Annotated in this window: 99 protein-coding genes and 2 pseudogenes (1 of these 101 running past the window's edge); 62 read left to right on the top strand and 39 right to left on the bottom strand. The window is 70.0% G+C overall.

Annotation, left to right across the window (positions count from 1 at the left end):
• Positions 1-217, bottom strand: partial view of an LLM class F420-dependent oxidoreductase gene (locus tag ON41_RS15125; protein ID WP_040748249.1) — the 5' portion only. 701 nt of this gene lie to the left of the window's left edge; the window shows 217 of its 918 coding nt (coding positions 1-217); it begins with the start codon at positions 215-217; its stop codon lies beyond the left edge, outside the window.
• 245 nt (positions 218-462) lie between these two features.
• On the opposite strand from ON41_RS15125, the gene ON41_RS15120 reads away from it, so the two are divergent.
• The 3 genes from ON41_RS15120 (at position 463) to ON41_RS15110 (ending at position 4394) form a co-directional block, all read left to right on the top strand.
• The gene (locus tag ON41_RS15120) at positions 463-2178 is read left to right on the top strand and encodes an MFS transporter (RefSeq protein ID WP_083905371.1); all 1716 of its coding nucleotides are present in this window, start codon (positions 463-465) and stop codon (positions 2176-2178) included.
• Positions 2175-2621: a MarR family winged helix-turn-helix transcriptional regulator gene (locus tag ON41_RS15115; protein WP_040748248.1), complete on the top strand. Its 447-nt coding sequence runs from the start codon at positions 2175-2177 to the stop codon at positions 2619-2621. The genes ON41_RS15120 and ON41_RS15115 overlap by 4 nt, the downstream gene beginning before the upstream one ends.
• 789 nt (positions 2622-3410) lie before the next feature.
• Positions 3411-4394, top strand: coding sequence for an aldo/keto reductase (locus ON41_RS15110; RefSeq protein ID WP_040748247.1), 984 nt, complete (start codon positions 3411-3413; stop codon positions 4392-4394).
• Positions 4395-4420: 26 nt separating this feature from the next.
• Here the strand turns inward: ON41_RS15110 and ON41_RS15105 are convergent, their stop codons facing one another.
• Positions 4421-4774 (bottom strand): PepSY domain-containing protein, encoded by a 354-nt coding sequence (locus tag ON41_RS15105; protein ID WP_051161513.1) that lies wholly within the window; start codon positions 4772-4774, stop codon positions 4421-4423.
• 117 nt (positions 4775-4891) lie between these two features.
• On the opposite strand from ON41_RS15105, the gene ON41_RS15100 reads away from it, so the two are divergent.
• Complete coding sequence (locus ON41_RS15100; protein ID WP_040748246.1) at positions 4892-5569, top strand: response regulator; 678 nt, start codon at positions 4892-4894, stop codon at positions 5567-5569.
• Entirely contained in the window at positions 5562-7112 is a 1551-nt protein-coding gene (locus ON41_RS15095) for a sensor histidine kinase (RefSeq protein ID WP_040748245.1), read from the top strand. The genes ON41_RS15100 and ON41_RS15095 overlap by 8 nt, the downstream gene beginning before the upstream one ends.
• Here the strand turns inward: ON41_RS15095 and ON41_RS15090 are convergent.
• From ON41_RS15090 to ON41_RS15075, 4 genes are all read right to left on the bottom strand, one after another.
• Positions 7084-7479 carry a hypothetical protein gene (locus tag ON41_RS15090; RefSeq protein WP_040748244.1) on the bottom strand — a complete coding sequence of 132 codons (396 nt, stop codon included), beginning with the start codon at positions 7477-7479 and terminating at the stop codon, positions 7084-7086. The two genes, ON41_RS15095 and ON41_RS15090, sit on opposite strands and share 29 nt — an antisense overlap.
• Before the next feature lie 441 nt (positions 7480-7920).
• Positions 7921-8568, bottom strand: coding sequence for a sigma-70 family RNA polymerase sigma factor (locus tag ON41_RS15085; protein ID WP_246829532.1), 648 nt, complete (start codon positions 8566-8568; stop codon positions 7921-7923).
• Between the two features lie 111 nt (positions 8569-8679).
• The gene (locus ON41_RS15080; protein WP_040748243.1) at positions 8680-9381 is read right to left on the bottom strand and encodes a GAF and ANTAR domain-containing protein; all 702 of its coding nucleotides are present in this window, start codon (positions 9379-9381) and stop codon (positions 8680-8682) included.
• A gap of 169 nt (positions 9382-9550) precedes the next feature.
• Positions 9551-10255: a GAF and ANTAR domain-containing protein gene (locus tag ON41_RS15075; RefSeq protein ID WP_051161511.1), complete on the bottom strand. Its 705-nt coding sequence runs from the start codon at positions 10253-10255 to the stop codon at positions 9551-9553.
• Positions 10256-10725: 470 nt separating this feature from the next.
• On the opposite strand from ON41_RS15075, the gene ON41_RS15070 reads away from it, so the two are divergent.
• A complete protein-coding gene (locus ON41_RS15070; protein WP_157185471.1) occupies positions 10726-11079 on the top strand; it encodes a hypothetical protein in 354 nt (117 codons plus the stop codon).
• A 4-nt stretch (positions 11080-11083) separates the two neighbouring features.
• On the opposite strand, the gene ON41_RS15065 is transcribed toward ON41_RS15070, so the two are convergent.
• Positions 11084-11512: a CBS domain-containing protein gene (locus ON41_RS15065; RefSeq protein ID WP_040748241.1), complete on the bottom strand. Its 429-nt coding sequence runs from the start codon at positions 11510-11512 to the stop codon at positions 11084-11086.
• Positions 11513-11684: 172 nt separating this feature from the next.
• Between ON41_RS15065 and ON41_RS15060 the strand changes: the two genes are divergently transcribed.
• A complete protein-coding gene (locus ON41_RS15060; RefSeq protein ID WP_040748240.1) occupies positions 11685-12104 on the top strand; it encodes an Rv3143 family two-component system response regulator in 420 nt (139 codons plus the stop codon).
• On the opposite strand, the gene ON41_RS15055 is transcribed toward ON41_RS15060, so the two are convergent.
• Positions 12101-12997, bottom strand: a complete 897-nt coding sequence (locus ON41_RS15055; RefSeq protein WP_040748239.1) for a Vgb family protein — start codon at positions 12995-12997, stop codon at positions 12101-12103. The two genes, ON41_RS15060 and ON41_RS15055, sit on opposite strands and share 4 nt — an antisense overlap.
• Before the next feature lie 68 nt (positions 12998-13065).
• Positions 13066-14274: an MFS transporter gene (locus tag ON41_RS15050; protein ID WP_083905367.1), complete on the bottom strand. Its 1209-nt coding sequence runs from the start codon at positions 14272-14274 to the stop codon at positions 13066-13068.
• A gap of 99 nt (positions 14275-14373) precedes the next feature.
• On the opposite strand from ON41_RS15050, the gene ON41_RS15045 reads away from it, so the two are divergent.
• The 14 genes and pseudogenes from ON41_RS15045 (at position 14374) to nuoN (ending at position 31237) form a co-directional block, all read left to right on the top strand.
• Positions 14374-15285, top strand: coding sequence for a LysR family transcriptional regulator (locus ON41_RS15045; protein ID WP_051161509.1), 912 nt, complete (start codon positions 14374-14376; stop codon positions 15283-15285).
• A gap of 272 nt (positions 15286-15557) precedes the next feature.
• Positions 15558-15938, top strand: coding sequence for an NADH-quinone oxidoreductase subunit A (locus ON41_RS15040; RefSeq protein WP_040748238.1), 381 nt, complete (start codon positions 15558-15560; stop codon positions 15936-15938).
• 36 nt (positions 15939-15974) lie between these two features.
• Complete coding sequence (locus ON41_RS15035) at positions 15975-16529, top strand: NuoB/complex I 20 kDa subunit family protein (RefSeq protein ID WP_040748237.1); 555 nt, start codon at positions 15975-15977, stop codon at positions 16527-16529.
• A complete protein-coding gene (locus ON41_RS15030; protein ID WP_083905366.1) occupies positions 16526-17296 on the top strand; it encodes an NADH-quinone oxidoreductase subunit C in 771 nt (256 codons plus the stop codon). Before ON41_RS15035 ends, ON41_RS15030 begins: the two co-directional genes overlap by 4 nt.
• On the top strand, positions 17296-18600 hold the full coding sequence (gene nuoD / locus ON41_RS15025; RefSeq protein ID WP_040748236.1) for an NADH dehydrogenase (quinone) subunit D: 1305 nt from the start codon (positions 17296-17298) through the stop codon (positions 18598-18600). The genes ON41_RS15030 and nuoD overlap by 1 nt, the downstream gene beginning before the upstream one ends.
• Entirely contained in the window at positions 18597-19313 is a 717-nt protein-coding gene (nuoE, locus tag ON41_RS15020; RefSeq protein ID WP_040748235.1) for an NADH-quinone oxidoreductase subunit NuoE, read from the top strand. The genes nuoD and nuoE overlap by 4 nt, the downstream gene beginning before the upstream one ends.
• Complete coding sequence (gene nuoF / locus ON41_RS15015) at positions 19310-20641, top strand: NADH-quinone oxidoreductase subunit NuoF (RefSeq protein ID WP_040748234.1); 1332 nt, start codon at positions 19310-19312, stop codon at positions 20639-20641. The genes nuoE and nuoF overlap by 4 nt, the downstream gene beginning before the upstream one ends.
• Positions 20638-23114: pseudogene (locus ON41_RS15010) on the top strand (NADH-quinone oxidoreductase subunit G). The gene nuoF and the pseudogene ON41_RS15010 overlap by 4 nt, the downstream one beginning before the upstream one ends.
• A 7-nt stretch (positions 23115-23121) precedes the next feature.
• Positions 23122-24960, top strand: coding sequence for an NADH-quinone oxidoreductase subunit NuoH (gene nuoH, locus ON41_RS40255; RefSeq protein WP_083905370.1), 1839 nt, complete (start codon positions 23122-23124; stop codon positions 24958-24960).
• Positions 24957-25799: an NADH-quinone oxidoreductase subunit J gene (locus ON41_RS15000; protein WP_040748233.1), complete on the top strand. Its 843-nt coding sequence runs from the start codon at positions 24957-24959 to the stop codon at positions 25797-25799. The genes nuoH and ON41_RS15000 overlap by 4 nt, the downstream gene beginning before the upstream one ends.
• A gap of 15 nt (positions 25800-25814) precedes the next feature.
• Entirely contained in the window at positions 25815-26114 is a 300-nt protein-coding gene (gene nuoK / locus ON41_RS14995; protein WP_040748232.1) for an NADH-quinone oxidoreductase subunit NuoK, read from the top strand.
• A 25-nt stretch (positions 26115-26139) separates the two neighbouring features.
• Complete coding sequence (gene nuoL, locus ON41_RS14990) at positions 26140-27999, top strand: NADH-quinone oxidoreductase subunit L (RefSeq protein WP_040748274.1); 1860 nt, start codon at positions 26140-26142, stop codon at positions 27997-27999.
• On the top strand, positions 27996-29615 hold the full coding sequence (locus ON41_RS14985) for an NADH-quinone oxidoreductase subunit M (protein ID WP_040748231.1): 1620 nt from the start codon (positions 27996-27998) through the stop codon (positions 29613-29615). Before nuoL ends, ON41_RS14985 begins: the two co-directional genes overlap by 4 nt.
• The gene (nuoN, locus tag ON41_RS14980) at positions 29612-31237 is read left to right on the top strand and encodes an NADH-quinone oxidoreductase subunit NuoN (protein ID WP_040748230.1); all 1626 of its coding nucleotides are present in this window, start codon (positions 29612-29614) and stop codon (positions 31235-31237) included. Before ON41_RS14985 ends, nuoN begins: the two co-directional genes overlap by 4 nt.
• A 200-nt stretch (positions 31238-31437) precedes the next feature.
• Here the strand turns inward: nuoN and ON41_RS14975 are convergent, their stop codons facing one another.
• Positions 31438-32574: an epoxide hydrolase family protein gene (locus tag ON41_RS14975; protein WP_040748229.1), complete on the bottom strand. Its 1137-nt coding sequence runs from the start codon at positions 32572-32574 to the stop codon at positions 31438-31440.
• Between the two features lie 61 nt (positions 32575-32635).
• Between ON41_RS14975 and ON41_RS14970 the strand changes: the two genes are divergently transcribed.
• The 3 genes from ON41_RS14970 (at position 32636) to ON41_RS14960 (ending at position 34993) form a co-directional block, all read left to right on the top strand.
• Positions 32636-33586, top strand: a complete 951-nt coding sequence (locus tag ON41_RS14970; RefSeq protein ID WP_040748228.1) for a helix-turn-helix transcriptional regulator — start codon at positions 32636-32638, stop codon at positions 33584-33586.
• Positions 33587-33632: 46 nt separating this feature from the next.
• The gene (locus ON41_RS14965) at positions 33633-34457 is read left to right on the top strand and encodes an SAM-dependent methyltransferase (RefSeq protein WP_040748227.1); all 825 of its coding nucleotides are present in this window, start codon (positions 33633-33635) and stop codon (positions 34455-34457) included.
• An 86-nt stretch (positions 34458-34543) separates the two neighbouring features.
• A complete protein-coding gene (locus ON41_RS14960) occupies positions 34544-34993 on the top strand; it encodes an SRPBCC family protein (protein WP_040748226.1) in 450 nt (149 codons plus the stop codon).
• A 3-nt stretch (positions 34994-34996) separates the two neighbouring features.
• Here ON41_RS14960 and ON41_RS14955 read toward each other — a convergent pair whose 3' ends face one another.
• A complete protein-coding gene (locus tag ON41_RS14955) occupies positions 34997-35719 on the bottom strand; it encodes a 3-keto-5-aminohexanoate cleavage protein (protein ID WP_040748225.1) in 723 nt (240 codons plus the stop codon).
• A 123-nt stretch (positions 35720-35842) separates the two neighbouring features.
• On the opposite strand from ON41_RS14955, the gene ON41_RS14950 reads away from it, so the two are divergent.
• Both ON41_RS14950 and ON41_RS14945 read left to right on the top strand, forming a co-directional pair.
• Positions 35843-36466: a hypothetical protein gene (locus ON41_RS14950; protein ID WP_040748224.1), complete on the top strand. Its 624-nt coding sequence runs from the start codon at positions 35843-35845 to the stop codon at positions 36464-36466.
• Between the two features lie 9 nt (positions 36467-36475).
• Positions 36476-37297: an NAD(P)H-binding protein gene (locus ON41_RS14945; RefSeq protein ID WP_040748223.1), complete on the top strand. Its 822-nt coding sequence runs from the start codon at positions 36476-36478 to the stop codon at positions 37295-37297.
• 54 nt (positions 37298-37351) lie between these two features.
• Here ON41_RS14945 and narI read toward each other — a convergent pair whose 3' ends face one another.
• The 5 genes from narI to ON41_RS14920 all read right to left on the bottom strand — a co-directional run bounded on the left by narI (position 37352) and on the right by ON41_RS14920 (position 44955).
• Entirely contained in the window at positions 37352-38089 is a 738-nt protein-coding gene (gene narI, locus ON41_RS14940; RefSeq protein ID WP_040748222.1) for a respiratory nitrate reductase subunit gamma, read from the bottom strand.
• The gene (gene narJ, locus ON41_RS14935; protein ID WP_040748221.1) at positions 38086-38724 is read right to left on the bottom strand and encodes a nitrate reductase molybdenum cofactor assembly chaperone; all 639 of its coding nucleotides are present in this window, start codon (positions 38722-38724) and stop codon (positions 38086-38088) included. Before narJ ends, narI begins: the two co-directional genes overlap by 4 nt.
• Entirely contained in the window at positions 38721-40388 is a 1668-nt protein-coding gene (gene narH, locus ON41_RS14930) for a nitrate reductase subunit beta (RefSeq protein WP_040748220.1), read from the bottom strand. Before narH ends, narJ begins: the two co-directional genes overlap by 4 nt.
• A gap of 1 nt (position 40389) precedes the next feature.
• The gene (locus tag ON41_RS14925; protein ID WP_040748219.1) at positions 40390-44199 is read right to left on the bottom strand and encodes a nitrate reductase subunit alpha; all 3810 of its coding nucleotides are present in this window, start codon (positions 44197-44199) and stop codon (positions 40390-40392) included.
• 144 nt (positions 44200-44343) lie between these two features.
• Complete coding sequence (locus ON41_RS14920) at positions 44344-44955, bottom strand: HdeD family acid-resistance protein (RefSeq protein ID WP_040748218.1); 612 nt, start codon at positions 44953-44955, stop codon at positions 44344-44346.
• Between the two features lie 472 nt (positions 44956-45427).
• On the opposite strand from ON41_RS14920, the gene ON41_RS14915 reads away from it, so the two are divergent.
• The gene (locus tag ON41_RS14915; protein ID WP_246829531.1) at positions 45428-46753 is read left to right on the top strand and encodes a cytochrome P450; all 1326 of its coding nucleotides are present in this window, start codon (positions 45428-45430) and stop codon (positions 46751-46753) included.
• A 15-nt stretch (positions 46754-46768) separates the two neighbouring features.
• Here the strand turns inward: ON41_RS14915 and ON41_RS14910 are convergent, their stop codons facing one another.
• A complete protein-coding gene (locus ON41_RS14910) occupies positions 46769-47962 on the bottom strand; it encodes a glycosyltransferase (protein WP_040748216.1) in 1194 nt (397 codons plus the stop codon).
• A 173-nt stretch (positions 47963-48135) separates the two neighbouring features.
• On the opposite strand from ON41_RS14910, the gene ON41_RS14905 reads away from it, so the two are divergent.
• Positions 48136-49170, top strand: a complete 1035-nt coding sequence (locus ON41_RS14905; protein WP_246461628.1) for an esterase-like activity of phytase family protein — start codon at positions 48136-48138, stop codon at positions 49168-49170.
• 9 nt (positions 49171-49179) lie between these two features.
• Here ON41_RS14905 and ON41_RS14900 read toward each other — a convergent pair whose 3' ends face one another.
• Together ON41_RS14900 and ON41_RS14895 are read right to left on the bottom strand one after the other, a co-directional pair.
• Complete coding sequence (locus ON41_RS14900) at positions 49180-50649, bottom strand: S8 family peptidase (RefSeq protein ID WP_051161507.1); 1470 nt, start codon at positions 50647-50649, stop codon at positions 49180-49182.
• 52 nt (positions 50650-50701) lie between these two features.
• Complete coding sequence (locus ON41_RS14895; RefSeq protein ID WP_246829530.1) at positions 50702-51817, bottom strand: coiled-coil domain-containing protein; 1116 nt, start codon at positions 51815-51817, stop codon at positions 50702-50704.
• Between the two features lie 365 nt (positions 51818-52182).
• Here ON41_RS14895 and ON41_RS14890 point away from each other — a divergent pair, with 365 nt between their 5' ends.
• The 4 genes from ON41_RS14890 to ON41_RS14875 all read left to right on the top strand — a co-directional run bounded on the left by ON41_RS14890 (position 52183) and on the right by ON41_RS14875 (position 53820).
• Positions 52183-52380 carry a hypothetical protein gene (locus ON41_RS14890; protein ID WP_040748214.1) on the top strand — a complete coding sequence of 66 codons (198 nt, stop codon included), beginning with the start codon at positions 52183-52185 and terminating at the stop codon, positions 52378-52380.
• Positions 52381-52449: 69 nt separating this feature from the next.
• The gene (locus tag ON41_RS14885; protein ID WP_040748213.1) at positions 52450-52617 is read left to right on the top strand and encodes a ribbon-helix-helix protein, CopG family; all 168 of its coding nucleotides are present in this window, start codon (positions 52450-52452) and stop codon (positions 52615-52617) included.
• A 1-nt stretch (position 52618) separates the two neighbouring features.
• Positions 52619-52960, top strand: coding sequence for a VOC family protein (locus ON41_RS14880; RefSeq protein ID WP_040748212.1), 342 nt, complete (start codon positions 52619-52621; stop codon positions 52958-52960).
• Between the two features lie 44 nt (positions 52961-53004).
• A complete protein-coding gene (locus ON41_RS14875; RefSeq protein ID WP_276325733.1) occupies positions 53005-53820 on the top strand; it encodes a class I SAM-dependent methyltransferase in 816 nt (271 codons plus the stop codon).
• Positions 53821-53832: 12 nt separating this feature from the next.
• Here the strand turns inward: ON41_RS14875 and ON41_RS14870 are convergent, their stop codons facing one another.
• Positions 53833-54723, bottom strand: a complete 891-nt coding sequence (locus ON41_RS14870) for a LysR family transcriptional regulator (protein WP_040748210.1) — start codon at positions 54721-54723, stop codon at positions 53833-53835.
• A 177-nt stretch (positions 54724-54900) separates the two neighbouring features.
• Between ON41_RS14870 and ON41_RS14865 the strand changes: the two genes are divergently transcribed.
• The 3 genes from ON41_RS14865 to ON41_RS14855 all read left to right on the top strand — a co-directional run bounded on the left by ON41_RS14865 (position 54901) and on the right by ON41_RS14855 (position 57795).
• A complete protein-coding gene (locus tag ON41_RS14865; protein WP_040748209.1) occupies positions 54901-55821 on the top strand; it encodes a DMT family transporter in 921 nt (306 codons plus the stop codon).
• Positions 55822-55879: 58 nt separating this feature from the next.
• On the top strand, positions 55880-57100 hold the full coding sequence (locus ON41_RS14860; RefSeq protein ID WP_040748208.1) for a site-specific integrase: 1221 nt from the start codon (positions 55880-55882) through the stop codon (positions 57098-57100).
• An 80-nt stretch (positions 57101-57180) separates the two neighbouring features.
• Positions 57181-57795 carry a dihydrofolate reductase family protein gene (locus tag ON41_RS14855; RefSeq protein ID WP_040748207.1) on the top strand — a complete coding sequence of 205 codons (615 nt, stop codon included), beginning with the start codon at positions 57181-57183 and terminating at the stop codon, positions 57793-57795.
• A 98-nt stretch (positions 57796-57893) separates the two neighbouring features.
• Here ON41_RS14855 and ON41_RS14850 read toward each other — a convergent pair whose 3' ends face one another.
• Entirely contained in the window at positions 57894-58415 is a 522-nt protein-coding gene (locus ON41_RS14850) for a hypothetical protein (RefSeq protein WP_040748271.1), read from the bottom strand.
• Positions 58416-58471: 56 nt separating this feature from the next.
• On the opposite strand from ON41_RS14850, the gene ON41_RS14845 reads away from it, so the two are divergent.
• Positions 58472-58666: a hypothetical protein gene (locus ON41_RS14845; RefSeq protein WP_040748206.1), complete on the top strand. Its 195-nt coding sequence runs from the start codon at positions 58472-58474 to the stop codon at positions 58664-58666.
• 138 nt (positions 58667-58804) lie between these two features.
• Here ON41_RS14845 and ON41_RS14840 read toward each other — a convergent pair whose 3' ends face one another.
• The 4 genes from ON41_RS14840 to ON41_RS14825 all read right to left on the bottom strand — a co-directional run bounded on the left by ON41_RS14840 (position 58805) and on the right by ON41_RS14825 (position 64519).
• Positions 58805-59686: a helix-turn-helix transcriptional regulator gene (locus ON41_RS14840; protein WP_040748205.1), complete on the bottom strand. Its 882-nt coding sequence runs from the start codon at positions 59684-59686 to the stop codon at positions 58805-58807.
• A 130-nt stretch (positions 59687-59816) separates the two neighbouring features.
• Positions 59817-60623: an SDR family oxidoreductase gene (locus ON41_RS14835; protein WP_040748204.1), complete on the bottom strand. Its 807-nt coding sequence runs from the start codon at positions 60621-60623 to the stop codon at positions 59817-59819.
• A gap of 135 nt (positions 60624-60758) precedes the next feature.
• Positions 60759-62228 (bottom strand): AMP nucleosidase, encoded by a 1470-nt coding sequence (locus ON41_RS14830; protein WP_040748203.1) that lies wholly within the window; start codon positions 62226-62228, stop codon positions 60759-60761.
• Complete coding sequence (locus tag ON41_RS14825) at positions 62225-64519, bottom strand: molybdopterin guanine dinucleotide-containing S/N-oxide reductase (protein ID WP_040748202.1); 2295 nt, start codon at positions 64517-64519, stop codon at positions 62225-62227. The genes ON41_RS14830 and ON41_RS14825 overlap by 4 nt, the downstream gene beginning before the upstream one ends.
• A gap of 176 nt (positions 64520-64695) precedes the next feature.
• Between ON41_RS14825 and ON41_RS14820 the strand changes: the two genes are divergently transcribed.
• Complete coding sequence (locus tag ON41_RS14820; protein ID WP_040748201.1) at positions 64696-66030, top strand: family 1 glycosylhydrolase; 1335 nt, start codon at positions 64696-64698, stop codon at positions 66028-66030.
• Positions 66031-66307: 277 nt separating this feature from the next.
• Complete coding sequence (locus tag ON41_RS14815) at positions 66308-66976, top strand: response regulator transcription factor (protein WP_040748200.1); 669 nt, start codon at positions 66308-66310, stop codon at positions 66974-66976.
• A 9-nt stretch (positions 66977-66985) separates the two neighbouring features.
• Here ON41_RS14815 and ON41_RS14810 read toward each other — a convergent pair whose 3' ends face one another.
• Positions 66986-67498 carry a hypothetical protein gene (locus tag ON41_RS14810; protein ID WP_040748199.1) on the bottom strand — a complete coding sequence of 171 codons (513 nt, stop codon included), beginning with the start codon at positions 67496-67498 and terminating at the stop codon, positions 66986-66988.
• A 188-nt stretch (positions 67499-67686) separates the two neighbouring features.
• Between ON41_RS14810 and ON41_RS14805 the strand changes: the two are divergent.
• A pseudogene (locus ON41_RS14805) lies at positions 67687-69401 on the top strand (sensor histidine kinase).
• Between the two features lie 12 nt (positions 69402-69413).
• On the opposite strand, the gene ON41_RS14800 reads toward ON41_RS14805, so the two are convergent.
• Complete coding sequence (locus ON41_RS14800) at positions 69414-70913, bottom strand: flavin-containing monooxygenase (protein ID WP_040748198.1); 1500 nt, start codon at positions 70911-70913, stop codon at positions 69414-69416.
• A 260-nt stretch (positions 70914-71173) separates the two neighbouring features.
• On the opposite strand from ON41_RS14800, the gene ON41_RS14795 reads away from it, so the two are divergent.
• The gene (locus ON41_RS14795; protein ID WP_221333562.1) at positions 71174-72238 is read left to right on the top strand and encodes a nitric oxide synthase oxygenase; all 1065 of its coding nucleotides are present in this window, start codon (positions 71174-71176) and stop codon (positions 72236-72238) included.
• A gap of 115 nt (positions 72239-72353) precedes the next feature.
• Entirely contained in the window at positions 72354-73022 is a 669-nt protein-coding gene (locus ON41_RS14790) for a UdgX family uracil-DNA binding protein (RefSeq protein ID WP_083905365.1), read from the top strand.
• A gap of 21 nt (positions 73023-73043) precedes the next feature.
• Here ON41_RS14790 and ON41_RS14785 read toward each other — a convergent pair whose 3' ends face one another.
• A complete protein-coding gene (locus ON41_RS14785; RefSeq protein ID WP_157185470.1) occupies positions 73044-73349 on the bottom strand; it encodes a hypothetical protein in 306 nt (101 codons plus the stop codon).
• Between the two features lie 294 nt (positions 73350-73643).
• Here ON41_RS14785 and ON41_RS14780 point away from each other — a divergent pair, with 294 nt between their 5' ends.
• Positions 73644-74903, top strand: a complete 1260-nt coding sequence (locus tag ON41_RS14780; protein WP_040748195.1) for a KasA/KasB family beta-ketoacyl-ACP synthase — start codon at positions 73644-73646, stop codon at positions 74901-74903.
• 6 nt (positions 74904-74909) lie between these two features.
• Here the strand turns inward: ON41_RS14780 and ON41_RS14775 are convergent, their stop codons facing one another.
• Positions 74910-76397: an ABC1 kinase family protein gene (locus ON41_RS14775; protein ID WP_221333393.1), complete on the bottom strand. Its 1488-nt coding sequence runs from the start codon at positions 76395-76397 to the stop codon at positions 74910-74912.
• A gap of 125 nt (positions 76398-76522) precedes the next feature.
• On the opposite strand from ON41_RS14775, the gene ON41_RS14770 reads away from it, so the two are divergent.
• Complete coding sequence (locus tag ON41_RS14770) at positions 76523-77290, top strand: GntR family transcriptional regulator (protein ID WP_040748194.1); 768 nt, start codon at positions 76523-76525, stop codon at positions 77288-77290.
• A gap of 222 nt (positions 77291-77512) precedes the next feature.
• Positions 77513-78391 (top strand): cutinase family protein, encoded by an 879-nt coding sequence (locus ON41_RS14765; RefSeq protein WP_051161530.1) that lies wholly within the window; start codon positions 77513-77515, stop codon positions 78389-78391.
• Here the strand turns inward: ON41_RS14765 and ON41_RS14760 are convergent.
• Positions 78351-80645 carry an MMPL family transporter gene (locus tag ON41_RS14760; protein WP_040748192.1) on the bottom strand — a complete coding sequence of 765 codons (2295 nt, stop codon included), beginning with the start codon at positions 80643-80645 and terminating at the stop codon, positions 78351-78353. The two genes, ON41_RS14765 and ON41_RS14760, sit on opposite strands and share 41 nt — an antisense overlap.
• Positions 80646-80994: 349 nt before the next feature.
• Between ON41_RS14760 and ON41_RS14755 the strand changes: the two genes are divergently transcribed.
• Together ON41_RS14755 and ON41_RS14750 are read left to right on the top strand one after the other, a co-directional pair.
• Positions 80995-82629 carry an MFS transporter gene (locus tag ON41_RS14755; protein ID WP_051161505.1) on the top strand — a complete coding sequence of 545 codons (1635 nt, stop codon included), beginning with the start codon at positions 80995-80997 and terminating at the stop codon, positions 82627-82629.
• Positions 82626-83324: a TetR/AcrR family transcriptional regulator gene (locus ON41_RS14750; RefSeq protein WP_083905363.1), complete on the top strand. Its 699-nt coding sequence runs from the start codon at positions 82626-82628 to the stop codon at positions 83322-83324. The genes ON41_RS14755 and ON41_RS14750 overlap by 4 nt, the downstream gene beginning before the upstream one ends.
• A gap of 28 nt (positions 83325-83352) precedes the next feature.
• On the opposite strand, the gene ON41_RS14745 is transcribed toward ON41_RS14750, so the two are convergent.
• The gene (locus ON41_RS14745) at positions 83353-83898 is read right to left on the bottom strand and encodes an ester cyclase (RefSeq protein ID WP_040748190.1); all 546 of its coding nucleotides are present in this window, start codon (positions 83896-83898) and stop codon (positions 83353-83355) included.
• Between the two features lie 337 nt (positions 83899-84235).
• On the opposite strand from ON41_RS14745, the gene ON41_RS14740 reads away from it, so the two are divergent.
• From ON41_RS14740 to ON41_RS14690, 11 genes are all read left to right on the top strand, one after another.
• A complete protein-coding gene (locus ON41_RS14740; protein ID WP_040748189.1) occupies positions 84236-90652 on the top strand; it encodes a type I polyketide synthase in 6417 nt (2138 codons plus the stop codon).
• 10 nt (positions 90653-90662) lie between these two features.
• Entirely contained in the window at positions 90663-92027 is a 1365-nt protein-coding gene (locus ON41_RS14735; protein WP_040748188.1) for an aminotransferase class I/II-fold pyridoxal phosphate-dependent enzyme, read from the top strand.
• Positions 92024-94027 (top strand): ASPIC/UnbV domain-containing protein, encoded by a 2004-nt coding sequence (locus ON41_RS14730; protein WP_040748187.1) that lies wholly within the window; start codon positions 92024-92026, stop codon positions 94025-94027. Before ON41_RS14735 ends, ON41_RS14730 begins: the two co-directional genes overlap by 4 nt.
• On the top strand, positions 94024-95172 hold the full coding sequence (locus ON41_RS14725; RefSeq protein WP_051161503.1) for an RnfABCDGE type electron transport complex subunit D: 1149 nt from the start codon (positions 94024-94026) through the stop codon (positions 95170-95172). Before ON41_RS14730 ends, ON41_RS14725 begins: the two co-directional genes overlap by 4 nt.
• Before the next feature lie 46 nt (positions 95173-95218).
• On the top strand, positions 95219-96169 hold the full coding sequence (locus ON41_RS14720) for a DUF1702 family protein (protein WP_051161502.1): 951 nt from the start codon (positions 95219-95221) through the stop codon (positions 96167-96169).
• Positions 96170-96239: 70 nt separating this feature from the next.
• Complete coding sequence (locus ON41_RS14715; protein WP_051161500.1) at positions 96240-97067, top strand: SDR family NAD(P)-dependent oxidoreductase; 828 nt, start codon at positions 96240-96242, stop codon at positions 97065-97067.
• A gap of 9 nt (positions 97068-97076) precedes the next feature.
• The gene (locus ON41_RS14710) at positions 97077-98087 is read left to right on the top strand and encodes a UbiA prenyltransferase family protein (protein ID WP_040748186.1); all 1011 of its coding nucleotides are present in this window, start codon (positions 97077-97079) and stop codon (positions 98085-98087) included.
• Between the two features lie 164 nt (positions 98088-98251).
• A complete protein-coding gene (locus tag ON41_RS14705) occupies positions 98252-98572 on the top strand; it encodes a type VII secretion target (RefSeq protein WP_040748185.1) in 321 nt (106 codons plus the stop codon).
• Entirely contained in the window at positions 98569-99294 is a 726-nt protein-coding gene (locus ON41_RS14700) for a WXG100 family type VII secretion target (RefSeq protein WP_040748184.1), read from the top strand. Before ON41_RS14705 ends, ON41_RS14700 begins: the two co-directional genes overlap by 4 nt.
• Before the next feature lie 6 nt (positions 99295-99300).
• A complete protein-coding gene (locus ON41_RS39010; protein WP_051161499.1) occupies positions 99301-99774 on the top strand; it encodes a hypothetical protein in 474 nt (157 codons plus the stop codon).
• A complete protein-coding gene (locus tag ON41_RS14690) occupies positions 99771-100409 on the top strand; it encodes a hypothetical protein (RefSeq protein ID WP_157185469.1) in 639 nt (212 codons plus the stop codon). Before ON41_RS39010 ends, ON41_RS14690 begins: the two co-directional genes overlap by 4 nt.
• On the opposite strand, the gene ON41_RS14685 is transcribed toward ON41_RS14690, so the two are convergent.
• Both ON41_RS14685 and ON41_RS14680 read right to left on the bottom strand, forming a co-directional pair.
• A complete protein-coding gene (locus ON41_RS14685; RefSeq protein WP_040748182.1) occupies positions 100378-101847 on the bottom strand; it encodes a glyceraldehyde-3-phosphate dehydrogenase in 1470 nt (489 codons plus the stop codon). The genes ON41_RS14690 and ON41_RS14685 overlap by 32 nt on opposite strands.
• 88 nt (positions 101848-101935) lie before the next feature.
• On the bottom strand, positions 101936-103300 hold the full coding sequence (locus tag ON41_RS14680) for a DUF2252 domain-containing protein (RefSeq protein ID WP_040748181.1): 1365 nt from the start codon (positions 103298-103300) through the stop codon (positions 101936-101938).
• Positions 103301-103608: 308 nt separating this feature from the next.
• Between ON41_RS14680 and ON41_RS14675 the strand changes: the two genes are divergently transcribed.
• The 4 genes from ON41_RS14675 (at position 103609) to ON41_RS14660 (ending at position 107547) form a co-directional block, all read left to right on the top strand.
• The gene (locus ON41_RS14675; protein ID WP_040748180.1) at positions 103609-104529 is read left to right on the top strand and encodes a helix-turn-helix transcriptional regulator; all 921 of its coding nucleotides are present in this window, start codon (positions 103609-103611) and stop codon (positions 104527-104529) included.
• A gap of 13 nt (positions 104530-104542) precedes the next feature.
• Positions 104543-105151, top strand: coding sequence for a TetR/AcrR family transcriptional regulator (locus tag ON41_RS14670; protein WP_040748179.1), 609 nt, complete (start codon positions 104543-104545; stop codon positions 105149-105151).
• A 112-nt stretch (positions 105152-105263) separates the two neighbouring features.
• On the top strand, positions 105264-106139 hold the full coding sequence (locus ON41_RS14665; protein ID WP_040748263.1) for a bile acid:sodium symporter family protein: 876 nt from the start codon (positions 105264-105266) through the stop codon (positions 106137-106139).
• A gap of 67 nt (positions 106140-106206) precedes the next feature.
• Positions 106207-107547 carry a family 1 glycosylhydrolase gene (locus tag ON41_RS14660; protein WP_040748178.1) on the top strand — a complete coding sequence of 447 codons (1341 nt, stop codon included), beginning with the start codon at positions 106207-106209 and terminating at the stop codon, positions 107545-107547.
• Positions 107548-107619: 72 nt separating this feature from the next.
• Here ON41_RS14660 and ON41_RS14655 read toward each other — a convergent pair whose 3' ends face one another.
• Positions 107620-108720, bottom strand: coding sequence for an alpha/beta hydrolase (locus tag ON41_RS14655; protein WP_083905360.1), 1101 nt, complete (start codon positions 108718-108720; stop codon positions 107620-107622).
• Between the two features lie 151 nt (positions 108721-108871).
• Entirely contained in the window at positions 108872-109891 is a 1020-nt protein-coding gene (locus tag ON41_RS14650) for an alpha/beta hydrolase (protein ID WP_051161497.1), read from the bottom strand.
• 199 nt (positions 109892-110090) lie between these two features.
• Between ON41_RS14650 and ON41_RS14645 the strand changes: the two genes are divergently transcribed.
• Positions 110091-110912 carry a SigB/SigF/SigG family RNA polymerase sigma factor gene (locus ON41_RS14645; RefSeq protein ID WP_246461626.1) on the top strand — a complete coding sequence of 274 codons (822 nt, stop codon included), beginning with the start codon at positions 110091-110093 and terminating at the stop codon, positions 110910-110912.
• Between the two features lie 6 nt (positions 110913-110918).
• On the opposite strand, the gene ON41_RS14640 is transcribed toward ON41_RS14645, so the two are convergent.
• The 4 genes from ON41_RS14640 to ON41_RS14625 form a co-directional block, all read right to left on the bottom strand.
• Positions 110919-111866, bottom strand: a complete 948-nt coding sequence (locus ON41_RS14640; RefSeq protein ID WP_174411326.1) for a helix-turn-helix transcriptional regulator — start codon at positions 111864-111866, stop codon at positions 110919-110921.
• Positions 111867-111990: 124 nt separating this feature from the next.
• The gene (locus ON41_RS14635) at positions 111991-112821 is read right to left on the bottom strand and encodes a helix-turn-helix domain-containing protein (RefSeq protein ID WP_040748177.1); all 831 of its coding nucleotides are present in this window, start codon (positions 112819-112821) and stop codon (positions 111991-111993) included.
• A gap of 29 nt (positions 112822-112850) precedes the next feature.
• A complete protein-coding gene (gene lexA, locus ON41_RS14630) occupies positions 112851-113504 on the bottom strand; it encodes a transcriptional repressor LexA (protein WP_040748176.1) in 654 nt (217 codons plus the stop codon).
• 28 nt (positions 113505-113532) lie between these two features.
• Complete coding sequence (locus ON41_RS14625; RefSeq protein WP_083905368.1) at positions 113533-115266, bottom strand: LCP family protein; 1734 nt, start codon at positions 115264-115266, stop codon at positions 113533-113535.
• Positions 115267-115343: the final 77 nt, after the last annotated feature.

Genomic DNA, 115343 nt, shown 5'->3' with positions numbered 1-115343 from the left:
CCGAACAGCCCAGGCGCAACCGCTCGGTGCAAGCGGCCGCGTAGGTCATCGTCTCCAGCGGGCTGAGCTGGGGCTGGGCGTTGATGGTGAGCACCTGTTCCTGGGTCCAGCCGCTGTGGAAGCCCAGCTGCTCGATACGGCGCAGATGGGTGCGGAAGGCGGCCGGGTCGAACTCGCCGTCCGCGAAGAACTGGGGGATCGAGATCGCGAAGTCCATGTCGGACCAACCTACGCGGCGGTGTGACACATTCCATCACCCCCACCCATTTATTTAGTTAGTGCAAGACAACTATCGTGAGGGGAAGTTCCGTCCGTCTGTCTTCGGGAAGGACACCCTTGGCTTCCGCTCAACCCACCGGCGGCGTCGACGTCGGTGACGTCCAGACCATCCGCCGCCGGCTCCGCGTCGACCACGACCACCCGCACTACAAGTGGGTGGCGCTGTCCAACACCACGCTGGGCATGTTGATGGTCACCATCAACTCCTCGATCGTGATCATCTCGCTGCCCGCGATCTTCCGCGGCATCCACCTCGACCCGCTGTCGCCCGGCAACGTCAGCTACCTGCTGTGGCTGATCATGGGCTTCCTGCTCACCTCCGCGGTGCTGGTCGTGATGTTCGGGCGCCTCGGCGACATGTTCGGCCGGGTACGCATCTACAACCTGGGCTTCGTGGTGTTCAGCCTCTCGGCGATCGCCCTGTCGTTCGACCCGTTCGACCTGGGCGGCGGCGCGATGTGGCTGATCGTGTGGCGCGTCGTCCAGGGTGTCGGCGGCGCCATGCTGATGGCCAACTCCTCGGCGATCCTCACCGACGCCTTCCCCGCCCGCCAGCGCGGCGTGGCACTGGGCATCAACCAGGTCGCGGCGGTCGCCGGCTCGTTCCTCGGCCTGCTGATCGGCGGCCTGCTCGCCGAATGGGACTGGAAGGCCGTGTTCTGGGTGAGCGTGCCGTTCGGCATCATCGGCACCGTCTGGTCCTACCGGTCGCTGCACGACAACGGCGTGCGCACCCCCGGCTCGATCGACCTGCCCGGCACGCTGACCTTCGCGCTCGGCCTGACCGCGCTGCTGACCGGCATCACCTACGGCATCCAGCCGCACGGCAGCTCCAAGACCGGCTGGACCAACCCGTGGGTCCTCGGGGCCGTCGTCGGCGGCGTCGCGCTGCTGGCGCTGTTCTGCTACATCGAGACCAAGGTCCGCCAGCCCATGTTCCGCATGTCGCTGCTGCGCAACCGCACCTTCGCGCTCGGCAACTTCGCCAGCCTGATGTCGTCGGTCGGCCGCGGCGGCCTGCAGTTCATGCTCATCATCTGGCTGCAGGGCATCTGGCTGCCGCTGCACGGCTTCGACTACGAGTCCACCCCGCTGTGGGCGGGCATCTACATGCTCCCCCTGACCGTGGGATTCCTTGCGGCAGGACCGGTTTCGGGCTGGCTGTCGGACCGCTACGGCGCCCGGCCGTTCGCCGCGGGCGGCCTGCTCGTGGTCGCGGTCACCTTCGTGCTGCTGGTGGTGATCCCGGTCGATTTCGACTACTGGGTGTTCGCGCTGATCATCCTGTTCAACGGCCTGGGCTCGGGCATGTTCGCCTCCCCCAACACCGCCGAGGTCATGTCGGCGGTGCCGGCCTCGCAGCGCGGCGTCGCCTCCGGGATGCGCGCCACCCTGATGAACGGCGGCATGGCGCTGTCGATCGGCATCTTCTTCTCGCTGATGATCGTCGGGCTCTCCGGCACCCTGCCCGGCGCCATGGACTCCGGGCTGCGCGGACAAGGCGTCTCCGCGGACGTCGCGGGCCAGGTCGCCGATATGCCACCCGTGGGCAGCCTGTTCGCCACCTTCCTGGGCTACAACCCGTTCAAGGAACTCCTCGGACCCACCGGCGCACTGGACAAGCCCGGCGTGCACGCCGACGTGCTCACCGGCCAGGAGTTCTTCCCGAACCTCATCTCCGGCCCCTTCCACTCCGGGCTCGTGGTTGTGTTCCTCGGCGCGGCGCTGATGATGTTCGTCGGCGCCATCGCGTCCTGGTTCGCCGGCGGCGGGAAACCCGCCGACGAGAACGAGGAACTGGCCGAGGCCGCCCGGGAGGGCATACTTTCTGGCACAGGGAATACTGAAACGGACAATGCCGACACGACAGCGAGCCGCGTAGGAGCGAAGACGGGATGATCCAGCAGGAGCGCACGCGCAGCGCCGAACAGCTCGCCGAGGCGGCCGACCTGTATCTGGCCCTGGGCCGGATCACCCGGCTGCTGCGCCGCTCCGGCGATCTCGGATCGCTCAGCCCCGGATCCGCCGCGGCACTCGCGACGCTGGTGCGCGTCGGCCCGATGCGGCTGGGCGATCTCGCCGCCGCCGAGCGCGTCACCGCGCCCACCATGTCCCGGATCGTCTCGGGCCTGGAAAAAGTCGGACATATCGAGCGCACCGCGGACCCGGTCGACGGGCGCGCACAGCTGCTGTCGGCGACAGAACCGGCTCGCGCGCTGGTCAACGGGCTCACCTCGGCCCGCATTCAACGCTTCGCGGCGGCACTGGACGACCTGGAACCCGGCGAGCGCGCGGTACTCGCCACCGCGATGACCAAACTCGTCGACCTGCTCGACGAGTAAGACGGGTCACAATCGCAGAGTCGTGGATCCCATTGTGGCTGCGCAACATTGCAAAATCTGATAGAACAAGATTACTTCTGCTGACAAAGATCTGGGTTGCTCACAAAGTGGTGGGCCGGAGTTCGAGCTCCCGGTAAACCCCTGTCACAGTGCGGCTTTCGGAGCTCGGCACTGTTTCCGGAGGAGAACCGTAATGATGACTGTCCGCTCGAACACCCCGACCCCTGCTTCCGGCGAGGACGACGAGGCCCCCGATGACGCTGTCGTATGGCCCGAACCCAGTCCGCTTACGTCCTGGTGGCAGACCGTAATGCAGGATTCCACCGACCGCCGCCGCCCACCCCGGGGCGCGGTGTAGTACCACTTCCGGCCTGCTTTTGGCCGGAATCCGTTGCGATTCCGGCCAAAAACACGCCGGAAGGTCGGATTCACCACGCCCGGTACGAGTCCGCTTGCGCACGTATGCAAATTCATCGGCACGTGCGCTCGCGGGATCAATGGTCGTGTACATCCGTAAGAACACACCCGCCGGTTGTTTTTCCCGGCCTCCGGTGTGAGCCGCGGTAAATCCCCGGGTGTTTACATTCGCGGAACCGTAACCGAACGCGCCCGAAAAAAATGAATGAGTGTTTCCGGGGCGAAATCGCGGCGGCGACTCCGGCGCGCCGGCGAACACGCGCGATCACCCGGAGGCGCTTGACTTCGAGTTCGCTCCAGGTCGTAGCGTCGGTAGACGTGGGCGCCCGCTCACCTCGTACCCGGCGTTACCCCCCAGGAGGACTCCCCCGCATGATCGCGACCAGGAAACTCGGCGAGCTGACCGTGGGCGCACAGGGCCTCGGCTGCATGGGCATGAGCCAGGCCTACGGCGTGCGCGACAACGACGACGAGTCGATCGCCACCATTCACCGCGCGCTGGATCTGGGCGTCACGATGCTCGACACCTCCGACGTCTACGGTCCCGAGACCAACGAACGCCTCGTCGGCCGCGCCGTCGCCGACCGCCGCGACCGGGTGGTGCTGGCCACCAAGTTCGGCATCGTCTGGGGCGAGGGCGGCGCGGTCGGCGCCCGCGGCGACGCCGCCTACGTGCGGCAGTGCTGCGACGAATCGCTGGCGCGGCTGGGCGTGGACCACATCGACCTCTACTACCAGCACCGCGTCGACCCGAACGTCCCGATCGAGGAGACCTGGGGCGCGCTGTCGGACCTCGTCACCGCCGGCAAGGTGCGCTACCTCGGCATCTCCGAGGCCGCGCCGGCGACCATCCGCCGCGCGCACGCGGTGCACCCGGTGAGCGCGCTGCAGAGCGAATGGTCGCTGTGGACCCGCGAGATCGAGGCCGAGGTGGTGCCGACCTGCCGCGAGCTGGGCATCGGCATCGTGCCGTTCTCGCCGCTGGGCCGCGGCTTCCTCACCGGCTCCGTCACCTCCACCGCCGACCTCCCGGCCGACGATATGCGCCGCCGCCTGCCGCGCTTCGCCGACGGGAACTTCGACCGCAACCTCGCCATCGTCGCGGAACTGCGCCGCATCGCCGACGAGAAGGGCGTCACCGCAGGGCAATTGGCCCTCGCCTGGGTCCAGAGCCGCGGCGCGGACGTCGTCCCGATCCCCGGCACCAAACGCCGCACCTACCTCGAGCAGAACGTCGCCGCCGCCGACCTCGACCTCTCCCCCGAGGACCTGGCCCGCATCGAGGCCGCGGCACCCGCCGAGGCCGTCGCCGGAGCCCGCTACCCCGAGGAAATGGCCCGCGCCGCAGGGAAATAGGCGTCCCTGCGGCGGAGCCTCGGCAATCAGACACCCTCGCGATCGGTGCCGACCACTGCCCCGGACTCGGCGTCGATCCGCACCTCCGACTCGACGCCGTCGGTGCCGCGGACGTCGACCTCCCACGTCGTCACGCCCGCGTCGGTGTCGAGTTCGGCGGACAGGACGGTCGCGCCCGGCACCGCCTCCAGGGCCTTGGCGGTGGCCTGGTCCTTCGTGATCGTGGTCTTCGCGACCTGGGTCAGGGAGTGGCCGGCGTGGGCGCGGCCCGGCGAGCCGAAGGAGGCCAGCACGAGGCCCCCGCCGATCAGCGCGACCGCGACCGCGCCGACCAGCATCCACCGCAGACCGCCCAGAATCCGACGTGCGACGAGTGTCATGAAAGTTCCTCCTGTGCCGGTGATCTCGAATGTGGGGGCCACCGTCGCACCGCGTGGCTGAAGACACCCTGAACCCACCTGAAACTCCCTTCAGGAAGTATCTGTCAGGCTGTGCCCATGCGTTTGCTGATCGTCGAGGATGAGACGCGCCTGGCCGAGACCCTCGCAAAGGGTTTGGCGGCAGAGGGTTTCGCCGTGGACCTCGCGCACGACGGGCCCGACGGCCTGCACCTGGCCACCACCGGCGACTACGACCTCGTGATCCTCGACATCATGCTGCCGGGGATGAACGGCTACCAGGTGTGCGCCGCCCTGCGCGCCGCGGGACACGAGACCCCGGTGCTGATGCTGACCGCCAAGGACGGCGAATACGACGAGGCGGAGGGCCTGGACACCGGCGCCGACGACTATCTCCGCAAACCGTTCTCGTACGTGGTGCTGCTGGCCCGCATCCGCGCCCTGCTGCGCCGGCGCACCCGCGGCGGCGCACCGACCCTCAGCGTCGGTGATCTGAGCCTGGACCCGAACACCCAGACCTGCCGGCGCGGGCCCGAGGAGGTGCCCCTGACGGCGAAGGAGTTCGCCGTCCTCGAACAGCTCGCGGTGCGCGCCGGGGAGATCGTCTCCAAGGCCGACATCCTCGACCACGTCTGGGATTTCGCCTACGACGGCGATCCGAACATCGTCGAGGTGTACATCAGCACGCTGCGCCGCAAGATCGACGCCCCGTTCGGGCGGCGGTCCATCACCACCGTGCGCGGCGCGGGCTACCGGCTGGTGGCCGACCGTGGCTGACTTACGCCGCCTCCCGCGGCTGTTCGGTTCCGTCCGGTCGCGCACGGCCGCCGCGGCGGCCGCGGTGGTCGCGATCGGGCTCGTGCTCGCCGGGGCGGTCGTCCTGGCGGTGCTGCGGCACAACCTGGTCAACAGCGCCGGGCTGCAGGCCGAGATGACCGCGCGCAGCGTCGAAGCCCAGCTCACCCGCGGTACCGCCCCGGCGGATCTCAAACTGCCCGACGCGGATACCCAACCGGTGCAGGTGATCTCGGCCGACGGACGCGTCCTGGCCGCCGACGACGACCTGCGCGGCACACCCATGACCGACTTCGCGTCTCCGCACGAGCAGGACGCCGAGGACGACGACGATCACGACGAGGACGCGTCGAAGGAGGACGACGACGAGTCCGAGGACGACGACAAGGACGACAAGGACGGCCAGGACTCGGACGACGACGCGAAGGACACCGTCCCCGCGGTCACCGTGGCCTCGGCGTCCACCCCGCTCCAGTTCCGCGATCTCCAACTGCCGGTCGCCCACGACGACACCGGAAGTCACCAGTTCCGCGTCGCCGCGCTCACCGCCGCCGCGTCCGGGCAGCCCGTCACCATCTACGCCGGCGCCTCCCTCGCCACCGCCGACAAGGCCGTCGCCGGGGCCCGCAACGCCATGCTGCTCGGCCTGCCCCTGGTGCTCGCACTGGTCGCCGCCGTCGCCTGGCTGGTCACCCGCCGCGCCCTGCGGCCCGTGGAGGCGATCCGCACGGAACTGGTCGAGATCATGGACGGCGACCTGACTCGCCGTGTGCCCGTACCGAATTCCCGCGACGAGATCGCCCGCCTGGCCACGACCACCAACGCCACGCTCGCCGCGCTCGACGAATCCGCCGAACGCCAGCGCCGGTTCGTCGCCGACGCCGCCCACGAGCTGCGCAGCCCGATCGCCAGCCTGCGCACGCAACTGGAGGTGGCCCAGGCCCACCCGCACCTGCTCGATATGGACGGCCTCGTCGCCGACACCGTCCGGATCGAACACGTCGCCGCCGATCTGCTGCTGCTCGCGCGGCTCGACGCGGGCGAACAACCCCGGCGCGAACCGGTCGACCTCACGGATCTGGTCCGCGACGAACTCGAACACCGCGCCCACGACCGGCACCCGGTAGTGATCGATACGGCGCCGGAGCCCGCCGTCGTCGCCGGCAGCCGCACCCAGCTCGGGCGCGTGCTCACCAACCTCCTCGACAACGCCCAGCGCCACGCCGCGGCTGCCGTGCGCGTGACGGTCGCCCGCGACGGGGACACGGTCGTGCTGGCGGTGTCCGACGACGGGCCCGGCGTCCCGCCCGACGACCGGGAGCGGATCTTCGGCCGCTTCGTCCGGCTCGACGACGCCCGCAGCCGCGACGAGGGCGGCGCCGGACTCGGTCTCGCCATCGTGCGCGACGTCGTGCACCGCCACGACGGGCTGATCCGGGTCGAGGACGGCGACGCCGGCGGCGCCCGCTTCGTGGTCTCGCTGCCGGCGGCCGGACCTACTGCGCCGCAGCCACCGTCAGCGTGACCGGGGTGTCGGCGGTGACCTGCGTACCCGCCGCGGGAGTCTGCTCGGAGATCGTCCACGCGGTGGTGTGACTGGCCATGTCGTTCATCACGTCCCGCCCGTCGGTGGCGGTGATCGAGCCGATCGCGAAGCACAGGCCCGGTCCCACCACGGTCTCGGCCAGCGGCTTACCGCGGAAGTCCGGTAGCGGCTGCGGCCAGGTCTGCTTGTCGCAGGAGGCGGCCGCGGGCCCCGCCGATCCCGAACCGCCGGGCGCGGCGGAGGTCGGCTTCGACTCGGCTGTGCTCTGCCCGTCCCCGGACGATCCGCACGCCCCGCACGCGAGTGCGACGGCCACAGTGACGACGGATACCGCGATGCGGCGCATACATTTTCCTCTACATCCACGGACCGGCCTCGCCCGGCCCTCGAGCTGCGCCACGCACAGTAGTACGCCCGGCCCGCCGCCGTCGCGCGCGGGGGCGGATACGACACCCCGTCGCCGTGCGCACGATAGATTTCGGCCGGCGCCGCCGGAATTCGATCGATATGCGGCCGATTCCGGTCGATGTCCGGAAATTCGGCGCCACACCGCCGTCGAGAGCTATTCGCGATACCGCGATTGCGAATAGGGAACGGTGGTCGCCGGGCGGTGAGGTCCGAGGGCCGTAGCACGTCCCGGACCCCACCCGATCAGCGGTGCTGTCGACCGCGAGCTGCCGGGACCGGAGGATCCACTCCCCGAAATTGTGCGCCGGAAAATTCCGTCCGGCAGTGGTTTTCGCTGTTACAACATGATGAAAATCCGATATCCCGGCCATCGCGCCGGCTATCGGACCGTAATTTCCGACAGTACCGTTTCCATCCGGGCCAGCGCGGCGCGGATCCGCGATTTCACCGTCGACACCTGCACGCCCAGCCGCGCGGCCACCTGCGGATAGCTGAAACCCGCGTAGTAGGCGAGCACCAGCGCCTCCCGCTGCAACGGGGTCAGCGATTCGAGACCGTCTCGCACACACCGCAATTCGAGCCTGCGCAGCGCCTCCTCCACCACCGAATCGATCGGCGGCCGGTAGTCGTTGACGCCCCAGGCGTGATCGTGATCGGAACAGGCGCGTTCGTGGCGGACCCGGTCCACCGCCTGCCGGTGCGCGAGCGTCCGCAGCCAGGTCGCCGCCGAACCGCGCCGCTGGTCGAATCCCGCGGCGCTGCGCCACACCTGGATGTAGACGTCCTGGCAGGTCTCCTCGGCGTAGCCCGGATCGCGGACGACGGCCAGCACCCGCCGGAACACCATGGGCCGGGTCCGCTGGTAGAGCTGCGCGAATGCCTCCCGGTCGCCGTGACCCACGCGGCGGACGAGTTCGGCGTCGAGGTCGGCGGCGGCCGCTCGCGCGGAACAGGATTCCGGCGGATGCGTGATCGGAGACCGCCGGGCGGGACGGGCGGGAAGGAGAACGGCCACGAGTGCCCCCACGGAGAGAAGGTGTCGGAGCCGACCGTCGGGTTCAAGGACGTATGCCGGAGTGAGATCCCCTCCGGGGGCAAGGGATTGGGGATCCGGAGATTCAGTCTACCGGTGCGCGCCTCACAGCCGCAGCCCCAGTTCGACGATGGCGCGCGCCACCTCGTGCACGCGCACCCGGTTGCGGCGCGCGTGCGCGCGGATCAGCTCGTAGGCCGCCTCGGGCGCGATGTGGCGGGCACCCGCGATGACCCCCTTGGCCTGTTCCACGAGGATCCGCGCGCTGAGCGCGTGCTGTAGCTGGTCGGTCAGCCGCTGCTGGCGGCGCAACCGGTCCGCGGTCAGCAGATGCCCCGCGGTCAGACCGGCCAGCAGGGCCCCCAGCGACAGATCCTGCGGCGTCCAGTCGTGCGGCGCGGCCGCGTACAGGCTCAGCACACCCAGCCGGGCCTCGCCGAGTCGCAGCGGCATCGCCGCCACCGCCGGCACGCCGTAATGTGCGGCGGCGCTGCTGTATTCGGGCCAGCGGTCGCCGCAGCGGCGCGCGTCGGTCACGGCGACGGGCTCCCCGCCGCGCAGCGCGTCCACGAGCGGGCCGCGCGCGGCGACCTGCTGCACCACCTCGACCTCGGCCAACTCCTCGGGCACCGCGCCCGCGACCTCGTAGCGGTCGTCCTCGAGCAGTGTCACCGCGGCGCCGGACACCGGCAGCACATCGGTGGCGGTGTGGATCAGCTCCGACAAAGCGTCCGACCGGTCGGGAGCGGCGGGTAAGCGCAGCACCAATCGCGCCAGCGCCGGTACCAGCGTGTCGCCGTCAGACATCCCTGCATCACCCCCGCGGCCGGGACACCGGTGGTGCCCGCCAGGTCGGTCGGATCTCGCGTCAGCCGGACCTATCGATGGTACGACCCCGCCGGTCGGCGAATTACCCGTATTCCGTGGATAATTCGCGGGGTTGCGGCGCCGGTGACGGTCGCGGCGCGATCGCCCGTCAGTCGCGGTCGAAGCGGACGCGCCGCGCCACCACCGCCGCGGCCACCTCCGACAGCGACAGCGCGTGCCCGAACGCGTAGGCGCGCAACCGCGCGTAGGCGTCGGGCACCCGCACGCCCGCCTGCGCCACCACCATGCCCGCCGCCTGATGGATGGCGCGGCTCGACAGCGGCTGCTCGAGCCACGGCGCGTCGGCGGGCGCGCCGCCCGGCAGTCCCGCCGCCCGCGCCACCACCAGCTGCGTGGTGATCAGATCCGCCACGTGCAGGCCCGCCGACATCATCCGCGCGTCGAGGCGGCCCGGGATGTCGCGATAGAGGTCCAGGGCGCCGAACCGGATCTCGCCCAGCCGCAACGGCATCGCGATCATCGCGCCCGAAATACCGGTCCACGCCAGCGCTTCGGCGAATCCCGGCCAGCGTTCGCAGCCGCCCGCCAGATCGGCCACCCCGACCGGCTCGCCCGTCGCCGCCGCCTCCACCGCCGGGCCCTCGCCGACGGTCGCCTGCACCGATTCGACGCCCGCGGCCACCTCGTCGCTGCTCCACCACGGCTGCATCCCCGCGTGGTGCTCGTCGATGACGATCGCGGCCCGCTGCACCGGCAGCACCCGCACCGACGCCGCGCACGCCCCGGCGACGCCGCCCCCGCCGGCCCGCGCCGCCGTCAGGAATCGCTCGGTCAGGTACTCGAACCGTGGCACGCCAGTCCCCTCACGATCACCCACGCCGCCCCGGCGCGCGCCGGACCGTCGGCCGTCGGTGATCCCGGCCACAGTGCCGCCGAACCGTGAGATGCGCCATCATTTCCTTCCGGAAGTGATTGCCCGCGGTTCGGCGCGATAAACGAAACCGGTTGCGGCGGACCGCGACCGGACGGCCGGGCGGCCGGATGGCGCAGCCGACCGCTCCTCCAGTGAGGTTTGCCGGTCGATTGCCGCGCGACCTACCGTGAATTCGCTGATATTCCCAGAACGGAGAGTTTTCCATGCCGATCATCGACCTCGGTTCGTCCGCGCTCAACCTGGCCAACACCGTGACCTCGCTGGCCGCCAATGTCACGTACCTGCTGCAGGCCTGGGGCCTGGCCTGAGGCTCCGCCGCGTGTTCGCCTCCCGTCGTTCGGTGCCGCTATCCTTTATTCGGGGCCGACGGCTGGGGAGGGGATACCCGGATGCCAACTCTTGCAGCGCGTTTACATGACGTGATCACCACCGCGGGCGCCTGTGACACCGCCGCGCAGGCCGACGCACTGGCCACGCGGCTCGAGCGACTGATCCGCGAATTCGGCGTCGGCGCGTACACCGGCGAGGATCGAGCGCGGCTCGCGCTGCTGTGCTCGGACGCCACCACCGCGGTCCACACGGCCGCGGCGCGCACCGGGGCCGATACCGCCCGCCCGGCGCCGAGGGATCCGGACCGCGCCGAGGACGAGCCCGTCATCAGGATCGAGGACCTGTTCGGGCTGCCGCCGCAACGCGCGCGCTACCGCGCCCGCGACTGGAACTTCTACCGGCGCAGGCTGTAACCGCTCAGCCGAGCAGATACTGCTCGAGGTGCTCGCGCTCGGTCTGCAATTCGGAGATGGCGCTCTTCACCACGTCACCGATGCTCACGATGCCGACCATCCGGCCCGCCCGCAGCACGGGCAGATGCCGGATGCGGTGCTCGGTCATCGTCGTCCGCAGGCTCTCCACCCGGTCGTCGGGTGAGCAGGTGTGCACCACCGCGGTCATGATCGCGGCGACCGGCTGGTCGAGCAGCGCCGCGCCCTCGGTGTGCAACCGCCGCACGACGTCCCGCTCGGAGACGATGCCGTCGAGCGCCAGACCGTCCGCCGACACCACCACCGCGCCCACATTGCGCTCGGCCAGCACCCCCAGCAGCTCGCGGACCGCCGCGTCCGGGGCGATCGTCACCACCTCGGCGCCCTTCCTGCGCAGGATCTCGGAAATTCGCATCGGATATCCACCGCCGTCCCTTGCCCTCGGTCGTCTACCAGGATCTCGCGTTTCCTCCGCCGTGACCAGCAAAGATTCCGCGCGGGACGATCAACCGCACGGTCATGTCCCACACCGGGCGACCCACCGCTGTCGCCGAACCTGCCGCGGCGAGGGCCCCCGCGGACGTAGCATGCGGAACGTGGCCGAAGCGAACCGTCCCGCCGTGGTGCGGGTTCTCGTGTACTCGAGTGAATCCGACACCCGCAGCCAGGTGATGACGGCGCTGGGCAAGCAGCCCCGCCCCGACCTGCCGCCGTTCGAATACCTCGAGGTCGCCACCGCGCCCGTGGTCGTCGAGCAGATGGACGCCGGCGGTATCGACCTGGCGATCCTCGACGGCGAATCGGCCCCCACCGGCGGTCTCGGCGTCGCCAAGCAACTGCGCGACGAACTCGACACCTGCCCGCCCATCCTGGTGATCACCGGCCGCCCCGACGACGCCTGGCTCGCCAACTGGTCCCGCGCCGACGGCTCGATCTCCCACCCGATCGACCCCTTCCAGCTCACCGAGGCCGTCACCACCCTCCTGCACAACCGCTCTGCGGCCTAGCCGATCACGAGGCGGGCGAGCGCGCCGATCTCCAGCGCCGCCCACACCGCACCGTCCGGTCCCACAGTGAGGCCGTGCGGTTCCGACTCCGCGGTCGGCAGCTCGTACCCGGTGACGACACCGTCGACGGTGATGCGACCGAGGCGGTTGGCGCCCCACTCGGTGAACCAGAGCGCGCCGTCGTTTCCGGCGGTGACCGCATGTGGCCGGGCGCGGCGGTCGGGCAGCGGGAATTCGGTGATCACGCCGCCGGTATCGATGCGGCCGATCTGCCCGGCGCCGATCTCGACGAACCAGACGGCCCCGTCCGGACCGGCGGTGATGCCGACCGGGCCCGCGGCCTCGGTGGGCAGCGGGTAGAGCGAGATATCCGCGTCCACGGAGAGACGGCCGATCGCGTTACCGGCGTTGAGGGTGAACCACAGTGCGCCGTCGGCGCCGTCGGTGATCGCGGCGGGATACGCTCCCGGATCCGGCAGCGGGAACTCCGTCACCTCCCCCTGCGGAGTGATCCGCCCGATCCGCCCGGCGTCGGTCTCGGTGAACCACAACGCGCCATCGGAGCCTGCCGCGATGCCGAACGGCCCGCACTCCGCGGTGGGCAGCGCGAAACTCGCCGCTGATCCGTCCCTGCCCACCCGGCCGATGCGATGCGCCCGGTGTTCGGTGAACCACAGCGCCTCATCGGGACCGGCGGTGAGAATCGTCGGACCGCACTCCGGATCGAGCTGGTAGAACGTGGGCTGCCCGCCGGGGACCAGCCGCCCGATCCGGCCACTGTGAACCAGCGTGAACCACAGCGCGCCATCGGGTCCCGTGGCAATCGAGTACGGGCCTTCGTCGGCGCCACACACCGGATACTCTTCGACGACCTCGACCGAATCGCGTGACACACCAAGTCCTTTCCGACCGCTGCTGCGGAGCAACGGCCCAGCGATTATGCCTTCTCCAGGCACTGGCCTCACTGGTCGGGATGGTTGCTGTGCGGCGCACTGCCCACCGCGGCGGCGAATCCCGCCAGGACTACGAGCCCGGTCCCCAGCCAGAGGGCCGCGGTCGGGCCGTACCCGTCGACCGCGCGCCCACCGAACAGCGCGCCCGAGGCGATGGCGGCATTGAAGACCGCGACCAGGATCGCCGAGGCCGCCTCGCGAGCACCGGGCGCGGCGGCCGACGTCCAGGTCTGAGTACTGACCGAGACGCCACCGTAGGACAGCCCCCACGCGACCAGCAGCAGGCATGCGGCCAGGGGCGAACCTCCGACGAGGGCCAGCACGCCCACCGCGGCCGCCAGCCCGGCGCACACCGCGACCACGGCCCGCCGGGGTGCACGGGCTGCAATCGTGCCGAGGATGAAAGTTCCCGCCACACCGGCGATTCCGTACCCGAGCAACAGGGCGCTGACCGTGCCCGCACTCGCATGAACCCGCTGCTCGAGCACCGGCCGGAGGTAGGTGTAGGCCGCGAAGTGGCCGCCGACGAGCAACGCCACCACGATCATTCCGGTCCGTAGCCGCGGATTCGCCAGCAGGCGCGGCAGATCCGACAACGCGACGCCGCGCTCCGGTGGCAGCGGGGGCAGGATCGCCGCGAGTGCCACCGCGACCAGCACCGCCAGCCCGGCCGCCGCGCCGAAGGCCGACCGCCAACCGGCCAGCGCGCCCAGGTAGGTCCCGGCCGGAACGCCCAGTACGGAAGCGATCGCGATACCGCTGAAGATCACCGAAGTCGCCGTCCCCACCGACCGCGGCGGCACCAGCCGCACCGCCAGGCTGCCCGAGATCGCCCACACCCCGCCCATCCCGGCCCCGACCAGGACCCGCCCCGCCACCAGTACCGCGAAACTCGGCGCCACCGCGCACAGCAGATTGCCCACCGCGACGACCAGCATCAGCACCGGCAGCAGCCGTCGCCGGTCCACCCGCCCCAGCGCCGCCATCAGCACCGGGGCGGTCACCGCCAGCAGTCCGGTGACCGTCAGGGCCAGCCCGGCCAGCCCCTCGGAGACGCCCAGTGCGGCGCCCAGCGGGGTGAGCAGGCCGACCGGCAGCATCTCCGAGGTCACCACCGTGAACGTGCCCACGGCCACGGCCCCGGCCGCGAGCCGGCCACGCGCCGGAAGGTGTTGTGGCGGTGCGGATTCCGCACCGAGTGTCCCGATCTCCGTCATAACACCAGCCAACCCGCGGCGACCGGCCGGAACAACGGCGAAGGTCTCATCCTTCTATTAGTGGAACTCATGGATCGACGGGAAGGATGCGGGAGCGGTATGGACCTGCGGGAGCTGGAAGCCTTCCTCGCCGTGGCCGAGGAACTGCACTTCGGCCGCGCCGGGGCCCGGCTGTACGTATCGCAGAGCCGGGTGTCGCAGCTGCTGCGGTCGCTCGAGCACCGCATCGGCGGGCGGCTGGTGGACCGCACCAGCCGCCGCGTGCGCCTGACGCCGCTCGGGCAGGAGCTGTTCCCCGAACTGCGCACCGCCTACGACCGCCTGCGCGCCACCCTCGATTCAGCCTGTGCCAGTGCGCAGGGCGTGCGCGGAGTGCTGCGCGTCGGCTTCCAGGGCAGTGCGGACGAACGGATCCTGGCCGCCGTCACCGCCTTCCGCGCGCGGCATCCCGGCGGCACGGTGGAACTGGTCGAGATCCCGTACGCCGACCCGTTCGGCCCGGTCCGCCGCCAGGAGGTCGACGCCGCCCTGGCGCTGCTGCCGGTCGCCGAGCCCGACCTCGTCGTCGGCCCCGTCCTGCCGGGCCGCACCCAGGTGCTCGTGCTGCCCGTGCGGCATCCGCTCGCCACCCGCGACGTGCTCGACGCCGCCGACCTGGCCGGCTGCCCGCTCGTCGGAATCGCCGACACCGCACCGCGATACTGGCGCGAGGTGCACGCGCCGCGCCGCACGCCCGACGGCCGCGCGATCCCGGCCGGGCCCGCGGTGTCCACCACCCAGGAGGCCATCGCCGCGGTGGCCGCCGGGCACGGCGGCCTGCTGCTGTGCGACACCACCGCCGCCTACCATCGGCGCCCGGACGTGACCTCCGTTCCGGTGCGCGGCATTCCGGACAGTCATGTCACCCTGATCTGGCATCGTGATCGCGACAGCGGCCGCGTGCACGCCTTCGCGCGTGCCCTGGCGCAGACGTCCGGCACGCCGGAATCCGCGCTGCGCCCTGTCCTGTGACGGCCGGCGATTGCGCCGTTTCAGTCATAAGTGCCAGTTCCGAATTCGATCAAACACCGCCCACAAACGGCCTGCATTAAGAAAGATCGGTTGTAGGCTGTGCCCTAGCTCACACCAGTGCGAGCGTTGATATGAGTCCCATTTGTCCGGATCAGCATCATCACTCGCACCCCCGCTGAGCGTGCCCTGGGGTGCGACTGGCCCGGCAGACGACGACGTCAGCCCGCCTCGGCAATTGCCGGCTGTGTCCGCAAGGGAAGGGGTAGTGCGTTGTGAATACCGAGGTGCCGACCCTTGTGCTGGGCGCGGTCGCCGCCGCGTTCGCGGTGGGATCCGTTCTGCTGGCGGCCGTCGTCGGCCCCAAGCGCCACAATCGGGCCAAACTCGAGGCCTACGAATGCGGTATCGAACCGACGCCGCATGCCGTCGCCGGCGGCCCGGGTAACGCTGCGGGACAACGCTTCCCGGTGAAGTACTACCTCACCGCGATGCTGTTCATCATCTTCGACATCGAGATCGTGTTCCTCTACCCGTGGGCCGTCCACTTCGACGCCCTCGGCGTCTTCGGTCTCGCCGCGATGGCGCTGTTCATCTTCAACGTCTCCGTCGCCTACGCCTACGAGTGGCGGCGCGGCGGACTGAGCTGGGACTGATTCCGGCGCCCGATACAGGAAAGTGAGCCAGTCCCCATGGGTCTCGAAGAGAAGCTGCCCAGCGGATTCCTGCTGAGCACGGTCGAACAGTTCGCCGGATTCATGCGCAAGGGCTCGCTGTGGCCCGCGACATTCGGCCTGGCGTGCTGCGCGATCGAGATGATGGCCACCGGCGGCGGGCGTTTCGACAGCGCCCGCTTCGGCATGGAGGTCTTCCGGGCCTCGCCGCGCCAAGCCGACCTGATGATCGTCGCCGGCCGGGTGAGCCAGAAGATGGCCCCGGTGCTGCGCCAGGTCTACGACCAGATGACCGAGCCCAAATGGGTGCTCGCGATGGGCGTCTGCGCCTCCTCCGGCGGCATGTTCAACAACTACGCCATCGTGCAGGGCGTGGATCACGTGGTGCCCGTGGACATCTACCTGCCCGGCTGCCCGCCGCGCCCGGAGATGCTGCTCAACGCGATCCTCACCCTGCACGACAAGATCCAGGAGATGCCGCTCGGGGTGAATCGCGAGGAGGCCGTGCGCGCCGCCGAACAGGCCGCGCTCGCCGCGACCCCGACCATCCAGATGACGGGACTGTTGCGATGACATTCGATTCACCCAGAAGCACCGAGGACCCGCCGGAGGCCACCATGGACGGCGACACGACAGGACACGACGAGGCCCAGCGCGCCGAGGAGGATCAGCGCGCCGCCCCCGCCGACGAGGTGATCGGCGTGCGCCAGGGCATGTTCGGCGTCCGCGGCACCGGCGACACCTCCGGCTACGGCCGCCTCACCCGCACGGTGAGCCTGCCGGGCAGCACCCCGGCCCCCTACGGCGGTTACTTCGACGAGATCGTCGCCACCCTCCAGGACGCGTTGCCGGACAACGGATTCGGCGAGTCGATCGAGAAGATCGTGGTGTTCCGCGGCGAACTCACCCTGCACGTGCGGCGCGAGTACCTGCCCCGGGTCGCCCGGGCGCTGCGCGACGACGCCGCGCTGCGCTTCGAACTGTGCCTCGGCGTCAGCGGCGTGCACTACCCCGACGACGCCGGCCGCGAACTGCACGCGGTGTACCCGCTCATGTCGATCACCCACAATCGGCGGCTGCGGCTCGAAGTGTCCGCGCCCGACGCCGATCCGCACATCCCCTCGCTGTATTCGGTGTATCCGACCACGGACTGGCACGAGCGCGAGACCTACGACTTCTTCGGCATCCTGTTCGACGGCCATCCCTCGCTGACCAGGATCACGATGCCCGACGACTGGCGCGGGCACCCCCAGCGCAAGGACTACCCGCTCGGCGGAATCCCGGTCGAGTACAAGGGCGCTCGCATCCCGGCGCCCGACCAGCGGAGGGCGTACAGCTGATGAACGACATCGACACCCCCGAGCGCGTCATCACGGTCGCGGGCCAGGACTGGGACGACGTGCGCGAATCTCTCGGCGAGGCCGCCGAGGAGCGCATCGTCGTCAACATGGGCCCGCAGCACCCCTCCACCCACGGCGTGCTGCGCCTGATCCTCGAGATCGAGGGCGAGACCGTCACCGAGGCCCGTTGCGGCATCGGCTATCTGCACACCGGGATCGAGAAGAATCTCGAATTCCGCAACTGGGTGCAGGGCGTCACCTTCGTCACCCGGATGGACTACCTCTCGCCGTTCTTCAACGAGACCGCCTACTGCCTGAGCGTGGAGAAGCTGCTCGACATCACCGACGATATTCCCGAGCGCGCCAGCGTGATCCGCGTGCTGCTCATGGAACTCAACCGCATCTCCTCGCATCTGGTGGCGCTGGCCACCGGCGGGATGGAACTGGGCGCGCTGACGCCGATGCTGTTCGGCTTCCGCGAGCGCGAGCTGATCCTCGACGTCTTCGAGACCATCACCGGCCTGCGCATGAACCACGCCTACATCCGGCCCGGCGGCGTCTCGCAGGACCTGCCCGACAACGGCGTGGCCAAGGTCCGCGAACTGCTCGACCTGCTGCCGAAACGGCTGCGCGACATGGAGTTGCTGCTCAACGAGAACCCCATCTGGAAGGCCCGCACCCGCGGCGTCGGCTACCTGGATCTGGCCGGGTGCATGGCGCTCGGCATCACCGGCCCGGTGCTGCGCTCCACCGGCCTGCCGCACGATCTGCGCAAGTCCCAGCCCTACTGCGGCTACGAGAACTACGAGTTCGAGGTCAAGACGGATACCGGCTGCGACTGCTACGGCCGCTATCTCATCCGCGTCGAGGAGATGAAGGAGTCGGTGAAAATCGTCGAACAATGCCTCGACAAGCTACGGCCGGGCCCGGTCATGGTGGACGACAAGAAGATCGCCTGGCCCGCGGACCTGAAGCTCGGCCCCGACGGCCTCGGCAACTCCCCCGAACACATCGGCAAGATCATGGGCACCTCGATGGAGGCGCTGATCCACCACTTCAAACTCGTCACCGAGGGTATGCGGGTGCCGGCGGGCCAGGTGTACACGGCGGTGGAGTCGCCGCGCGGCGAACTCGGGGTGCACATGGTCTCCGACGGCGGCACCCGGCCGTTCCGGGTGCACTACCGCGACCCCTCGTTCACCAATCTGCAAGCGGTGGCGGCGATGTGCGAGGGCGGCATGGTCGCCGACGTCATCGCGTCGGTCGCCAGCATCGACCCCGTGATGGGTGGTGTCGACCGATGACCGAGATCCTGCTGCAACTCAGCACCCGGCCGATCCCGTACCCGAAGGAGGTGCACGACCGGCTCGAGGTGGACGCCAAGCAGATCATCGACTGCTACCCGCAGCCGCGCTCGGCCCTGCTGCCGCTGCTGCACCTCGTGCAGAGCGTCGAGAGTTACGTCTCCGGCACCGGGATCGAGTTCTGCGCCGAACAGCTCGGCCTCACCAACGCCGAGGTGACCGCCGTCGCGACCTTCTACTCGATGTACCGGCGCACACCCACCGGCGAATATCACGTCGGCGTGTGCACCAACACCCTGTGCGCGGTCATGGGCGGCGACGAGATCTTCGCGGACCTGAAGCGGCACCTGGGAATCGAGCACGGCGACACCACCTCCGACGGCGCGGTCACCCTCGAGCACATCGAATGCAACGCCGCCTGCGACTACGCGCCGGTGGTGATGGTCAACTGGGAGTTCTTCGACAACCAGACCCCGCAATCCGCCCGCGCCCTCGTGGACGCGCTGCGCGGCGGCGAGCAACTCACCGGCAGCCGCAGCGGGGCGCCGCTGTGCACCTTCCGCGAAACCGCCCGCCTGCTCGCCGGATTCGCCGACGACCGGCCCGGCGCCAACGACGGCACACCCGGCGCCGCCACCCTCGCCGGGCTCCGCGTCGCCCGCGGAACCTCGGAAGAGACCGCGCGGCAAGAGAATCCGGACGGTGGACAGTGACTCTCGCACCCGTCCTCACGCGGTACTGGGACGAGCCGCGGTCCTGGACCCTGGACACCTACCGGCGGCACGACGGCTACCGAGGCCTCGCCGAGGCGCTGCGCATGCAGCCCGACGAGGTCATCGCCACCGTCAAGGACGCGGGCCTGCGCGGCCGCGGCGGCGCCGGCTTCCCGACCGGCATGAAATGGGGCTTCATCCCCCAGGGTCCCGGCCCCGACGGCACCACCACACCGCACTACCTCGTGGTCAACGCCGACGAGTCGGAACCGGGCACCTGCAAGGACATTCCGCTCATGCTGGCCACCCCGCACGTCCTCGTCGAGGGCGTGATCATCGCGGCCTACGCCATCCGGGCCTCGCACGCGTTCATCTACGTGCGCGGCGAGGTGCTGCCCGTGCTGCGGCGCCTGCGCGCGGCCGTGCAGGAGGCCTACGACGCCGGCTACCTCGGCCACGACATCCTCGGCTCCGGCTACGACCTCGAACTGATCGTGCACGCCGGGGCGGGCGCCTACATCTGCGGCGAGGAGACCGCGCTGCTGGATTCGCTCGAGGGCCGCCGCGGTCAGCCCCGGCTGCGCCCGCCGTTCCCCGCCGTGGCGGGCCTGTACGCGTGCCCGACCGTGGTCAACAACGTGGAGTCGATCGCCAGCGTCCCGCCGATCCTGGTCAACGGCACCGAATGGTTCCGGTCCATGGGCAGCGAGAAATCGCCCGGCTTCACGCTGTACTCGCTGTCCGGGCACGTCACCCGGCCCGGCCAGTACGAGGCCCCGCTCGGCGTCACGCTGCGCGAACTGCTCGGCCACGCCGGCGGCGTCCGCGCCGGGCACAGCCTCAAGTTCTGGACGCCGGGCGGCTCGTCGACCCCGCTGTTCACCGACGAGCACCTCGACGTCCCGCTCGACTACGAGAACGTCGCCGCCGCCGGATCCATGCTGGGCACCAAGGCATTACAGATCTTCGACGACACCACCTGCGTCGTGCGCGCGGTACTGCGCTGGACCGAGTTCTACGCCCACGAGTCCTGCGGTAAGTGCACCCCGTGCCGCGAGGGCACCTACTGGCTGGTCCAGCTGCTGGCGCGGCTCGAGGCCGGTCAGGGCGCCACGGCCGACCTCGACAAACTGCTCGATATCGCCGACAACATCAACGGAAAGTCGTTCTGCGCCCTCGGCGACGGCGCGGCCAGCCCGATCGTGTCGTCGGTGAAGTACTTCCGCGCGGAGTACGAGGAGCATCTGCGATCGGGCGGCTGCCCGTTCGATCCCGCCCGCAGCACGGCATGGGCGGAGACGGCGGGAACAACAGGAGGCATGCGATGACCGCGACCGTCTCGAGCAACAACAGCGATGTGGTGCCCCAGGATCTGGTGAGCGTCACCATCGACGGCACCACCGTCAGCGTCCCGGCGGGGACCCTGCTGATCCGCGCGGCCGAACTCGTCGGCATCCAGATCCCGCGGTTCTGCGACCATCCGCTGCTCGATCCGGTCGGCGCCTGCCGCCAGTGCCTGGTCGAGGTGGAGGGCCAGCGCAAGCCGGTCGCCTCCTGCACCATGGCCGTCGCCGAGGGCATGGTGGTCAGCACGCAACTCACCTCCCCCGCCGCCGAGAAGGCGCAGGAGGGCGTGATGGAACTGCTGCTGATCAACCATCCGCTCGACTGCCCGGTGTGCGACAAGGGCGGTGAATGCCCGCTCCAGAACCAGGCGATGTCCAGCGGCCGGGCCGAATCCCGCTTCGAGGGCGTGAAACGCACCTACCCCAAACCGCTTCCGCTGTCCTCGGCGGTGCTGCTGGACCGCGAGCGGTGCGTGCTCTGCGCGCGCTGCACCCGGTTCTCCCAGCAGATCGCGGGCGACCCGTTCATCGAGCTGATGGATCGCGGCGCGCTGGAACAGGTCGGCATCGCCGACGGCGAGCCCATGGACTCCTACTTCTCCGGCAACACCGTGCAGATCTGCCCCGTCGGCGCCCTCACCGGCACCGCCTACCGGTTCCGCGCCCGCCCCTTCGACCTGGTCTCCAGCCCGGCCGTCTGCGAGCACTGCGCCTCGGGCTGCGCCCAGCGCACCGACCACCGCCGCGGAAAGGTGCTGCGGCGCCTGGCCGGTGACGACCCCCAGGTCAACGAGGAATGGAACTGCGACAAGGGCCGGTGGGCGTTCACCTACGCCACCGAACGCGACCGGCTCACCACGCCGCTGGTCCGGGACTGGAACGGCACCCTCGCCCCCGCCTCCTGGTCCGAGGCGCTGGCCCGGGCCGCCGAGGGCCTCGCCGCCGCGCGCGGCAACGCGGGCGTCCTCGTCGGCGGGCGCGCCACCGTGGAGGACGCCTACGCCTACGCCAAATTCGCGCGAACGGCATTGGGCACCAACGATATCGACTTCCGCGCCCGCCCCCACTCGGCCGAGGAGGCCGGATTCCTGGCCGCCCGCGTCGCGGGGCAGGGCACGACCGTCGACTACGCCGCCCTGGACAAGGCGCCGGTCGTGGTCCTCGCCGGATTCGAACCCGAAGAGGAATCGCCGATCGTCTACCTGCGGCTGCGCAAGGCCGCCCGCACACACGGACTGCGGGTGTACTCCCTCGCGGCCTACGCCTCCCGCGGTCTCGAACGCATGTCGGGCACCCTGCTTCCCGCCGCTCCGGGACGCGAGGCACACGTCCTCGACGCGATCGCCACTCTCGCGGTGCCACAGGCTGTTCCGGGTACCGAGTCCGACGACGAGGTGTCGGTCCTCGCGCGGCTGCTGCGCGAGCCGGGCGCGGTCGTGCTCGCCGGGGGAACGGCTCGCGGCCCTGCCCCGGCGCGCTGTCGGCCGCGGTGCGCCTGGCCGACAGCACCGGCGCCGCGCTGGCCTGGGTCCCCCGCCGCGCCGGTGAACGCGGCGCGATCGAGGCGGGCGCGCTCCCGGGCCTGCTGCCCGGCGGGCGTCCCGTCGCCGATCCGCGGGCCCGCCAGCAGGTGCGCACCGCCTGGAACGCCGACGACCTGCCGGCCGATCCGGGCCGCGACACCGGCGAGATCCTCGCCGCCGCAGCGCATCTGGGCGCGCTGGTCGTCGGCGGCGTCGAACTCGGCGACCTGCCCGATCCGCAGGCCGCCCGCGACGCCCTGGACGCCGCCCGCTTCGTGGTCAGCCTGGAACTGCGTCACAGTGACGTCACCGACCGCGCCGACGTCGTCTTCCCGGTCGCCTCCACTATGGAGAAGGCGGGCACCTTCCTCACCTGGGAGGGCCGCACCCGGCAGTTCGCGGCGGCACTGGACGACCCCACCGTCCGCCGCGCGGCCGCGCCGCTCGCCGACCACCGCGTCCTGCACGCGATCGCCGACGAGATGGGCATCCCGCTCGGCCTGCCCGACATCACCACCGCCCGCGCCGAACTCGCCGATCTCGGCGTGTGGGACGGCGCGCCGGCGCCCACCCCCGACGAACCGCCGCACCCCGCACCCCAGCCCGGGCCCGGCAGCGCCGTCCTCGCCGGCTGGCGCATGCTGCTCGACCTCGGCCGCATGCAGGACGGCGAACCCAACCTGGCCGGCACCGCGCGCACGCCCGCGGTCCGGATGTCCCACGACACCGCGGCCGAAATCGGCGCCACCACAGGCGATCCGGTGCGGGTGAGCACCGACCACGGGCACATCACGCTGCCCCTGGTGATCACCGAGATGCCCGACCGGGTCGTGTGGCTGCCGCTCAACTCGCCCGGGTCGGTGGTGCACGACCGGCTCGCCGCCACCCCCGGCCACCTCGTGCGCATCCGACGGGAGGACCACCGTGAGTGATCTCGTGATGTTCGGCCACGACCCCTGGTGGCTGGTACTGCTCAAATCCGTCGGCATCTTCGTCTACCTGCTGCTGATCCCGCTGCTGGCCGTGCTCATCGAGCGCAAGGTCGTCGCGTGGATGCAGATGCGCGTCGGCCCCAACCGGGTCGGGCCGCGCGGTTCGCTGCAATCGCTCGCCGACGGCGCGAAGATGCTCCTGAAAGAGGACATCATCCCGGCGATCGTGGACAAGCCGATCTACATCATGGCGCCCATCATCGCGCTCATCCCCGCGGTGATGGCCTTCGCCGTGATCCCCCTCGGCCCCGTGGTGTCGATCTTCGGGACGCACACCCCGCTGCAACTCACCGATATGCCGGTCGCCGTGCTCTACATCCTCGCGATGGCCTCGATCGGCGTGTACGGGATCGTGCTCGCCGGCTGGGCGTCCGGATCGACGTATCCGCTGCTCGGCGGGCTCCGCTCGACCGCCCAGGTGATCTCCTACGAGATCGCCATGGCGGCCTGCTTCGCCGCGGTCTTCCTGCTGACCGGCACCATGTCCACCTCCGGCATCGTCGACAGCCAGTGGGGCACCTGGAACGTCTTCCTGCTGCTGCCGTCGTTCCTGATCTACGCGGTCTCGATGGTCGGCGAGACCAACCGGGCGCCGTTCGACCTGCCCGAGGCCGAAGGCGAACTCGTCGGCGGCTTCCACACCGAATACTCGTCGCTGAAATTCGCCATGTTCATGATGGCCGAATACATCAACATGGGCACGGTGTCGGCGCTGGCCACCACGCTGTTCTTCGGCGGCTGGCACGCGCCGTTCCCGCTGAGCCTGTGGGCGGGCGCCAATTCCGGCTGGTGGCCGGTCCTGTGGTTCACCGCCAAGGTGTGGATCTTCCTGTTCGTCTTCATCTGGCTGCGCGGCACCCTGCCCCGGATGCGCTACGACCAGTTCATGAACCTCGGCTGGAAGCTGCTGATTCCGGTGTCGCTGCTGTGGGTCATGATCGTGGCGTCGCTGAAGGTGCTGCAGGACAACGGCATTCACATCGAGACCGCGGGCCTGGTGATCGGCGGGATCGTGGTGGCGCTGGCGCTGCTCGGCGTCATGCTGCGCGCCGGGCACCGGGGCGACGACCGCGCCGGCGAGGCGGAACCCGCGGTGCCCGAACCCTATGCGGGCTTCCCGGTACCGCCCATGCCGCCGCGGCCCGCGCGGGAGGCCGCAAAACCGGGGCTGCTCGAACCGCTGGCCGGATTCGCCGTCACCTTCACGACCATGTTCAAGGAGAAGAACACCGAGTTCTATCCGGAGGAGAAGGTCCCGACCGCGCCGCGCTATCACGGCCGCCACCAGCTCAACCGGCATCCCGACGGCCTCGAGAAGTGCATCGGCTGCGAACTGTGCGCGTGGGCGTGCCCCGCCGACGCCATCTACGTCGAGGGCGCCGACAACGCCAAGGGCGAGCGCTTCTCCCCCGGCGAGCGGTACGGGCGGGTCTACCAGATCAACTACCTGCGCTGCATCGGCTGCGGCCTGTGCATCGAGGCGTGCCCGACCCGCGCGCTCACCATGACCAACGAGTACGAACTCGCCGACGACAACCGCGGCGGCCTCATCTACGAGAAGGACCAGCTGCTGGCGCCGCTGCGGGCCGGGATGGAACCGGCCCCGCATCCGGCGTATCCCGGTGCGACGGAAGAGGACTACTACCTCGGCAACGTCCCCGCCGCCCCCGGAACACCCGAGGACACCGGACTGCGCCGGACCGACCTGGGCATGCCCGCGATCCCTCCGGCCGCCGCCGAATCCCGGGAGCCCGCCGTGACGGGCGCGGAAGGAGGATCGCGATGATGTACCTCGCCACCGACGCGGTGACCCGGACCTCGACCGGTGAGGCCGTGACGTTCTGGGTGCTCGCCGTCGTCGCGGTCGGCGGCGCACTGGGCATGGTGTGCGCCCGCAAGGCCGTGCACTCGGCACTGTGCCTGGCGGCCACCATGATCACGCTGTCGGTGTTCTACATCGCGCAGAAGGCCGTATTCCTGGGCGTGGTGCAGATCGTCGTCTACACCGGCGCGGTGATGATGCTGTTCCTGTTCGTGCTGATGCTCGTCGGCGTCGACTCCGCCGAATCGCTGCGGGAGACGCTGCGCGGGCACCGCGTCGCGGTGATCACTGTCGGTATCGGGTTCGGTGCACTGCTCATCGGCGCGATTGCCCGTGGGGTGCACGACGATTCGGTCGCCGCCCCACCCCCATCCCCCGGTGCTTTTCCGGGGGTCGGAGACGACACCATCGCCGCGCTCGCCGAACTGATCTTCATCCGCTACGTGTGGGCGTTCGAGCTGACCGGCGCGCTGCTGATCACCGCCACCATCGGCGCGATGGTCCTGGCGCACCGCGAACGGTTCGGCCCGCGCACCGACCAGAAGGAGATGTCCAAACGCCGGGTGCGCGAAGGACATCGGGTCACCCCGCTGCCCACGCCCGGCGTGTACGCGCGGCACAACGCGGTCGACGTGCCCGCCCGGCTGCCGGACGGCTCGTTCGAGGAGCTGTCGGTCAGCACCATCCTGCGCCACCGCCGCAACCGCGCCCACACCGAGGCGGCCGCCATCGGCGTCGGCACGACCGACGCACCGAACGGGAACGGCCACAACGGCTCCGACGACAACCCTGCGCACGGCTGAGAGAGAGGCTCTGCGGTGAATCCGGACAACTACCTGTATCTGTCCGCGTTGCTGTTCACCATCGGCGCGGCCGGTGTGCTGGTACGGCGCAACGCGATCGTGGTGTTCATGTGCATCGAACTGATGCTGAACGCGGTCAACCTGGCCTTCGTCACCTTCGCACGGGAGCGCGCGAATCTGGACGGCCAGGTGTACGCGTTCTTCACGATGGTGGTCGCGGCGGCCGAGGTCGTCGTCGGCCTGGCCATCATCATGACCATCTTCCGCGCCCGTCGCTCGACCTCGGTCGACGACGCCAACCTCCTGAAGTACTGACGTGGGTACCACGTTGACGCTCTGGATGCTGCCGGCCCTCCCCTTGGCCGGCGCCGTGATCCTGTTGCTGCTCGGGAAGGTCAGCGATGCCTGGGGGCATTGGCTGGGCACCGCGCTGGCACTGGCCTCGTTCGCCGTGGCGGGCTGGGCGTTCGTCGACATGCTCGGCCGCGGCGCCGACGCGCGGCCCGTCGCGCACAGCTTCTTCAGCTGGGTGCCGGTGGCCGGGCTGCAGGCCGACTTCGCGCTGCGCCTCGATCAGCTGTCGATGTGTTTCGTCCTGCTGATCACCGGGGTCGGATCGCTGATCCACCTCTACTCGGTCGGCTACATGAGCCACGATCCCGGCCGCCGCAGGTTCTTCGCCTACCTGAATCTGTTCCTGGCCGCGATGCTGGTGCTGGTCCTCGCCGACAACTACCTGGTGCTGTACCTGGGCTGGGAGGGCGTCGGCCTGGCGTCCTACCTGCTGATCGGTTTCTGGCACGAGAAGCCTTCCGCCGCAACGGCGGCGAAGAAGGCGTTCGTGGTGAACCGGGTCGGCGACATGGGGCTGGCGATCGCGCTGTTCGTCATGTTCGCCACCTTCGGGTCGGTCGACTTCTCCCAGGTGTTCGCGGGAGCGCCGCAGGCCGGCGAGGGCACGCTCACCGCGATCGGCCTGCTGTTGCTGCTCGGCGCGTGCGGCAAGTCCGCGCAGGTGCCGCTGCAGTCCTGGCTCGGGGACGCGATGGAGGGCCCGACCCCGGTGTCGGCGCTCATCCACGCCGCCACCATGGTCACCGCCGGTGTGTACCTGATCGCGCGGTCGGGTCCGATCTTCGACCTCGCGCCCGGCGCGCGGGCCGCCGTGATGACCGTCGGCGCGGTGACGCTGCTGTTCGGCGCGATCATCGGCTGCGCGAAGGACGACATCAAGAAGGCGCTGGCCGCCTCCACCATGAGCCAGATCGGCTACATGATCCTCGCGGCCGGACTCGGGCCGATCGGCTACGCCGCCGCCATCATGCACCTGCTCACCCACGGATTCTTCAAGGCCGGGCTGTTCCTCGGCGCCGGTTCGGTGATGCACGGCATGAACGACGAGACCGATATGCGCCGCTACGGCGGACTGCGCAAGGTCATGCCGATCACCTACGTCACCTTCGGGCTCGGCTACCTCGCGATCATCGGGGTGCCGCCGTTCTCCGGATTCTTCTCCAAGGACCGGATCATCGAGTCCGCCTTCGCCTTCGGCGGCGTCGGCGGCATCGTCACCGGTATCGCCGCCCTGGCGGGCGCCGGCATCACCGCGTTCTACATGACCCGCGTGATGCTGATGACCTTCTTCGGCGAGCGCCGCTGGCGCGAGGACGCGCACCCGCACGAATCGCCCGCGGTGATGACCGGTCCGATGATCCTGCTGGCGCTCGGGTCGGTCGGCGCGGGCGGGCTGCTGGTGCTCGGGTCCTCGCTGCAGAACTGGCTGGAGCCCGTGGTCGGCGTCCATCACGGCGAGTCCGCGATTCCGGCCTGGGCCATCACGGTCTTCGCACTGGTCGTCGTCGTGGCCGGCGTATGGGTCGCCTACGACGAATACGCCCGCAAGGTGCCCGAGACCGCGCCCGCCGGTTCGGCGCTCACCCGCGCGGCCCGCCGCGACCTCTACGGCGACGCCCTCAACGAAGCCGCGTTCATGCGGCCGGGGCAGCACGTCACCCGCTCGCTGGTGTTCGTCGACACCCGCGGCATCGACGGCCTGGTCAACTCCACCGCCGCCCTCATCGGCGGCCTGTCCGCCCGAATCCGGCGCGTGCAAACCGGTTTCGTCCGCTCCTACGCCCTGTCCATGTTCACCGGCGCGGCCCTGGTGGTCGCCGCCCTTCTCGCGGTGAGGCTCCTGTGAACTCATTTCCGTGGCTGACGACGCTGTGGGTGCTGCCCCTGGCCGGTGCGGCACTGGTGCTCCTGCTGCCGGGGACGCAGCGCACGCTGGCTCGCTCGACCGGGCTGGTGTTCTCGCTGGCCGCGCTGGCCGCCGGGATCGTGGTGGCGGTGCGGTTCGAACCGGGGGGCGCGCAGTTCCAGTTCGTCGAATCGCACAGGTGGATACCGGCTTTCGGGGCGGGTTACACGCTCGGCGTCGACGGGATCGCGCTGGTGCTGGTGCTGCTCACCGCGGCGCTGGTGCCGTTGCTGATCCTGGCGGGCTGGAAGGACGAGCGGGAGGTCGGGACCGGGCGGCGCGTGGCACACATCTACGTCGCGCTGACGCTCGTCGTCGAGTCCATGGTGCTGATCTCGTTCGTCTCGCTGGACATCCTGCTGTTCTACGTGTTCTTCGAGGTCATGCTGATCCCGATGTACTTCCTCATCGGCGGATTCGGGCCGCGCACCGATGACGTCGCGCTGCGCCAGCAACGCTCGCGCGCAGCGGTGAAATTCCTGCTGTACAACTTGTTCGGCGGGCTCATCATGCTGGCGGCGGTGATCGGGCTGTACGTGCTCACCGCGCGCGAGAAGCTCGGCGCCGACGGCGGCGGGACCTTCGACTTCCGGGCCGTCATGGCCGCCGCCAACTCCGGCGAGCTGGGCGCGGGCCCGGCGGTGCTGAACGCGATCTTCCTCGGATTCATGTTCGCGTTCGCGGTGAAGGCGCCGCTGTGGCCGCTGCACACCTGGCTGCCCGGCGCGGCCGTCTCCGCCACCCCGGCCAGCGCGGTACTCATGATGGCGGTGGTCGACAAGGTCGGCACCTTCGGCATGCTGCGCTACTGCCTGCTGCTGTTCCCGTCCGCCTCGTCCACCTACGCGCCGCTGATCTGCACCCTCGCGGTGATCGGCATCGTGTACGGGGCACTGCTGGCCATCGGGCAGACCGATGTGATGCGCCTGATCGCCTACACCTCGATCTCGCACTTCGGGTTCATCATCCTCGGCATCTTCGCCATGACCAACCAGGGCGGCGCCGGGGCCACGCTGTACATGATCAACCACGGCATCTCGACCGCGGCACTGTTCCTGATCGCGGGATTCCTGGTGTCGCGCAAGGGCAGCCGGCTCATCTCCGACTTCGGCGGCGTGCAGAAGGTGGCGCCCGTGCTGGCCGGCACCTTCCTCATCGCCGGACTCGCCACCCTCTCGCTGCCCGGACTCGCACCGTTCGTCAGCGAATTCCTGGTCCTGGTCGGCACTTTCACCCGCTACCCGGTGGCGGCGATCTTCGCCACCAGCGCCCTGGTGCTCGCGGCGCTGTATGTCCTGTGGCTCTACCAGCGGATGATGACCGGGCCGGTCAAGAAGGACAACGAGCGGCTCTACGATCTGCTGCCGCGCGAACTGGTCGTGGTGGTTCCGCTGATCGCGGCGCTGCTGTTCCTCGGCGCGTACCCGAAGCCCGTGCTCGACCGCATCAATCCGGCGGTGGCCACCACGCTGACCACCATCGGCAAACACGATCCGGCACCGACCGTGCCACAGCAGGAGGCGGCCGTCGCCCCGGGCGGAGGGACCCACAAATGACTCAGCTTCTCGCCGCGACGGTTCCGGCCCCGTCCATCGAATACGGTGTCCTCGCACCGATGCTCGTCGTCTTCGCCGCCGCCGTCGCCGGAGTGATCGTGGAGGCGTTCGCGCCCCGCGCCTGGCGGTACTGGTTGCAGGTGCTGCTCGGCTTCGCCGGGCTCGGTATCGCGCTCGGCGCGGTCGTCGGTCTGGCCGGCACCCGCACCACCGCCGTCGTCGATGCGGTGGCCGTCGACAATGTGGCCCTGTTCCTGCAGGGCACGATCCTGGTGGCCGCGATACTCGGGCTGGTGTTGATGGCCGAGCGCGGCATCGTGCCGCTGCTGCGCCGCCCGCGGCGCGAGGGTCCCGGCACCTGGAGCCGCGCCGCCGCCCAGGCCGCCGGCGCCACGATCCCGGTCGACGCGTTCACCCCGCAGGCGGCCGCCGTCCCCGGCAGCCAGGACGAGATCGCCGCGGCGCGAGCGGGAATCACCACCACCGAGGTGTTCCCGCTGACGCTGTTCGCCGTCGGCGGGCTGCTGCTGTTCCCGGCCTCCAACGATCTGCTGACCATGTTCGTGGCGCTCGAGGTGCTGTCACTGCCGCTGTATCTGCTGTGCGGGCTGGCGCGGCACCGGCGGCTGCTGTCGCAGGAGGCGGCGCTGAAGTACTTCCTGCTCGGCGCGTTCTCCTCGGCGTTCTTCCTGTACGGGATGGCGTTGCTGTACGGCTACGCCGGTACAGTGCGTTTCGGGGGCATCGCCGATGTGGTGGCCCGCGACTCCGGCTCGAAAACCCTGGCGGTGCTGGGTATCGCGATGCTGGCGGTCGGCCTGCTGTTCAAGATCGGCGCGGTGCCCTTCCAGGCGTGGGTGCCCGACGTGTACCAGGGCGCGCCGACTCCGGTGACCGCGTTCATGGCCGCCGGGACCAAGATCGCCGCCGTGGGCGCGCTGCTGCGGCTGCTGCAGGTGGCGGTGCCGGGGCTGCGCGACGACTGGCGCCCGGTGCTCGCGGCGGTCTCGATCGCGACCATGGTGGTCGGCGCGATCATGGCGGTGACGCAGACCGACGTGAAACGCGTCCTGGCGTATTCCTCGGTGGCCCATGCCGGTTTCATCCTCACCGCACTGGTCGCCGCGAACACCTCGGGCACCTCGTCGGTGCTGTTCTACCTCGCCGCCTACGGCATCGCCACGGTCGGCGCGTTCGCGGCGGTGACCCTGGTGCGCGACGGCACCGGCGACGAGGCGACGGCGCTGTCGTCCTGGGCGGGCCTGGGTCGGCAATCCCCCTGGCTGGCAACGGTTTTCGCGCTGTTCCTGCTGTCGATGGCCGGTATCCCGCTCACCAGCGGATTCGTCAGCAAGTTCGCGGTGTTCTCCGCCGCGGCCACCGGCGGCGCCACCGTCCTGGTGATCGTGGGTGTCATCGCCAGCGCGATCGCGGCCTTCTTCTACATCCGGATCATCGTGCTGATGTTCTTCACCGATCCGCCCGAGGACGCGCCGCGCGTCGTCACCCCGCCCGCCACCACCGGGGTGATCGCCGTGACCGCCGCCGCCACACTGGTGCTGGGCATCCTGCCCCAGCCGCTGCTCGATATGGCCGAGCGCGCAACGATATTCGTGCGCTGAGCCGTCAGTCCCTCGGCCCCGGGTGCTTATCACCCGGGGCCGAGGCTTATATCCGCCTGGGGCAGGGTGTCGTGACGGCTGCGGCCGAGGCGTACGTCCGCCCGGGGCAGGGTGTCGTGACGGCTGCGGCCGAAGCGTATGTCCGCCCGGGGCAGAGTGTTGTCACGGCTGTGGCCGAGGCGTATCCCGACCCAGGGGCCTCAGCGCACCGTGCGGAAGAATTCGCGCAGATCCTTCACGAGCAGATCCGGGGCCTCCATCGCGGCGAAGTGCCCGCCGCGGTCGAATTCCGACCAGTGCGCGACCGTGTGCTGCTTCTCCGCGATGCCGCGGATCGTCCGGTTGCCCGGGAATACCGCGATCCCGGTCGGCACCCCGGAGCGGGCCGGTTCCGCACCCCACTGGCGGGACTCCTTGTACAGCAGCATCGAGGAGCCGATGGTGCCCGTGAACCAGAGGATGGCGAGGTTGGCGAGCAGCACGTCGCGATCGATGGCCTCGTCGGGCAGATCCTTCGCGGGATCGGTGTAGGTGTGCACGACATCGAGCACCCACGACAGCAGGCCCGCGGGCGAATCGTTCACCGCCGGCGCCAGCGTCTGCGGGCGGGTGGCGTGGATGCCCGCGTATCCGGAGGTCTCCGAGCTGCTCCAGTCCTGGAGTTCGGCCAGCTTCTCCCGATCGCGGGCGCTGTACCCGGATCCGTCGTCGTCCCAGGACGGGATGGTGATGGGGTCGTTGAGGTGCACACCCGCGACGTGCTCGCCGTCGATGCTTCCCAGCCGCGGCGCGATGAACGATCCCGCGTCGCCGCCCTGCGCGCCGTAGCGGCGATAGCCCAGCCGCGCCATGAGTTCCGCGATCAGCTCGGCGGACCGTTCCGTGGCCGCCTCCCCCGGCGCGCCGGTCGGCCCGGAGAACCCGAATCCGGGCAGGGTGGGAATCACGAGATCGAAGGCGTCGCCCGCGTCCGCCCCGTGCGCGACGGGATCGGTGAGCGGCCCGATCACGTCACGGAAGTCGGCGAACGGCCACCCGTGCACCAGCACCAGCGGCAATGCTCCGGACTCGCCCGAGCGCACGTGCGTGAAGTGCAGGCGCCGACCGTCGATCTCGGTCACGAACTGCGGATGGGTGTTGAGCGCCGATTCCTGTGCGCGCCAGTCGAATTCGACGCGCCAGTAGTCGGCCAGCGCACGGGCGTAACTCGTCGGGATGCCGTAGTCCCACCCGACGCCGGGCAGTTCGGCGGGCCAGCGGGTGGCGGCCAGGCGGGCGTTCAGATCGTCGATGTCGTGCTGCGGGATGTCGATCCGGAAAGGTTCGGGAGTGGTCATGGCTCGACGCTACGACCCGCTTAGGAACGATCCGGTCCTAAGTGAATGGCATGCTGGGACCATGACCGAGACCTCCGCCCGGCTGCTGCGCCTGCTGTCGCTGCTGCAGGAGCACCGCGACTGGTCGGGCGCCGAACTCGCCGACCGGTTGCGCGTCACCGTCCGTACCGTGCGGCGCGATATCGACCGGCTGCGCGATCTCGGCTATCCGGTCGACGCCACCCAGGGCATCGCCGGCTACCGGCTGGGCGCCGGATCCGCGCTGCCGCCGCTGCTGCTCGACGACGAGGAGGCGCTCGCCGTCGCGGTCGGCCTGCGCACGGTCGCGGGCGGCACCGTGGCCGGGATCGAAGAGGCGTCGCTGCGGTCCCTGGCGAAACTCGAGCAGGTCCTGCCGTCGCGGCTGCGGCACCGGCTCGCCACGTTGCAACGCTCGATGGTGCGGGTGGGGGCCACCGCGCCGCGGGTGGACCCCGATGTCCTGATCGCCCTGTCCGAGGCGTGCGACCGGCGGGAGCGGCTGCGGTTCGACTACACCGATCACGGTGGGCGGCAGACGATTCGCGCGACCGAACCGGTCGCCGTCGTCAACTTCAGCCGGCACTGGTATCTGGTCGCGTGGGATGTCGGGCGGGACGACTGGCGCTCGTTCCGGGTCGACCGGCTGCGCCCGAAGATCCCGACCGGCCCGCGCTTCACGCCGCGCGAGCTACCCGGCGGCGACGTCGTCGCCTACCTGTCCCAGCGGCTGTCCGACGAGGCGTGGTCGTGGCGGGCGACCGTCGTGCTGCACCGGCCCGCCGCCGCGCTGACCGACCGGATCTGGCCGGGCATGGGCGTGCTGGAGGCGGTCGACGACACCTCCAGCCTGCTGCACGTGGGCGCCGATACGCCGTGGTCGCTGGCCTGGATGATCAGCTCCCTGGACGTCGACTTCACCGTGACCGGACCACCCGAACTCGTGGAAGCCGTTCGCGCCCTGGGTGATCGGTGCCGCGCCGCCACAGGCTGAGACTACGATGCACTCGACAGCCGTTCGGCGGACAGGGGAGATCGAGATGGCCGGCCACATCACGGGCATAGACCAATCGCAGCCGAGTATCGCCCGCGTCTACGACTACCTGCTCGGCGGCCGCGACAACTACGAGGCCGACCGCAAGATCGGCGACTTCTTCATCCGCGATCTGCCCGGTTCGGTGGCCATCGCCTACGCCAACCGGCAGGCCCTCGTCCGCGCGGTCGGCGCTATCGCCCGCGACGGCATCACCCAGTTCATCGATATGGGCAGCGGCCTGCCGACCGCCGACAACGTGCATCAGGTCGCCCAGGTCCACGTGCCCGGCGCCCGGGTCGCCTACATCGACAACGATCCGATCGTGCTGGCACACGGCCGGGCGCTGCTGGAGACCGACGACAACACCACCGTGATCCACGCCGATCTGCGCGAGCCGGAGGAGATCCGGCGGCACCCCGATGTCGAACGGCTCATCGACTTCGAGCGGCCGGTCGGCATGATATTCAGCGCGATCCTGCACCACCTCAACGACGACGAGGATCCGCGCGAACTGGTCCGGTGGTGGGTGGACCGGGTGCCGTCGGGCAGCGAGGTCTACATCTCGCACTTCCGCGCCGGATACAACGAGCAGACGCAGGCCGCCGAGGCGAAACTGCAGGAGACCTTCGGCCGCGGCCGCTGGCGCACCGACGACGAGATCCTGTCCCTGTTCGGCGACGACCTCGAGATCCTCGACCCCGGCCTGACCTACTGCACGCAGTGGCGGCCCGCCCCGCCGGCCGACGACGTCGACAAGATCGGCGTCGAGGAACGCGACCTGACGGTCTGGGAGCAGCTGATCGCCTGCGCGCTGGCCCGCAAGCCGTAGCCCGTACCGGGCCGCGCGCACAGGACATTTCGGCCGGAGATCATAAAATGACGGTGTCCTGGCAAGATCGTCCCGGGGGTGTACGGGTGACTTCTGATGCGGAACTCGATCCCGCCGCCGTCGAGATCGGCGGCTTCTTCCCACACGCGCCGGATCAGGTCTGGCGCGTGCTGACCGAACCCGATCTCCTCGCGCGGTGGCTCATGCGGTCGGTCGGATTCGACACGGCCGTCGGAACGCATTTCATCTTCGCGGTACCGTCCGAGCCGGCCGCCGGGGTCGCCTGCGAGGTCCTCACGTCCCGGCCCCGCGAGCAGCTGACGGTCAGCTGGGTCGATCTGCGCGCCGACTATCCCGCGCGCTGGATCGTCGACTGGGCTATCCGCCCGCAGGGCCGCGGTACGCGACTGCTGTTGACCCAGACCGGATTCGATATCGAGGACCGGCGGCAGAAGATGGCGCGCAACGCCATGGAGCGGGGCTGGCGCAACCTCATGCCGAAGCTGCACAGGGTGCTGGACACCCTCGACGACTGACGGTCAGCCGCGACCGGCGAGTATGGCCCGGGCCGCACGGATCAGGACGGCGTTGTCCGACACCGGCTTTCCGTCCGGATCGTGGAGAACGTCCTCCAGCCCGATGCGGGTGTCCAGTCCCATCTCCCCGGCCAGCCGCAGCACCGGCCACGCCCCGCCGTCCTCGCCGTGCAGCAGGACCGGGGCCGGGAGCGCCGGACCCAGCTGAGCCAGCAACGCGCGGGCGGCGGCGGGCGCGGTCCGCGAATCGGTGTCGACGATCTCGGCGAGGACGCGCAGCACGTGGGGCGCGTGCGGCGAGCGCCGGAACCGGTCGGCGCCGTCGGTCCCGGAGTACACGCCCGCCTCGACGCCGATCCCCATATCCAGCAGCGCGGCCGCGACCAGATCCGCGCCGGGCTCGTGCCAGTTCACCGAGGCGTGGTCGGGCAGCACGGTCCAGGTGCGGATCAGCTCGGCCCGGCGGGCGGGATCCGGCTCGGTCCACGCGCCGGTGGTGACGCCGACGGGAATGCCGGGCGCCGCGGCGCGCACCAGGTCGACGGCCTCGGCGACGGTCGCCGCGGTCAGGGTGTCCCGCCCGCGGGAATCCTTGGGGTGCAGATGAATATCCGCCGCCCCGGCGTCGACCGCGGCCCGCGCGGCCGCGGCCAGCTCGCTCGCGGATACCGGCACTCCGGCACACTCCGAGCGGGCGCGCGAACCGTTGAGGCACACCTGCAGCACGGGGCGATCCTAACGCCGGACCACCGCGGAATTCGGGCACTTCGGGTGCTCGGTCGGCCTTCCCGCCCCGGGCGAATCGCATAGGCTGCATCGAGTCGCCGCCGCAGCAAGGGAGTTCCCGCAATGGGTCAGCCGTTCCAGCCCGGACCGCCGCCGCACAATCCGGCGGGTTTCCCCGGCCCGGGATGGGGTTCCCCGCCCGGCTATCCGCCGCCGTCCGGTGGGCGCCGCGCGGCCGACGCGATCGCGGCCGCCGGCCTGGCCCTAGCGGCGATCTTGTTCGTCGCGCGCCGGATCTGGCTCTTCGCCCGGTACGACAAGTTCTTCTGGAGCGATGCCGTCGTGGTCCTCACCGTGCTGTTCGCCCTGTTCGCCGCGGTGCTGCTACTCACCGCCGGCAGGCCCGCCGTCGCGCGGGTCGCCGGCGGTATCGGTGCGGGCGCGGTGCTCGCGCCCAATCTCGGGTTGATCTTCAGCGCCGGCGACCGCAATCTGGGCAGCGCCGCGTTGGCCCACGGCGGCTGGCTGGCGATCCCGACCACCCTCGTCGCGCTCGTAGTGATCGGCGCGCTGTTCTCCGCGGCGATGTCGACCGGCGGCCCGCGCCCGCCCGCCAACTCCTGGCCCCAGCCGCAGATGGCGCCTCCCCCGAACGCATGGCAGCAGCAGCCGATGCCCGGCGCCCAGCCGCCCGCGGGATATCCCGGCCAGCACCAGCCCCCGCCGCCGCAGTGGCCCCAGCAGTAGGAGAAGACCGTGTTCCTCGTTACCGGCGCCACCGGCACCATCGGATCAGCACTCGTCACGGCGCTCGCGACCGCCGGTGAGCCGGTGCGCGCCCTGGTCCGCGACCCGGCGCGGGCCACCCTCCCCGCCGGCGTCGAGGCGGCCACCGGCGATCTGACCGCACCGGACACTCTCGGCGACGCTTTCGACGACGTACGAGCCGCCTTCGTGCTGCCGGGTTACCCCGGAGTCGTTGCGGCAGCCGAGAAGTCGGGGGTGCGGCACATCGTCCTGCTGTCGGGGACCTCCGCGGCCACCGGCAATACCGCCAATGCCGTCACCCGGTACATGGCCGCCTCCGAGCGCGAGGTGGTCGAATCCGGGCTGTCGTGGACGATCCTGCGCCCCTCGGCATTCATGTCCAACGCCCTGCGCTGGCTGCCCCAATTGCGAGCCGGGGATGTCGTGCGGGCCCAGTTCCCGACCGTCGCGCTCGCGAGCCTCGATCCCGCCGATCTGGCGGCGGTCGCGGCACAGGCCCTGCGCGGCGAGGACCATCGCGGCGAGATCCTGTGGCCCACGGGACCGGAGGCGCTGCGGCCCGCCGAGCAGGTCGCCGTCCTGGGCCGCGTCCTCGGCCGCGATCTGACCTGCGTCGAACTCGACAACGACGAGACCCGCGCCGAACTGCTGCGGACCACGCCACCGGAGTACGTCGACGCCTTCTTCGATTTCTATGTCGCGGGCGCGATCGACGAATCCGTCGTCCGCGATACGGTCGAACGGGTCACCGGCCGCCCGCCCCGCACCTTCGCCGACTGGGCCGGGGCACACGCCGACGAGTTCCGCTGACACCCGCCCGCGATGGCACACCGTGCAACTGTGCGGTGTGTGCATCCGGAACCGCTACTGCCCGACACGTTCCCAGCCGCGCGGCGGGCGATGCGTTCCCAGCGATTCGTCGCGGCTGCGGTAGACGATGTAGGGGCGGGTCAGGTAGGCCACCGGGGCCGACCACACATGCACCAGGCGACTGAACGGCCAGAACGCGAACAGCGCGCAGGCCAGCAGCGCGTGCAATCGGTAGCCGAGGGGCGCGCCCACCATGAGTTCCGGTTCGGGTCGGAAGTAGAAGATCGATCGGAACCAGGGCGCGACGTCCTGCCGGTAGTCGTGGTCCTGCCCGCTCAGCGTGTTGTACACCGTGGCGCCCAGGCCGAGCGCGAGCGTCAGCCCCAGCAGCGCGTACATGATCTTGTCGTTGCGGGTCGTGGCCGAGAACACCGGACCGACCGTGCGGCGGCGATAGATCAGGATCGCCAGCCCCAGGACCGCCGCGACACCGGCCAGCGTGCCGAGGCCGAAGGACACGGCGTGGTACACACCCTCGCTGACCCCGATCGCCTCGGTCCACGACTCCGGAACCACCAGCCCGAGCACGTGCCCGAGGAAGACGAAGACGATCCCGTAGTGGAACAGCGGGCTCCCCAGCCGCAGCAGCCGGTTCTCGTAGAGCTGCGAGGACCGGGTGGTCCACCCGAATTTGTCGTAGCGATACCGCCATACGTGCCCGACCAGGCAGATCCCCAGCGCCGCATACGGAACGGCGACCCACAGCAGAATATCCGCGGCGCTCGGCGTCATCGGCGTCCTCCGATCGGTTCGGGCATGTACGAGGGCGGCGCGAACGGTTCCAGCCCGACCTCCTCGCCCGGCGGGCCCTCGGCGATCAGGCGGGCCAGGGCGTCACGGTCGCTGCCGTGCAGCGGCGGCAGGGTGGCATCGACCGAATCGAGCACGCCCGTCCAGGGCGAGCCGGCGTCGCGCAGCCCGTGCCGCATGAGTTCCACGCCGACGCGGTACTCGGTCAGCAGCTTGTCGCCCGCCTCGGCGTGCGCCGCCGCGAACTCCAGCAGGACCGCCAGGTGGTCGGGCAGTTCGCCGTCACCGAGGACCAGGCCCGCGGCCCGGTAGACCTGTTTGAATCGCAGCAGCGCCATCCCGCGCTTGCGGGTGTCGCCGTACAGGAAATAGGTCAGATACGGGCTGAACCGCTTGCGGTGGTCGAAGGTGTCGACGTATTCGGTGGCCAGCGTGAGCGGTTCGGCGGTGTCGAGGTGATCCAGCAGTGGGCGCAACGGTGCACCGACTGCCTTCGGCAGGGCATCGGCCGCACGGCGCAGCAGCGGACGCCGGTCCAGCAGAACGGCATCGGGGTATCCCAGCAGCAGCGACTGGACCTGCCGGGCGGCGGCCCGCTCCGGTGCGCCGAGGCTCATTTGCGATGCCTCCCTTCGGTCCTGGGCGGCAGCAGTCCCGCGGGCACGCCGCGCCCGTCCCAGTTGAGCAGGTTCACCCGCTCGGACTTGCCGACCGGCGCCGCGCCGGTATCGCTGGTCTGGCGGTCGCGCAGCATCCGGAAGTTCTCCACCGCGACGGGTGTCACGCCGCCGGAACTCTCGCCGAACGGCCCCCAGCTGTCCATGCCCGGACCTCCGTCGTAGTCGAGGCTGCACCCGGTCGCAGATTCCTCCAGTCCGCGCGCCTGTTCGGCGTGGGCGGGCGGGATCACGTAGCGTTCCTCGTATTTCGCCAGCGCCATCAGCCGGTACATGTCGTAGAGCTGTTCGGCGTCCATGCCGACCTTCTCGGCGATCTCGGGGCGGGTTTCGCGGCCGAGATTGATATCGCGCATATAGCTGCGCATGGCGGCCAGTTTTCGCAACACCGACTCCACCGGCGCCACGTCGCCCGCCGTGAACAGCTCCGCGAGATATTCGACCGGGATGCGCAGCGCCTCGATGGCCGCGAACAGGTTGCCGTGGTCCTCGGCGTCGTTCCCGGTGTCGCGCAGCGCGTCGACCACCGGCGACAGCGGCGGGATGTACCAGACCATCGGCACCGTGCGGTATTCCGGATGCAGCGGCAGCGCGACCCGATAGGTATTGATCAGCGCGTACACCGGTGAGCGCTGCGCGGCCTCGATCCAGTCGTCCGGGATGCCCGCCCGCGTGCAGGCGGCGACGACCTCGGGATCGTTCGGATCGAGGAAGGCGTCGCGCTGGGCGGCGTAGAGATCGTGCTCGTCCGGGGTGCCCGCGACATCGAGGACCTTGTCGGCGTCGTACAGCATCAGCCCGATGTAGCGCAGCCGGCCCACGCAGGTCTCCGCGCACACCGTCGGCAGCCCGACCTCGACGCGCGGGAAGCAGAACGTGCATTTCTCGGCCTTGCCCGTGCGGTGGTTGAAGAACACCTTCTTGTACGGGCACCCCGAGACGCACATCCGCCAGCCGCGGCACTTGTCCTGGTCGACCAGGACGATGCCGTCCTCGCTGCGCTTGTAGATCGCGCCGGACGGGCACGACGCCGCGCACGACGGGTTGAGGCAGTGCTCGCAGATGCGCGGCAGATAGAACATGAAGGTGTGCTCGAACTCGAAGCGCACCTTGTCGCCCAGCTCCGCCAGCAGCGGGTCCTTGCGCGCGAGTTCCGGTGCGCCGCCTAGGTCGTCGTCCCAGTTGGCCGACCAGGTCACCGTCGTATCCTTGCCGGTGATCAGCGATTTCGGCCGCGCCACCGGGGTGTGCCGCTGCACGGGCGCGCTGGTGAGGGTGTCGTAGTCGTAGGTCCAGGGCTCGTAGTAGTCGGCCAGGTCGGGCAGGATCGGATTGTCGAAGAGGGTGAGCAGCTTGCGCAGGCGCCCGCCGCCGCGCAGCTTCAGCCGTCCCCGCCGGTCCAGCGTCCAGCCGCCGCGCCACCGCTTCTGATCCTCGTAGGTGCGCGGATACCCCTGTCCCGGACGGGTTTCCACGTTGTTGAACCACACGTACTCGACACCGGCGCGGTTGGTCCAGGTCTGTTTGCAGGTCACCGAGCAGGTGTGGCAGCCGATGCACTTGTCGAGGTTCATCACCATCGCCATCTGCGCCATGGGTTTCATATCAGTACCGCACCTCCTGGCCGCGGCGGCGGATCAGGGTGATCTCGTCGCGCTGGTTGCCGGTCGGGCCGAGATAGTTGAACGCGTAGGTCAGCTGCGCGTAGCCGCCGATGAGATGGGTGGGCTTGATCAGCAGCCGGGTCAGCGAATTGTGGATGCCGCCGCGCTGCCCCGACGTCTCCGCGATCGGCACGTCCACCACCCGGTCCTGGGCGTGGTGCATGTAGACGGTGCCCTCCGGCATCCGGTGCGACACGACCGCCCGCGCCACCACGACGCCGTTGCGGTTGACCGCCTCGATCCACTCGTTGTCGGCGACACCGATCTTGGCGGCGTCGCGGTCGGACATCCAGATCGTCGGCCCGCCGCGCGAGAGGCTGAGCATGAACAGGTTGTCCTGATATTCGGAGTGGATCGACCACTTCGAGTGCGGGGTCAGGTAGCGCAGCGCGAGGCCGTGCTCGCCGGTCGCGCCGAGCGCCGGTTCGGCGAACAGCGCGGCCATGTTCAGCGGCGGCCGGAACACCGGGAGCTGCTCGCCCACCTCGGCCATCCAGTCGTGGTCGAGGTAGAAGTGCTGGCGGCCGGTGAGGGTGTGCCACGGCTTGTTCCGTTCCACATTGACCGTGAACGGCGAGTACCGGCGGCCCCCGGATTCCGATCCCGACCACTCCGGTGACGTGATGACCGGGACCGGCGCGATCTGGGTGTCGGCGAAGGTGATCCGCTTGCCCTCGTGCTCGGCGGCCAGATCGGCCAGCCGGGTTCCGGTGCGCTTCTCCAGCGTCCGGAAACCCTGGGTGGCGAGGCGGCCGTTGGTGGTGCCCGACAGCGCCAGGATCGCCTCGCAGGCGTCGATGTCGCGCACCAGCGCCGGGCGGCCGTCGGCCGGCCCGCCGCGCACGGTGCCGTTCTTGTCGGCGAGGTAGGCGATCTCCTGGCCGACGTCGAACGTGACGCCCTTGGTGGTGGCGCCCAGCGAGTCCAGCAGCGGGCCGAGCGCCGCCATCTTCGCCGCCACCGCCGGATAGTCGCGCTCGACGGCGATCAGCTTCGGCATGGTCGTGCCCGGAACCGGTTCGCACTCACCGGCTTTCCAGTCCCGCACCACGCCGTGCGGGGTGGCCAGCTCGTCGGGGGTGTCGTGTTGCAGCGGCGCGGCCACGACGTCGGTGCGGGTGCCGAGGTGGTCCGAGGCCAGGCGGCTGAACGCCTTGCCGATGCGCTGGAAGGCGTCCCAGTCGGTGCGGGCCTGCCAGGGCGGAGCGATCGCGGGTGAGAACGAGTGCACGAACGGATGCATGTCGGTGGTCGACAGGTCGTACTTCTCGTACCAGGTCGCCGCCGGGAGCACCACATCCGAGTAGAGGGTGGTGCTGGTCATCCGGAAGTCCAGTGTCAGCAGCAGATCCAGCTTCCCGACCGGCGCCTCGTCGTGCCACCGCACCTCCCGCGGGCGCGCGTTCGGCGGCGCCTCCTCCGCGCGCAGCGACGACTCCGCGCCCAGCAGATGCTTCAGGAAATACTCGTCGCCCTTCGCCGAGGAGCCCAGCAGGTTGGACCGCCACACGCTGAGCACCCGCGGAAAGTTCTGCGGCGCATCGGGATCCTCGCAGGCGAACCGCAGCTTTCCCAGCTTCAGTTCCGAGACCACGTAGTCCGCGACCGGCAGGCCCGCCGCCTTCGCCTCCGCGCCGAGGTCGAGCGGATTGCGGTCGAAGGTCGGATACGACGGCATCCAGCCCAGCCGCGCCGACAGCGCGATCAGGTCGGCCGTCGTCTTGCCCGACAGCCGCCCGCCGGCCGCGGCCCCGGCGAGGGTGTCGGCGGCGAACGGGTCGTAGCGGAACTGGTCGGTGTGCAGGTACCAGTAGGCGGTCTGGATCATCTGCCGCGGCGGGCGCGACCAGTCCAGCGCATTGGCGACCTGCGCCCACCCGGTGACCGGACGGCACTTCTCCTGCCCGACGTAGTGCGCCCAGCCGCCGCCGTTGACGCCCTGGCAGCCGGTGAGCGTGGTGAGTGCCAGGAAGGTGCGGTAGATGGTGTCGGAGTGGAACCAGTGGTTGGTGCCGGCGCCGAGGAGGATCATCGACCGGCCCTCGGATTCGGCGGCGTTGGCGGCGAATTCGCGGCCGATGCGGGCGGCGGCCGCGGCGGGAACACCCGTGACGGTCTCCTGCCAGGCGGGTGTGCCGGGCTGGTTCGCGTCGTCGAGCCCGCTCGGCCACTCACCCGGCAGCCCCGGGCGGTGCACGCCGTACTGCGCCAGCATCAGGTCGTACACGGTGGTCACCAGGTGCCCGCCGACGGTGCGGACCGGGACGCCGCGCCGCAGCGGATGGGCCGCGCCGTCCGGGGCGTCGAACCGCGACAACTCCACCGCCACCGCGTCCCCGCCGTACACGGTCAGCAGCGGATCGGTCTCCCCCAGCTCCAGATTCCACCTCCCCGCGCCTTCCTCGCCGTACCGGAAGCCGAGGGATCCGTTGGGCACCACCGGATGTCCGCCCTCGTCCAGCAGAACCGTCTTGAACGCCGCATTCGGCTCGCCCGCGAATTCATCGAGATCGGCGGCGGTGAGGAACTTTCCGGGCCGATATGCGCCACCCGCCCCGTCCCTGGCCCCACCGACGCCTGCCCCGTTCCCGGCCCCACCGACGCCTGTGCCGTTCCCGGCCTCACCGACGCCTGCCCCGTTCCCCGCCCCACCGGCATCTTCCTTGTTTCCGGCATGCTTTTGGCCGGAAACAAGAGGTTCGAGCCGCACGAGAAACGGCAAGTCCGTACGCCGCTTCACATAGTCCGCGAAATACGGCTCCTGCCGGTCCACGAAGAACTCACGCAGGATCACGTGCCCCATCGCGAGGGCCAGCGCGCCGTCGGTGCCCGGATGCGGGGCGAGCCATTCGTCGGCGAATTTCACGTTGTCGGCGTAGTCGGGCGCGACCGCGATCACCTTCTGGCCGCGATAGCGCGCCTCCGCCATCCAGTGCGCGTCCGGTGTGCGGGTCACCGGCACGTTCGAACCCCACATGATCAGATAGCCCGCGTCCCACCAGTCCCCGGACTCCGGCACATCGGTCTGGTCGCCGAAGACCTGCGGCGAGGCCACCGGGAGATCGGCGTACCAGTCGTAGAACGACAGCATCACGCCCCCCACTAGCGAGACGAACCGCGATCCGCCCGCGAACGACACCATCGACATCGCGGGGATCGGGGAGAATCCCGCGACGCGGTCCGGACCATAGGCCTTGATGGTGTGCACGTGCGCTGCGGCGATCAACTCCACCGCCTCGTCCCAGGTCGCGCGGACCAGGCCGCCGCGCCCGCGCAGGCTCTTGTAGCGCCGCGCCGTCTCCGGATCTTCGACGATCGAGGCCCACGCGTCGACCGGATTCCCGGTGCGCGCCTTGGCTTCCCGATACAGTTCGAGCAGCGCGCCGCGAATGTAGGGGTAGCGCACGCGGGTCGGCGAATAGGTGTACCAGGAGAACGCCGCGCCGCGCGGGCACCCCCGCGGCTCGTATTCGGGGCGATCCGGGCCCACCGACGGATAGTCGGTCTGCTGGGTCTCCCAGGTGATGATGCCGTCCTTGACGTACACCTTCCACGAGCACGATCCGGTGCAGTTCACGCCGTGCGTGGAGCGCACCACTTTATCGTGTGCCCAGCGGTCCCGATAGAATTCGTCCGCTTGGCGGCCGCCCACTTGATACAGCGTGCGCCGGTCCGGCGATACCTCGGTCCGGGTGAAGAACCGCCGCGTGCCGATCAGCGCGTCGGTGAGTTCGCCGTCCAGTTGCACCATGCGCACGCCTCCTTCGAGGACTGCCGACCGACAGCGCCGCGGGGCGCGCGATCGACAACCAATCGCACGAACGACCTGAACGTTACCTGCGATCGACGTCTGGACGAGGGATTTGTCGGAATGATTATTGGAGGGTGCCCGGAGTTAGCCAGCCTTGGGCTGAGTGCGCAGCAAACCGTGCACTCCGACCGTATCGCCCTGCGCGGCGGCCCGGTCCAGGCGCACCGCGACGCGAATCTCGGTGCCGCCCAGGAAGATCTGCCCCAGGCCCACCGGCACCGCCAGTCCGGCCAGGGTATTGATCGGCCAGATCACCAGCAGGACGCCCGCGAGCACGGTGAGCAGGCCGTAGAACTCCACGCGCCCCGCGTGCGGCAGATCGTCGGACCAGACCGCGACGATCGCCTGCACGATCCCGTGGACGGCCCAGCCGATGCCGATCCACAGCGCCAGGACCGCGACCCAGTCGCCGCTGCGCAGGCACCAGGCCGCCAGCAGCAGGGCGATCAGCGCGGTGAGGAATTCCAGTGCCCGCAGGCCGCCGGAGACGCGGGCGCGGAAGGCGATCATCAGCTGCCATACCGCCGTCAGCAGCAGGCACGCCCCGAACAGCAGGCCCGCGACCTGCTCGGTCTTATCGGGCCAGAACAGGATCACCACGCCCAGACCCACGGTGGCGACCCCGATCGCCAGGGCCGCCTGCCATGCGCCACCGGCGAATACGTCGGTGCGCCCCGCAACTCGGAGTGTGGGCATAGCGTAATGATATGGCCCTGGACCGCAATTAGCCGGTGATTTGCGAACTACGGTCGAGTCGTCGCCACCCAGGTACCCGACCGGTCGGAATCTTCTTCGCCGGACGGATTTTCGCGAATATCGGGCAATCGGTGCGTTTCCCCTCGGCTGTCACGCTGTTTCCGATGGCTGCCCCGTCGCTGACCACCGGTTTTCGATCTCTCGGTATGCGGTCGGAGAGGCATGGCAATCCCTGATTCGACGTATATCCGGTGCAGAACCTCTCTGCCTCCGGCGGATTGCTATCGCTTTGCGACGACAGGTGACAATTGGCGGCCACCGACCATTCCAATTCGCCCGCAGCGAGGGCGCTCCCCTGCCGCTATTTCGCTGTCGCCCACCACTCGTCACGCGCACCCTCGCGGGTTACCGTGAGGGGGACAGCGTGTCGCGCGCTGCGCCGCGCCGCCGCGGCATGTCGGAAGGACCGCTCGTGACCAGCGCCTACCCGCCGGGACCCCGGCTACCCAGAGTCGTCCAGACGCTGCTGTACACCCGGTGGCGCCACCGCTACGTCACGGCCGCGGCGCGCCGCTACGGCGACGTGTTCACCGTGCGGATGGTCCCGCCGTACGCGGAGAATCTGGTGGTGTTCTCCCGGCCCGAGCACATTCGGGAGATCTTCGCCGGCGATCCCGCCGATCTGCACGCGGGCGAGGGCAACCGGGTGCTCGGCGCGATCATGGGCGAACATTCGCTGCTGCTGACCGACGAGGCCGACCACGCGCGCGCCCGCCGCCTGCTGATGCCGGCGTTCACCGGCTCCGCGCTGCGCGGCTACCGCGCCCTGGTCGAATCCATCGCCAAATCCCAGGTCGACGGGTGGGCCGCCGGTACCACGCAGCCCATGCTCGACCGCATGAACGAGCTGACGCTCGAGGTGATCATGCAGGTGGTGTTCGGGATGACCGAGCAGCACCGCCGCGACGAGCTCGCCCCGCTGCTGCGGCCCATCATCGATATCAACCCGATCGTCTTCTTCGGCTGGAAGTATCCGCGGCTCCAGCGGTTCGGGCCGTGGAAGCGGTTCCGCGACAACCAGACCGCGATCGATGCGCTGCTCTACGCCGAGATCACCCGCCGCCGCGCGCACCCCGACCTCGATCAGCGCGCCGATGTCCTGTCCCGGCTCCTGGCGGTCGGCTCCGGCGAGAATCCCGACGACGCCCCGCTCACCGACGCGGAACTGCGCGATCAACTCATCACGCTGCTGCTCGCCGGTCACGAGACCACCGCCTCGGCGCTGTCGTGGGCGTGCCACGAACTCGCCGCGGATCCCGTCACTCAGGAAACCGCGCGCCGGGCCGCCGCGGACGGCGACGACAAGTACCTGGAGGCGGTCCTGAAGGAGTCGATGCGGCGGCATCCGGTGATCGGCGCGGCACTGCGGCGGCTGACCCGGGATATGACGATCGCCGGTCTGCCTCTCCCGCGCGGCGCGGTGGTCTCGACCTCGATCGTGCTCGCGCATCGACGCCGCGCCAACTTTCCCGACGCCGACGAGTTCCGGCCCGCCCGGTTCCTCGACGGCAGCGTCCCGCCCAACACCTGGCTCCCCTTCGGCGGCGGCGTACGCCGCTGCATCGGCGCGGGCTTCTCCCTCATGGAAGGCACCGCGGTCCTCCGCGAGGTCCTGACCCGCTACACCCTCGCCCTGCCCCCGGGCGTCACCACGGAACGCGGCCGCATCCGCAACATCACCAACGTCCCGGCCGAGGGCGCACGAGTCGTGCTCACCGCCACCGGAATTCGTCCCTGATACACCACGGGCTCCTCACCGGATCGCGCCGACCAGCATCTCCGCGGCCGCCCCCGCCCCGTCGGTCCGGATGCTCTCCGCCACCGCGTCTGCTCGCGCGCGGGTGGCGGGCGCCAAGGCCGTATCGAGCGCGGCGGACAACGCCGCCGCATCGGGGCCGGCCTCCTCAAGGGTCGCGCCGATGCCGAGGTCGGCGACCCGTCGTCCCCAATACGTCTGGTCCATCATCTGAGGCACGACTACTTGCGGTGTCCCGGCCCGGGCCGCGGTCGTCGTCGTGCCCGCGCCGCCGTGGTGGACGACCGCGGCGACCCGGGGAAACAGCGCCTGGTGGTTGGCTTCTCCCACCACCAGGCAGTCGGAGACATCATCGACCGCGGTCAGTCCGGCCCAGCCCCGCGAGATGATCACGCGGCGGTCGTGCGCGCGAATCGCCTCGATCGCGGCTCGTGCGACGCCGGGGCCCACCTGCATGCTGCCAAAGCCGACGTACACGGGTGGTGCGCCCCGGTCCAGGAAGGCCGCCAATTCGGCAGGGAGAGGGCGTTCGTCGGGCACGATCCAGGCGCCGGTCTGCACCACGTCCAGGCCGGGCGTTCCTGGCCACGGCGCGAGAACGGAGTCCGCCGCGAGCCACGGCCGGTCGCCGATGACGTGGTCGCGCACGGTGGTCACCGGCGGCAGACCGAGCGCCGCCCGGCGGGCAGTGAGCGTCTCGCCGAATTGCGCGTCCCAGCCGAGGGCGTCGATCTCCCACAGAACTCGATTGCTCAATGCTTCCGGCGGGGGCCGGTCGCCCGCCATCGGCATCGGGCGATGATGCGGCGAGGGCAGCGTGGTCGGCTGGTAACTCGCGAACTGGTAATGGATGCCCAGCTTCTCGGCGACCGACCGGGCGGCGATCTCCGTGACGCTGGTCGCCACCACCGCGTCGCAGTCCGCGGCCGCCGCGGCGATCGTGTCGAATTGGTACGTGGGCCACTGGTCGACGTAGTGCAGCAGATCCGGCGGCGACGCGTCCCCGCCGTGCGATCCCGGCAGCGGCGGGCCCAGCGGCTCGAGCGGTACGCCCAGCTCGGCGAAGCGGGCCGCGAAATCCGGTGGCGCGCACACCCGCACCTGCGCGCCCGACTCCGGTAACCGCAGCGCGAGCGCCAGAGCCGGTTCGATATCGCCACGCGACCCGCTCGTCGACACCAGCACCCGCATATCGTCACGCCTCCCGTTCCGTCGAGCCGGCGTGGAGCGTAGTCGGCGGCGGCGCACACCCGCGGTCGGCGGATTCCCACCGGCGACAGCCGCGAGAGCGGTTCGGGCCGGGTCCCGCTAGGTTGTGGGGCATGAGTCGGTCCGGATATACGGTGTTGTTCACGTTGTGCGCCTTGGCAACCACCGCTATTCCAGCGCATGCCGACGGGGAGGCGCCGGCCGTACGGCTGCTGGGTGAGCAGATCCTGCCGCACGGAACGCACTACGACGGGACCGCCGTCGGCGGGCTGTCCGGGATCGACTACTCGCCACAGCGCGGGGAGTACGTGCTGATCAGTGACGACCGGTCGGCGAAGAATCCGGCGCGGTTCTATACGGCTCGGATCCCGGTGGACGGCAACGGCGTCGGCCCGGTCGACCTCACCGCCACCCACCCGCTGCGCACCCCGGACGGCGGCGCCTATCCGACCGACGGCGTCGATCCCGAGGACATCCGAGTCGATCCGTGGACCGGTGACTACGTGTGGACCCAGGAGGGTGAACGCACCGACACCGTGCTGCAGGACCCGTCGGTCCGCATCGCGCATACGGACGGAACCTTCGGCGGCGAACTGCCCCTCCCGGACGACGAACACATGCGGCCGGGCACCGGTCCACAGCGCAACGCCGTCCTCGAGGGCGTCACCTTCGCCGGCGGCGGCACGCTGCTGGTCAGCTCCGTCGAGGGCCCGCTGCTACAGGACGGCCCCAACCCGACCACCACGTCCGGCGCGCTCATCCGCGTCACCGTCCAGGCGCGAACCGGCCCGCTGCTCGCACAGTTCGCCTACCCGCTGGAGCCTGTCTTCGCCCCCGGCGAGGGCACCAACGGCGTCGCCGCGATCCTCGCCGCCGACCCGCTCGATCCGGCGAAATACCTGGTGCTGGAACGCAGTTACGTCGAGGGCGCGGGCAACAAGGTCCGCATCTACGAGATGGACACCACCGGCGCCACCAATGTCCTCGACGCGCCCCTGGACCGGGCCCGCCCGGTCACCAAACGCCTGCTCGTCGACCTCGACGACATCGGCTTGCCCGCCGTCGACAATGTCGAGGGCATGACGTGGGGCCCGCGGCTGCCCTCCGGCGAACGCACCCTGATCCTGGTCAGCGACGACAACTTCGCCGCGAATCAGATCACGCAGATCATCGCCCTCGCGGTGCGGTGAGGGCGCGTATCACTCCTCGCCGATGAGGGCCTGGAGGTCCGGGAGGTTGCCGATGCGCTGGGTGGCGGGGCGGCCCGGGGCGTCGGTCTGAGGTGATCCGGTCGCGCGCAGGCGGGTTCGGACCTGGCCGGGTGTGAGCCGGGCGCCGGCGGCCGTGGACATACCCTGGTAACTCGCGATGGTGCCCACGACGATCGGAGAGGCGCTCGAGGTGCCGCTGAATGTGTCGGTGTACCAGTAGTCTTCGCTCGCCCCGCCCTGCAGATCGCCGTACCCCGTCGTGGTCACCTCGCGGCCCCAGCCCTGGGTGTCGATCCGGGATCCGTAGTTGGAGAACGACAGCCGCGACCGGCCGGGCCCGTGGTCGCGGCCGTGCGTGCCCGGCGGCGGCGCACCCGCCCCGACCAGGACCGCGCCGGAATCGCCCGCGCCGCCGCCGAACGGGTTGACCCAGGTGTCCGGGAAGTCCGCGGGACGCGTGGCGTACAGCGGATCGTCCAGATCCTCGCCGCCGTTCCCGCCGGCCCCGACCACGATCATGCCGCGACCCACCGCGTAGCGGACCGCCGCCCAGTCGTCGGGCCACCACTCGATCGCGATGTATCCGCGCTGGTCCGCCCGCCCGGCGTAGTCGAATCGTGGTCCGGGACGGTGCAATTCGAGCAGGATGATGTCGCCGGGGCCGAGTGCGTCCGCCGCGGTGCGGATCGCGGTCGCCGAGCCCGGCCCGAAGATCGATATCGCCCGGATACCCGCTTCCGGCGCGATGCCGGTGATGCCGAAGGTGTTGACGTCACCGCTGATCTCCCCCGCCACCGCCGTGCCGTGGTCGCGCCAGCCCAGATCCGGTGACGGAGTGCCGCCGATGACGCCGCCCTGATTCGCGAGCAGATCCTCGTGCGTGAAACGCCAGGCGCCCTCCACATCCACCACGCGGACCCCGGTGCCGAGCCCGCCGGGTTGCGTCCACGCCCACCGCGCGGCGATCCCGGCCGGCGCGGCGTCCAGGTAGCCCTGGCGGGTGGTGAAGTCGGGTGTCACGGGCGGGACCGGCTCCTCGGAGCGGATCAGCACGACCTGCGGGTCGATCGGCGGCTCGGCGGGAGGTTTGACGTAGGCGGCCGCGACCGCGTCGTCCGCACGCAGGCGCTCGGCCAGCGTGTCCAGCTCCGCCGCGACGCGGCCCGTCGCGGCGCCCTGGACGTAGAAGTAGTTCAAAAACTGTGCGCCCGTGGGTTCGTCGGGCGTCCCGAACAGGCTCTGCTGCACCCGCACCTCGGGACCGAAGATGCGCACGAGTTCGGTGCCGTCCGGCAGCAGCTGCGCGAGTCGCGCCTCGGTGTCCCGGCTCGCCGTCATCACGAACTCGTCGATCGGGGCCGGGGCCCCGTGCGTGACGACGATCAGCTCGCTGGGCGACCCGACCGTCCCCGCCTCCGCCGATCGATCCGAACTGCTGTTCCGGTGTGCGGATGTCATGCACCCAGTGAACTCCGTTGTGCCCCAACGCGCACCCGGATTGTGGCAGATCTCAGGTGTGCGCCGACGACGGCTCGGCGGGCTGGGCGGAGCGGCCGGCGGCGAGGAGTTCGTCGAGTTGGCGTTCGGCGCGTTCGGCCCGTGCGAGGGTCTGGGCGCGGGCGTCGTCCAGGGCGGCGAGGCGGTCGTCGATCTCCTGGCGGGTCTTTGCGAGGGTGGCCGCGTGGTCGGCGCGCAGGGCGGCGGCCTCCTCGGACGCGGTGCGCCGGACGGCGGCGAGTTCGGTTCGGGTGTCGGACAGTTCGGTGCGTACCCGGGTCAGCTCGTCGCGGGTCTCGGTGAGGGCCTGGGTACGTTCGGCGACCGCGGATTCGGCGCGTTCGATGGCGCGTTCGGCGTCGGCGGCGCGCTGGACGGCCAGGTCGCGCTCGGCGGCGGACGCGGTGACCTGCTGGGCGGCCTCGCGTTTCGCGCGTTCGGTCTCGGCGGCGGCCTTCCGGTGAGCGAGGGCGATGTCCTCGGTGGCCTGTTCGCGAGCGCGTTCGATGTCGTCGGCGGCCTCGCGGCGAGCCGTCCGTATCTCGGCCTCGGCCTCGGTCCGGACGGTGAACACCTCGTCCGCGGCCGCTTTCGTGACGCGGCCGACCTCGGCCAGGGCGTCGTCGCGGGCGGCGAGCGCCTCGGCGATGCGGGCCTCGGCCTGCTCCGCGGCGGCCGCGGCGTCCTCGGCGGCGGATTCGGCGGCGTCGCGCGCCTCTTCGGCCTCGCGGCGCGCCTGTTCCGCGGCGACGGTCGCCATCTCGGCTTCGGCGATGCGCCGCGCCGCATCGGCCTGCACCGCCTGGACCTGGGCCTCGGCGACCGAGGGGTCGGCGAGGGTGGACAGTTCCGCGACCGCCGACGTGAGCGTGCCGCCCAGCTGTTCGGCGAGCGTACGGAACTGTCCGAGCAGTTCGTCGGCCCGTAGCCGCGCCGACGTCACCGGACCCTGTTGCGTCACAGTGACGGTGGGCTCCGGGGCCTCGGCCTCCTGCTGGCGTCGCTGCCGCTCCCGCCATGCCCGCCACCGGGTGTGGTCCGGGTGGTCACAGTATTCCGACGGCCGCCCCGGGCCGCCGTTGCGCGGGATGGGCCGGGCGCATCCCGGATAGCTACACACGTTCGACACCTGGAAATCGTAGCGTTGGTTTCGTCAAATCCAACGGAACAACACGAAACGAAATCGCTGGAGCCGTGTGGCTATCCGTAAACGTCTGACCCCCGATAAGTGAACGTTATCGGCGGTCAGGATTGAGGAAACCGTTCCGCGACTGCTCTTTTATTTCGTTTACGTTTGGTCACTACCAACGAAACGAATAAGCTACGAAATCTCTCGAAAACTGTGCTCGCATGTACGCGCGTACCAGTTCCGTCCGTACTCACGGACCCGACGCATGCCGATGTCACGTGACGGCCAGCCGACCGACACGGCGGAGAATGTGGAGGCACGGGCCCGCCCGCGCGTCAGTTCGAAATGCGGGCCTGGATGCCGTCGTGGCGATGCTCGACGGCGCCTCACTCGCTCTCGCCCTGGCCGCGCACCCACACGACTTCCCCACCGCCGTCGAAGAATACGAACGCGAGATGTTCGAACGCACCAGCACCGCCGCCCGAATGTCCGCGGACCTCCAGAAGATGCTCATGGCGCCCGACGCCGCCCAGCGAATGCTCGAATTCTTCCAACCTCGCTGAACCGCGGTCCGTCGTGACGAACTGCTGCACCGTGCGGCACCTAGCATGCTAGCATGCTAGCATTGGGGCGTGGGCGACGAAGATGTGAAGCAGTTCAACGTCTATCTGCCGGTCGGGCTGATCAAGCAGGTCAAGTTCCGGGCGATCGAGTCGGGTATGTCGTTGTCGGCGCTGGTCGCCGAGGCGCTGCGGACGTATCTCGACGACACCGACGAGCACGCGGACGGAAAGGACTGACATGACGACCGAGGGCATCGATGCCGTATTTCTGACGACACACAATTGGGGGAAGACCGCCCGGTTCCTGCGCGGGCTGGGGTTCGAGCTCGAGTTCGAGACGGACCACAACTCGGGTCAGTTTCGTAACAGTGACGGGCCGTCGATCTTCGTGGCGGAGGTTCCACCGGCCGAAAAGCCCGGCGCGCAACTGGTTCTGAAGGTCGCCGGGACGGATCGGCGGCCCGGCGCGGATGTCGAGGTCGTGACCGATTTCGAGCAGACCCACTACGGCACCCAGGAGATGACCGTCCGCGATCCCGACGGGCGGACGTGGACCCTGCAAGCGCCCGGAAAGGAGTGAGGACTGTGCCGGATGATCCGACCGCCGCGCCGGACCACACCGCGATCCGGGTGGCACTCTGGCGGGCCATGCACCGCCGAGTCGATTCCGCGCCTTACGTTTTCGACGACGAGATCGGGTTGCGCCTCGCCGATCCCGAGGACGGCTGGGAGCGGCGGCCGGATATGGATCCGGCCCGCACCGCCCCGATGCGCGCGGGCGTCCTGGCGCGGGCGCGCTGTATCGAGGATCTGCTGGCCGAGCAGGTCGGCACCGGGGTCGACCAGTACGTCCTGCTGGGCGCTGGGCTCGACACCTTCGTGCAACGCCGGCCCGAATTCGCCGATCGGCTCACGGTTTTCGAGGTCGACCAGCCTGGTCCGCAGGCGTGGAAACGGCAGCGTCTGCTCGACGTCGGCCTGGGCGTCCCCGACTGGTTGCGGCTGGTTCCGGTCGATTTCGAACGGGATTCGTGGTGGGACCGGCTGACGGCCGCCGGGTTCGATCCGGGCCGCCCGGCCTTCGTGGCCTCCACGGGCGTCACCATGTATCTGACGCTGGAGGCGAATACGGCTACCTTGCGCCAGATCTCGGCGCTCGCCCCCGGCTCCACGCTGGCGACGACGTTCATGCTGCCGCTGGACTCGGTCGGCGCGGACGAGCAGCGCCTGCGCCGGTTCGCCGAGGACGGCGCCCGAGCTTCCGGCACACCGTTCATCAGCTTCTTCACGCCGGACGAGATCCTGGCGCTGGCCAAGGAGAGCGGTTTCGCGGCGGCCCGGCACATCTCGTCGGCCGACCTGATCCGACGCTATTTCGACGGTCGCCCCGACGGCCTGCGTCCGGCGGAGTCGGAGCAGATCCTGGTGGCGACCACCTGATCGGACGCGGCACTAGTCGACCGGAATGCCCTGCCGCGCAATGGATAACAACAGCTCGACGGTGCGGCGGACCGCCGGATTCTCCGCGATCGACCGGCGGACGGCGATGCTGACGAATCGTATCGGCGTCGGCGCGGTCAACGGGCGGGCCGTGACTCCGGCGGGCAGGTCCCGGGCCGCGAGCCTGGGCAGCACGGTGATGCCGATGCCGGTGGCGACCATCGGCAGCGCGGTGCGGTAGTCCGGGGTCTGCACCTGGAATCGCGGCGTGATCCCGGCCTGCGCGCACGCGTCGAGCAGGATGCGGCGGCAGGGGCCGTCCACCGGTTCGTTGTCGATCCAGGCGCGGTCGGCCAGCTCGCTCAACGGGACCTCGGGCCGGGACGCGAGCGGATCGTCCGCGCGCACGGCCAGGACGTAGGGATCGGCGACGAGTCGCGAAATCCGCACGGCGGCAGACGGAGTCGTCTCGGCGTCCTCGACGAACACGTCGATATCGCGCGGGCCCGCGCTGACATCGGCCATGCGCAACTCCAGCCGGAGTTCGGGGAATTCGGACCGCAGGCCGTCGACGATCGGCGGCAGCCAGGTGGCGCCGACGGACGCCACGTACCCGATGGACAGGGTGCCGACCCGTCCCGCGCGCAGGTCGCCGACCACACCGTCGAGACGGCTCAATTCCTCGAACAGCCCGCTGGATTCCGCGGCGAGCGCGCGCCCGGCCGCCGTGGGTTCGATTCCCCGGCCGGACTTCTCGACCAGGCGCAGACCGGTCTGGCGTTGCAGCGCGGCCAACTGCTGACTGGCCGCCGACGGCGTATAACCGAGGGTCTCGGCGCTCGCCCGCAGCGAGCCGGTGGCGATGACGGTCCGCAGCAGCCGCAGCCGGGAGATATCGAGCATGCCCCGATCGTACAGCTGTACTTACTTGTTGTTCTATTTTGTTCGCTTGTGCTGTCGTATGGAACGGCCGACGATGGCTGAGTGACCCACGAAGCACACCCCGATACCGCTGCGCACCGACCGACAGGTCCGGAATTCACTTGTGCCGTCCGGACCCCGGCGGCGACGATCGCGGACATGACCGAACTCGCCGATCCGCCTTCCCGGCCCACCGCACAGCACGGCGGCGCCGATGTCGCGAGCGCCGTCGCCGCGTTGGTCGCGGTGGTCCTGTGGGCGTCGGCATTCGTCGCGATCCGCGATGCGGGACCGCATCTTTCGCCCGCGCCCATGGCGCTGCTGCGGCTGGTGGTCGCCGCCGCGGCGCTGACGATTCCGGTATTCGCCCGCCGCCGGCCCCTGGACCGGATCCCGCGATCGCCGCGCGCGCTGCTGCTCGTGACGGCGTACGCGGTGCTCTGGCTGGCCGGATACACCGTCGCGCTGAACACCGCGGAGCTGCATGTCGATGCGGGGACGGCGGCGTTGCTGGTGAATCTCGCGCCGCTGCTGGTCGCCTTCGGCGCCGCCGGCCTGTTCGGGGAACTGCTGACCCGCGCGCTGCTGCTCGGGGCCGGGGTGTCGCTGGCCGGTGTGGCGATCATCGCGGTGTCGAGTGGCGGGGGCCACCGCGACGGGCTCGGCGTGCTGTTGTGCGTGCTCGCCGCCGTGCTGTACGCGGCGGGCGTGCTGGTGCAGAAGCCCGCGTTGCGCTACGTGGACCCGCTCACCGCGATCTGGCTGGGCTGCGTCATCGGGACGGTTGCCCTGCTGCCGTGGACTCCGCAGTTGATCAGCGAGCTGTCCGCCGCACCCGCCCGTGTCATCGCCGACGGCATCTATCTCGGGTTGTTCCCTACCGCACTGGGTTTCACGGCGTGGTCCTACGCGCTGCACCGGACGGCCGCGAGCCGCCTGACCGCCAGCACCTATGCCGTTCCGGCCCTCTCGATCCTGCTCTCGTGGGTGCTGCTCGCCGAAATCCCCACGGCCTGGGGGCTCCTCGGCGGCGCGGTATGCCTCCTCGGCGTGGCACTCTCCCGCCGCGCTCCGCGCTGACGCGCCACCGAATCACCGTCGCTGGGGACACCGCCGGATCGCGGTACGGTGACCTGCGATGAGCACAGTCGAGGCGGATACCGGGACCCGGCAGATCGCTGTGCCCGACGCGGTGCACAGCGAGTTGCGGCGCGGCGTGCGCAGTGTGCTCGTGGATGCCGCGGCGCTGCGCAGGGTGCGGGAGCGCTTCGACGACGAGCAGGCCGGGGCGCTGGGGCGGTACCTGGAGGCGTCGCAGTCGCCGAATACCGTGCGCGCCTACCGATCCGACTGGATCGCATGGTCGGCGTGGTGCGCCTCGGAGGGCAGGCAGGCGCTGCCCGCCGATCCGCTGGACGTCGCCGTGTATCTGGCGGCCGCCGCCGACACCCGCAAGCCCGGCGGCGAGTGGGCCTTCAGCGCGGCCACTCTGGAACGGAAGAGTGCGGCGATCGCGGCCGTGCACGCCGCGAACGGGCTGCCCTCCCCCACCCGCACCGACGTCGTCCGCCTGACGCTGCGCGGTATCCGGCGCACGCGCCGCACCCAGCCGAAGCGCAAGCGACCGGTCCTGCTGCACACTCTCGAGCAGCTGCTCGGCGGGTTGCCCGCACCCGGCTGGCCGACCGAACCCGCCCGCCGCCGGGACATCCTGGTCCTGCTCGTCGGTTTCGCGGGTGCGTTGCGCCGCAGCGAGATCGCCGGGCTGCGGATCGCGGATGTCCGGGCCGAGGTGGATCACGCCAGCGGCGAACCGATCCTGCTGGTCCAGCTGCCCGCGACCAAGACGGACCCGACGGGTGTCGCCGCGCAGCGCGTGGCGCTCCCCCGCGGCGCGCGGCCCCGCACCTGTCCGGTGTGCGCCTTCGCGGACTGGATTCGCCTGCGCGAGATACATTTCGCGCGCGGCGCGGCCGGACTGCGTGCCTGGCTGGCGGAACAGATGCCCGCCGACAGTGCCATCCACCGCTGTCACGCCTTCACCGGCACCACCCTCGACGACCCCGATCTGCCCCTGTTCCCCGCGATCTCGCGGCACGGCGGCATCAGCGATACTGCCATGTCCGGCCGCGCCGTCGCCGAACTCGTCAAACGCTACGCCGCGCGGGCGGGCCTGGACCCGGACCTGTTCTCGGGGCACTCGCTGCGCGCGGGTTTCGCGACTCAGGCGGCGCTGGGCGGCGCCAGTGACCGCGAGATCATGCGGCAGGGGCGCTGGGCGAATCCCCGCACCGTGCACGGCTACATTCGCACCGCGAACCCGTTGGAGGATAACGCGGTGACCAAGCTGGGCCTGTAATCGTCCGGTTCGATGAACAGGGCACTCCGCGTTCGAGCGTCGACCGATGAGTTCGGCGGTCGTATCGCGTCTGGTCTCCTATGACTCGAATCGTCGCGGATATCTCGGTGTCCCTGGACGGCTTCGTCACCGGGCCTGACCCCGGTCCGCGTAACGGGCTGGGGACCGGCGGTGAAGCACTGCATACGTGGGCATTTTCCGGCGACCCGGACGATCAGCGGGTGTTGCGCGAGGCGACCACGCGCTCGGGGGCCGTTGTCCTGGGCCGCCGGCTTTTCGACGTGGTCGATGGGCCGGAGGGCTGGAGCGACGACATCGGCTACGGCGCGGGTGAGGTCGGTAAGCCCGCGTTCGTCGTCGTGACCGGTGCACCGCCGGAGTCGGTGCGGCTCGCCGACCTCGACTGGACATTCGTCACCACCGGTCTGTCCGATGCCGTCGCGGCCGCGCGTGAGCGGGCCGAGGCGGCCTCGTCGGCGGCCGGCAAGGACCTCGACGTCGTTCTCATGGGCGGCGGCGCGACGATCGGCACCGCGCTCGCCGCCGGGCTGGTCGAGGTGCAGGTGTTGCACCTGTCCCCGGTCGTGCTGGGCTCCGGGACGCCACTGTTCACCGGTGGCTCGCCGCGCACGCTCGTCCAGCGCACCGTGCTCCCGACCTCGACGGCGACGCACCTGACCTACGACGTGCTCTGACGACGCGTCGCGTGTTCTCGTCGGGGTCGCGGCACTGCCATGGTGTCTTCACACAGCATGTCGCGAAAGTGCAACGGCACCATGAGAATTCATGGGGATTACCAGCGGACCATCGGCAGGGGGTGGAAGGGATGTCTCAGTGCCCAGCGGGTGCCGGTGCGGAGGAGAAAGCGGTGGAATCCGAGGTACGGCAGTTCGGCGACGACGGTCTCGATGTCCGCGCGAGGCACCGGCCCGCGTAGGAGGCCGTGGCTGGCATCGACGCGGTCGGCGATGCGGAACGTTTCGGGCAGCCGGTCGTCGATACCGCGGAGCCGATGGTGGTCGAGGACCATCCGGCGTGCTCGCTCGGTGTCCTCGATTCCGAACTCCTCGGCGTGCTTCCCGACCAGATCCGCCGACGGTGCCAGGTAATCCCACGTCCCGGCCGTCCAGATCCCCAGATCGTGCACCGCCCACGCCAGGGCGGCCGTATCGGGCACCGGCTCCCCCAGCAACACCTCGTGATAGTTCAGGCCGCGCAACACGTGATTGCGGTACACGGGAAACGCCTCGCCGAGTTCACGCCGATACCGATCGAGGACGGCGTCCACGATCGGATGAGATGTGCGGACCTGCATGACCACTCCTTAGCATTCTGGTAGCCGGCACCGGACCGAAAGGACAGGACCACCGCATGACTTCCGCCTGGGCCGCCGTCACCGCCGCCGCCTTCCTCTGGCTGGGCATGGTGCTGGCGATCTCGTTCCTCGAAGCGCCCCTGAACGCCCCACGCTCCCACAGCCACTATGTGTATATAGCCCTGGAGGTCGTGAAGGTCGCCGGTCTCCTCACCGGCGGCATCCTGGTACTCACTGCCTCCATCTCCTGACATCGCCGGATTTTCCGGCGTGCTTCTGGCCGGAATCCATGGTGAGATTCCGGCCACAAGCACGCCGGAAACAAGGAATTGCCTGGGCAGGGAGGGTGAACCCAGAGGGGTTCCGGTAAGTACGGGTGAAGGGGTGGACTATTCGTTGTGTGCTTCGAGCGTCTGTTGGGTGGCTGCCCACGACGCCAGGAGCGCTAGGTTGTCAGCGGTCGGTGTGCCCGCGGGGGCGGTGTAGACGGTGAGGTACAGGCCGGGTTCGGCGGGCAGGTCCAGGGACTCGACGTCCAAGTCGAGCCGGCCCACGACCGGATGGTGCATACGCTTGCGTCCGGACCGGTGCAGCCGGACGTCCCGGGATGCCCACCGCTGCCGGAACAGCGCACTGCGCGTCGACAGTTCACCGACCAGGGCGATCAGCTCCTCGTCGTGTGGATTGCGGCCGGCTTCCATGCGCAGCTTCGCGGCCACGTCACCGGCGATTCGGTCGTAGTCGACAAAGAAATCTCTGGCCGCCTCGGGAGCTAGATAGACGAACCGAGCAGTGTTCGCCGGCCGTCGCGGGTCGGCCAGCACCGGTGAATACAGCGCGCGGGCAAGGTGATTCATGGCGAGCACGTCATACCGCCCGTTGCCGATCAGGGCGGGCGCATCGGAGATGGCGTCGAGCACCCGCTGCAGTGTCGAGCGCACCGCCGCGGCAGGCCTGTGCCGGCGGAGGCCGCTGGGCGTCGCGGATCGGCGTGCGAGGTGGAACAGGTGGTCGCGCTCGGCCTCGTCGAGTTGCAACGCGACGGCCAACGCGTCGAGCACGCCATCGGAGGCACCGGCGAGGCCGCCGCGCTCCATGCGCACGTAGTAGTCGACCGAGACCCCCGCCAGTAGCGCTACCTCCTCGCGACGCAGACCTTTGACCCGGCGATTGCCGCCGTAAGCGGGCAAGCCCGCCTGCTCGGGTGCGATGCGGGCGCGACGCGAGCTGAGAAACTCCCGGATATCGGTGCGTAGATCCCTCGTGGCCATCCCCTCACCGTAAGCGCGTCCTGCAGGATGAGGGAGGTACTGCGGGTACCCCGACGACTGCGTGAGAGACCCGCCTCTGGAGATGTTCGCGAGGGCCCGTCGGTTGCCGGGCAAAGCCTTGCGCCGACGTCTAGGGGGTACCCGTCGCGGTCGTCGCGATGCCGCCGTCGACCGGGATGATGGCCCCCGTGAGGTAGGACCCGGCCCGGCCGGCGAGAAATACGGCGACACCGGCCATGTCGTCGTCGCGGCCGAGCCGGCGCAGCGGGGCCGCCCCCGCGATCGTGTCGCCGATGGCATCGAGTGCGGACGCCATCATCTGCGAGGGGAACACTCCTGGGGCTACCGCGTTCACCGTGACGTGCTGTGGGCCCAGTTCTCTGGCAAGCACCCTAGTGAGTTGATGGAGTGCCGCTTTGCTGCTGGCGTAGGAGTAGTTGGGCGCCGCGGCGACGTGGATGGCGGCGATACTGCCGATGTTGATGATCCGCGCGGGATCATCGGCGGTGCCCGCCCGGCGCAGTGCGGGCAGCAGCGCCTGCACCAGCCAGAACGGCGACTTGAGGTTGAGGTCGAGCACGGCGTCCCAGGCTTCGTCCGGGAACGTCTCCAGCGGCTCGCGCCACATCGCTCCCGCGTTGTTGACGAGGATGTCCAGGCGTCCGGAGTCGGCCTCGACAAGATCAGCGAGACGCTGACACTCCTCGTGCCTGGACAGGTCGGCGGGGATTGCTCGAACCTCGCCGAATTCGGACAGTAGACGCTGTGCCTGCGCGCACGCATCTGCCGTGCGTGCGCTGATGACGACGCGGGCGCCCGCCTGGAGAAGGCCGCGCGCGATCATCATCCCGATGCCCCTGGTGCCGCCAGTGACAAGAGCGTACTTTCCGCTCAGATCGAAAAGTTCTGTGTGAGTAGTGCATTGGTTGTCCGCCATTGGTCTCCGGTTCCTTCCGACTCGGACACATTGACAGCCGTTTCGGACGTCCGGGAGACCCTGGTGGTACAGGTACTGTCGGAGCCCCCTTGCCTGGTGCGCGACAACACACCGAACCGCCCGTCGGAAGGCAGGTCAGCGGAAGGGGGGTTCGTTGAAGGTGCGGAGTTTGCGGGAGTGGAGGCTGTCGCCTTCGGCTCGGAGGAGTTCTATGGCGCGGATGCCTATTTGGAGGTGTTCGGAGACTGTGCCCTCGTAGAAGCGGTTGGCTTGGCCGGGGAGTTTGATCTCGCCGTGGAGGGGTTTGTCGGAGACGCAGAGGAGGGTGCCGTAGGGGACGCGGAAGCGGTAGCCCTGGGCGGCGATGGTGGCGCTCTCCATGTCGACGGCTACCGCGCGGCTGAGGTTGAAGCGCAGGGCCGAGGCCGAATAGCGGAGTTCCCAGTTGCGGTCGTCGGTGGTGACGACCGTGCCGGTGCGCAGGCGCTCCTTCACCGCCTCGCCGGGCATGCCGCTGACCTGTTTGGTCGCGTCGTAGAGGGCGCGCTGCACCTCGGCGATGCTGGGGATCGGAATATCCGGCGGCAGAACGGGATCCAGGACGTGGTCGTCGCGCAGGTAGGCATGGGCGAGGACGTAGTCGCCGATGTCCTGGCTCTCCCGCAGCCCGCCGCAATGGCCGATCATCAGCCAGGCGTGCGGGCGCAGGACGGCCAGGTGGTCGCACATGTTCTTGGCGTTCGCGGGCCCGACGCCGATATTGACCAGCGTGAGACCGTGGCCGGTGGACGACATCAGGTGCCACGCGGGCATCTGATGCTTCTTCCACGCCAGGTCGGCGGCCGTCGAATCCGCGTCCCGGCTCTCGGCGGTGATGACCGTCCCGCCGGCACAGGACAGGCCGATATAGGGCGTGGCGGGGTCGGCGATGAGATCGGTGGCCCAGCGCACGAATTCGTCGACGTAGCGGGTGTAGTTGGTGAACAGCACGAACGGCTGGAAGTGCTCGACCGGCGTCCCGGTGTAGTGCCGCAGCCGCGCCAGCGAGAAATCGGTGCGCAGCGCGTCGAAGTGGCTCAGCGGCAGCGGGCCGCTCGTATCGATGAGGCCGTCGGCGATCTCGTCGCCGACGGCGGCCAGGTCGGTGGTCGGGAAGTACCGGGCCAGATCGGCGCTCATGGACCGGTCCAGCCCGAGTTCGGCGGCGTCGATCACGTACGGATACGGGATCTCCTGCCGCGACGGGCCGACCTCGATGTGGATGTCGTAGTCCTCGGCGATCACCGTCAGCTGCTCGGTCAGGTACCGGCGCAGCAGCGCCGGGCGGGTGATCGTCGTTCGGTAGGTACCGGGCCGGGTGAGGCGGCCCCAGGCCCGGGTGCGGTTCTTCGGCTGGGTGCGGCCGTCCCAGCTGATGCGCAGTTCCGGGTACACGAACAGGCCCGAGGCGCGGGTGGCCTCGTCGGGCGCGACGCCGGTGTCGACGAAATCCTTCACCGCCGCGCGCAGCGCGCCGACCGAGCGGTCGTAGCGGGTCTGCAGGTCGTCCAGGGTCGCCTCGACCGCCACCTGGGTGACGGTCCGCCGGTCCGCTGCGTCGGTCATGAGCGACCGTCCGCGATCGTCGGCGGCGCGAGGACCGAAAGGTCCGGTGGCGCATCGGGATACGCCTCGATCTGGACCAGTGTCAGCTGGCCGGTACTGCCCTGGCTCAGCGTGGACGACGGGCGGTCTGCGGTGAGCACGTTCGGGTTGCCGTGCCGGCAGAAACTCGGATCCGACGGGTCGGGGTCGTACCAGGCGCCGGTGGACAGCTGGGCCACACCGGGCCGCACCGCCTCGTCGACCACCAGGCCCGCCAGGCACGAACCGCGGTCGTTGACCAGGCGCACGATATCGCCGTCGCGCAGGCCGCGCGCCGCGGCCTCGTCGGGATGCAGCCGAACCGGTTCGCGCCCCGCGATTTTCACCGATCGGCTGTGCGCGCCTACGTCGAGCTGGCTGTGCAGTTTGGTGCGCGGCTGGTTGGCGATCAGCTGGAGCGGGAATCGGGCCGCCACGGGACTGCCCAGCCACTCCTCCGGCTCCAGCCAGACCGGGTGGCCCGGGCAGTCGTCGTAGCCGTAGCCGGCGATGGTGTCGGAGAAGATCTCGATGCGGCCGGTCGGGGTGGTCAGCGGGTGTGCGTCCGGATCGGCGCGGAAGTCGGCGAAGGCGACCTGGGCCGGTTCGGCGACCGGCAGCTCGAGGCCCTCGCCCGCCCAGAACTCGTCGAAGCCGGGCATCCGGTGCCCCTGCTCCCCCACCGTGTCGCGCCACTGGTCGTACAGGTGCCGCAGCCACTCCCGGGCGGTGCGGCCCTCGGTGAATTCCTTACCGATGCCGAGGCTTTCGGACAGTTCGGCGAAGATGGCGTAGTCGTCGCGGGCCTCGCCGTGCGGCCGGGTGAGCGCGGGCATGGGGAAGAACATCCGGTCGTTGTCGCCGGCGCCGAAGTCGTCACGCTCGATGGTCATCGTCGCGGGCAGCACGATATCGGCGTGCCGGGCGGTGGCGGTCCAGAACGCATCGTGCACGACCACCGTCTCGGGGCGGGTGAACGCCTCGCGCAGCCGCGCCAGGTCCTGATGGTGGTGGAAGGGGTTGCCGCCCGCCCAGTACACCAGGCGGATATCCGGATACGTCAGCTCCTGCCCGTTGTAGCGGAAGGGCGCACCGGGATCGAGGAGCATGTCGGAGATGCGGGCGACCGGGATGAACGCGTCGACGCCGTTCTCGCCCTGCGGCATATGCGGCACCCGCAGCTGCCGGGTCGGCTCCCCGACGCTGTTCGCGGACCCGTAGCCGTGCCCGAATCCGCCGCCGGGAAGGCCGATCTGGCCCAGCATGGCCGCCAGCACCAGGCCCAGCCACAGCGGCTGCTCGCCGTGGCGCGCCCGTTGCAGCGACCAGCTGACCGTGACGAAGGTGCGCGACCCGGCCATCTCGCGCGCGAGCGCCCGGATGCGGTCGGCGGGCACGCCCGTGATCGCCTCCGCCCACGCCGGATCCTTGACGACGCCGTCCGCCTCGCCGCGCAGGTACCGCGCGAACCGGTCGAAGCCGACGGTGTACCGATCGAGAAAGGCGTTGTCCGCCAAGCCTTCCGCGTCCAGCACCTGGGCCAGCGCCAGCATCAGGGCGGCGTCGGTATTCGGCCGCGGGGCCAGCCATTCGGCCCGCGCTTCGGCCGGGGTGTCGTCGCGTAGCGGCGCGACCGTCACGAACCGGCAGCCCCGCTCCCGCGCGGCGGCCACCCAGCCGCGCGCGTTGTGTCGCGATACCCCGCCCGGTGACACCGCGGTGTTCTTGGGCGAGAGCCCGCCGAACGCGACGACCAGGTCGGTGTGCTCGGCCAGCACCGACTTCGCCGTGGCATGCCCGAGCAACCAGTACAGGTCGCACAGGATGTAGGGCATCAGCACGGTGGAGGTGCCGAGGCTGTAGCTGTTGACGTGCCGGACGTAGCCGCCCAGGCAGTTCAGGAAGCGATGCACCTGACTCTGCGCGTGATGGAAGCGCCCGGCGCTGGCCCAGCCGTAGGACCCGGCGTACACCGACTCCGCGCCGTGGGTGTCGTACACCCGGCGCAGCTCGCCGGACAGCAGTTCGATCGCCCGCTCCCAGGACACCGGGACGAACGGCTCCGCGCCCCGCCGCGGCGCCCCCGGGCCGTGGTCGAGCCAGCCCTGCCGCACGTGCGGGCGGTCGATGCGGGTGGGGTGGTGCTGGGCGGTGGCGACGTTCTCGATCAGGGGCGTCGGCTCCGGATCGCCGCGCCAGGGACGCACCTCGGTCAGGCGCTCGCCGTCGCCGGCGGCCTCGAACGCTCCCCAGTGCGTCAGATGCGTCGTCATGTCTACCACCGTAACGCCGCCCACCGACACCGCCGCCGGACCCGCGTCCCAGACATGGACACACGACCAGTTTCATATCGGAATGGCAACATTCCCGAGTGGTCGCTCGGTCAGCCCACGGCTCCGGCTAGCGTTGCCCGGGAATTCCACCCCGCACTCGATGGCAGAGGAGTCCGATGCGCCAGTTCAGCCGCCGCCACGCCCTGGGTCTGTTCGCGGCGGGTACCGCCGCCGCGCTCGCCGCACCGGCGCCCGTCGCGGGCGCCCGCCCGGCCCCGCCCGCGACCGTGCCGGCCCTGGGCCCGGATTTCCTCTGGGGCGTGGCCAGCGCGGGATTCCAGTGCGAAGGCCATGCGCCGGACAGCAATTGGATCCGCTACATCGACGCGCATCCCGACTACGACCGGTACCAGGACGCCGCCGACTTCTACACCCGCTACCGCTCGGATATCGGCCTGGCCTCGGAGCTGGGGGTGGGCGTCTACCGGATCAGCGTCGAATGGGCCCGGGTGCAGCCCCGGCCGGGCGCCTGGTCCGAGGACGGATTCGCCTTCTACGACCGCGTTCTGGACGCCATGGCCGCCGCCGGCATCCGCCCGATGCTGACCCTCGACCACTGGGTGTATCCGGGCTGGGCGGCCGAACGCGGCGGCTGGGGCCATCCCGACATGGTCGGCGACTGGCTGGCGAATGCGCGAAAGGTGGTGGACCGCTACGCCTCCCGCGATCCGCTGTGGGTGACGTTCAACGAGCCCACCTTCTATCTCGTGAACGAGACCCGCAACGGCGGGCTGCCCGCGACCGCCCTGCCCGCCATGCGGCAGGGACTGGTCGACGCGCACAACGCCATCTACGACCACATCCACGCCGTCCAGCCCGGCGCCCTGGTGACCAGTAATGTCGCCTACACCGCCGGCGCGGCGGAGGGGCCGGTCAACGGCCAGGTCCTGGATCCGATCTCCGATCGGCTCGACTACATCGGCATCGACTACTACTACGGCTTCACCCCGCAGTCGATCGCGACCACGTCGCCCGCGAACCTCACGTCGCTGTGGAAGATGCCGCTGCAACCCGAGGGCATCTACTACGCGCTGGACCACTATGCGCGGCGCTTCCCGGGTAAGCCGCTCTACATCGTCGAGAACGGCATACCCACCGAGAACGGCGCGCCGCGGGCCGACGGCTACACCCGCGCCGACAGCCTGCGCGACACCGTCTACTGGATCCAGCGCGCCCGCCACGACGGCATGAACGTCATGGGCTACAACTACTGGAGCATCACCGACAACTACGAATGGGGCAGCTACACACCGCGTTTCGGCCTCTACACGGTCGACGTGCGCACCGATCCGGCCCGCACCCGCCGCCCCACCGACGCGGTCGACGCCTACCGGTCGATCACCCGCGCGGGCGGTGTGCCTGGCGACTACCGGCCCACCCGCGCGCCGGCCGCCTGCTCCCTGGTGGATACGCCCGGCAGCTGCGACGATCCGGTCACGGTGCCGCAGTAGGGGCTTGCGGAGGACCTTCGGCACTGCGACTGCCGACGTTCGGCCCGACCGGCGGCGCGGGCCGCCGGGGCATGCTTGACCCGTCGGGCTGCCCCCCGGCACTCGCCCGAGGCGGTGGACCGCTCGTGACGGCCGGAACGCCTGCCCTGCCTGCCATGCCGAATCAGCGGCTCACCTCTCGGGCGAATCGGTCATTGTGTGACCTTCGGCCTTACCCGGGCGACCCGGCGCGCATTATTGTGTTCTGACTACTGCAACCGGAATAGGACACCCAACCATGATTCAGGTGTTCCTGGTCGACGACCACGAAATCGTTCGACGCGGCCTGATCGACCTGCTCGAGGAGGATCCGGATCTCACCGTGGTCGGCGAGGCTGGAGACGTCGCCCACGCGCTCGCCCGGATACCGGCGCTGCGCCCGGATGTGGCCGTCCTCGACGTGCGGCTGCCCGACGGCAACGGCATCGAGCTGTGCCGCGAGCTGCTGTCGCGGCTCGACGATCTGCGATGCCTGATCCTGACGTCCTATACCGACGAGCAGGCCATGCTCGACGCGATCCTGGCCGGGGCCAGCGGCTACGTCATCAAAGACATCAAGGGCATGGAACTGGCCGAGGCGATCAAGGCCGTCGGCGCCGGGCGCTCGCTACTGGACAACCGCGCGGCCGCCGCGCTGATGGAACGCCTGCGCCGCAGCACCGAACCGGACGGGCCGCTGGCCTCGCTCACCGACCAGGAGCGCAAACTGCTCGATCTGCTGGGCGACGGTCTCACCAACCGGCAGATCGCGGAGCGAATGTTCCTGGCCGAGAAGACCGTCAAGAACTATGTCTCCCGGCTGCTGGCCAAACTCGGTATGGAACGCCGCACCCAGGCCGCGGTGTACGCCTCGAAGCTGCGCGCCGGGCAGTTCGCCGCGACCTGGAGTGAGACCACGGCGAACTGAGCGGCCGGTTCAGGATCCGGCGCCGGCCAGGTCGGTGCGGCCCATCTCCAACCGGTAGTTCGGCGTGGGCGATCCCCAGCCGCTGCTCACCGCGAGACCCAGCGCCTCCCGGTTCTTCATGTAGACGTAGGACAGCAAGGAGCGCAACGCTTCTCGGTCCTCGGGCCGGTCCAGCCCCTCGATCTCGGCGCCGAGCCGGCCGAGGTCGTCGCGCTGGCACGACAGCGCGTACACCGACCCGCCGCGGCGCGCGGCCGCCAGCGCCGAGGCCAGCGCGTTCTCGTATTCGGACCTTCTCCCGCCGAGCCACTGCATCCGGTCGGAGACCGCGGCGCGACTCGAGGTGTCCACGTACTCGTACAGCGCGTGCACGCCGCGCGAGTACGGGTCCGCCTGATCGAGTTCGTCGGCCGCCGTCCGCAGGGCCAGCACGGCACGCCGCACGCTGCGGACGTTGCCGGGGCTGGGTAACTCCCGCAGCGCATCCAGGCACGAAAGTAATTGCCGCTCCAGGCTGTTCATGATCGCCTCCAGTCGAGAGACACAAAGACACGGGCACCCGACCTCACGGTGCACCACGTTCTCGCGGAACGCTAGGGCACATCGCCCCGAATTACGCGTATCGCCGGTCGGCTCGGGCGTGCCGGACCTCGCGGCCCGATACAATTCAGCCGACGGACCTACTCGCTCACAGATCGGGATCGGCCACGATGACGGAGGGCTCGGCAGCCGGCACGTACTCCGTACGCGAAACCCTGTCGCAATTACGTCTGCGCGAACTGCTCGGGGAGGTGCGGGATCGCGTCGAGCAGATCATCGACGTCCGCGATCGCATGGACGGCCTGGTCGAGGCGATGCTCACCGTCACCTCGGGCCTGGATCTCGACCGCACCCTGACCACGATCGTGCACACCGCGATCAGCCTGGTCGACGCCCGCTACGGCGCGCTGGGCGTGCGCGGGCACGATCGGCAGCTCAGCCAATTCCTCTATCAGGGAATCGATCCCGAGACCCGGGCCCGGATCGGGGATCTGCCCGAGGGCCACGGCGTGCTCGGGCTGCTGTTCAGCCAGCCCAAGCCGATCCGGCTGGAGAATCTCGCCGACCATCCCGCGTCGGTCGGGTTCCCGGCGAATCATCCGCCCATGCGGACCTTCCTCGGTGTCCCGGTCCGCATCCGCGACGAGATCTTCGGGAATCTGTATCTCACGGAGAAGTCCGGCGGTCAGATGTTCACCGAGGACGACGAGCTGATCGTGCAGGCGCTGGCCGCCGCCGCGGGTGTCGCCATCGACAACGCCCGGCTCTACGAGTCGGCGCGTGCCCGCCAGAACTGGATCGAGGCGATCGGCAACCTCACCACGGAATTCCTGGCCGGCACCGAATCCAGTGAGGTGCTGTCGCATCTGGCCGAGCACGCCCGGCGCCTGACCCGCTCGGACCGGGTGTTCCTGGCGATGGTCGCCGAGGCCGACCTACCGCCGGAGGACGTGCACGAACTGCTCATCACCCACACTTCGGGCGGCGATCAGGTCGGCCGCACACTGCGGCTGGCCGACAGCATCCTGGGCGAGGCGCTGCTGCGGCGCGGCGCGCGGTGCGTCGACGATATCGGGACCACCGATCTCGGGAAGGTCTTCGCCGACGCGGGCCCGGCGATGATCCTGCCGCTGCACACCCCGGATTCCACGTTCGGGATGCTGATCGCGGTGCGGGGCAGCGAGGCCGGGCCCTACGACGAGGAGATGCTGGATCTGGCGGCGGCGTTCACCGATCAGGCGGCGCTGGCCATGCAGCTGGCCGACGCCCAGCAGCGGATGCGCGAACTCGACATCCTGTCCGACCGCGACCGCATCGCCCGCGATCTGCACGATCACGTCATCCAGCGGCTGTTCGCGATCGGGCTGGGCCTGCAGGGCACGGTCCAGCGCGCGCGGGTACCGGACGTGCAGGTCCGGCTGACCGACGCCATCAGCGAGTTGCAGGATGTGGTGCAGGAGATCCGGACATCCATCTTCGACCTGCACGGCGGTCGGGGACGCGGCTGCGCAATCGCCTCGAGCAGGCCATCCGGCAGCACACCGGCGACAGCGGCATCCGCACGTCGCTGCACGTCACCGGACCGCTGGTGGTGGTCGGGGCCGAACTCGCCGATCACGCGGAAGCCGTTGTGCGCGAGGCGGTCAGCAATGCCGTCCGGCACTCCGGCGCCACGACCATCGAGATCGCCATCGCGGTCGCCGACGATCTCACGGTCACCGTGTCCGACAACGGCCGCGGCATCCCGGCGGACGGCACGCGCAGCGGGCTGAGCAATCTGGCGCACCGCGCCGAATCCGCCGGGGGCCGGTTCACGGTGTCGGCCGGTCCGGGCGAGGGCGAGCGCCCCGGCACCGTCCTGCGGTGGTCGGTGCCGCTGCGCTGACGCGGAACCCGGTCAGGCCGAGCGGGTCTGCGGGACGGGCTCGCGCTCCGCGGTCTCGCCGGAGAAACGCATGATCCCGTCCTCGAGCGGCGCCTTGCGCAACAGGGCGCGGTCGCGGAAGTAGTTGTTGATCGCCTGCCAGGGTCCGCGGGTGCCCTGGCGCGGCATGACCGCATCGCCGCGCGCGATGTAGCCGGAGGTCAGCGCGCCGCCCATGAGCGACTGGTCGGAGATGTCGCCGGGCTCGGGCTCCACGACGAACCGGGTCTGCCCGGTATCGCGCAGGTGGTTGAGCAGGCGGCAGAAGTACTCGGCGGCCAGGTCCGCCTTCAGCGTCCAGGAGGCGTTGGTGTAGCCGATGACCACCATGGCGTTGGGGATTCCGCCGAGCAGTGCGCCCTTGTAGGCGACCCGATCGCGCAGCGTGACGGGTTCGCCGTCCAGGTCCAGGGCCGCGCCGCCCAGCATCTGGACGGTGAGGCCGGTCGCGCTGATCACGATGTCGGCCGGCAGTTCCTCCCCCGACCGCAACCGGATGCCGGTCTCGGTGAAGGTGTCGATGTGGTCGGTCGCGATCGAGGCGCGGCCGCTGCGCAGGACCTTGAAGAGGTCGCCGTTGGGCACCACGCACAGCCGCTGATCCCACGGGTTGTAGGCGGGGCTGAAGTGCCTCATATCGACCGACTTGCCGACCTGGGCCCGCACGGCGGCCAGCAGCAGCTTGCGCGAGAGCTTCGGGTTGGTGCGCGAGAGCTGGAAACTGGCCCGCTGCAACGCGATATTGCGCGCGCGGCCGGTCTTGTAGGCCAGCGCGGCCGGGACCCTGGCCCGTTTCAGGCCGACCGCGACGGGATCGTCGGCGGGCAGCGCGGTGATGTAGGTGGGCGAGCGCTGCAGCATGGTGACGTGCGCGGCGTCGGCGCTCATGGCCGGGACCAGGGTGATGGCGGTGGCGCCGCTGCCGATCACGACGACCCGCTTGCCGCGGTAGTCCAGGTCTTCGGGCCAGTGCTGCGGGTGCACGATGGGACCGCGGAAGTTCTCCTCGCCCGGGAATCGCGGGCGGTACCCCTTGTCGTAGTCGTAGTAGCCGGTGCAGCCGACGAGGAAATTGCTGGTGTAGGTCTCGGTCGCGCCGGTCTGCTCGTCGACGGCCTCGACCGTCCAGCGGCCCTCGGCGCTGGACCAGCTCGCGCGGGTGGCCTTGCGGCCGAAGCGGATGTGCGGGGTGACGCCGTATTCGTCGGCGGTGTCGGCGATGTAGCGGCGGATGTGCGGGCCGTCGGCGAGCACCTTGGTGCCGTGCCAGGGCCGGAAGCCGTAGCCGAAGGTCAGCATGTCCGAATCCGAGCGGATGCCGGGGTACCGGAAGAGGTCCCACGTGCCGCCGATCGCGGTGCGCCGCTCCAGGATGGCGTAACTGCGCCCGGTCCCCTCCCGGGTGAGGTGGCAGGCCATTCCGATGCCGGACAGACCCGCGCCGATGATCAGTACGTCGACATGCCGCGCCATTGAGGTACTCGTTTCGTGTGATCCCGCCCGGACGTCCGTGACCGGGTACATCGCAGGTTACGTGTGATTGCAGGTTACGTCTAGCTTCCCGCGAATTCGAGCCCCACCGCCATCGGGCGAGTGCGACACTGGGACGACCGTCTCCAGCGTCCGCCCAGCACACCCCGCCCTCTCGGAGCTGCTTCGTGAATTGTCCTGCGGCACAACTACTTCCCTCGGACATTCCACCCATCGCCACGAAACGACCGGCCGGTTGGCAACTGACCCGCCGCCTCCGCGAGTGTGACGAATTCTTCGCCCGGCCCGAACTCGCGCATCTGCCCGCCCAGCGCCGCCACGACGCGCTGCGCGAACTACAGGCATTCGGCACCTACCGGCAGAGCCTCGAGGAGATCCGCGTCGGCGCCCGGCTGGCGTGGCGCAATCACGACCGCTGCGTGGGCCGCAAGCTCTGGAATTCGCTCGAGGTCGTCGACGCGCGCGCCGTCCGGAGCGCGGCCGAGCTGGCGGAGGCCTGCTGGGAACACCTGCGGCGGGCCCGCGACGGCCGCGCCGTGCGCTGCCTGATCACGATCGGACCGCCCGCACGGCCCGACGGCCTGCCCTTCCGCATCCTCAGCCCGCAATTGATCCGGTACGCCGGCTACCGCCGCCCCGACGGGACCGTCACCGGCGATCCGGCGACCGTCGCGCTCACCGATCTGGCCCGCAAACTCGGCTGGTGGGGTGCGGGCACGGCCTTCGACGTGCTGCCGCTGCTGATCAGCACGCCGTGCGAGCCGATCAGCTGGTTCCCGGTGCCGCGCGAGGTGGTGGGCGAGGTACCCCTCGAACATCCGGAGTTCGGCTGGTTCGGCGAGCTGGGGCTGCGGTGGCCGGCCATCCCGGCGGTGTCGAATATGGATCTCGAGATCGGCGGCGTCACCTACCCCGCCGCGCCCTTCAACGGCTGGTACGTCTCCACCGAGATCGGCGCCCGCAACCTGGCCGATGCCGACCGTTACGACATGCTGCCCGCGATCGCCGAGCGAATGGGGCTGGACACAGGCTCGGAACGCACGCTGTGGCGCGACCGGGCGCTGGTCGAGCTGAATGTGGCCGTACTGCACAGCTACCGGCGCGCCGGGGTGTACATCGTGGACCATCACACGGTCGCCCGGCAGTTCGTCGATCACGCGGAGTCCGAACGCGCGGCCGGGCGGAGTTGCCCGTCCGAGTGGTCCTGGATCAATCCGCCCATGTCGGCCGCGCTCACCCCCACATTCCATCGGTACTTCGACCCGCCCGACCCCGATATCCGCCCGAATTTCGTCCGCCGTGGCTGAATACGCCGCGCCGGCGCTTCCGGCAACCCCGAACGACATCCCGTTCCGGGGGGCTGACGCGGGGGCGTATTTCGGCGATAAATGCGGAATTGCATCGACTGCACGGACGCGGCGAATGCGTCGTTTCGCCCTCGGCGGCACGGGTATTCGCGGCGGCAGGAGACGACGGGAGGACATCGCGATGAGTGCCAGCGAATACGTTCCCGAGGACGCCGATCTGGAGACGTTGCGCATCGCGGCCGGAAAATGCCACGGCTGCGATCTCTACCGGGAGGCCACCCAGACCGTATTCGGCGCGGGACCGGCCGCCGCCCGGGTGGTCATGGTCGGCGAGCAACCCGGTGACCGGGAGGATGTCGTCGGCAGCCCGTTCGTCGGGCCCGCGGGCCGGTTGCTGAACCGGGCCCTGGCGGAGGCCGGTATCGAGCGCGACGCGGTGTATCTGACCAATGCGGTGAAGCATTTCAAATTCGTCGAACGTGGTAAACGCCGCATTCACCAGCAGCCCGGCCGTTCCGAGATCACCGCGTGCCGGCCGTGGCTCGCGGCCGAACTCGCCGAGATCGACCCGGAGCTGGTGGTGTGCCTCGGCGCCGTCGCGGCCCAATCGGTGATCGCGCCGTCGTTCCGGGTGAGCCGCGAACGCGGGCAGGTGGTCGCGCTGGAGACGTGCCGGGCGGTCGCGACCGTGCACCCGTCGGCGGTCCTGCGCGCGCCCGACCGGGACGCCGCCTACGCCGAATTCCTCGCGGACCTGCGCACCGCGCGCGCCGTCATGTCGTGACGGCGCGCCCGGGGGCGCCCGTCATTCCAGGGCGGCGCCCAGCAGCACACCGGCGCCGGCGGAACTGAGTCCCAGCAGGATCGCCAGCATCACGACCCTTATCGTCCGCGCCCGGCCCGCACCGCCGCGTCGCACCAGGTGCACCCAGCAGACGACGGCGATCATGGTGGCTGCGAGATGAATCCAGACAAGATGCCGCAACAACGACGCCGACGAACCGGATCCCGGCGGCGCCTCCGGCCGCGGATTCTCCATTTGCGTGTGAACCAGCTCGGATAGCACGTTGATCACCATTTCGGGCACGACCTTCCTTGCCTGCCCGGCCATCCTTACGACTCGATGATATCGGAGGTATTCCACGCCATAGCCTGGGCAAACATCGAGCATCCCGATTCCGGGAGGATTTCCATGAACGCAACTAGGAGCCGGCGGTCAGGGTGTCGCGTTTCGCCGAACGGAGCATTGCCCCGGCACGCTGTAGGCTGACCCGGCACGCGATCCGTTCTCCTGCACCGGCGGGATCGGGCGCCGGTGTCGTACGCCATCGACAATGAGGTCATAGCGTCCGCCGATGCTGCCGTATTCGCGTTAGCAGGGACCGACAGTGAGGATTAGCAGAACGTGGGCAAGCTCGAGAACTTCTCCACCCGCACCGGGGGTTTCCGCAATGTCGTGGTGACCGCGCTGGAGATCACGACGTCTATCGGCGCCGATACCGAAAGCAGTTGGCAGGCCCTGCTTTCGGGGACCAGCGGTATCAAGACCCTGACCGATCCGGAGATCACGCAGCACGGTATGCCGAACACCATCGGCGGCAAGCTCGTTCACGATCCGACCTCCGATCTGGACCGCGTGCGCAAGCGGCGCATGTGCTACGTGCAGCAGATGGCGTACGCCATGGGCAAGCGGGTGTGGACCACCGCCGGTGAGCCGGAGGTGGACAAGGACCGCCTCGGCGTGTGCATCGGCACCGGCCTGGGCGGGGCCGACACCATCGTCGACGCCAACGACGCCATGCGCGCGGGCGGCTACCGCAAGGTGTCGCCGTTCGCCGTCCCGATGAGTATGCCCAACGGCGTCTCGGGCGTCGTGGGCCTGGAGATCGGCGCGCGGGCCATGGTCGTCACCCCGGTCTCGGCGTGCGCGTCGGGCAACGAGGCGCTGGTGCACTCCTGGCGCTCGATCGTGCTGGGCGAGGCCGATATGGTCGTGGCCGGCGGCGTCGAGGGCTACATCAACCCGATGGCCATCGCCGGATTCACCATGGCCCGGGCGCTCAGCTCGCGGGTCGACGAGCCCGAGCGCGCCTCCCGCCCGTTCGACCGCGACCGCGACGGGTTCGTGTTCGGCGAGGCCGCGGCGCTGCTGGTGCTCGAGTCCGAGGAGCACGCGCTGGCCCGCGGCGCGAAGCCGTTGGCCCGGCTGCTCGGCGCGGGCCTCACCGCCGACGGCTACCACATGGTGGCCCCGGATCCGGAGGGCCTGGGCTGTGCCCGCGCGATGCGCCGCGCGATCGAGACCGCCGGTGTCACCCCGGCCGATATCGACCACGTCAACGCGCATGCCACCGGCACCGGCCTGGGCGATCTGGCCGAGGCGAAGGGCATCACCGCGGCGATCGGCACCCATCCGGCGGTGTACGCGCCCAAGTCGGCCCTCGGCCACTCCGTCGGCGCGGTCGGCGCGCTCGAGGCCGCGATCTCGGTGCTGTCGCTGCGCGACCAGGTCATCCCGCCCACGCTGAACCTGGAGAACCAGGACCCGGAGGTCGAACTCGACGTGGTCCGGGACAAGCCGCGCTACAGCAATATCGAATTCGCGATGAACAACTCGTTCGGCTTCGGCGGCCACAACGCGGCCGTGCTGTTCGGCAAGTACTGAGCCCGTTCAGCCTGCCGCCTCGGCCGAGGAGGCGGCAGGCTTGCGGCGGCGGCGCACGTCGTCCAGGTGGGTGGGGGCCGGGGTGCGGGCGCGGTGGCGGTCCATGACCTCGGCCAGTTCGGGTGACCAGGTGAGGATTTCGGCGGAGATCGGGCCCTCGAGGTGCAGCTGGCACAGCACACCGGCCACGGTCAGCAGGCAACGCGCGAACGGCGTGTAGTCCGCGGGCATGGTGAGTTCGCGGTTGACGTTGGTCAGCCGGAGGTCCAGTGCTCGCAGTACCCGCTTGCGCAGCCAGCGCATGCTGAGCCGGAAGGTCGGCCGCAACAGCGGTTCCACGATCGGTTCCAGTTGGTCGGCGAGGGCCGCGATATCGAAACTCCGCCCGGGATCGACGAATCCGTGCGCGCGGATCGCGTCCTCCAGCTCCTCGATGCCGCCGTTCACCAGCGCCTCGCCGATGCCCGCGACGGCTTCGCGGAATCCCGGCGGCGGGAACGGCGCGCAGGCGCCGAAATCGACCACGCCCAGCCGCCCGTCGGCCAGTACGCGGAAATTCCCCGGATGCGGATCGCAGTACAGCAGCCCGGTGCGCTCCCACGACGACAGCACGAACCGCAGCACCAGCATGCCCGCCCGGTTGCGCTCGTCCTGGTCGCCCGACGCGATGAGCCGCGGCAGGGGCGTGCCCTCCAGCCACTCCGACACCACCACGTCGCCCTGCTGGCACACCACCCGCGGGATCACGAATTCCGGGTCGCCGGCGTAGGCGTCGGCGTGGACGCGCTGGTGGTCGGCCTCGGCGGCGTAGTCGAGTTCCTCGCGCACCGAGGAGGCCAGCGCCTCGGTCAGCGAGTCGATATCGGCGCCGGGCGCGAAAACCGGTGCCAGCGCGGAGATCCGGCGCAGTTCGTCGAGGTCGCTGAGCACGGCGGCGCGCGCGCCCGGGTACATCACCTTGACCGCGACGGGCCGGCCGTCGTGCCAGACAGCCCGGTGCACCTGGCCGATACTGGCCGACGCGGCGCGGCGGTCGTCGAATTCGCGGAACCGGTCGCGCCAGTCCTCGCCCAGGTTCGCCGCCATGGCCGCGTGCACGGTTCCCGGCAGCATCGGCGGCGCGGAATCCTGCAGCAGACTCAAGGCGGTCCGGTAGGGCTCGGCGAGTTCGGGCGGCAGCGCCAGCTCGTAGATGGCGAGGATCTGGCCCAGCTTCGCCGCGCAGCCCTTCAGCTCACCGAGTACCTCGAAGATGTGCTGGGCGGTCCGCAGCTGGATGTCGCGCTGGATCTCGGCGGACGGGCGGCCCAGCATGCGTCTGCCGACCCCGGCCGCCTGCCGTCCCGCGAACGCCACCGGCAGCGCCGCCAGCTTCGCGTTGCGAACCACCTTGCGCCCCGGCGGGTTTCCGTCCGACCGGCGCGCCCGGCCCCACGCCCGGCCCGTACCCGCGCGCTCGTTCTCCGGCCGGTCGCCGACGCGACGAACTGACATCGATCACCCCATTGTGTGCGCAACTTCCGGCTGCGCACGTGCAGTTTGGCACAGCACAGCTTAGACTGTCTGGGACGTAACCGAAAAGTGTTCGGAGTCGTCCACACCGAAAGGCTGAGACATCCATGGGAGCGCAGACGGTCGTCGCCGATGTCGCCGACGAGTTGGCGCGGCGAGTGGCGGCCGGCGAATACACTCCCGGTGACCTGATGCCCTCCGTTCGCCAGGTCGCCGAGGAATTCGCCATGAATCGCGCGACGGCACAGCTGATTCTGGGCCGGCTGGAGTCGCACGGATTCGTCGAGGCGCATCGCGGTAAGGGGTTCACCATCCGCGATGTGCGCGAGGAGGGCGGGGTCGAGGTCTACCGCCGCCTGTTCCGGCTGTCGCTCCCCCGGCCCGAGGTCGCCGTCGAGATGTTCCGCGACATCGTCACCATGCAGCGGCAGATCGTGATGGACGCGCTACTCGCCTACACCGCCGCGCCGCACGGCGTCGAGCGCGCGGTGCTGGAGCGGTCGATCGACGAACTGGAAACGCTTGCCCGCCAGCTGAATCCCGACCTGCCGGCAATCCTGGCGGGCGAACTCGCCCTGGTCCGCACCCTGCTGTCGGCGCTGGGCCACAGCATGCAGCGGGCGGTGCTCAACTCCATCGGCGAGATGATCCTCGAGGTGCCCACCGCCGTCGAGGCGTATTACGCGGTGGGTCCCGATCTGCACGTGCTGATGTGGCGGGCGCTGGCGGCAGTGTGGGATTCCGACGGCGGCCCGTCGGATGCGCAGGTGGCGCTGTTCGAGGACCTGTTCGGGATGTTCCACGAGCGCGTCGTGGCGCATTTCGACGAGGAGGTCGTGGGCGGCGCCGAGACCGCGACCGCCGCCACCGCCTGACGTCGGCTCCGCGCGACCGGGCACGAAATATCGTCTGGGACACGGCGGTAGGGGATTCGTGACGGTTCGTTCACATCTCGGCACAACCCCGCCCCGGAGGCCCGTGATCTCGGTTACCGTCGAACCGGCGGCGGATCCACGAGCGCTCGTCGGCCGTCTCGCCAGGAAAGGTCCTGCAGCGCAAGGAGTTCGGCCGTGTCTCTACGTAGAAGTTGCAGTGTGTTGGCGTCGGCGGCGGCCGTCTCGGCGGCGGTGCTGTCGGGGGCTCCCGCGGCGCAGGCGGCGCCGGGTGGCTGCCCGGACCTGTATGTCGTCGCGATTCCGGGTACCTGGGAGACCTCCCGCGACGATCCGCGAGAGGGCATGCTGGCCACGGTCACCGACGGCCTGCCCGGCGATATCCGTACCGATTACGTCAGCTATACGGCGACCGCGCTGCCGTGGGAGGGCGAGGTCTACGGCCGCTCCAAACAGGAGGCGATCGACAACGCCCGCGGGCTGGTGGCCGAGATGGGACGCGCTTGTGGCGCAACCGACATCGCGCTGATCGGGTACAGCCAGGGCGCCGACGCCGCGGGCGATCTCGCCGCCCAGATCGGCACCGGCCTGGGGGTGGTGCCGCCGGATCGGGTCGCGGCCGTCGGGCTGATCGCCGATCCGCGCCGCTCCCCCACCGATCCGATGATCGGGCCGCCGGTCCCCGGGGCCGGTGCGGGCGGGCCGCGGGTCGGCGGATTCGGCTGGGTGACCCCGCGGGTGCGCAGCTTCTGCGCCGCCGGGGATCTCTACTGTTCCACACCCGCCGACGATTTCGCCACGCGCTTCGCCGGCTTCTTCGCGCAGCTGTCGTCGCCCGATCCGGGCCTGATCAGCCGCTACCAGACCGAGGCGCAGTCGATCATCGACGATCTGATGGCGGCGGGCGGAATTCCGTTGCTGCAGAGCCAGTTCAGCGATCCCGCGAACGAGGAACGTCGTCAGGAGCTGGAGGAGTTCTACGGGTCGGGGGTGCATCAGGACTATCCGTCGTACGTCGTCGACGGCGCCGGCACCACCGCGACTACGTGGCTGCGCCGCTGGTTGATCCAGGCCGCCGGCTGAACGATCGGGGCAGCCACCAGTTCCAGGGGCCCAGCAGGCGCATGAACGCCGGCACGAGCACCATGCGGACGAGGACCGCGTCCAGGATCACCGCCACCGCGAGCGCGAACCCGATCTGCTTCAGCTCCAGCACATCCGCGGTGACGAAGCTGCCGAAGATCACCACCATGATCGCGGCCGCGGCGGTGATCGGGCGGGCGGTGTGTTCGAGTCCCTCGGCCACCGCGAGCCGGTTGCCGAGGTCGGTCCGGTCGCCCGCCGCGTCCCAGCGCTCCCGCATGCGCCGGATCAGGAACACCTCGTAGTCCATCGACAGCCCGAACAGGATCACGAACACCATGCCGGGCAGGAAGACCTGGAGATATCCGGCGCTGTGGAAGCCGAGTACCGATTCGCCCCAGCCCCACTGGAATACGGCGACGGTCAGGCCCAGCGCCGCGCCGGTGACGAGCAGGTTCATCGCGATCGCCTTGAGCGGCAGCACGATACTGCGGAAGGCGGCCACGAGGAACAGGAACGAGGCGATCAGCACGAACGCCACGACGTAGGGCACCGTGCCGATGATCTCCCGCGCGACGTCCACATAACCGCCGTTCGGGCCGCCGACGGAGACCCGCACATCGCTCATCTCCCGCGCCCGCTCGCGCAGGTCGAGGACGAGCTGGTTGGATCGGGGGTCGTCGACGGGCGCCTTCGGCAGCACGATCAGCATCGCGGCGCCGCCGGATCGCTGGGTGAGCGCGCCGGCGACGCGGTCGTCCTTGCCGACCTCCGCCGCGAACCGGTCGAGCTGCGCGACGCCCTCCGCGCTGAGCGAGGTCTCGCCGGGGCCGGTGGCGACGACCTGGATCGGCGCCATGGTGCCCGGCGGGAACTTCTCGGACAGGACCTGCGCGGCATGCCCCGCGGGCCGGTCCCCCAGCGCGGCGACGCCGAGATTCAGCCCGTACTCGATACGCGTGATCGGCACCGCCGCGAACAGCAGCACGATGGTCACCGCGCCACCGAACACCAGCGGCCGCCGCATCACGGCCAGCGCCCACCGATACCAATTACCATGCGCCACACCGGGTTCCCCGCCTGCCGCTCCCTGTTCCGCGCCCGTCCCGGACTGGCGCCTGCCTGCCACGACCTGTTCCCCGCGCATCGACGCGGGGCGGAATCGCTCCGGCAGCGCGCCGCGGTTCACCGCCGGGCCTAGTTCGGCGAGCAGGGCGGGTAGCAGGATCATGGCCACGGCCAGGGTGCTCACCACCGAGATCGACACCACCAGGGCCAGGCCGCGGTAGGTCTTGGCCTCGATGAGCACCAGGGCGATCACCGAGACGGCGACGATCACGCCCGAGGCGAGGATGGTGCGCCCGGCGGTGTTCATCGCGATGCCGACGGCCTCGGCGACGGCCGGGTCGCGCCGGTCGCGGACCCGCAGGCGGGCCAGCTCCTCACGGAACCGGCTGACCACGAACATGGCGTAGTCGATGCCGATGCCGAGCCCGATCATGGAGGCCATCGAGGTCATCAGGATGTCGACGTCGGTGAGGAACGACAGCACGAACAGCACGCCGCCGGCCAGCAGGATCCCGGCCAGGCCGATACCCACCGGCACCGCCGCGGCCACCAGCGCGCCGAGCGCGAGCACCATGATCGCGAGCGCGACCGGTAGGCCGATCGCCTCGGCGCGGGCGAGGTCGGCCTTCTCCACCTCGGCGAGATCGTTCTGCACGGCGACGAATCCGGTGAGTTCCGCGGTCACCGCCGCGGTGCGCGCGGACCGCAGGTCGTCCTGGATGCGGGCGGCCACCGCCGCGCGTTCGGGCGGCGCGCCGCGCAGTCCGACGACGGCGAAGGCGGTGTGCCGGTCCGCGGAGATCTGGCCGAGGCCGTCGAACGGGCTCACCACCGACGCGACGCCCGCGGTCGCGCGCAGCCCGTCCACGGCCCGCGTGACGGCCTGCCGGAATTCGGGTGCGTCGGCCCGCAGGGCGCCGGAGTCGAACACCACCACGCTCTGCTCGTCGCCGAGCTGCGGAAAGTACTGCCGCGTCAGCTGTTCCGCCCGCAGGAACTCCGCCTCGGGCGGATTGAAATCCGGCGCCACGATGCGCGACTGCAGCGCCGGGTAGGCCACCCCGCACGCCACCAGCAGCAGCACCCAGACGGCCAGGACGAGGCGGCGACGCCGCGCGATCGACCTCCCCCACCGGTGCGCCGGCGCCTGCGGTCCAGCGGTTTCGGACAGCTCGGTAGCGACCATCGTCCCCTCCCACGCGTCGAGCCGTGCTCTCGGTCGGACAGTACTGCGTGATCGTGGGGGTGGCCAGAGGCCGAGGACCCCCTACCGCCTCGAATAAGCACGCTGATGTGGCCGACCGCCACCCCAGTAGCGCTGGATACCCCTATTGATCCGGAGAGATTCCGTTACAGCGTGTTTCAGAAACCCCGCGGCACGTCTATGACCACCGCAAACAGTCGGCAGATGACGAACTACAAAGCGAAACTAACTAACCGAAATCTGCGAAACGGACCTTCCCAGCCCTGGCGATCTCGTACGCTACCGACCGGTAATGGGTTGTCGGGGGTGGATATGTGATGAGGGTTCGGTGATGCAGCACATGGATGCTGTCGACATTGCCCGGTTGCCGGAGGATCCGGTCGGCCGTCGGCGCGCCTGGGTGTTCTGGCTCGGGTTGACGGCAACCGTGGGGGGTACCGTGCTGCACCTGCCCATGTATCTCATGGCCCGCGACATGGGGTTCCGGCTGGCGGGCATGCCGATGGACGGCTACATGGTGTCGGGGATGGTGCTCATCGTCCTCGGTCTGGCACTGACCACGGTCGGCCTGTTCCCCCGGGCGGCAGCGCACGAGAAAGTGGCCGGGCTGCGGGTGCGCGCGCTGGACGACGCGCCCATCAACCGCGTGCACGTGCTGTTGCTGCTGGTGATGGCCGCGGCGATCACGATCGACGTGATGAAGCCGACCACCCTGGCGTTCGTCGTCCCCGGCGTGGGCGCGGAATATCATCTGCGCACCCCGGCGAATCCGCAGCTGGACGCGCTGCCCGTGGCGCTGCTGCCGCTGTTCGGCTTGACCGGCACGGTGGCCGGGTCGTTCCTGTGGGGCTGGCTCGGCGACCGCATCGGGCGCCAAGCCGCGATCCTGCTGGCGGGGGTCTTCTTCGCGGGCACCGCCGTCTGCGGCGCGATGCCCAGCTTCGAACTCAATCTCGCGATGTGCTTCATCATGGGCCTGAGCGCGGGCGGCATGCTGCCCATCGCGTTCACGCTGCTGTCCGAGGCGATCCCGGCGCGGCACCGCGGCTGGCTGCTGGTCCTGATCGGCGGCGATGTCGCCGGCGCGTACATCATCACCAGCTGGCTGTCGTCCACCATCGGCGAGACCTACAGCTGGCGCAGCCTGTGGCTGCTCGGCCTGCCGACCGGGCTGCTGCTGGTCCTGCTGGTGCGCTGGATTCCCGAATCGCCGCGGTATCTGCTGGCGACCGGCCGCCATCGGGAGGCCGAACGGGTGCTGCGCACCTACAACGCCGAGATCGTGCGCGCCGACCCGGCCGAGACGACGGTCGACGATCAGGTCGGCGACCGCTTCACGCAGTTGCTGCGCCGCCCGTTCGCCGGGGTGACGCTGGTGCTGGCGCTGCTCGGGCTGGGCGTCGGCCTGGTGACCTACGGATTCCAGCTGTGGCTGCCGTCCAATCTGCGCGCGCTCGGCTTCACCGGCGTGAATGCCGATCGCATCCTGCGGGATTCGGCGCTGATCGGATTCCCGCTGAACTTCCTCGTCGCGTACTGCTATCACCGTTCCAGCAAGTGGACGCTGGTCTCCCTCGGCGCGCTGCTCGCGGTCGCGCTCGCCGGTTTCGTCGTGCTGGGCGATCGGGTCGCCGGCAATTCGACGCTGCTGTACGCGCTGCTGGTGGTGCCGATCTGGGGTTCCAGTTCCATCGTGGCGGTGATCGGCGCGTACGGCGCCGAGGCGTACCCCACCCGTATCCGTTCCCGCGGTAGCGGTGTCGCGGCGGCGCTCACCAAGGCCGGTGGCGTCCTCGTCATCGCGCTGGTCGTGCTCGCCGTGGCCACGCCGTCCATCAGCGTCACCGCCCTGCTGGGCGCGGTGCCGGTGGCGCTGGCCGCGATCGCGGCCGTGGTCTTCCTCGTGGAGACCAGACGCCGCTCGCTCGAGGAGATCACCGCCCAGGAATTGCAGGTGGCAGCATGACCCGATCCGAGACGACCGCCGACACCGAGCTGTCGACGCTACGAGAACGACTGATAGAAGCGACAATCAAGCTCCTTTCGACAGAGGGACTCGCCGCGCTCACGGTGCGCCGGGTCTCGCGGATATGTGATGTATCGACCATGGCTATCTATTCGAATTTCAGCGGTATGCCCGGACTGTTGCGGGCCGTCGGCTCGGTGGGCTTCGCCCAGCTCAACACGCGTCTGTCGGACTGCGCGTCGAGTGACGACCCGATCACCGACATCCTGGTGCTGGGCTTCATCTTCCGCGACGAGGCGGTGCACAAACCGGAGCTGTTCCGGTTGATGTACACCACCGAATCGCCCAAGCCGGAGGTCAAGCTCAACCGGGGCAACATCCTGTCCGGCTCCGGTGACTCCGATTTCGAGAACTTCTCCGAGAGCTTCGACCACGTGGTGCGCGCGACCCAGCGAGCCCTGGACGCCGGGCTGATCACCGCGACCAGCGCCCGCGCCGCGGCGGCCCAGTTCTGGACCGGGCTCTACGGATTCATCCAGCTCGATATGGCCGGGCTGTACGGCGACGACGGCATGGCCGAGGTGCTGCTGCCGTCGATAGTCAACATCCTCATCGGCATGGGCGCCGACCCGCAGCGCGTCCAGGAGTCCGTCGCCAAGGCGGTACAGCGCGTGCTGTGGACGGCCCGCGCCTGACAGGCGCGCGCCGCGTCCGGGCCGCGGGTCAGCGGCGGGGCCGTAGCCGGGCACCGGTCCGCTGCGCCCAGGCCATGGAGCGCTCGGCGAAGCCGTTGCGCTTGGGCAGCAGTCCTATTTGCAGTAGCAGTTCGTTGAGGTCCCAGGTGGCCTTGCTGCGCCAGATGAGCCCGCCGCGGAACTGCCAGATGTCGACGACGAAGAGATCGAATTTCTTTCCGGTGCCGGCGAATCCGGGCGGATCGATGGGGCCGAGGTGGGTGCCGGTCATCCGCCACGGCACGATCGCGGCGCGCGCGTCGGCGGTGATCGTCGGCTCGAACACCAGGTCGTAGGAGACGTCGGGGAAGGAGCGGACGGTATCGCGCACGAACCGCGCGACCGCCGCGCGACCGACCATGAGCGCCTCCTCCGACGGGTCGATCCAGCGGGTGTCGGTGGTGACGCAGGCGGCGACGGCGTCGGGGTCGGCGGCGTTCCAGCCCGCGATGTAGCGGTCGACGAACGTGCGCAGCCACTCCGGGCCCGCGATGGGCTCGGCGGCGGGATCGAGCGCGAATTCACCCGAGTTCATGGCGAGAACGTACCTCTATAACGGCGTCACCGGGTCGATAACAATGTGATTGATCGTCCTGACGATGTTATCGGCGAATAGGATTCGCGAATCATTCCCAGGCGGGGGAAACATATAACAGTGTCACCTGCGGATAACAATGTCACAGGCCCGTCCGAATAACAGCGTAATTCGGACTCGTCAGGTCCACTTGCACTGCTCGACAAGGACTTTTGCGAATTCCGGCCCCGTCCTTTGATCTTCGAATCTATGCTGACCTATTGTCCGGAGACAATCCTTTGCCACTCAGTTCGTATCGCCGCGCGCCGCTCGGTGCACATTTTCGGAGGACCGCGCAATGTCCGATGCAGCAATCGTCGGGATCGGCTGCCGCTTTCCCGGCGGCATCGACGGTCCGGCCACCTTCTGGGATTTCCTGATCCGCAAGGGTGACGGCATCGTCGAGGTGCCGCCGGATCGGTGGAGCCTGGACAAGTTCTACGATCCGGATCCCGATGCCCCCGGCCGCATGTACACCCGGCACGGCGGATTCCTCGCCCAGTCGCTGTGGGAGTTCGACGCCGACTTCTTCGGCATCTCCCAGCGCGAGGCGTCGATCATGGACCCGCAGCAGCGGCTGCTGCTCGAGGTGGCGTGGGAGGCGCTCGACGACGGCGGGATGGCCGGGCGCATCGCCGGCCGCGATGTCGGGGTGTTCGTCGGCGGGTTCATGATGGACAACGCGGTGGGCCGCAACGTGGTCCGGCACGCCATCAACAGCCACACGCCGACCAGTTCCTCGCACACCCTGCTGTCGGCGCGCATCGCGTTCCTGCTCGACCTGCACGGCCCGACCATGACGATCGATACGGCGTGCTCGTCGTCGCTGGTGGCGCTGCATCAGGCGGTGCGGGCGCTGGCGGACGGCGACTGCGAGTCGGCCATCGTGGGCGGCACCAACGCCATGTTGCAGCCGGAGACGTTCATCTCCATGTGCAAGGGCCGGTTCCTGGCGGTCGACGGGCACTGCAAATCCTTCGACGCCTCCGCCGACGGGTACGGCCGCGGCGAGGGCGCGGGCGCGGTGATCCTCAAGCCCCTCGACGCCGCGCTGCGCGACGGCGACCGCATCTACGCGGTGGTGCGCGGCAGCGGCGTCAATCAGGACGGCCGCACGCTCGCCATCCCGGTGCCCAATCCCGTTGCGCAGCAGGACCTCGCGCGTCGCGTGCACACCCTCGCCGGGATCGCGCCGCACGAGATCGGATTCGTCGAGGCGCACGGCACCGGCACCCCGGTCGGTGATCCACTCGAACTCGGCGCGCTCGGGCGCGTGTACGGGGCGGTCGACGGGCGTTCCGAACCGCTGCCGGTCGGGTCGGTGAAGAACAACATCGGCCACACCGAGGCCGCGGCCGGCGTGGCGGGCGTCATCAAGGCCGCCCTCACCGTGCACCACGGCACCGTCGCCCCGCAGGTGCGGCTGGACGACCCGAACCCGGACATCGACTTCGACGGCCTGCGACTACGCATCCCGATGGCCCCCGAACCACTACGACGACCGGTGGTGGCGGTCAACAGCTTCGGCTACGGCGGCACGAACGCCCACGTCCTCATCGGCCCCGCCCCGGCCGATGCCCACGGCACCGGCGTGACCGCCCGCACCGCGCCCGCGATCCCCGCCACGGTGCGGGACCACCGAGCCGCCGTGCGGGACAACGGGTCTGGGGCTGGCGCGGAGCGCGCGACGTTGCCGATCTTCCCGCTGTCGGCGCGTAGTGAGACCGCGCTGCGGACGCTGGCGGCGGAGTTGGTCGCGGCGGAGACGCCCGCGGACGAGCTGACGGCGGCGGCGTGGGTGCGGCGGGCGCATCATCCGATGCGTTCGGCGTTCCGCTACACCGACGGTGACGATCTGCGTGCGCAGCTGGCCGAATTCGCGGCCGGGGGCGGGCAGGCGCCCGCGCGGGCGGTCGCGGAGGGCAGCACCGATCCGGTGTTCGTGTACAGCGGGATGGGCCCGCAGTGGTGGGGTATGGGCCGTGCGCTGCTGCGCGGCGACGGGCCGGCGGCGCGGGTGGCGCGCGAGGTCGACCGGGAGTTCGAGAAGCTGTCGGGCTGGTCGATTCTCGACGAGATGCTGCGCGAGGAGGCCGATTCCCGCATCACCCGCACCGAGATCGCGCAGCCCGCGAACTTCCTGCTGCAGGCCGCGCTGACCGCCGACCTCGCCGAGCGCGGCGTCCGGCCGGCGGTCGTCGTCGGGCACAGCGTCGGCGAGGTGACCGCGGCGTATGTGTCCGGGGCGCTCACCCTGACCGAGGCGGTGACGGTGAGCTATCACCGCTCGCGGCTGCAGGCCACCACGGCGGGTACCGGGGCCATGCTCGCGGTGGGCCTGTCCGAGGCCGAGGCCCGCGACCTGCTGGCGGACGGGGCGGACGTGGATGTCGCTGCGATCAACAGCCCGTCGGCGGTGACGCTCGCCGGTCCGGCCCCGGTGTTGACCGAGATCGCCGAAAAGCTCACCGAGGACGGTGTTTTCGCGCGCGTACTGCGGGTGGAGGTGCCCTACCACAGCCGCCTGATGGATCCGATCCTCGACGAACTCCGCACCGCGCTGGCCCCGCTGGCCGCCCGCGACACGACCGTCCCGGTGTACTCGACCGTGACGGCCGCCGTGGCGACACAGCAGGATTGGGACGCCGCCTACTGGTGCCACAATGTGCGTGATTCGGTGCGCTTCGCCGATACCGTGGGCGCGCTGCTCGACGACGGGCATCGCGTCTTCCTCGAGGTGGGCCCGCACGCGGTGCTCAGCGGCAGCGTCCGGGAGATCCTGCTGCAGCAGGGCGTGTCCGGCGCGGCGGTGCCGACCCTGGCGCGCGGCGGGGACGACGAGGAGAACCTGCTCACCGCGGTCGCCGAACTGTACCGGGCCGGCGCCTTGGACGGCGAGCGCCTCCCCCGCCCGATCGATACCGCCACACCGCATGTCGCGCTGCCTCGCTATCCGTGGCAGCGCCGTCACGTGTGGACCCAGGAGCCCGAGACCCGGCTCGACCGGCTGGGCACGCCGGACGGGTTCGCCATGCTCGGCGACCGGCTCTCGACCGCGGCCCCGGAGTGGGAGGTCTCGCTGTCGGTGACCAACCTGCCGTGGCTGCGCGACCACGTGGTCGCCGGGGCCGTGGTGCTGCCGGGCGCGGCCTATCTGGACGCCGCGCTCAGCGCGGTGGCCGCCCGGACCGGTCGCGCGTCCTTCGGGCTGGAATCGGTCGAATTCGTCAGCCCGCTGGTGGTGGACGAGCACGACGTGCCCGTGGTGCGGATCGCGGTGGAGGAGAGCACCCGCCGGTTCACGATACGGTCACGGCCCGCCACCGCGGCGGACTGGACGGTCAACGCGTACGGCCGCCTGATCGAGGCCGACGTGGATCCCGCCACGGTCGATATCGCCCCGCGCGCCGGATTCGCCGATGTTCCGGCCGCGACCCTGTACGACAGCATGGCCGAGCACGGGCTCACCTACGGGCCCGCCTTCCGGCTGCTGCGCACGGTGTCGGTCGGCGCGGACGGCGTTGTCGCACAGCTGGATTCGCCGCCCGGCGACGACTCGCACCGGCATCTCGCGCATCCGGCGGTCATCGACGCGGCGCTGCAGTGTTTCGCGGCTTTGTATGCGGCCACCGCCGCCCGGGGTGAGACGGCGGATCCGGATGTGGTGGTCCCGGCGGCCGTCGCCGGGATCCGCTGGAACGGCCCGCTGCCCGCCGCACCGGTCGTGGTGGTGACCCGCGACCCCGCGGACCCGCTGCGCGCCGACATCCGGATCGCCTCGGCCGCGGGCGATGTCGCGCTGGCTCTCACGGGCGTGCAGTTCCGCACCCTCACGCCGCGCCGCCCGCTGTCGGATCAGCTGGACGAGCTGTACTACGAGCCGGTGTGGGAGATCGTCTCCGACACCCCCGACGCCGCGCCGCCGGCCCAGGTCGGCGAGGAGGAGGCGCTGCTGGTGGTCAACCTCGGCGCCGAGATCTCGCTGCGCGCCAAGGAGATCGCCAATACCCGCAGCGGCGAGCTGGTCACGGTCGGCGAGCACGCCTCGGCGCTGGGCGGCGATCAGCTGCTGGCGTTGTTGCGGTCCGCGCACGCCCGGCCCGGGGTGCGGCGGCTGCGGCTGGTCGTGGTCGCGGGCGGCGATCTCGACGGCATGCACAATGTCGACGGGCTGGCCCGCGTCGCGCAGGCCGTCAAACAGCTGCTGTCCCTGGACGATTCGGAGCAGCCGCGGGAGTCCGAGGCGCCGCGCGCGGAGATCCGCGCGGTGGTGGTCACGGAGAACGCGCTGTGCCTGCCGATCGACCGGTTCGCCCGGCTCGAGCACGCGGCGCTCGCAGGCGGGCGGCGCGAACTGCTCAACGAGCTGCCCGCCGGGCAGTGGCGGCTGGTCGACACCGAGCCCGGGTCGGCCGCCGCGGACGTCCTGGAGCAGATCTACGCCGATACGCTCGTCGACGAGGTGGCGCTGCGGGCCGGGGCGTGCTGGACGATCCGCTGGCGCCGCACCCTCGGCGCCCATCTGGCCCGCTGGAACGCGCCCGCGCCGCTGACCGATCCGGATCGCTCGTTCCGCCTGGACATCCCGCGCTCGCGGCTGCTGCCGGAACTCGCGCTGCGCACCACCGACCGGATCGCGCCGGGTCCCGAGGAGATCGAGATCCGGATGCAGGCGGTCGGCCTCAACTACAAGGACACGCTGAAGGTGCTCGGCGTGCTCACCGAGCGCGAACTCGACGGCACGTTCTTCGGCACCGAGATCGGCATGGACGGCTACGGCGTCGTGGAGCGGGTCGGCAGCGCGGTCACCGGCGTCTCCCCCGGCGACGAGATCTCGGTCGTCGCACCGGGAATCGTGCGCCGCTACGTCACGCTGCGCCCGGACACCGGGGCGACGACCGCGATGGACATCTTCCCGCCCGGCGCCTTCGACCCGCTGCACTGCACCTCGGTGATGCCGCTGTTCACCGCCGAGATCGGGCTCGGTGAGCTGGCCCGGGTGCGGCCGGGCGAGACGGTGCTGGTGCACGGCGCGGCCGGCGGTATGGGGATGGCGGCGGTACAGGTCGCGCTGCGCATGGGCGCGCGGGTGATCGCCACCGCCGGTACCGACGAGCGGCGCGCGCAGGTGCGGGCGCTGGGCGCGCACGAGGTGCTCAATTCGCGGTCGGTCAGCTTCGTCGACGAGGTGCTGCGGCTGACCGGCCGCGAGGGCGTCGACGTGGTCTACAGTTCCGCGCCCGGGGAGATCCTGCAGCAGAACTTCCGGGTCGCGGGCGAATTCGGGCGCATCGTCGATATCGGGAAGGCCGATATCTACGGTGCGGGCACGATCGATCTGCGGCCGTTCGACCGCAACCTGTCGTTCTTCGCCGTCGATATCGACCGCATCCTGGCCCGCCGCCCCGAACAGGTGCGCCACGCCGCGCGGCGGGTGGTGGACGCGCTGTTCCACGGCGAGTACCGGCCGCTGCCCAATATGGTGTTCGGCCTGGACCGGCTGACCGAGGCGTTCGAGACCGTCGCACGCTCGGCGCAGGTCGGGCGCGTGGTGCTGGATCTGCGCGAGGACACGCCCGCGGTGCGCCACATTCCGCGCGAGGTCGAGATCGACCCTGCCGCAAGCTATCTCGTCACCGGCGGCTTCGGCGCGTTCGGCCTGGCGACCGCACGGCATCTGGTGCGGCGCGGGGTACGGCACCTGGTACTCGCGGGGCGGCGGGGCGCGACCACCGACGCCGCGCGCGAGCAGCTGCGGCTGTTCACCGAGCAGGGCGTGGACGTGCGCGAGGAACGCGTCGACGTCGCCGACTACGACGCGGTGTCCGCGCTCGTCGCCCGTATCCAGTCCAGCGGGGCCCCGCTGCGCGGGGTCATCCATGCCGCGGGCGTGGTCAACAACACCGAGATCCCGGAGGTGACCGCCGAATCGCTGCGGGAGATCTTCGAGCCCAAGGTCGCCGGGGCGATGAACCTGGACCGCGCCACCACCGAGGCCGACGTCGACCTCGACCTGTTCGTGCTGTACTCCTCCGCCAGCGGTATCGCGGGCCTGTCACCCCAATTAGGTTATGCCTCGGCCAATTCCGTACTCGACGCGCTGGCCTGGACGCGGCGCGCGCAGGGCCGCACGGCGGTGTCGGTGGACTGGGGTTTCATGCGCGGCGACGGCGGCATGGCCGATTCGCGGGCGGTGTCGCGGTATGCGGAGATGACCGGATACGGCTCGCTGGATATGGATTTCGCGGCCGTGCTGCTGTGGGAGTGCCTGCGGCTGGACGTGCCACAGTGCGCGGTGCTCGACATCGACTGGGCGCAGTGGGCGCTGGCGCACCGATCCTCCGCGCGCGCACCGCGTTTCGTGGAACTGGTCACCGCGGCCGGTGGCGGCGCGGGCGGCACCGGCGCACTGCGGGCGGAGATCCTCGCCATCGATGCCGAGCAGCGCGGCGAGGTGGTGGCGTGGCTGCTGGCCGAACAGCTCGCGATCGTCCTCGGCGTCGACGCCGACACCGTGGACCTCGACACCCCCACCAGCGAGATCGGCCTGGACTCGCTGATGGCGATGGAATTCGGCGCCCGGGTGGTGAAGAGCCTCGGCGTGAAGATGTCGGTGCTGTCGATCGGCGCCGGACTGTCGCTGGGCGGGCTCGGCACCAAGATCGCCGCCCAGATCGCCCAGGAAGAAGCAACGACCGAACCGACGGCACCGTGAGGAATCGCCCATGACGACCGATGCGCGCGCACTGGCGCGCTCCCTGATGTCCAAACACGATCCGGAGGGCAACGGCTCACCCGCCGCCACCACGCTCGCCGCGACCGCCGAATCCCCGGCGGCCGCGAGACCCACACTGCGGACCGATTTCCGCGACCACCCCGGTGTCGTCGAGGCCACCGAGAAGTGGGCGCGGTTCGACACCTGGGCGCGCGGGGCCGGGGTGATCAATCCGTACTACCTGCCGCACGAGGGCGTGAGCGGCGCGGTGACCCGGTTCGCGGGCCGGGACATGCTGAACTTCAGCAGTTTCGGCTATCTGGACCTGGCGGCGGAACCGCGGGTGCACGCCGCCGCCGCGGAGGCCATCGGCCGCTACGGCACCTCCGCGGCCGCGGTGCGGCTGGTCGCCGGTGAACTGCCGCTGTACGGGGAGCTGGAGGCGGAGATCGCGCGAACCTACGACACCGACGCCGCGATCGTCACCTCGAGCGGATTCCTCACCAACGCCGCCGCCGTCGGCTTCCTGCTCGGCAAGCGCGATCTCGCGGTGTGCGACGCGCTGATCCACAACAGCATCATCCAGGGCACCGAATGGGCCGGATGCAAGCGAGTCACGTTCCGGCACAACGATCCCGAATCGCTCGAGGCGATCCTGTCGATGTCGCGGCGCAGCTTCGAGCGGGCGATGGTGCTCATCGAGGGCGTCTACAGCATGGACGGCGATATCGTGCGGCTGCCCGAGATCATCGAGGTGGCACGCAAATACGACTGCTCGATCATGATCGACGAGGCGCATTCGTTCGGCGTCCTCGGCGAGCGCGGCCTGGGCGTGCGGGAACATTTCGACCTGCCCGGCGACGCGGTGGACGTCTGGATGGGCACCCTGTCCAAGGCGCTGGGCAGCGTCGGCGGCTATCTGGCCGCCAACCGGGAGCTGGTCGACGGCTTCAAATACTCGGCCTCGGGCCTGAGCATGTACACCGCCTCGCCCGCCCCCTCGGCCGCCGCCGCGGCGCTGGAGGGGCTCGCGGTGCTGCACGACGAACCCGACCGTGTCGCGGCGCTGCGGCACAACTCCGAATACTTCTTCCGGCGGGCCGGTGAGCTGGGCTTCGACACCGGCCACGGGCAGGGCACGCCCATCACCCCGATCATCACCGGCGCCGACGAGCCCGCGGTCCGCGCGTCGATGGATCTGCTGGAACGCGATGTGATGGCCAATGCCATCGGCCACCCGGTGGTGCCCGCCGGGGAGGCGCGGCTGCGGTTCTTCGTCAACTGCCGCCACACCGAACAACAGCTCGACCACGCGTTGGACACCGTGCGACAGGTGCTCGACGGATACACCACCGAAGAGGGGCGACAGTCGTGAAGCAGCCACCCAATCTCCTGCGAAAAGCGCTGGTGCCGTTGGCATCGCTGGGCATGATGGTCGCCCTGTTCGTCCCCGCCCACTCCACGATGGTGGCGCCGGTGGAGAAGGACGCGAACGGGCCGCTGGCGAGCCGGTTCAAATTCACCGAGATGCCGATCGCGCTGCCGCCCGGGCTGCCCGAGCGCAAGATCCGCGCCATCGAACCCCGGTACGAGCATGTGGTCGCCTGGATGTCGTCGGTGAACTCGGCGGTGGCGATCAACGATATCGACGGCAACGGCAAGTCCGACGATCTGTGCCTGGTCGATTCGCGGTCGGATTCGGTGATCGTCACGCCCGCCCCGGACAGCGACACCAGCCGCTACGCGCCGTTCGTCCTGGATCCGGCGCCGCTGCCGACCGACGACAAGATGGCGCCCACCGGCTGCATCCCCGGCGATTTCGACCATTCCGGGCGGATCGGCCTGATGGTCTACTACGGTGGCCGCACGCCGATCGTGTTCCTGCCCCGCGCCGGCGCGAAGAAGCTCGACAACGCGGCGTTCAAGCCGGTGGAGACGGTGCAGCCGCCCGCAACACCGGACGGCAGCTATCAGGGCGCGCGCTGGTTCACCCTGGCGTCCTCGGTGGCCGACTTCGACGGCGACGGCAATCTCGACGTCTTCGTCGGCAACTATTTCCCCGACACCGACTTCATCGGCAAGGACGGCGAGCACAGCCTGACGCTGAACGAGTCGTTCTCCAAGGCCACCAATGCCGGTGGCGCGCATCTACTCTCGCTCCAGCACAGTACGGGCGGGGCCGAGCCGACCGCGGACTTCCGCGAGGTGTTCGACGCCTTCCCCGAGGCGGCGAAGAACGGCTGGACCATCGCCTCCGCGCCGCAGGATCTGACCGGCGACCAGCTGCCGGAACTGTATGTCGCCAACGATATGGGCCCGGACCGGCTGTTCGTGAACAAGTCCACGCCGGGACATGTCAAGTTCGGGCTGGCCGAGGGGCAGCGCGGGCCGACCGATCCGAAATCCTTCGTCCTGGGGCATGATTCGTTCAAGGGCATGGGCGTGGACTTCGGCGATCTCAGCGGTAACGGCCTGCCGGACATGTTCGTCAGCAATATCGCGCAGCGGTGGGGCATCGTCGAGGGCAACCTGGCCTTCTACAACACCGCGAAGAACACCGAGGACGCGGCGGCGCAGCTGAACGCGGGCGTAGCACCGTTCGACAACCGGGCCGTGGAGAAGGGCCTGGCGTGGAGCGGCTGGTGCTGGGACACCAAGATCGCGGACTTCGACAACAGCGGGCATCCGCAGATCGTGCAGTCCAACGGCATGTTCAAGGGTGACACCACCCGCTGGCCGCAGGTGCAGGAGCTGGCCACGATGAACGACCTGCTGAGCCGGTATCCGTGGGCCTGGCCGAATTTCACCCAGCACGGCGATCTGGCCGGGAACAACCGGATGGCGTTCTTCGCCCAGAACGGGGACGGCAAGTACGCCAACATCTCCCCCGCGCTGGACGTCTTCGCGGCCGTCCCCACCCGCGGCATCGCGGTCGGCGATCCCAGCGGCACCGGTAAGCTCAGTTTCGCGGTGGCCCGCCAGTGGGACACGCCGGTCTACTACCACAACGATTCGCCGAATACCGGCGGCTATCTCGGCCTGCAACTGTTCACCCCGCCGACGAACGCGGCGGCCGGGGACACCACGCTCGCGGGTAAGCCGGTCCTCGGCTCCCCCGCGGTGGGCGCTCAGGTCAGCGTGACCACGCCCGACGGCACCCCGCACATCGCGCAGCTCGACGGCGGCAGCGGGCATGCCGGCAAGCGTGCCACCGACATCCATCTCGGGCTCGGCGACGTCGATCCCGCCACACCGCTCCCGGTGCAGCTGAGCTGGCGCGACAACCGCGGCGCCACGCACACCCAGCAGCTGCAACTGCGGCCGGGCAGCCACACCCTCGTCCTCGACACCGATGCCCGGGAGGTGCACCAGTGAGTGTCCAAGGCAACGGCCATCCGGAATCCAACGGCCATCCCGAATCGAACGGTCACGCCGACGCCAACGGCAAGGCCGAATCCAACGGTCAGACCGCCCTCGCCGCCGATCCCGCCGCGAACGGGTCGGCGTCCGAACCGCCCGCCGACCCGCCGACCGGTTTCCAGGCGTGGCGGCGGAAGTGGCTGGGCGTCAACAAGGAAGGGCGCGATCCGCGCTATCTGGCGCTGCGCAACTTCGCGGCCTCGCTGACGTTCTTCAACGTCGTCGGCTTCCTGTGGCTCGGCTTCGAGCAGCCCTGGCTGTGGCCGATCCTGGCGGCGCTCACCGCGTACGTGGTCGAGATGCTGCTGGAGACCCTCGCCGCATGGGCCTACCAGCGGCCGGCGGGCTACCGCGGCAACGGTTTCCGCGGCCTGTTCGTCTTCCTGATGCCCGCGCACATCACCGGCGTCGCGTTCAACTTCCTGATGTACGCCGCCGACCAGTGGCTGCCGATCATGTTCGGCATCACCGTCGCCGTCGGCACCAAGTGGGTGCTGCGGGCGAAGATCAACGGCAAGGTGCGGCACTTCATGAACCCGTCGAATTTCGGGATCGTGGTGGCGCTGCTGGTGTTCCCGGGAATCGCCGTGGTGGGCCCGTACCACTTCGTGGAGAACGTGCAGGGCGCGGCGGACGCGCTGCTGGTGATGGGTCTGCTGGGGGCGGGCACCATGCTGAACGCCAAGCTCACCAAGAAGACGCCGCTCATCGCGGCGTGGCTGGGCGCGTTCGTGCTGCAGGCCGTGGTGCGCGGGGCGCTGGACCCGGACATCTCGATCATCGCGGCGCTGCTGCCGATCACGGGTATCGCGTTCGTGCTCTACACCAACTACATGATCACCGACCCGGCGACCTCGCCGTTCGCCAAGCGCGATCAGATCATCTTCGGCGCGTCGGTGGGTCTCATGTACGGCGTGCTGATGGCGCTGAACGTGTCGTTCGGGCTGTTCTTCGCGCTGGTGATCGTGTGCGCCAGCCGCGGCCTCTTCTGGTGGTCGCGCAATATCCGCGAATGGCTCGCCACCCGCAAGCCCGCCGCGGCTGCGGCGACGCCCGCCGCCGAACCCGCCCCGCGCGAGCCCGCGGCGGCGACGTCCTGACCCGATCTCGTTCCGCCGCAACAGAATCGAGGATCCCATGCCATCGATGATCGGACCGATACGGTCGGTGCTGCTGGGCACCGGCGCCGACGTGCCCCCGCTGGGCAGGCCCGGATTCCAGCCGCCGAGCCCGGCGACGAAGGCCGAATTGGAGCGCGTCGCCACGCATCTGGCGACGAGTATCGACTTCGCCGTCCGCAGCAAGAACAACGACGAGCTGATCGCGCACATCGAGGGGCTGCCCGAGCAGTACCGGGGCTTCGCGTTCGAGGGCGCGGCGACGGGCCTGGCGGCGGTCGACTCGATCACGCCGTTCGGTCGCCGCGCGCACGACCTGATCGCGGGGCCCGCCGCCAAGCACGACCTCACCATGTATGTCGGGGTAGGGCTGGCGCTGGGCCGGATCCCGCGGCCGTTCTGGCGCAAGGTGCTCCCGAAACACCCCACCTACCGCTGGCTGGCGATCGACGGGTACGGCTTCTACAACGCGTTCTTCCGCACCGAGAAGTACATCGGGCGGCACTACGTCGACAACCGGTATCCCGGCTGGATGGGCGCCAAGGAACCGCTGCGCCGCGCCGCGGACCAGGGCATCGGGCGGGCGCTGTGGTTCGTCAGCGGCGGTTCGCCGGAGGGGGTGGCGAAACTGATCGAGGAGTTCGCGCCCGAGCGGCACGCGGATCTGTGGAGCGGCATCGGCATCGCGACGACGTTCGCGGGCGGGGTCGAGGCGGCGGATCTGGAGGCGATCCTGGCCCGTGTGCCGCAGTTCCGGGAGCCGCTGGCGGCCGGATCGGCCATGGTGGCCAAGATCCGGCAGCAGGCCGACAGCGCCATCCCGCATACGCACGACGCGGTGCGCATCTACACCGGGCGCACGATCGACGAGGCCGCCGCGCTGATCGACAAGGCCTTCGACGACATCCCGCAGGACGGCACCGCGGCGGGCTACCAGGCGTGGCGCGATCATCTCGGCGCGCTGGCCGTACCGGCATGAGCGGTCAGGGCCGGAGGCGGCAGCGCAGCATCACCACGCAGGCCCCCGCTCCTGCCGAGAGAGGTACAGCATGAGCGGGAAGCATTGGGACGGTCGGCATGTCGTCGTCACCGGCGGCTCCGAGGGGATCGGGGCCGCCGTGGCCGCCGCGTTCGCCGCGCGCGGCGCGCGGGTGTCGATCATCGCGCGGCGTCCGGAACCGTTGCGGGACACCGCGGATCGGATCGGCGGCGACCACGAGGCCGCGGATGTCACCGATCGGGGGGCGCTGGCCGCCGCGATCGAGCGGCTGGAGGCCCGCAACGGCGAGTGCGCGGTGCTCGCCTGCTGTGCGGGTCTCACGCTGCCGGGGTTGTTCGCCGATCTCGACGACGAGTTCGAGATCCAGAGCGACGCCAACTATCTCGGCGCGGTCAATGCCGTGCGCTGCGTGCTGCCGGGCATGATGAAACGCGGTGCGGGGCAGGTGCTGTTGCTGAGTTCGACCTCGGCGTTCATGGGCATTCCGGGGTACTCGGCGTACGCGCCGACCAAGGCGAGTATCCGGCAGCTGGCGCTGTGCCTGCGCTACGAGACCGAACCGGCCGGGGTGCGGGTGTCGGTGCTGTACCCCGCCGATACCGACACCCCCGGGCTGGTGCGGGAGAATCTGCGCAAACCGGCGGAGACGAAGGCCATCACCGGATCGATCACGCCGATACCGGCGGAGAAGGTGGGCGTGGCCGCGGTGCGCGGGCTCGAGCGGGGCCGCCGCCACATCACGATGGATCCGCTGACCACGTTCCTCATGCGGTGGGCCAATCTGCCCGAGGATTTCATGCGGCCGTTCCTGCGGTACAGCATTTCCCGCGCCCGGCGCGGCGCCGCCGCAGCGCCCGAATCACGAAGCGACGGATAGGATTTGCCCATGGTCACCACGCAGGGCGACACCGCGCTGCGCGCGCAGCTGCACCGGATCTTCACCGCGGGTCCCGGTGAGCAGGGCCGCCGGCCGCTCCCGCTGCGCACCAAGTTCAACTACGCGCTGTGGCTGACCCGGCCCGAGATCGCGCCCATGTCCAGTTCGGTCATGGTCGCGGACGTGCTGTTCAGCGCGCATTCGGGCCGCGAGATCTGGAACGTCCCGATGCTGGTGGCGTCGCTGATCCTGGCCGCGGCCATCCAGCTGCTGCATGTGGCCAACTGCCTGGCCGACCGCTGGGTGGATATGGAGTACAAGTCCAAGTTCGCGCGCATGACCCGCGATCTGGGGGTGCGGTTCGTCGCGTGGCAGATCTATCTGACCACCGCGTTCATTCTCCTCGGCGGGGTCTACCTCGCCGTGGCGACGCGGCACTGGGACCTGTTGGCGCTCGTCCCGCTGGGCACCTTCCTGCTGCTCCAATATTCGCTGCCGCCGTGGCATTTCAAGTCGGGCGGGTTCTGGCAGATCCCGTGGACCTATATCGCGTGCATGGTCTTCCCCGGCCTCGTGGTGCTGCGCCTGTACGACCGGCCGATCGAGATCCCGGCGCTGCTGGCGGTGCTCGGCATGGGCCTGACCCTCACGGGGATCTTCTCGGTCAACACCGCCGAGGACGTCCCCGAGGACGCCGAGCACGGCATCAACACCTCGGTCCTGGCCCTGGGCCTGCCCTTGTCGTTCGCCGAGTCCATGACCCGCGTCACCGTCGGCGCCGCCCTGGTCACCGCCGGCACCGTCGCGGTGGCGGGCTGGACCTGGACCCTCGTCCCCTACGCCCTCGTCTGGCTGCTGGTCATGTACTACCTCGGCACCACCCTGCTCGGCGTCCGGGGCAAGCCTCTCGAGGAGGCCATGACGGTAGTCCGCCCCCGCGCCAAACAATTCGTCATCATGGTCGCCCTCATGGGCTGGGTCACGGTCTTCCCCGCAGCCGCCATGTTCGCCGCCCGCTGAGATCCGTTCGGTAGCAGCCCGTTCCGGCCGAGTCCCGCCGATTTCAGCGAGCGGGGGTCCGATCCCCGGCGTTTCCCGTGTGGAACCATAGGATGGCGAACTGCGTCCAACCAGAGAAGGGCTCGGTTCGGGCAGCGGGCTGGATCAGGAAGCGGGGGAACCCTATGACAGAAGATTTCCGAGTCGTCCCCGACGACCTGGACAAGCTGGCAGGTTCTCTGCTCGACTTGGCCGGGCAGGCCGCCACCGCATCCGGCCATGCCACGAAATGGATGGATCTCGCTGACGCGGAGATGCGTATCTACGGCGAGGTCAAAAAAGTTGTCGACCAGATTCGCGAGAACGTGGTAGCCAACTACAACCACCTGCAATCTCTCGCCCAGAATTCCTCCGCGGAGCTGACCGCCTCCGCGCAGATGTACCGGACCACCGAAACCGAGTCGGCCCGGAAGTTGGATGCCGCCTACCCGACGACGACCAAATGAGCCGCCCGGACGAGGCGCTGCAAGACCCGTCTGCCGAGGATCCGATGCCGTTCCTCGGCCCGTTCGTTCTCGGCGGGAACTTCGCATCGCCGGCCTATTACATCGCCGAAATCGCCAAGAGTCTCGCCGGATTCGATCCGTTCGGCTGGGCCGCACAGCACATGGAGGGCGACTGGGAGGCGGTCGAGAAGGCCGGAGGAGCAGCGGGTAATCTCGGTCGCTTCAACGCCGCCTACGCGGAGGCCCTGCGCACGGACTGGCAGAACACGGTCGAACAGTCCTGGCAGGGCAAGGCGGCGACCGCAGCGGAAACCTATTTCAACCAGCTCGCTCGTTCCGTCGATTTTCAGGTGCGCTCGCTGGAGGAGATCGAACGGAAACTGAGCAATACCGCGACCTTGATGCGGGAACGGGCACGACTTGTGGCCGACCTGCTGCAAGACGTCGCCGACGAGATCATATTCTTGGCCGCGTCGTGGGCGGCTGAAGCAATCCTGGCATCGAGCCTGGTGGGAGCCCCCGCTGCAGCCGCGCAGGCAGCGGTTTCCGCTGCCTGCATCGCACGCATCATCATAAAGATCGACCAGGTCGTCAACTGGGTGACAGTGACCTTCAAAGTCGTCTACGGCGTAATCGGCGAACTGTACGGGTTGTCCAACCAGACTGCGCCGGACAAACTTCCGCCGCTGCCGAATGCGGCCTACGACAACCTCGGAGTGTGATCGGTGATGTCACAACCACCCGAACCCCTTTTCGACATCGCACACGGCGATCAGGGCGCCTCACGGCATCTGCGCAGGTCGTTCGAAGCGATCAAGTCGGCGGCCACGGACCCGGACCTGCGCAGGCAGATCGACGATGTCCTCGCGGGCCGCACAAGTATGCGTGCCTTCGGAAACTCCGAATCGTTCGCTCAGGTCGTCGACCGGATACCCCGGAATATCATCGATCGGGATCTGTCGATGCCGGAGGAGGAACGAGAACGGCTCGCTGCCCGAGGCGACGCGGAACTCGAACGGTTACGGAACCCTCCGGCCGAACCGCCCGCGACGCCGCCGCCCCCCGGGCCGGCGAAATCGACAGCCCCGCGCGTTCTTCCGGGCACCCGTGCACCGAATCGTGAGCAGATCTTCGTTCCCGACGAGCCGGACGACGACGACCTGTACTTCCAGCAGCGTCGTCAGCAAGGGTGGTTGCGGTGACGGAGGAGGACGCGGCGCAGGAAGGGACCGTCGTACTTCACGCCCGGCTTCGCTCCGACTTCGAGGACGCTTCGTCGGCCGCAGCGGACGGCTTCGTCCTGCAACTCACCGAATCGCTACCGGATGTGTGTGCCGCGCACGGTCGGCCCGCTGCCGGGAAGCGCGCCAAGGATATTCGGTTCGCCCGGGCGCGTAGGGGCTGGGTGCAGGTCACGGCGGCGAACCAGTTGGGAACGCTGATATCGGGAATGCCCCGGCGGGTGGCGACCGGTGCGCCGGTGCAGACGGAACTGATAAAGGGCGTGGTCGAGGGCGAGTGGCCGGTTTGTCCACGGTGCCTTCGGGTTTCCTCGGCGTATCGGTGGATCGGGCACGCTTTCATCGCTCTGGGCCTGGTCGCGCTGTATCTCGTGTTCGCCGCAAGTCAGCTGGGTTTTCGCCCGACCGTGCTGGTGCTGTTGATCTTTCCCGGCTGGATTCCGTTCGGGCTGCTCGCCGCGATGCTGGCCTACATCCGTTCCACGACGATCGTCCGCATCATGCCCATCGTGGACCTGACCGGCGTGCGACTTCGCGCCCACGCGAACTTCGTTGCCGCACTGACTACCCCGCGGGGACGGGAATCTCGGGGGTGAGGTCTGCGGTGTCCAGCTGGGGGTAGGTGGGGTATTCGATGCCGGAGATGTACTGGACTGTGCGGACTACCTGGCAGGAGTAGCCGAATTCGTTGTCGTACCAGAGGTAGAGGATGGCGGTGTCGGCGTCGACGATGGTGGCGTTGGCGTCGACGATCGAGGCGGCTCGGGAGCCGATGAAGTCGCTGGAGACGACGTCGGTGGCGGCGGTGTAGTCGAGGTTGCGGCTCAGCGGGCCGGCCAGTGAGACGCGGCGCAGGTAGTCGAGCACTTCCTCGCGGGTGGTCTCGCGCTTCAGGTGCAGGTTGAGGATCGCGACGGAGACGTCGGGGGTGGGGACGCGGATCGAGTTGCCGGTGATCTTGGCCTCGAAGTCCGGCATGGCCTTGGCGACCGCGGAGGCGGCGCCGGTTTCGGTGAGGACGAGGTTGAACGGCGCGGAGCGGCCGCGGCGGTCGGCCTTGTGGTAGTTGTCCAGCAGGTTCTGGTCGTTGGTGAACGAGTGGACGGTCTCCACGTGGCCGCGGACGATGCCGAATTCGTCGTCCATCGCCTTGAGCGGCGGCACGATCGCGTTGGTGGTGCAGGACGCGCACGTGTAGATCCGCTCCGAGAGGTCCAGCGCGCGGTGGTTGACGCCGTGCACGATATTCGGCAGGTCACCCTTACCGGGCGCGGTGAGCACGACCTTCGCGATGCCGGGCCGCAGGTGCTGCGAAAGCCCTTGCCGGTCACGCCATTTCCCGGTGTTGTCGACGAGGATCGCGTCGCGGATGCCGTAGTCGGTGTAGTCGATCGCCGACGGGTCGTCGCTGTAGACGAACCTGATGACGTTGCCGTTGGCGACGATGGTGTCGTTCTCGGCGTCGACCTTGATCGTGCCGTCGAATTTGCCGTGCACCGAATCGCGGCGCAGCAGCGAGGCCCGCTTGGCGAGATCGCCCTCGCCGCCCTTGCGCACGACGACCGCGCGCAGGTTCAGCCCGTTGCCGGAGCCGGCCTTCTCGATGAGCAGGCGGGCGACCAGGCGTCCGATGCGCCCGAATCCGTAGAGGACCACGTCGCGGGGGCCGTGCTCGGCCTTGTTGCCGCCGGTGACCTCCGCGAGCACCGCCGCGGTGAACTCGGGGATCGACAGCTCGCGCGTATCGGTGCGGTAGGCCGTGACCAGCCGGCCGAGGTCGATCTTGCACGGGCCCAGATCCAGGGCGGCGAGAGCCTCGAGGAACGGCAGGGTCTCCTCGACCGACAGCTCCTCGCCCTCGATCTGGCGGGCGAAGCGGTGGGTACGCAGGATGCTGATCACCGATTTGTTCACCAGCGACCGGCTGTGCAGCAGGATGGTCACCCCCTTCCCGCGGTACAGCCGGCCGATGATCGGGATCATCGCCTCGGCCGAAGCCTCGTGAGCGTTCCAGCGGTCGAGTTCGTCAGTCAACGCAAGTCCTCGGGGTGTCCTCGATAGGTAGGACCGATGCTAACCAGGACCGCCGGTTTCACCGGCCGCGGCCACCCCGTTGTGAGGTTCAGTAGGGTTCCGCGGCGCATTCCACGCGCCCGGAGTCGATGGCCTCGCGCAACGCCTGCTGGTCGGTCAGGGTCTGGTCGGCGTAGGAGAGGGCGAAATCGGCCATGGCGGTGTCGAAGACGTCGCTGCCGCCGAGGTAGCCGGCGATGGCGACGCGGTCACCCGAGCGGGCGTGGGCGCGGGCCAGCACCGTGCCGCAGAGGGCGGCGTAGACGGCCAGTTCCGCGGCGGACATGGAGGCGATGTCGGCCGAGCCCTTCATGTCCCGCAGCTGGCGGATGTAGAACCAGTTGTCCGCGGGGCCGGTGGACCAGCCGAGGAAGATGTCGCTGGCCGACTGCATGAGCCGCTGCCCGACGACCACGCGCTGCCCCTGGTGGCGGTAGTCGCTGGGGGCGAGGTGGTCGGCGAGGACCGAGCATTCGGCCTGTTTCACCTGGAGGAACAGCGGGCTCGCGGTTTCGCGGTCCTGCAGCAGCAGCACGAAGCAGCGGGTGCCGACGCTGCCGACGCCGACGACCTTGAGGGCGAAGTCGACGATCTCGTAGCGGTCGATGAGGGTGCGGCGCTCGTCGGGCAGGCTTTCGCGGTAGTCGGCGAAGGTGGCTTCCAGCAGCCGCCGGTCCATCGTTTCGATCGGCACGAGCAGCGGCGGCTGGTTCTTGATCCGCGGGATGCCGTGCGCGTCGGGTTCGGTCAGCTTGTCCAGTGCCTGCAGGCTCGTGCGGCGGCGGGCGCTGTTGGCGGTCTTCTCGACCTTGCGGCGCTGTTTGGGCTTCTCGATCAGCCGCATGTAGTCCTCGGCGGCGGCGCTCTGGTACCAGACGGTCAGGCTGTCGAGTTCCGCGAGGCGGTGCATGGTCTCGCGGTAGGCGGTGGCGGCGGCGCGGACGGCGCCCACGGCCTGTTCGTCGGTGCAGCCGCCGTCGCGGGCGGCGACCGCGGCGCTGGCGCACAGCCGTTTGACGTCCCATTCGAAGGGGCCGGGCAGGGTCTCGTCGAAGTCGTTCACGTCGAAGACGAGGTTGCGTTCGGGCGAGGCGTAGAGCCCGAAGTTGGCGATGTGGGCGTCGCCGCACAGTTGCACGCGCAGCCCGGTGTTCTCGCCCTGGGCCAGGTCGGCGGCCATGATCGCGGGCGCGCCGCGCAGGAACGCGAACGGCGACTGCATCATTCGCGCGTACCGGATCGGCACCAGGAACGGCAGCCTGGTCAGCGCCTGCCGTTCCAGGATCGCGACGGGGTCCGCCCGCCCGGCGCCCGGTTTCCAGGTCCCGGCGTCGGTCCGGGTCAGTCGTTTGCGCGCGGCCTTGCCCGCCGCCGTGGAATCCCCCTGGGTCGCGACCACCGTCGGATTGGCCATGCTGCAAGTTTCTCGCCGTAGGCGCTGAACAGCAAGAACCCCGCCGGGTGCGGTGCGGGCGGGCACCGCTGCCCACGGTGACCGGGAGGCGGGCGAACAGCAGGGCGGAAGCGGAGACGAAGCCGTGCGGAAGCCCCGGTCACGGCATCGACGCGCAGACGACCCCGAGACATTCGCCAAGGCCCCTATGCCGGATCGGGGTCCGGCCCGATCCACCCGCGTGTCCTCCGCGTACACACCGGTCGGCCCGAACACACGCGTTCGCGAACCTTCGTGATCGGTTCACGGCACTCGGTAGCGTCGTAGGAGTGGACGTGCTCGCCGAGATGCTCCAGGGGATCCGCGCGCAGGGCTCGCTGCTGTGGCGTGCCGACCGGCAGGCGCCCTGGTCGTGGCTGGCCGATCGGGCGGCGCCGCTGACGCTGTACGCGGTGCTGCACGGCCACGCCCGGCTCAGCCGCGACGAGTACGCCGCCGACCTCGCCGCCGGGGATATCGCCCTGGTGCGCGGCCCGCGCCCGCACGTCCTCGGCGATCGCCCGCAGGTGCGCGTCGAGGCGGGCGAGCACTGCGCGGCGCTGCGGGCGCCGGCGGCGGGGCACGGCGGCCGGGCGGTGATCATCGCGGGCACCTACGGCAGTATCGATATCGCGGGCCGCCGCCTGCTCGACGCGCTACCCGAATACGTCTGTGTCACCGCGGAATCCGGGACGTCCCCGGCGGCGCTGGCGCTGCTGGACGAGGAGATCGACCTCGGCCCGAGCCGTCAGGCCGTCCGCGACCGGCTGCTGGATCTGCTGCTGGCGCACACCCTGCGCGCGTGGCTGGCCGGCGCGGAGCCGGATTCGCCGGGATGGCATGCGGCGCTGCGGGATCCGATCGTCGCCCGCATCCTGCACGCGATCCATTCCAGTCCGGGGCATCCGTGGACGGCCGATTCGCTCGCCGCGCACGCCTCGGTCTCGCGTGCCACGCTCTACCGCCGTTTCACCGCGCTGTTCGGCGAATCCCCGCTGTCGTATCTGACCGGCCGGCGCATGACGCTGGCCGCGGATCTGCTGGCCCGCGGCGAGACCGTCGCCGGGGTCGCCCGGAAGGTGGGCTACCGCAACCCGTTCGCCTTCAGCACCGCCTTCCGCCGCCACCACGGCAGGCCGCCGAGCGAACTGCGTCCCGCCGCCCGCACCGTACGGACCGACCGCTCGGTCGGCGGCGTGGCGGCGCCGTGATAGGCTCCGCCGCATGTCCAGCGACGGCCGCCCGCGGGGCGCGGCCCGCCGGGAGCGGATTCTCGATGTCGCGCTGAAGATGTTCGCCGACAACGGTTTCCGCGGGGCGTCGATCGCCGAGATCGCCGCAGGCTGCGGCCTGTCGCAGCCCGGTCTGCTGCACCACTTCCCCACCAAGGCCGCACTGCTGGCGGCCGTCCTCGAGCATCGCGATCGCGTCGATCGCGAACGGCTCGGCTTCGACGAGACGCTGCGCGGCCCGGCCGCCCTGGACCGGCTGGCGCGCCTGGTCGAGCACAACGTCCACGTGCCGGGGCTGGTGCGGTTGTTCACGGTGGTCAGCGGCGAGGCGGTCACCGTGGGCCATCCGGCGCACGCGTGGGCGGTCGGCCGGTATCGCGGGCTGCAGGCGTGGTTGTCGCGCGCGCTCGACGGCGGTATCGCCGACGGCACGATCGCCGCGGGGCTCGACACCGCGGCGGTCGCACGCCAGGTGTCGGCGATGATGGACGGCCTGCAGCTGCAGTGGTTGCTCGATCCCGAGCATGTTGACATGGCAGCGCTGTTCCGCGCCTATATCGACGATCTCATCGTCCGGGTGTCGGCGGCTCCGGCCTCCTGAGTGCGAGATCTTCACCACCGGTGAGGGTTTGCCGTGGTCGGCGGCGGGCGTGACTCGATAGTGTCGGGGGCCGTGCCGCACGGGCGGCGTGCGCGCAGACGAGGAGTTCGCAGTGGGTTCGTTGTTCGCGGTATTCCTGCCGCTGGCCCTGGCCTTGGTGATGTTCGGGCTCGGACTGACCCTGACCGTGGACGATTTCGCGCGGGTGCTGCGTTATCCGAAGGCGGCGGCGGTGGCGCTGGTGTGCCAGATGGCGCTGCTGCCGGCGATCTGCCTGGGGCTGATCTACGCGTTCGGGCTGCACGGCGCGGTGGCGGCGGGGATGCTGCTGCTGGCGGCGTCGCCGGGCGGGCCGTCGGCCAATCTGTTCAGCCATGTGGCGGGCGGTAACGTGGCGCTCAACATCACCCTGACCGCGGTCAATTCGGTGCTGGCCGTGTTCACGCTGCCGCTGGTGGTGGGGTTGTCGTATGCGCTGTTCCTGGACGGGGACGCCGGGATCGGGCTGCGGCCGGACAAGTTCGCGCAGGTGTTCGCGATCGTGCTGATTCCGGTCGCGCTGGGCATGGGGGTGCATCACCGGTTCCCGGAGTGGTCACGGCGGCGGCGCGGCGCGGTGAAGGTGCTGTCGGTGGTGGTGCTGGCGCTGGTGGTGGTCGCGGCGGTGGCGCGCGATGTCGACACGCTCACCGAGAACGTCGGGGCGCTGGCGGCGGTGTGCCTGCTGCTGGCCACGATCGGGCTGCTGGTGGGCTATTTCGCGGCGCGGCTGTTCGGGATCGAGGCCGATCAGGCGGTCGCGGCGGCGATGGAGATCGGGATACACAACGGGGCGCTGGCCATCGCGGTGGCGACGTCGGTGCTGCACGATTCCGCGATGGCGGTACCGGCGGCGGTGTACGGGGTGCTGATGAACATTCCCGCCGCCGTCGCCGCGGGCCTGTTCGCGCGGCGGGCCCGCGCCCGGGCGGTGAGCGTCCCGGCCTGATCGCCGCCCGCGCGACACACCGGCCGCCACCGGGGAATTCAGCAATCGTCCAGCTACGATTGCTCGAATGCGATCGCAGAACCGCCGCCACGCCTGGGCGGCGTGTGCCGCCACCGTGGCGGCCCTCCTCGTGCCGGGGACGGCATGGGCCGCGCCCGCCGCGCAATCGGGCGGGCTGCCGCCACTGGGTGACGACTTCCTGTGGGGTGTCGCGGCGTCGGGTTTCCAGTCCGAAGGCCATGCGCCGGACAGTAATTGGACCCGCTACATCGACTCCGGCGCCGTGGACGAGTACCGCGACTCGGGCCGGTTCCTGGACTTCTACACCGACGATATCGAGCATGCCGCGCGCCTCGGGGTGAAGGTGTTCCGGATGAGCGTCGAGTGGGCTCGCGTGCAGCCGACGCCGGAGGGCTGGGACGAGGGGGCGTTCGCGGTGTACGACCGGATGGTCGACGCGATCATCGCGCACGGGATGCGGCCGATGATCACCCTCGATCACTGGGTGTATCCGGCGTGGGCGGGGAACGGGCGCGGCTGGCGCGAGCCGCAGATGGTCCAGGACTGGCTGAACAACGCGCGAAAAGTGGTGAACCGCTTCGCCTCTCGCACACCGATCTGGGTGACGATCAACGAGCCGGCCGCCTACATCAGCACCGAGCTGCGTATCGGCGCCCTCGGTCCCGGCGAGGAGCCGATGATGCGGGAGCGGCTGGCCCAGGCGCACAACGACATCTACGACACCATCCACCGCAATCAGCCCGGCGCGGAGGTGACCAGCAATCTCGGGTACGTGCCGGGCAGCGAGACCGAGGTCAATCAGCCGTTCGTCGATCTGGTGGCCGACAAGCTCGACTTCGTGGGCGTGGACTACTACTTCGGGCCCGACGACCACGCCTCGCAGACGGGCACCTCCGCGGGCGCTCCGCAGATGTGGGAGCTGCCCCTGCAAACGGAGGGCATCTATTACGCCCTGCGCCACTACTCCCGGCTCTTCCCCGGCAAACGGCTGTACGTGGTGGAGAGCGGGATGCCGACCGACAACGGCAGGCCGCGCCCGGACGGGTACAGCCGCGCCGATCACCTGCGCGACACCGTGTACTGGCTGCAGCGGGCGAAGGCCGACGGCATGAACGTCGTGGGCTACAACTACTGGAGCCTCACCGACAACTACGAATGGGGCAGCTACGCACCGCGTTTCGGCCTCTACACGGTCGATGTGCTGGGTGACCCGTCGCTGACCCGGCATCCGACCGACGCCGTGGAGGTCTACGCCACGCTCGCCCGCTCGGGCGGTAACCCGGCCACCTATCGCCCCAGCCGCCCGCCGGTGGAGTGCTCACAGGTCGATCCCCCGGCCAGCTGCGACGAGCCGGTCACGGTCGACCCGGATACCACCGGTTCCTGATTCCCGTACACGCAGCGCCACCCGGTCCGAGCGGGGCCGGGTGGCTGCGTGTATGGCTCGGCGGATCCTCGTTCAGGCGGGGAGTTCGAGGCCCGCGGCCAGGACGGGCCAGGACGCGATCAGGGCGTCGTGCCAGTAGCCCCAGGAGTGGGTGCCGGTGGGCGGGAAGTCGTAGGTGGCGGGGATGCCGAGGGAGTCGAGTTTGGCCCGCAGGTTGTGGCTGCAGTAGTTGACCGCGGCCTCGATGACGCCGCCGATGGTGACCTGGTTGATCTGGCCGCCGATGCCGGGCAGGGTGTAGGGGCCGTCGAGGCCGTCCCACTGCCCGGGCAGCCCGGATCCGCTGGACACGAACAGGTTCACCCCGCGCAGCTGGTCGGCGTGCACGTAGGGGTCGTTCTCGGCCCACATCGGATCGTTCTGCGGCCCGTACATGTTCTCGGTGTTGCCGCCGCCCCAGAGGCCGGTGGCGAGGTTCACGAAGGTGTAACCGGTGGGGTCGGAGATCTGGGCGCAGCCGCTGTAGGCCGCCGCCGACCGGTACAGGCCGGGTTTGGCGATGGGCAGTTGCAGGACGGAGGTGCCGGAGGTGGACAGGCCCGCGATGGCGTTGAGCCCGTTGGTGCCGAGCGAGCCGTCGATCAGCGGCGGGAGTTCCTCGGTGAAGAACGTCTTCCACTTGTTCACGCCCAGCACCGGATCGGGTGCGCGCCAGTCGGTGTAGTAGCTCCACGCGCCGCCGATGACCTGGACGACGTTGACGTCCTTGTCGGCGAGGAACCGCAGCGCGTCCGGCGCCCGCTTGTCCCAGGTGGCGCTGTCCACGCCGCCGCCGGCGCCGTTGAGCAGGTACAGCACCGGCCGCGGCACGGAGGCGTCGGCGGGGCGCTGCACGTCGACGGGGAAGGTGGCGTCCATGGCCGCCGAGTGGACGTAGAGGCGGATGTTGCGGTCGTCCTTGACCGTGGCCCGTTCGATGTAGGAGCCGTCGCCGGCCCGCGGGTCGCCGAGCAGGCTGCCCGAGGTGATGACGGGGTCGCCGCCGTCGGCGGCCGCGGGGCCCGCCGTCACCGTTGTCGACAGTGCCGCGAAAATCAGTGCGGCAATGGCTGTTCCGATCCGATGTCCTACCGCCACGTGCGCCTCCGTAGCCGACTCGACCGCCTCGGGCATTTCCCGTCGCGACCGACTGTAGTTCAGCGGTTACCGATTGGCGACCAGCTACGACGGTGCGTCGAATAGGGGTAGGCGGCAGAGTGCGTCGCGGAGCAAGTTGCCGGCAACGCCCCTCCTGGCCCTCAGCAGCTGACCGCTTCGGCGGTGGTCATCGCTCCCCTGCCTCGGCGGCGCTCGGCGACGGGTGCGGGGTCGTGCCGAGGTGTGTGCGCAGGAAGGCGGCGATGTCGGCGCGGGCGGCCTTGGCCTGCGGCACGACGCCCGGGGTGGCGAGGAAGGCGTGTGTCGCGCCCGGATATTCGACGAGTCGCGCGGGGGTGCCGGCGGCGCGGAGCCGTTCGGCGTAGCGGCGGCCGTGGTCGGCCACCGGATCCACGGTCGGGACCACGACCAGGGCGGGAGCCAGGCCGCCGAGATCGCCGGCGTGCAGGGGTGACATCGCGGCGCGGTCGGTGCCGGGCGGGACCGCCAGCCGGACGAACAGCCGCAGTTTGGCGACGGTGAGAGTCGGGCTGTCGGCGTGTTCGGTCACCGACGGGTAGTCGTACATCGACTCGGTCAGGTCGGTGGCGGGGTTGACCAGGACCTGGGCCCGCAACGGCAGGCCGGCGTCGCGGGCGCGCCGCGCGGCCAGCGCGGCGACCAGTCCCCCGGTGCTCTCCCCGGCGACCGCGGCGCGCCCAGGGTCGATCCCCCAGTCCGCGGCGTGGTCGACGAGGTGGCGCAGCACGTCCCAGCCGTCGTCGACGACCGCCGATATCGGTGTCCCGGCGGCGAGCAGGCGGTGTTCGACGGAGACGACGACCGCGGGCAGCCGGGCCGCGAGATGGCTGTTGGCCCAGTCGCATTGGGCGGCCGTGCCCACGAATCCGCCGCCGTGGACGTGGACGACGAGGGGTAACGCGCCGCCGCCCGCGCGCCTGCCGGTCGGCCGGTACACCCGGACCGGCAGGTCCCGGCCGGGCAGCGCGATCCGCTGCCAGCGGATCCGCGCGCCGCGGTCCGGGATCCCGGTGATGACGCGCGCGGCGCGGGAGGCGGCCGTGCGGTTGGCCGAATCCCGGAAGGCGGCCAGTTCCCGGTCCGTCAGGGCCGACCAGTCGGGCTCCTTCCGCAGGGCGCTGAGCAGCCGCAGGCGCAGGGGCGCGCGTCCGGTGTCGTCGTTCATCGTTCCTCCTCGGCCACGGCGTGGCTACGCCCGCCAGCATCGCCGGGCCGTGCGGGAGGCGTCTTGGACAAATGTTCCCCGGGCCCGCGCAAAGTGGCTCGAACCGTTCGCTTACCGGCCCGAGGTGGCCGCCGAACCCGGGTAGCCCTCCCATATGCGCCCGACTACCGACCGTTCCGACAGCGAAAGAAGCGCGGTCATGAACATGAACACTGTCATCCCCTCGACAGCGCAGCGTTCCCGTCGTGGCCGCGACAGCTACGACGGCCTGGAACCGCTGTTCGCCGAACTCGCGGACCTCGATCCCGGCGATCCCCGCCACGACCGGCTGCGCGAGGACATCATCCTGCGTAGCCTGCCGCTGGCCGAGCACATCGCGCGCCGGTTCTCCGGCCGCGGCCTGGACTACGACGACCTGCTGCAGGTGGCGCGGCTGGGCCTGATGGGAGCGGTCAACCGCTTCGATCCGGCGCACGGCTCGACGTTCCTGTCGTTCGCCGTGCCGACCATCATGGGCGAGGTCCGCCGCCATTTCCGCGATCAGGGCTGGGCGCTGCGCGTCCCGCGCGCGCTGAAGGATCTGCGGGTGCGCATCGGCGCGATCACGCCGGATCTCGCGCAGCGCCTCGATCGCATGCCGACCGCCGACGATCTGGCCGCGGCCCTCGACGCCGACCGCGAGGACGTCACGCAGGCGCTGGTCGCCTCGGGCTGCTATCGCACCGAATCGCTGGACGTCCCGGCCGAGTCCGGGGGCGACGACACCCCGCTCACGGAATTCCTCGGTGATCCGGAGCCCGCGTACGGGCTGCTGGAGGAGGCGATGACGGTCCGGCCGCTCATCGCCGCCCTGCCCGGACGCGACCGGGAGATCCTCATCGAGCGCTTCTTCGAGGGCCGCAGCCAGGCCGATATCGGACAGCAGTTCGGGGTGTCCCAGATGCAGATCCACCGCATCCTCAAGCGCGTCCTGGCCACCTTGCGCGAACAGGCGCTGGCGGAGACGCCCGAGGCCGCCTGAACCGGCTCAGGTGTCGAGGGTGACGCCCGGGGCCTGCCCGTAGTGCTGCCGGTACAGCGCAGCGAACCGGCCGGGATGGCCGAAGCCCCACTCGCCGGCGATGCCGGTGACGGTGGCGCCGGTGTCCGGGCTGCCGGCGCCGAGCTGCTCGTGCGCGCCGCGCAACCGCATGCGCCGCAGGTACGCCATCGGTGTCGTGTCGAGGTGGCGGCGGAAGGCCAGTTGCAGGGCGCGGACGGTGACGTAGGCCGCCGCCGCGATCTCCCCCACCGAAATGTCTTGCCGCACATGCGATTCCATATAGGCGATCGCGCGGCGCACGGTGTCGGGGTGGGCGTCGTCACCGTCGCCGGTGGCCTCTTCGGCGGCCGCGGTGTTGGGGAACGCCGCCAGCACGCTGGCCGCCAGGTATTGGGTCGCGGTGGCCGCCACCAGCGGTGGCGCGTCGCCGTCGTAGCCGGCCGCCATCCGCCGGACGTGGCCGATGATGGTGATGAGCCGCTGCCCCGCCGCCGCCGACACCGGCCGGTGCCCGATCAGGGTGACCGGGTCGGCGTCCGGGTCCTCGGGTGCGGCCACGCGGGTCAGCTCCGCCGGGTCGAACATCGTGATGGTGTAGCGGGCGCGGTGGATGATGCCGGAGTAGGGCAGGTCGGGCGGGGTCAGGATGCCGATCTCGCCGGGGTGGAAGGTGTCGGTGCCGCCGTCGAGGTAGTTTTCCTCGACCGAGCCGGATTCCACGCCGCACAGGCAGATCTTGCCCAGCGGGTCGGCGTCGTAGGACATGTCGAATCCGAGCTTGAGCCGGTCGAGGCTGACCGTGCCGAGCACGTCGCGGGTGATGTGGCTGTGGACGGGCGCTTCGGCGGCGTTGCCGATCTGCATCGTGGTGTAGTTCCGGTTCAAGAACTGCTCGGTGTCCGCCAGGCTGCCACTGTCGAATTCCATCGCCATCCCGAGTCGCTCCTCTCGCGATCCGATCCGCACCCGGGTCACGACAAACGACATCGTTCGTGTGCACCGGAACGCCGCCTCTTGCCTGGATACCCATTCCGGACCCGGGTAGCGGGTAGCCCTGTTAACGCGGGGCGGGCCAGGCGACGTCGTCGACGGCCAGCCACGGCGCGGCCGCGACGGCGGTGGGTGTCACACCGGCGAAGGCCCTGACGTCGCGATGCAGATGGGACTGGTCGGTATAGCCGCTCTCGGCCGCGACGGCGGCGGGGTTCGCGCCGGCGGCGAGGCGATGCGCGGCGTGGTCGAAGCGGACCAGGCCGGCGGCGCGTTTGGGGGTGACGCCGAGTTGTGCCCGGAACCGCGACCACAGCCGTTTGCGGCTCCAGCCGGCCTCGTCGGCCAGCCGTTCCACCCGGATCCGCCCGTGGCTGTGCACGATTCGCCGCCACGCGAAGGCGACCTCGGGATCGACGGCCCGGCCGGTTGCGGACCGGCGGGCGAGCGCGTCCGCGGCGATCGCGAACCGGTCGTCCCAGGAGCGGGCCGCGTGCAGGCGTTCGTGGGTGCGGTCGGCGTCGCGGCCCCAGAGGTCGCCGAGCGGCACGGTCGCGGTCCCGAAATCGGCGGCGCCGAGCACGGTGTGCGCGAGCAGCGGCGACAACCGCACCTGGAGGCAGTCGATCCGGCGGCCGCGCCCGCGCAGCCCGCCCGGGGTGAGGCCGGAGACGATGCCGCCGCGAATGTCGGTGCCGCCGGTGTCGTCGACGAGCTGCCCGTCGCCGAAGTCGAGGAACACCGTGAGCGCGGGGTACGGCACGACCCGGATGTCGACGAGAGCGCCGTCGCGGCCGCGGAATCCGGCCATGCTCACCCCGGCGAGGCGGTCCGCCGGGGCGGGTACCGCGATATCCCAGACGTCCGTGGCGGCACGGACGGTCCCGGCGGAACGCATGTCGCCATCGTACGGTCCGCGCGGGCGGGTCAGACGCGGCGCATGACCGAGACGACCTTGCCGAGGACGACCGCGCGGTCGCCGTCGATGACGTCGTAGGCGGGGTTGCGCGGTTCGAGGTACACGTGGCCGTTGCGGCGGCGGTACACCTTCACCGTCGCCTCCTCGTCGATCATGGCGGCGACGATGTCGCCGGTGTGCGCCTCCTGCTGGCGGCGCACGACCACGATGTCGCCGTCGCAGATGGCGGCGTCGACCATCGAGTCGCCGCGCACCCGCAGCCCGAAGACGGTGCCGCGCCCGACGAGCTGGCGCGAGAGGGTGAGGACGTCGTCGGTGTGCTCCTCGGCGAGGATCGGTGTGCCCGCGGCGATGTCGCCGACCACCGGCACGGCCACCGATTCCTCGTCGCGGTCGCGCGCGGGCGGCGCCTGCAGGAACAGCCGCACGTCGATCGGCCGCGACATGCTGTCGCTGCGGCGCAGGAATCCCCTGTCCTCCAGGGCTTTCAGGTGTCTGGACACGGTGGAGGCCGACCGCAGCCCGACCGCGTCGCCGATCTCGCGGGTGCTGGGCGGGTAGCCGTGGCGCACCACCCAGTCGCGGATGGTCGCGAGGATCCGCTGCTGCCGGGGCGGCAGGGTCGAGGTGTCGAGGTGCTCGAACTCGTCGTATCCGGTCACCGGGGAATCGTAGAAGGGTGGCCGGAGGTCAGTTCACGCAGGGGATTTCCGAGCCGATACTCGTGGTGACGGGTTTGCCCGAGTCGGGCGAGGGGTCGCCGGAGGCGAGGCTCGTGGCGCCGGAGCCGGTGGCGCCCGAGGTGGCCGACGAGCCGTAGCCGCCGGTGGTGGCGCCGGCGCCGGCGGACGAACTGCCGGAGGCGAGTTCCTCGGGCATGGTGAAATCGCTGCCGACGACGATCTTCACGTGCCCGGACTGGACGTTCTTCGACGGCGCGGTGGGCAGGCCGCCGAGCATATCGGCGGCCTGGGCCGCGTCGACGTCCGCGCCGGCGCCGTAGTAGACCACCGAGCTGGAGCCGTCGCCGTAGCCGGCGTTGCCGATCTCGCCCTTCGGAAATCCCTTGTCCGCCAGCGCCGTCGAGATCTTGCCCGCCATACCGGTCTGGCCGCCGGAGTTGACGACGTCGACGGTGCTGGTGGGGGTGGTCTTGGGTTCGGCGGGCTGCGGGGCCTGGACGCCGAAGGCGGCGCGGACCGTCTTCTTGATGAGGGCGGGGTCGACGATGTTGACTTCCTGCTCGTTCACGAGCTGGTAGGACTTCACCGGCAGGGTCTGGAATTCGATCGGGATCGAGCCGGCCCGGCCCATGGTCTGGGCGAAGTCCAGCAGGCTCCAGCCCTCCGACAGCACGATGTCCTGCTGGGCGGCGTTGATCAGCTGCTGGAGCTTGCCCGGGTTGGTGAGGGTGCCGGAGTCCTTGAGCTGCTTGGCCACCGAGGTGAGGAACGCCTGCTGGCGATGCGTGCGGTCGAGGTCGCCGTTCTCGAGTTCGTGCCGCTGGCGCACGAACGACAGGGCGTTGGCGGCGTCGAGGTGCTGCGGCCCGGCGGGGAACACCGCCCCGGAGTAGTACTCGTCGTTGACGGGGTGGTTCAGGCAGACGTCGACGCCGCCGAGGATGTCGGCGAGGTGGTAGAACCCGACCAGGGAGACCTCGGAGAACCGGTTGATCGGCACGCCGGTGAGCTGTTTGACCGTCTGCACGATGGATTCGCGGCCCGCCTCACGGCCCTTGTGCTCGAGTTCGATCTTGTCCTTGACGCCCTGGTTCTCCAGTTTCTGCTCGGTGTAGGCCTTCTTCAGGCCGTACGCCTCCTTGATCTTGGCGTGGTCGTAGCCGGGGATGCCGCTGACGGCGACGTAGTCGTCGCGCGGGATGGAGAAGGCGGTGATCTTCTTCAGATCCTTCGGAATGTGCACGAGGATCAGCGAATTCGCGTTGTAGCCGCCCTCGCTGCCGTCGCCGGCGTGCAGTTCGTTGAGGATGTCCTTGGGCAGATCGTTGCCGTTCTGGTCCTTGCGGGTGTCCAGGCCGATCAGCAGGATGTTCATATCACCGTCGAGGGCGGCGGCATCCTCGGCGCTGATCACGCCCGACCGGGTGAAGCCCTGGTCGACGCTGCGCTCGGTGTAGTAGGCGAATCCGGTGCCGGACACGACGATCACGGCGGTCGCCGCGGCGAGAAGCCGGCCGCCGACGCGCGCGGCCCGCTGCGCCTTACTGGGGCGTTGCCGGGCGCGGCGGGCACTGCGGTTCGCGGTCGCCGGCGCGTACTGCTCGGTCGGGCTGTCGGCGAGGGCGGCGGAGTCCGCGCGCTTGCGGTGGCCCGCGCCCGCCGCCGCGGCGGCGACGCGGGTGCGGCGGCCGGTGGTTGCCGGGTCGTCGCCGGGGGCCTCGGCGTGGCTGCCGCGCGACACCTTCCGGGTGGAACCGGTGCCGGAGCCGCGGCGGGGCGGCTCCGCGCGCGAGGCGCCCGCGGGCGTCTCGCGGTTCT

The sequence above is a fragment of the Nocardia transvalensis NBRC 15921 genome, assembly GCF_000308875.1.
Taxonomy (GTDB): Bacteria; Actinomycetota; Actinomycetes; order Mycobacteriales; family Mycobacteriaceae; genus Nocardia; species Nocardia transvalensis.
This window is presented reverse-complemented; position numbering and strand designations above follow the sequence as displayed.

Coding starts and splice junctions, on each gene's coding strand:
- ON41_RS14800 (WP_040748198.1), bottom strand. CDS start 70,913: ATGGCGCGGCATGTCGACGTACTGATCATCGGCGCGGGTCTGTCCGGC.
- ON41_RS14755 (WP_051161505.1), top strand. CDS start 80,995: ATGCAGCACATGGATGCTGTCGACATTGCCCGGTTGCCGGAGGATCCG.
- ON41_RS14715 (WP_051161500.1), top strand. CDS start 96,240: ATGAGCGGGAAGCATTGGGACGGTCGGCATGTCGTCGTCACCGGCGGC.
- ON41_RS14815 (WP_040748200.1), top strand. CDS start 66,308: ATGATTCAGGTGTTCCTGGTCGACGACCACGAAATCGTTCGACGCGGC.
- ON41_RS14660 (WP_040748178.1), top strand. CDS start 106,207: ATGCGATCGCAGAACCGCCGCCACGCCTGGGCGGCGTGTGCCGCCACC.
- ON41_RS14920 (WP_040748218.1), bottom strand. CDS start 44,955: ATGCCCACACTCCGAGTTGCGGGGCGCACCGACGTATTCGCCGGTGGC.
- ON41_RS15000 (WP_040748233.1), top strand. CDS start 24,957: ATGATGTACCTCGCCACCGACGCGGTGACCCGGACCTCGACCGGTGAG.
- ON41_RS14650 (WP_051161497.1), bottom strand. CDS start 109,891: ATGAACGACGACACCGGACGCGCGCCCCTGCGCCTGCGGCTGCTCAGC.
- ON41_RS14830 (WP_040748203.1), bottom strand. CDS start 62,228: ATGACCGACGCAGCGGACCGGCGGACCGTCACCCAGGTGGCGGTCGAG.
- ON41_RS14750 (WP_083905363.1), top strand. CDS start 82,626: ATGACCCGATCCGAGACGACCGCCGACACCGAGCTGTCGACGCTACGA.
- narI (WP_040748222.1), bottom strand. CDS start 38,089: ATGACGCCGAGCGCCGCGGATATTCTGCTGTGGGTCGCCGTTCCGTAT.
- narJ (WP_040748221.1), bottom strand. CDS start 38,724: ATGAGCCTCGGCGCACCGGAGCGGGCCGCCGCCCGGCAGGTCCAGTCG.
- nuoL (WP_040748274.1), top strand. CDS start 26,140: ATGCTGCCGGCCCTCCCCTTGGCCGGCGCCGTGATCCTGTTGCTGCTC.
- ON41_RS14720 (WP_051161502.1), top strand. CDS start 95,219: ATGATCGGACCGATACGGTCGGTGCTGCTGGGCACCGGCGCCGACGTG.
- ON41_RS15045 (WP_051161509.1), top strand. CDS start 14,374: ATGGACCTGCGGGAGCTGGAAGCCTTCCTCGCCGTGGCCGAGGAACTG.
- ON41_RS14865 (WP_040748209.1), top strand. CDS start 54,901: ATGACCGAACTCGCCGATCCGCCTTCCCGGCCCACCGCACAGCACGGC.
- ON41_RS14640 (WP_174411326.1), bottom strand. CDS start 111,866: ATGGCGATGGAATTCGACAGTGGCAGCCTGGCGGACACCGAGCAGTTC.
- ON41_RS14840 (WP_040748205.1), bottom strand. CDS start 59,686: ATGGCCACGAGGGATCTACGCACCGATATCCGGGAGTTTCTCAGCTCG.
- ON41_RS14745 (WP_040748190.1), bottom strand. CDS start 83,898: ATGAACTCGGGTGAATTCGCGCTCGATCCCGCCGCCGAGCCCATCGCG.
- ON41_RS14950 (WP_040748224.1), top strand. CDS start 35,843: ATGGGTCAGCCGTTCCAGCCCGGACCGCCGCCGCACAATCCGGCGGGT.
- ON41_RS14910 (WP_040748216.1), bottom strand. CDS start 47,962: ATGCGGGTGCTGGTGTCGACGAGCGGGTCGCGTGGCGATATCGAACCG.
- ON41_RS15070 (WP_157185471.1), top strand. CDS start 10,726: ATGCCAACTCTTGCAGCGCGTTTACATGACGTGATCACCACCGCGGGC.
- ON41_RS14880 (WP_040748212.1), top strand. CDS start 52,619: ATGACGACCGAGGGCATCGATGCCGTATTTCTGACGACACACAATTGG.
- ON41_RS14835 (WP_040748204.1), bottom strand. CDS start 60,623: ATGGCGGACAACCAATGCACTACTCACACAGAACTTTTCGATCTGAGC.
- ON41_RS14965 (WP_040748227.1), top strand. CDS start 33,633: ATGGCCGGCCACATCACGGGCATAGACCAATCGCAGCCGAGTATCGCC.
- nuoN (WP_040748230.1), top strand. CDS start 29,612: ATGACTCAGCTTCTCGCCGCGACGGTTCCGGCCCCGTCCATCGAATAC.
- ON41_RS15115 (WP_040748248.1), top strand. CDS start 2,175: ATGATCCAGCAGGAGCGCACGCGCAGCGCCGAACAGCTCGCCGAGGCG.
- ON41_RS14680 (WP_040748181.1), bottom strand. CDS start 103,300: ATGGCCAATCCGACGGTGGTCGCGACCCAGGGGGATTCCACGGCGGCG.
- ON41_RS15035 (WP_040748237.1), top strand. CDS start 15,975: ATGGGTCTCGAAGAGAAGCTGCCCAGCGGATTCCTGCTGAGCACGGTC.
- ON41_RS14820 (WP_040748201.1), top strand. CDS start 64,696: ATGCGCCAGTTCAGCCGCCGCCACGCCCTGGGTCTGTTCGCGGCGGGT.
- ON41_RS14635 (WP_040748177.1), bottom strand. CDS start 112,821: ATGCGTTCCGCCGGGACCGTCCGTGCCGCCACGGACGTCTGGGATATC.
- ON41_RS14850 (WP_040748271.1), bottom strand. CDS start 58,415: ATGCAGGTCCGCACATCTCATCCGATCGTGGACGCCGTCCTCGATCGG.
- ON41_RS14710 (WP_040748186.1), top strand. CDS start 97,077: ATGGTCACCACGCAGGGCGACACCGCGCTGCGCGCGCAGCTGCACCGG.
- ON41_RS14705 (WP_040748185.1), top strand. CDS start 98,252: ATGACAGAAGATTTCCGAGTCGTCCCCGACGACCTGGACAAGCTGGCA.
- ON41_RS14645 (WP_246461626.1), top strand. CDS start 110,091: ATGAACATGAACACTGTCATCCCCTCGACAGCGCAGCGTTCCCGTCGT.
- ON41_RS14670 (WP_040748179.1), top strand. CDS start 104,543: ATGTCCAGCGACGGCCGCCCGCGGGGCGCGGCCCGCCGGGAGCGGATT.
- ON41_RS14825 (WP_040748202.1), bottom strand. CDS start 64,519: ATGACGACGCATCTGACGCACTGGGGAGCGTTCGAGGCCGCCGGCGAC.
- ON41_RS14900 (WP_051161507.1), bottom strand. CDS start 50,649: ATGACATCCGCACACCGGAACAGCAGTTCGGATCGATCGGCGGAGGCG.
- ON41_RS14975 (WP_040748229.1), bottom strand. CDS start 32,574: ATGACCACTCCCGAACCTTTCCGGATCGACATCCCGCAGCACGACATC.
- ON41_RS14700 (WP_040748184.1), top strand. CDS start 98,569: ATGAGCCGCCCGGACGAGGCGCTGCAAGACCCGTCTGCCGAGGATCCG.
- ON41_RS15120 (WP_083905371.1), top strand. CDS start 463: ATGTTGATGGTCACCATCAACTCCTCGATCGTGATCATCTCGCTGCCC.
- ON41_RS14845 (WP_040748206.1), top strand. CDS start 58,472: ATGACTTCCGCCTGGGCCGCCGTCACCGCCGCCGCCTTCCTCTGGCTG.
- ON41_RS14925 (WP_040748219.1), bottom strand. CDS start 44,199: ATGGTGCAACTGGACGGCGAACTCACCGACGCGCTGATCGGCACGCGG.
- nuoE (WP_040748235.1), top strand. CDS start 18,597: ATGACCGAGATCCTGCTGCAACTCAGCACCCGGCCGATCCCGTACCCG.
- ON41_RS14855 (WP_040748207.1), top strand. CDS start 57,181: ATGACTCGAATCGTCGCGGATATCTCGGTGTCCCTGGACGGCTTCGTC.
- ON41_RS15060 (WP_040748240.1), top strand. CDS start 11,685: ATGCGGAACGTGGCCGAAGCGAACCGTCCCGCCGTGGTGCGGGTTCTC.
- ON41_RS15050 (WP_083905367.1), bottom strand. CDS start 14,274: ATGACGGAGATCGGGACACTCGGTGCGGAATCCGCACCGCCACAACAC.
- ON41_RS15105 (WP_051161513.1), bottom strand. CDS start 4,774: ATGACACTCGTCGCACGTCGGATTCTGGGCGGTCTGCGGTGGATGCTG.
- ON41_RS15080 (WP_040748243.1), bottom strand. CDS start 9,381: ATGTCTGACGGCGACACGCTGGTACCGGCGCTGGCGCGATTGGTGCTG.
- ON41_RS14760 (WP_040748192.1), bottom strand. CDS start 80,645: ATGGTCGCTACCGAGCTGTCCGAAACCGCTGGACCGCAGGCGCCGGCG.
- nuoD (WP_040748236.1), top strand. CDS start 17,296: ATGAACGACATCGACACCCCCGAGCGCGTCATCACGGTCGCGGGCCAG.
- ON41_RS15065 (WP_040748241.1), bottom strand. CDS start 11,512: ATGCGAATTTCCGAGATCCTGCGCAGGAAGGGCGCCGAGGTGGTGACG.
- ON41_RS14735 (WP_040748188.1), top strand. CDS start 90,663: ATGACGACCGATGCGCGCGCACTGGCGCGCTCCCTGATGTCCAAACAC.
- ON41_RS14970 (WP_040748228.1), top strand. CDS start 32,636: ATGACCGAGACCTCCGCCCGGCTGCTGCGCCTGCTGTCGCTGCTGCAG.
- ON41_RS14740 (WP_040748189.1), top strand. CDS start 84,236: ATGTCCGATGCAGCAATCGTCGGGATCGGCTGCCGCTTTCCCGGCGGC.
- ON41_RS14810 (WP_040748199.1), bottom strand. CDS start 67,498: ATGAACAGCCTGGAGCGGCAATTACTTTCGTGCCTGGATGCGCTGCGG.
- narH (WP_040748220.1), bottom strand. CDS start 40,388: ATGAAACCCATGGCGCAGATGGCGATGGTGATGAACCTCGACAAGTGC.
- ON41_RS14870 (WP_040748210.1), bottom strand. CDS start 54,723: ATGCTCGATATCTCCCGGCTGCGGCTGCTGCGGACCGTCATCGCCACC.
- nuoH (WP_083905370.1), top strand. CDS start 23,122: ATGTTCGGCCACGACCCCTGGTGGCTGGTACTGCTCAAATCCGTCGGC.
- ON41_RS14770 (WP_040748194.1), top strand. CDS start 76,523: ATGGGAGCGCAGACGGTCGTCGCCGATGTCGCCGACGAGTTGGCGCGG.
- ON41_RS39010 (WP_051161499.1), top strand. CDS start 99,301: ATGTCACAACCACCCGAACCCCTTTTCGACATCGCACACGGCGATCAG.
- ON41_RS14785 (WP_157185470.1), bottom strand. CDS start 73,349: ATGGCCGGGCAGGCAAGGAAGGTCGTGCCCGAAATGGTGATCAACGTG.
- ON41_RS15090 (WP_040748244.1), bottom strand. CDS start 7,479: ATGCGCCGCATCGCGGTATCCGTCGTCACTGTGGCCGTCGCACTCGCG.
- ON41_RS14790 (WP_083905365.1), top strand. CDS start 72,354: ATGCGTCGTTTCGCCCTCGGCGGCACGGGTATTCGCGGCGGCAGGAGA.
- ON41_RS14860 (WP_040748208.1), top strand. CDS start 55,880: ATGAGCACAGTCGAGGCGGATACCGGGACCCGGCAGATCGCTGTGCCC.
- ON41_RS14775 (WP_221333393.1), bottom strand. CDS start 76,397: ATGTCAGTTCGTCGCGTCGGCGACCGGCCGGAGAACGAGCGCGCGGGT.
- ON41_RS15030 (WP_083905366.1), top strand. CDS start 16,526: ATGACATTCGATTCACCCAGAAGCACCGAGGACCCGCCGGAGGCCACC.
- ON41_RS14655 (WP_083905360.1), bottom strand. CDS start 108,720: ATGCCCGAGGCGGTCGAGTCGGCTACGGAGGCGCACGTGGCGGTAGGA.
- ON41_RS15110 (WP_040748247.1), top strand. CDS start 3,411: ATGATCGCGACCAGGAAACTCGGCGAGCTGACCGTGGGCGCACAGGGC.
- ON41_RS15100 (WP_040748246.1), top strand. CDS start 4,892: ATGCGTTTGCTGATCGTCGAGGATGAGACGCGCCTGGCCGAGACCCTC.